General features: G+C 47.7%; 96 protein-coding genes, 1 rRNA gene, 2 pseudogenes and 1 riboswitch. Of the genes and pseudogenes, 61 read left to right on the top strand and 38 right to left on the bottom strand.

All coding sequences use genetic code 11. The features are described 5' to 3' along the window. From BM058_RS18270 to BM058_RS10815, 4 genes and pseudogenes are all read left to right on the top strand, one after another. Positions 1-200, top strand: a pseudogene (locus tag BM058_RS18270) (ISLre2 family transposase); the annotation flags it as partial. Positions 201-605: 405 nt separating this feature from the next. Further along, positions 606-2,024, top strand: coding sequence for a DEAD/DEAH box helicase (locus BM058_RS10825; RefSeq protein WP_245736943.1), 1,419 nt, complete (start codon positions 606-608; stop codon positions 2,022-2,024). 112 nt (positions 2,025-2,136) lie between these two features. Then, positions 2,137-4,032, top strand: coding sequence for an ABC-F family ATP-binding cassette domain-containing protein (locus BM058_RS10820; protein WP_090927055.1), 1,896 nt, complete (start codon positions 2,137-2,139; stop codon positions 4,030-4,032). Between the two features lie 70 nt (positions 4,033-4,102). Then, the gene (locus BM058_RS10815; protein WP_090927054.1) at positions 4,103-4,891 is read left to right on the top strand and encodes a TerC family protein; all 789 of its coding nucleotides are present in this window, start codon (positions 4,103-4,105) and stop codon (positions 4,889-4,891) included. A 132-nt stretch (positions 4,892-5,023) separates the two neighbouring features. On the opposite strand, the gene BM058_RS10810 is transcribed toward BM058_RS10815, so the two are convergent. Next, positions 5,024-5,656, bottom strand: a complete 633-nt coding sequence (locus BM058_RS10810) for a superoxide dismutase family protein (RefSeq protein WP_177195522.1) — start codon at positions 5,654-5,656, stop codon at positions 5,024-5,026. A 266-nt stretch (positions 5,657-5,922) separates the two neighbouring features. Here BM058_RS10810 and BM058_RS10805 point away from each other — a divergent pair, with 266 nt between their 5' ends. Further along, positions 5,923-6,117, top strand: a complete 195-nt coding sequence (locus tag BM058_RS10805) for a hypothetical protein (protein WP_090927052.1) — start codon at positions 5,923-5,925, stop codon at positions 6,115-6,117. Between the two features lie 28 nt (positions 6,118-6,145). Then, complete coding sequence (locus BM058_RS10800) at positions 6,146-6,694, top strand: 3-dehydroquinate synthase II (protein WP_218151901.1); 549 nt, start codon at positions 6,146-6,148, stop codon at positions 6,692-6,694. A 19-nt stretch (positions 6,695-6,713) separates the two neighbouring features. Here the strand turns inward: BM058_RS10800 and BM058_RS10795 are convergent. Continuing rightward, a pseudogene (locus tag BM058_RS10795) lies at positions 6,714-7,154 on the bottom strand (AhpC/TSA family protein); the annotation flags it as partial. Between the two features lie 396 nt (positions 7,155-7,550). Here BM058_RS10795 and BM058_RS10790 point away from each other — a divergent pair. From BM058_RS10790 to BM058_RS10765, 6 genes are all read left to right on the top strand, one after another. Further along, positions 7,551-9,389, top strand: coding sequence for a cation:proton antiporter (locus BM058_RS10790; RefSeq protein ID WP_090927064.1), 1,839 nt, complete (start codon positions 7,551-7,553; stop codon positions 9,387-9,389). A gap of 203 nt (positions 9,390-9,592) precedes the next feature. After that, on the top strand, positions 9,593-9,916 hold the full coding sequence (locus BM058_RS10785) for a DUF2325 domain-containing protein (protein WP_090927049.1): 324 nt from the start codon (positions 9,593-9,595) through the stop codon (positions 9,914-9,916). Positions 9,917-9,936: 20 nt separating this feature from the next. Next, entirely contained in the window at positions 9,937-10,425 is a 489-nt protein-coding gene (locus BM058_RS10780) for a hypothetical protein (protein WP_090927048.1), read from the top strand. A gap of 148 nt (positions 10,426-10,573) precedes the next feature. Then, positions 10,574-11,470, top strand: a complete 897-nt coding sequence (locus BM058_RS10775) for a diacylglycerol/lipid kinase family protein (protein WP_090927047.1) — start codon at positions 10,574-10,576, stop codon at positions 11,468-11,470. An 80-nt stretch (positions 11,471-11,550) separates the two neighbouring features. Beyond that, positions 11,551-11,640, top strand: a riboswitch (cyclic di-GMP riboswitch). A gap of 33 nt (positions 11,641-11,673) precedes the next feature. Beyond that, positions 11,674-11,793 carry an anti-repressor SinI family protein gene (locus tag BM058_RS10770; protein WP_090927046.1) on the top strand — a complete coding sequence of 40 codons (120 nt, stop codon included), beginning with the start codon at positions 11,674-11,676 and terminating at the stop codon, positions 11,791-11,793. A 200-nt stretch (positions 11,794-11,993) separates the two neighbouring features. Beyond that, positions 11,994-12,320: a helix-turn-helix domain-containing protein gene (locus BM058_RS10765; protein ID WP_090927063.1), complete on the top strand. Its 327-nt coding sequence runs from the start codon at positions 11,994-11,996 to the stop codon at positions 12,318-12,320. 55 nt (positions 12,321-12,375) lie between these two features. Here BM058_RS10765 and BM058_RS10760 read toward each other — a convergent pair whose 3' ends face one another. The 3 genes from BM058_RS10760 to BM058_RS18265 form a co-directional block, all read right to left on the bottom strand. Continuing rightward, a complete protein-coding gene (locus BM058_RS10760; protein ID WP_090927045.1) occupies positions 12,376-12,510 on the bottom strand; it encodes an anti-repressor SinI family protein in 135 nt (44 codons plus the stop codon). Beyond that, entirely contained in the window at positions 12,500-12,871 is a 372-nt protein-coding gene (locus BM058_RS10755; RefSeq protein WP_090927044.1) for a helix-turn-helix domain-containing protein, read from the bottom strand. The genes BM058_RS10760 and BM058_RS10755 overlap by 11 nt, the downstream gene beginning before the upstream one ends. Positions 12,872-13,594: 723 nt before the next feature. Continuing rightward, positions 13,595-13,771, bottom strand: a complete 177-nt coding sequence (locus tag BM058_RS18265; protein WP_177195521.1) for an SE1832 family protein — start codon at positions 13,769-13,771, stop codon at positions 13,595-13,597. Between the two features lie 181 nt (positions 13,772-13,952). On the opposite strand from BM058_RS18265, the gene BM058_RS10745 reads away from it, so the two are divergent. Next, on the top strand, positions 13,953-14,789 hold the full coding sequence (locus tag BM058_RS10745; protein WP_407690175.1) for an ABC transporter ATP-binding protein: 837 nt from the start codon (positions 13,953-13,955) through the stop codon (positions 14,787-14,789). A gap of 80 nt (positions 14,790-14,869) precedes the next feature. On the opposite strand, the gene BM058_RS10740 is transcribed toward BM058_RS10745, so the two are convergent. The 3 genes from BM058_RS10740 to BM058_RS10730 all read right to left on the bottom strand — a co-directional run bounded on the left by BM058_RS10740 (position 14,870) and on the right by BM058_RS10730 (position 19,165). After that, positions 14,870-16,909: an iron ABC transporter permease gene (locus tag BM058_RS10740; protein WP_090927042.1), complete on the bottom strand. Its 2,040-nt coding sequence runs from the start codon at positions 16,907-16,909 to the stop codon at positions 14,870-14,872. 3 nt (positions 16,910-16,912) lie between these two features. Next, a complete protein-coding gene (locus BM058_RS10735) occupies positions 16,913-17,923 on the bottom strand; it encodes an ABC transporter substrate-binding protein (RefSeq protein ID WP_245736941.1) in 1,011 nt (336 codons plus the stop codon). A gap of 207 nt (positions 17,924-18,130) precedes the next feature. Next, positions 18,131-19,165, bottom strand: a complete 1,035-nt coding sequence (locus BM058_RS10730) for an ABC transporter substrate-binding protein (RefSeq protein ID WP_090927041.1) — start codon at positions 19,163-19,165, stop codon at positions 18,131-18,133. 228 nt (positions 19,166-19,393) lie between these two features. Here BM058_RS10730 and BM058_RS10725 point away from each other — a divergent pair, with 228 nt between their 5' ends. After that, a complete protein-coding gene (locus BM058_RS10725; protein ID WP_090927040.1) occupies positions 19,394-20,809 on the top strand; it encodes a sodium/glutamate symporter in 1,416 nt (471 codons plus the stop codon). Positions 20,810-20,865: 56 nt separating this feature from the next. Here BM058_RS10725 and BM058_RS10720 read toward each other — a convergent pair whose 3' ends face one another. Next, entirely contained in the window at positions 20,866-22,056 is a 1,191-nt protein-coding gene (locus BM058_RS10720; RefSeq protein WP_090927039.1) for an MFS transporter, read from the bottom strand. Positions 22,057-22,269: 213 nt separating this feature from the next. Between BM058_RS10720 and BM058_RS10715 the strand changes: the two genes are divergently transcribed. Beyond that, on the top strand, positions 22,270-22,476 hold the full coding sequence (locus BM058_RS10715) for a hypothetical protein (protein ID WP_090927038.1): 207 nt from the start codon (positions 22,270-22,272) through the stop codon (positions 22,474-22,476). A gap of 23 nt (positions 22,477-22,499) precedes the next feature. Here the strand turns inward: BM058_RS10715 and BM058_RS10710 are convergent, their stop codons facing one another. Then, positions 22,500-22,925, bottom strand: coding sequence for a hypothetical protein (locus BM058_RS10710; protein WP_090927037.1), 426 nt, complete (start codon positions 22,923-22,925; stop codon positions 22,500-22,502). A 473-nt stretch (positions 22,926-23,398) separates the two neighbouring features. After that, positions 23,399-24,916, bottom strand: coding sequence for an aldehyde dehydrogenase family protein (locus BM058_RS10705; protein WP_090927036.1), 1,518 nt, complete (start codon positions 24,914-24,916; stop codon positions 23,399-23,401). A 148-nt stretch (positions 24,917-25,064) separates the two neighbouring features. On the opposite strand from BM058_RS10705, the gene mnmH reads away from it, so the two are divergent. Then, a complete protein-coding gene (gene mnmH / locus BM058_RS10700; protein WP_090927035.1) occupies positions 25,065-26,093 on the top strand; it encodes a tRNA 2-selenouridine(34) synthase MnmH in 1,029 nt (342 codons plus the stop codon). A 46-nt stretch (positions 26,094-26,139) separates the two neighbouring features. Here mnmH and BM058_RS10695 read toward each other — a convergent pair whose 3' ends face one another. From BM058_RS10695 to BM058_RS10685, 3 genes are all read right to left on the bottom strand, one after another. Then, positions 26,140-27,051 carry a peptidoglycan-binding protein gene (locus BM058_RS10695; RefSeq protein ID WP_245736939.1) on the bottom strand — a complete coding sequence of 304 codons (912 nt, stop codon included), beginning with the start codon at positions 27,049-27,051 and terminating at the stop codon, positions 26,140-26,142. Positions 27,052-27,331: 280 nt separating this feature from the next. Next, positions 27,332-28,450, bottom strand: a complete 1,119-nt coding sequence (gene ytvI / locus BM058_RS10690) for a sporulation integral membrane protein YtvI (protein ID WP_090927034.1) — start codon at positions 28,448-28,450, stop codon at positions 27,332-27,334. Between the two features lie 110 nt (positions 28,451-28,560). Next, entirely contained in the window at positions 28,561-29,013 is a 453-nt protein-coding gene (locus BM058_RS10685) for a DUF6884 domain-containing protein (RefSeq protein WP_090927033.1), read from the bottom strand. A 121-nt stretch (positions 29,014-29,134) separates the two neighbouring features. On the opposite strand from BM058_RS10685, the gene manA reads away from it, so the two are divergent. Next, positions 29,135-30,094, top strand: coding sequence for a mannose-6-phosphate isomerase, class I (manA, locus tag BM058_RS10680; protein WP_090927032.1), 960 nt, complete (start codon positions 29,135-29,137; stop codon positions 30,092-30,094). 4 nt (positions 30,095-30,098) lie between these two features. On the opposite strand, the gene BM058_RS10675 is transcribed toward manA, so the two are convergent. From BM058_RS10675 to nikC, 6 genes are all read right to left on the bottom strand, one after another. Next, positions 30,099-31,034, bottom strand: a complete 936-nt coding sequence (locus tag BM058_RS10675) for a PD-(D/E)XK nuclease family protein (protein WP_090927031.1) — start codon at positions 31,032-31,034, stop codon at positions 30,099-30,101. Between the two features lie 29 nt (positions 31,035-31,063). Beyond that, the gene (locus tag BM058_RS10670) at positions 31,064-31,648 is read right to left on the bottom strand and encodes an EAL and HDOD domain-containing protein (RefSeq protein WP_090927030.1); all 585 of its coding nucleotides are present in this window, start codon (positions 31,646-31,648) and stop codon (positions 31,064-31,066) included. 101 nt (positions 31,649-31,749) lie between these two features. Beyond that, positions 31,750-32,760, bottom strand: coding sequence for an ABC transporter ATP-binding protein (locus BM058_RS10665; RefSeq protein WP_090927029.1), 1,011 nt, complete (start codon positions 32,758-32,760; stop codon positions 31,750-31,752). Then, complete coding sequence (locus BM058_RS10660; protein ID WP_090927028.1) at positions 32,732-33,766, bottom strand: ABC transporter ATP-binding protein; 1,035 nt, start codon at positions 33,764-33,766, stop codon at positions 32,732-32,734. The genes BM058_RS10665 and BM058_RS10660 overlap by 29 nt, the downstream gene beginning before the upstream one ends. Positions 33,767-33,795: 29 nt before the next feature. Then, positions 33,796-34,716 carry a nickel ABC transporter permease gene (gene nikB, locus BM058_RS10655; protein ID WP_090927027.1) on the bottom strand — a complete coding sequence of 307 codons (921 nt, stop codon included), beginning with the start codon at positions 34,714-34,716 and terminating at the stop codon, positions 33,796-33,798. Between the two features lie 18 nt (positions 34,717-34,734). Further along, positions 34,735-35,628 carry a nickel transporter permease gene (nikC, locus tag BM058_RS10650; RefSeq protein WP_090927026.1) on the bottom strand — a complete coding sequence of 298 codons (894 nt, stop codon included), beginning with the start codon at positions 35,626-35,628 and terminating at the stop codon, positions 34,735-34,737. Between the two features lie 327 nt (positions 35,629-35,955). On the opposite strand from nikC, the gene BM058_RS10645 reads away from it, so the two are divergent. Both BM058_RS10645 and BM058_RS10640 read left to right on the top strand, forming a co-directional pair. Next, on the top strand, positions 35,956-37,596 hold the full coding sequence (locus tag BM058_RS10645) for a glutathione ABC transporter substrate-binding protein (protein WP_090927025.1): 1,641 nt from the start codon (positions 35,956-35,958) through the stop codon (positions 37,594-37,596). A gap of 682 nt (positions 37,597-38,278) precedes the next feature. Further along, positions 38,279-39,799: a BCCT family transporter gene (locus BM058_RS10640; RefSeq protein WP_090927024.1), complete on the top strand. Its 1,521-nt coding sequence runs from the start codon at positions 38,279-38,281 to the stop codon at positions 39,797-39,799. Positions 39,800-40,197: 398 nt separating this feature from the next. Here BM058_RS10640 and mreBH read toward each other — a convergent pair whose 3' ends face one another. Further along, entirely contained in the window at positions 40,198-41,205 is a 1,008-nt protein-coding gene (mreBH, locus tag BM058_RS10635) for a rod-share determining protein MreBH (RefSeq protein ID WP_090927023.1), read from the bottom strand. 159 nt (positions 41,206-41,364) lie between these two features. Continuing rightward, entirely contained in the window at positions 41,365-42,360 is a 996-nt protein-coding gene (locus tag BM058_RS10630) for a lipoate--protein ligase (RefSeq protein ID WP_090927022.1), read from the bottom strand. Positions 42,361-42,628: 268 nt separating this feature from the next. On the opposite strand from BM058_RS10630, the gene BM058_RS10625 reads away from it, so the two are divergent. From BM058_RS10625 to BM058_RS10560, 14 genes are all read left to right on the top strand, one after another. Then, positions 42,629-43,333 carry a phosphoadenylyl-sulfate reductase gene (locus tag BM058_RS10625; protein WP_090927021.1) on the top strand — a complete coding sequence of 235 codons (705 nt, stop codon included), beginning with the start codon at positions 42,629-42,631 and terminating at the stop codon, positions 43,331-43,333. 42 nt (positions 43,334-43,375) lie between these two features. Further along, positions 43,376-44,506: a sulfate adenylyltransferase gene (gene sat, locus BM058_RS10620; RefSeq protein ID WP_407690177.1), complete on the top strand. Its 1,131-nt coding sequence runs from the start codon at positions 43,376-43,378 to the stop codon at positions 44,504-44,506. 25 nt (positions 44,507-44,531) lie between these two features. Further along, on the top strand, positions 44,532-45,137 hold the full coding sequence (cysC, locus tag BM058_RS10615) for an adenylyl-sulfate kinase (RefSeq protein WP_090927019.1): 606 nt from the start codon (positions 44,532-44,534) through the stop codon (positions 45,135-45,137). 34 nt (positions 45,138-45,171) lie between these two features. Next, positions 45,172-46,617 (top strand): uroporphyrinogen-III C-methyltransferase, encoded by a 1,446-nt coding sequence (gene cobA / locus BM058_RS10610; protein WP_177195520.1) that lies wholly within the window; start codon positions 45,172-45,174, stop codon positions 46,615-46,617. A gap of 17 nt (positions 46,618-46,634) precedes the next feature. Next, positions 46,635-47,405: a sirohydrochlorin chelatase gene (locus BM058_RS10605; protein ID WP_177195519.1), complete on the top strand. Its 771-nt coding sequence runs from the start codon at positions 46,635-46,637 to the stop codon at positions 47,403-47,405. Next, entirely contained in the window at positions 47,398-47,859 is a 462-nt protein-coding gene (locus BM058_RS10600) for a precorrin-2 dehydrogenase/sirohydrochlorin ferrochelatase family protein (protein ID WP_090927016.1), read from the top strand. The genes BM058_RS10605 and BM058_RS10600 overlap by 8 nt, the downstream gene beginning before the upstream one ends. Positions 47,860-47,934: 75 nt before the next feature. After that, positions 47,935-49,248: a Na+/H+ antiporter family protein gene (locus BM058_RS10595; RefSeq protein WP_090927015.1), complete on the top strand. Its 1,314-nt coding sequence runs from the start codon at positions 47,935-47,937 to the stop codon at positions 49,246-49,248. A gap of 69 nt (positions 49,249-49,317) precedes the next feature. Continuing rightward, entirely contained in the window at positions 49,318-50,646 is a 1,329-nt protein-coding gene (locus BM058_RS10590; protein WP_245736937.1) for a lysine N(6)-hydroxylase/L-ornithine N(5)-oxygenase family protein, read from the top strand. A 33-nt stretch (positions 50,647-50,679) separates the two neighbouring features. Next, positions 50,680-51,285, top strand: coding sequence for a ribonuclease H1 domain-containing protein (locus tag BM058_RS10585; protein WP_090927013.1), 606 nt, complete (start codon positions 50,680-50,682; stop codon positions 51,283-51,285). Positions 51,286-51,367: 82 nt separating this feature from the next. Further along, the gene (locus tag BM058_RS10580) at positions 51,368-51,880 is read left to right on the top strand and encodes a type 1 glutamine amidotransferase domain-containing protein (protein ID WP_090927012.1); all 513 of its coding nucleotides are present in this window, start codon (positions 51,368-51,370) and stop codon (positions 51,878-51,880) included. Positions 51,881-52,167: 287 nt separating this feature from the next. Further along, entirely contained in the window at positions 52,168-52,701 is a 534-nt protein-coding gene (msrA, locus tag BM058_RS18805) for a peptide-methionine (S)-S-oxide reductase MsrA (protein WP_177195518.1), read from the top strand. Continuing rightward, positions 52,701-53,135, top strand: coding sequence for a peptide-methionine (R)-S-oxide reductase MsrB (gene msrB / locus BM058_RS18800; protein ID WP_177195517.1), 435 nt, complete (start codon positions 52,701-52,703; stop codon positions 53,133-53,135). Before msrA ends, msrB begins: the two co-directional genes overlap by 1 nt. A 120-nt stretch (positions 53,136-53,255) precedes the next feature. Next, positions 53,256-53,690 (top strand): ferritin-like domain-containing protein, encoded by a 435-nt coding sequence (locus tag BM058_RS10565; RefSeq protein ID WP_090927010.1) that lies wholly within the window; start codon positions 53,256-53,258, stop codon positions 53,688-53,690. Positions 53,691-53,977: 287 nt separating this feature from the next. Beyond that, complete coding sequence (locus tag BM058_RS10560; protein WP_090927009.1) at positions 53,978-54,847, top strand: alpha/beta hydrolase; 870 nt, start codon at positions 53,978-53,980, stop codon at positions 54,845-54,847. A 113-nt stretch (positions 54,848-54,960) separates the two neighbouring features. Here BM058_RS10560 and BM058_RS10555 read toward each other — a convergent pair whose 3' ends face one another. Then, positions 54,961-55,125: an FbpB family small basic protein gene (locus tag BM058_RS10555; protein WP_143083014.1), complete on the bottom strand. Its 165-nt coding sequence runs from the start codon at positions 55,123-55,125 to the stop codon at positions 54,961-54,963. A gap of 272 nt (positions 55,126-55,397) precedes the next feature. Between BM058_RS10555 and BM058_RS10550 the strand changes: the two genes are divergently transcribed. From BM058_RS10550 to BM058_RS10525, 6 genes are all read left to right on the top strand, one after another. Continuing rightward, the gene (locus tag BM058_RS10550) at positions 55,398-55,829 is read left to right on the top strand and encodes a hypothetical protein (protein WP_090927007.1); all 432 of its coding nucleotides are present in this window, start codon (positions 55,398-55,400) and stop codon (positions 55,827-55,829) included. A 268-nt stretch (positions 55,830-56,097) separates the two neighbouring features. Then, the gene (locus BM058_RS10545) at positions 56,098-56,898 is read left to right on the top strand and encodes a VLRF1 family aeRF1-type release factor (protein ID WP_090927006.1); all 801 of its coding nucleotides are present in this window, start codon (positions 56,098-56,100) and stop codon (positions 56,896-56,898) included. Between the two features lie 171 nt (positions 56,899-57,069). After that, on the top strand, positions 57,070-57,456 hold the full coding sequence (locus BM058_RS10540) for an OsmC family protein (protein ID WP_090927005.1): 387 nt from the start codon (positions 57,070-57,072) through the stop codon (positions 57,454-57,456). Between the two features lie 50 nt (positions 57,457-57,506). Further along, complete coding sequence (locus tag BM058_RS10535) at positions 57,507-58,865, top strand: MATE family efflux transporter (RefSeq protein WP_090927004.1); 1,359 nt, start codon at positions 57,507-57,509, stop codon at positions 58,863-58,865. Between the two features lie 4 nt (positions 58,866-58,869). After that, complete coding sequence (locus tag BM058_RS10530) at positions 58,870-59,073, top strand: hypothetical protein (RefSeq protein WP_090927003.1); 204 nt, start codon at positions 58,870-58,872, stop codon at positions 59,071-59,073. Between the two features lie 2 nt (positions 59,074-59,075). Then, positions 59,076-59,678 (top strand): histidine phosphatase family protein, encoded by a 603-nt coding sequence (locus BM058_RS10525; RefSeq protein ID WP_090927002.1) that lies wholly within the window; start codon positions 59,076-59,078, stop codon positions 59,676-59,678. A gap of 43 nt (positions 59,679-59,721) precedes the next feature. On the opposite strand, the gene BM058_RS10520 is transcribed toward BM058_RS10525, so the two are convergent. After that, positions 59,722-61,251: an AbgT family transporter gene (locus BM058_RS10520; protein ID WP_090927001.1), complete on the bottom strand. Its 1,530-nt coding sequence runs from the start codon at positions 61,249-61,251 to the stop codon at positions 59,722-59,724. Between the two features lie 142 nt (positions 61,252-61,393). Between BM058_RS10520 and pdaA the strand changes: the two genes are divergently transcribed. After that, entirely contained in the window at positions 61,394-62,179 is a 786-nt protein-coding gene (gene pdaA / locus BM058_RS10515) for a delta-lactam-biosynthetic de-N-acetylase (protein ID WP_090927000.1), read from the top strand. A gap of 131 nt (positions 62,180-62,310) precedes the next feature. Here the strand turns inward: pdaA and BM058_RS10510 are convergent, their stop codons facing one another. Further along, a complete protein-coding gene (locus BM058_RS10510; protein ID WP_090926999.1) occupies positions 62,311-62,661 on the bottom strand; it encodes a hypothetical protein in 351 nt (116 codons plus the stop codon). Between the two features lie 127 nt (positions 62,662-62,788). Here BM058_RS10510 and BM058_RS10505 point away from each other — a divergent pair, with 127 nt between their 5' ends. The 6 genes from BM058_RS10505 to BM058_RS10480 all read left to right on the top strand — a co-directional run bounded on the left by BM058_RS10505 (position 62,789) and on the right by BM058_RS10480 (position 67,770). Further along, positions 62,789-63,661: a DNA-3-methyladenine glycosylase family protein gene (locus BM058_RS10505; protein WP_245736936.1), complete on the top strand. Its 873-nt coding sequence runs from the start codon at positions 62,789-62,791 to the stop codon at positions 63,659-63,661. A gap of 60 nt (positions 63,662-63,721) precedes the next feature. Then, the gene (locus tag BM058_RS10500; protein WP_090926997.1) at positions 63,722-63,928 is read left to right on the top strand and encodes a zinc ribbon domain-containing protein; all 207 of its coding nucleotides are present in this window, start codon (positions 63,722-63,724) and stop codon (positions 63,926-63,928) included. Between the two features lie 27 nt (positions 63,929-63,955). Beyond that, entirely contained in the window at positions 63,956-65,170 is a 1,215-nt protein-coding gene (locus BM058_RS10495; protein ID WP_143083013.1) for a PucR family transcriptional regulator, read from the top strand. Positions 65,171-65,293: 123 nt separating this feature from the next. Continuing rightward, positions 65,294-66,412 carry an alanine dehydrogenase gene (ald, locus tag BM058_RS10490; RefSeq protein WP_090926995.1) on the top strand — a complete coding sequence of 373 codons (1,119 nt, stop codon included), beginning with the start codon at positions 65,294-65,296 and terminating at the stop codon, positions 66,410-66,412. 117 nt (positions 66,413-66,529) lie between these two features. Beyond that, complete coding sequence (locus BM058_RS10485; RefSeq protein WP_090926994.1) at positions 66,530-67,294, top strand: DeoR/GlpR family DNA-binding transcription regulator; 765 nt, start codon at positions 66,530-66,532, stop codon at positions 67,292-67,294. 236 nt (positions 67,295-67,530) lie between these two features. After that, positions 67,531-67,770 carry a hypothetical protein gene (locus BM058_RS10480; RefSeq protein WP_090926993.1) on the top strand — a complete coding sequence of 80 codons (240 nt, stop codon included), beginning with the start codon at positions 67,531-67,533 and terminating at the stop codon, positions 67,768-67,770. On the opposite strand, the gene BM058_RS10475 is transcribed toward BM058_RS10480, so the two are convergent. The 4 genes from BM058_RS10475 to ectA form a co-directional block, all read right to left on the bottom strand. Beyond that, complete coding sequence (locus BM058_RS10475; protein ID WP_090926992.1) at positions 67,767-67,973, bottom strand: hypothetical protein; 207 nt, start codon at positions 67,971-67,973, stop codon at positions 67,767-67,769. The genes BM058_RS10480 and BM058_RS10475 overlap by 4 nt on opposite strands. 209 nt (positions 67,974-68,182) lie before the next feature. After that, positions 68,183-68,569, bottom strand: a complete 387-nt coding sequence (locus tag BM058_RS10470; protein ID WP_090926991.1) for an ectoine synthase — start codon at positions 68,567-68,569, stop codon at positions 68,183-68,185. Between the two features lie 194 nt (positions 68,570-68,763). After that, positions 68,764-70,047, bottom strand: a complete 1,284-nt coding sequence (gene ectB / locus BM058_RS10465) for a diaminobutyrate--2-oxoglutarate transaminase (protein WP_090926990.1) — start codon at positions 70,045-70,047, stop codon at positions 68,764-68,766. A gap of 53 nt (positions 70,048-70,100) precedes the next feature. Further along, positions 70,101-70,619, bottom strand: coding sequence for a diaminobutyrate acetyltransferase (ectA, locus tag BM058_RS10460; protein WP_090926989.1), 519 nt, complete (start codon positions 70,617-70,619; stop codon positions 70,101-70,103). A 446-nt stretch (positions 70,620-71,065) separates the two neighbouring features. Between ectA and BM058_RS10455 the strand changes: the two genes are divergently transcribed. Further along, complete coding sequence (locus BM058_RS10455) at positions 71,066-72,472, top strand: Glu/Leu/Phe/Val family dehydrogenase (protein WP_090926988.1); 1,407 nt, start codon at positions 71,066-71,068, stop codon at positions 72,470-72,472. Positions 72,473-72,584: 112 nt separating this feature from the next. On the opposite strand, the gene BM058_RS10450 is transcribed toward BM058_RS10455, so the two are convergent. Next, on the bottom strand, positions 72,585-73,487 hold the full coding sequence (locus BM058_RS10450; RefSeq protein WP_090926987.1) for a TIGR01777 family oxidoreductase: 903 nt from the start codon (positions 73,485-73,487) through the stop codon (positions 72,585-72,587). A 123-nt stretch (positions 73,488-73,610) separates the two neighbouring features. Between BM058_RS10450 and recX the strand changes: the two genes are divergently transcribed. Genes recX through BM058_RS10435 form a run of 3 tightly spaced genes read left to right on the top strand, consistent with a single transcriptional unit; the run spans position 73,611 to position 75,008 of the window. After that, positions 73,611-74,483 (top strand): recombination regulator RecX, encoded by an 873-nt coding sequence (gene recX, locus BM058_RS10445; RefSeq protein ID WP_090926986.1) that lies wholly within the window; start codon positions 73,611-73,613, stop codon positions 74,481-74,483. Next, a complete protein-coding gene (locus BM058_RS10440) occupies positions 74,428-74,751 on the top strand; it encodes a YfhH family protein (protein ID WP_090926985.1) in 324 nt (107 codons plus the stop codon). The genes recX and BM058_RS10440 overlap by 56 nt, the downstream gene beginning before the upstream one ends. A gap of 14 nt (positions 74,752-74,765) precedes the next feature. After that, entirely contained in the window at positions 74,766-75,008 is a 243-nt protein-coding gene (locus BM058_RS10435) for a YfhJ family protein (RefSeq protein ID WP_090926984.1), read from the top strand. A 21-nt stretch (positions 75,009-75,029) separates the two neighbouring features. Here the strand turns inward: BM058_RS10435 and BM058_RS10430 are convergent, their stop codons facing one another. After that, entirely contained in the window at positions 75,030-76,013 is a 984-nt protein-coding gene (locus BM058_RS10430) for a metal-dependent hydrolase (RefSeq protein WP_090926983.1), read from the bottom strand. Positions 76,014-76,121: 108 nt separating this feature from the next. Here BM058_RS10430 and BM058_RS10425 point away from each other — a divergent pair, with 108 nt between their 5' ends. From BM058_RS10425 to BM058_RS10415, 3 genes are read left to right on the top strand one after another with little or no spacing between them, the layout of a single operon-like run. Continuing rightward, the gene (locus BM058_RS10425) at positions 76,122-76,460 is read left to right on the top strand and encodes a hypothetical protein (protein WP_090926982.1); all 339 of its coding nucleotides are present in this window, start codon (positions 76,122-76,124) and stop codon (positions 76,458-76,460) included. Then, entirely contained in the window at positions 76,426-77,559 is a 1,134-nt protein-coding gene (gene mutY / locus BM058_RS10420) for an A/G-specific adenine glycosylase (protein ID WP_090926981.1), read from the top strand. Before BM058_RS10425 ends, mutY begins: the two co-directional genes overlap by 35 nt. Further along, a complete protein-coding gene (locus BM058_RS10415) occupies positions 77,550-78,308 on the top strand; it encodes an SDR family NAD(P)-dependent oxidoreductase (protein WP_090926980.1) in 759 nt (252 codons plus the stop codon). The genes mutY and BM058_RS10415 overlap by 10 nt, the downstream gene beginning before the upstream one ends. An 8-nt stretch (positions 78,309-78,316) precedes the next feature. Here BM058_RS10415 and BM058_RS10410 read toward each other — a convergent pair whose 3' ends face one another. Together BM058_RS10410 and BM058_RS10405 are read right to left on the bottom strand one after the other, a co-directional pair. Continuing rightward, positions 78,317-78,679: a hypothetical protein gene (locus tag BM058_RS10410; protein ID WP_090926979.1), complete on the bottom strand. Its 363-nt coding sequence runs from the start codon at positions 78,677-78,679 to the stop codon at positions 78,317-78,319. A gap of 62 nt (positions 78,680-78,741) precedes the next feature. Then, positions 78,742-79,056 carry a hypothetical protein gene (locus BM058_RS10405; RefSeq protein WP_090926978.1) on the bottom strand — a complete coding sequence of 105 codons (315 nt, stop codon included), beginning with the start codon at positions 79,054-79,056 and terminating at the stop codon, positions 78,742-78,744. A gap of 161 nt (positions 79,057-79,217) precedes the next feature. Between BM058_RS10405 and fabL the strand changes: the two genes are divergently transcribed. After that, entirely contained in the window at positions 79,218-79,967 is a 750-nt protein-coding gene (gene fabL, locus BM058_RS10400) for an enoyl-[acyl-carrier-protein] reductase FabL (RefSeq protein ID WP_090926977.1), read from the top strand. Between the two features lie 76 nt (positions 79,968-80,043). Then, positions 80,044-80,235 (top strand): gamma-type small acid-soluble spore protein, encoded by a 192-nt coding sequence (locus BM058_RS10395; RefSeq protein WP_090927059.1) that lies wholly within the window; start codon positions 80,044-80,046, stop codon positions 80,233-80,235. Between the two features lie 80 nt (positions 80,236-80,315). On the opposite strand, the gene BM058_RS18250 is transcribed toward BM058_RS10395, so the two are convergent. Beyond that, a complete protein-coding gene (locus BM058_RS18250; protein ID WP_177195516.1) occupies positions 80,316-80,483 on the bottom strand; it encodes a hypothetical protein in 168 nt (55 codons plus the stop codon). Positions 80,484-80,663: 180 nt separating this feature from the next. Here BM058_RS18250 and ntdP point away from each other — a divergent pair, with 180 nt between their 5' ends. Both ntdP and BM058_RS10385 read left to right on the top strand, forming a co-directional pair. Then, the gene (ntdP, locus tag BM058_RS10390; protein WP_090926976.1) at positions 80,664-81,191 is read left to right on the top strand and encodes a nucleoside tri-diphosphate phosphatase; all 528 of its coding nucleotides are present in this window, start codon (positions 80,664-80,666) and stop codon (positions 81,189-81,191) included. Positions 81,192-81,204: 13 nt separating this feature from the next. Next, complete coding sequence (locus BM058_RS10385; RefSeq protein ID WP_090926975.1) at positions 81,205-82,947, top strand: ABC transporter ATP-binding protein; 1,743 nt, start codon at positions 81,205-81,207, stop codon at positions 82,945-82,947. 39 nt (positions 82,948-82,986) lie between these two features. Here the strand turns inward: BM058_RS10385 and BM058_RS10380 are convergent, their stop codons facing one another. From BM058_RS10380 to BM058_RS10370, 3 genes are read right to left on the bottom strand one after another with little or no spacing between them, the layout of a single operon-like run. Next, positions 82,987-84,075, bottom strand: a complete 1,089-nt coding sequence (locus BM058_RS10380) for an FUSC family protein (protein ID WP_322787879.1) — start codon at positions 84,073-84,075, stop codon at positions 82,987-82,989. Between the two features lie 29 nt (positions 84,076-84,104). Continuing rightward, positions 84,105-85,349 (bottom strand): GTPase family protein, encoded by a 1,245-nt coding sequence (locus BM058_RS10375; protein WP_090926974.1) that lies wholly within the window; start codon positions 85,347-85,349, stop codon positions 84,105-84,107. Positions 85,350-85,407: 58 nt separating this feature from the next. Further along, complete coding sequence (locus BM058_RS10370; protein WP_090926973.1) at positions 85,408-86,709, bottom strand: glutamate-1-semialdehyde 2,1-aminomutase; 1,302 nt, start codon at positions 86,707-86,709, stop codon at positions 85,408-85,410. Positions 86,710-86,802: 93 nt separating this feature from the next. Between BM058_RS10370 and bcp the strand changes: the two genes are divergently transcribed. The 3 genes from bcp to perR all read left to right on the top strand — a co-directional run bounded on the left by bcp (position 86,803) and on the right by perR (position 88,218). Then, complete coding sequence (bcp, locus tag BM058_RS10365) at positions 86,803-87,285, top strand: thioredoxin-dependent thiol peroxidase (RefSeq protein WP_407690176.1); 483 nt, start codon at positions 86,803-86,805, stop codon at positions 87,283-87,285. A 93-nt stretch (positions 87,286-87,378) separates the two neighbouring features. Further along, complete coding sequence (locus BM058_RS10360) at positions 87,379-87,684, top strand: cyclic-di-AMP receptor (protein WP_090926971.1); 306 nt, start codon at positions 87,379-87,381, stop codon at positions 87,682-87,684. A 99-nt stretch (positions 87,685-87,783) separates the two neighbouring features. After that, positions 87,784-88,218 carry a peroxide-responsive transcriptional repressor PerR gene (perR, locus tag BM058_RS10355; protein ID WP_090927057.1) on the top strand — a complete coding sequence of 145 codons (435 nt, stop codon included), beginning with the start codon at positions 87,784-87,786 and terminating at the stop codon, positions 88,216-88,218. Between the two features lie 56 nt (positions 88,219-88,274). On the opposite strand, the gene BM058_RS10350 is transcribed toward perR, so the two are convergent. After that, on the bottom strand, positions 88,275-88,637 hold the full coding sequence (locus tag BM058_RS10350; RefSeq protein ID WP_090926970.1) for a YgzB family protein: 363 nt from the start codon (positions 88,635-88,637) through the stop codon (positions 88,275-88,277). 423 nt (positions 88,638-89,060) lie between these two features. On the opposite strand from BM058_RS10350, the gene BM058_RS10345 reads away from it, so the two are divergent. After that, positions 89,061-89,313, top strand: a 16S ribosomal RNA gene (locus BM058_RS10345); the annotation flags it as partial.

Here is an 89,313-nt window from a genome sequence, read left to right as displayed (position 1 = left end):
ATCAAACCCTGCGGGCGGCGTACCTGAACCGGTATCAGCCACGATCGGTGAGACAGCAGCGCCAATGGGCCCGCATGGTGCGAATGACCGACATTCTTCGAGATCCGGTTCGCGAATCCAACGGAGTGATATCCGGAACCATAGCGCTGCACACCGCTCATTCCACAGCGATGGGGCACATGGTCAAAAGCCTTTCGTAGACCTCGTTGTATGGCCTGTTTTCGCCAGAAAACGGGGCATACAACGAGGCCACCAAGCGGAGCGCGGTAGGAGATTCACGGTGTACAACGATAAAGGGCTGGAAGCCGCCGTCTTTCAGAGCTACCGAGAAAAACTTGACGCATACGTGTAGAATATAGATGTAGCGGGAAGTGATCATTTGTGGTATGATAAAATAATAATAAAACGTAGCGATGTTTTTGCATAAGGATAGCGTACATGTTGGAGAAATTGTATCCCTTATAAAGAAACCGGGGTGCAGTTTTTTTAGGTCGTTGGAAGTATATTCCTGGAAGCTGCAGCTTTTTCCGCTGTGAATGTGGCATCATTTGCACGCATCCGGTAAAAATATAGCTGTATCGTTAAATAAAAGGAGAAATGAAAGATTGACATTATTTTCAGAATTGCAGCTTGACAGCCGTATACTACAGGCTGTTCATGCGATGGGCTTTGAAGAATCCACACAGATTCAGGCGGAAGTCATTCCAAAAGCCAAACAGGGACAAGATATAGCAGGACAGGCTCAGACAGGGACAGGAAAGACAGCAGCATTCGGCATTCCACTGATTGAAAAAGTGGCGGGCGGTGAGAATTCACCTCAGGGACTTGTTTTGGCACCGACAAGGGAACTTGCGGTTCAGGTATCCGAAGAGCTGAACAGACTTGGACAGTTTATCGGTGTGAAAGCTCAGGCGGTGTACGGCGGCCAGGATATTTCCCGTCAGATTAAGGCATTGAAGCGGCGTCCGCAGATTATTGTGGCAACACCGGGACGCTTCATGGACCATATGAGACGAAAGACAATCCGTCCGGAACACATGGATATGGTCGTTCTCGATGAAGCAGATGAAATGCTGAGCATGGGATTCATTGAAGATATCGAAACAATTCTCGGTTCGGTCTCCGAAGAACGCCAGACGCTGCTTTTCTCGGCAACGATGCCCAAACGCCTGCAGCACGTCATGCAGAAATTCATGAAGAATCCGGAAGAAGTAAAAGTAAAAAGCAAGGGGATGACCGTCTCCAACATTGATCAGTATTATATGGAGATACCGGAAAAGCAGAAATTCGACTCACTCTGTCACCTGCTTGATATCACTCCCCCGGACCTTGCGATTATCTTCGGACGGACGAAACGAAGAGTCGACGAGCTGTCCGAAGCACTGACGCAGCGCGGTTACGACGCCGCCGGCATTCACGGGGATCTAAAGCAGCAGCAGCGCGACAAAGTTCTCCGCCAGTTCAAAAGCGGTGCGATTGATATTCTTGTTGCAACCGATGTGGCCGCAAGAGGGCTTGACGTTCAGAATGTGACGCACGTGTACAATTTTGATCTGCCGCAGGACCCGGAAAGCTATGTACACCGGATCGGAAGAACAGGCAGAGCCGGCAAAGACGGTTCCGCTGTCAGCTTCTCCACCCCTAAAGAAATAGGACATCTCCGTTTCATCGAAAAAACCATCGACAAGAAAATGAAGAAACAGGATGTACCAACGCTTGAAGAAGCAAGGTACGGCCGTTATCAGCAGGCGGTCAATAAGCTGAAGGAAGCGGCGGAAGAAGAGATTCCGGATGAGCTTGAACAATCCGCGCGTACATTGCTTGAAGATTACGATGCGGTCACTCTCGCAGCCGCAGCCATTGGTATGAATACAAGTGAGCCGGGACAAAAGCAGGTGCAGTTGACAGAAGAAGCACCGATGCGCCCGAAACAAAAGAAGGGCGGCAAACCAGGAAACAGCAACAGCAACAACAAACGAATGGACCGTTCCAAACGGAAACCACGCCCGAAAAACCGTTCATAATGAACGGTTTTTTTCCTGTAGAAGACAGGTGGCGCCCCTGTTTCGGAAAACAAGCATCCGCATGTTATGATGAAAAAGTGCACAGGCCCGCCGGGCGGAAGGAGGAAGAAGAATGAGTGTATTAAGAGCAGAGAACTTATATCAATCGTTCGGGGAAAAAACGTTATTTGACCACATATCTTTCGTTATTGAAAATCAGGACCGGATCGGCCTGATCGGGGTGAACGGAACGGGAAAGTCTTCTCTTTTGAAAATCCTGGCCGGTATTGAATCGCCGGAACAGGGGGAGTTGATTCATGCCAACAGCCTGCAGGTGGAATATCTTCCACAGGAACCGGAGCTGGAAGAAGAATTAACTGTTATCGATCAGATATACTACGGTGAATCCGCCGTCATGAAAACGATGCGCCGGTATGAGAAGGCGCTTGCCGAACTGGAAGAGAATAGTGAAAGTCCAGAAGCTCAGGATAAATTGATGAAAGCCCAGCTGAGCATGGATAACGAGCAGGCCTGGGAAGCGAACACGACGGCAAAACAGGTCCTGACCCGCCTGGGCATTACTTCATTCCGGAAGAAAGTAAAGGAACTGTCAGGCGGCCAGAAAAAAAGGGTGGCTATTGCCAAAGCCTTGATTCAGCCTGCGGATTTATTGATTATGGACGAACCGACAAACCATCTCGACAATGAATCGATTGAATGGCTCGAAAATTTCCTGTCTTCCTATCACGGTGCCCTTCTTCTTGTGACCCACGACCGTTACTTTTTGAACAGGGTGACAAACCGGATCTATGAACTGGATCAGGGCAATCTTTATGTATATGAGGGAAATTATGAACTGTTTCTTAAACAAAAAGCTGAGCGGGAAGCACGCGAAGAACAGGAGGAAGCCAAACGACAGAATATTCTCCGGACCGAACTTGCCTGGCTCCGGAAACAGCCGAAGGCCCGCGGAACGAAGCAGAAAGCCCGTGTCGACCGGGTGGAAGAAATGAAAGATAAGTCCGGTCCTGAGAAGAAACAGGATGTTGATTTTGCAATCGGATCGACCCGTCTCGGAAAAAAAGTGATTGAAGCAGAAGGGATTTCAAAAGCATACGGTGCCGTTACGCTCTTCTCTCATTTTGATTACCTTGTCACGCCCGGGGAAAGACTCGGAATCGTGGGACCAAACGGGAGCGGTAAGACAACACTTTTGAATGTGCTTGCCGGAAAAACAGAAGCCGACGAAGGCTGGATCGAACGCGGCCCTACGGTTCGGATTGGGTATTATTCGCAGGAACAGGAAGACCTCGATGAAAATAAACGAGTTATCGAATTTATACGGGAAACAGCGGAAATAGTTACAACGGCCGATGGAAGAGAAATCACCGCCGAACAGATGCTGGAGCGCTTTTTGTTCCCGCGTCCGCTGCAGTGGAACTACATTTACAGGCTGTCCGGTGGAGAGCGGAGGAGGTTGTATCTCCTGAGCGTACTGATGGAAGAGCCGAATGTATTGTTTCTTGACGAGCCGACAAACGACCTGGATACGCAGACGTTAAGTGTTCTTGAAGATTACCTGGATCAGTTTCCGGGGGTTGTTATAACCGTATCCCACGATCGTTACTTTCTCGACCGGGTTGTGGATGCGCTGCTTGTTTTTCAGGACAATGGAACCATTGAGCGGTATCAGGGCAATTATAAACAGTTGATGGAAGAACGAAAAGAAGCGGAAGCTGCCGCAGCCGCCGCTCCGAAGCCGAAAACAGACGAGAAACCCAAAACATCACGTAAAAAAATGTCCTACAAAGAGAAACAGGAATGGGAAACCATCGAAGCAAAAATCGATGAACTGGAACAGGAAAAAGCAGCCGTCGAAGAGCAAATAGAAAAGGCGGGAAGCGATTTTGAAAAAGCCCAGGAATGGATGGAAAGACAAAAAGAACTCGAAACAGAAATTGAAAAAGCGGTGGAACGTTGGACGGAGCTTTCCATCATTGCCGAAGAGCTCGAAGAAATGAATAACTAATACGCCTGCTCTGCATAAACTTAACCCTGAGAAGGTAACCTAGGGGGAGTAATGATAAAGGAAGATGATTATGGAAGCAGGAGTACTGATGGAATACGGCTGGGTGCTGTTGGTACTGATTGTGCTGGAAGGCATCCTGGCTGCTGATAACGCGCTCGTTTTGGCAATTATGGTAAAAGGACTTCCGGAAAAACAGCGGAAAAAAGCCCTTTTTTATGGGTTGGCCGGAGCCTTTGTGTTCCGTTTTGCTTCGTTGTTTGTCATATCGTTTCTCGTCAATGTCTGGCAGGTGCAGGCTGTCGGCGCGTTGTATCTCTTATTTATGGCCGGGAATCACATTGTACGGAAAGTCTGGCTGAATAAAGATAAGTCCCCGGAAGAAAAAGCCGAAGAAAAGAAAGCTGGTGCTGCCGGATTCTGGGGGACCGTGTTGAAAGTAGAAGTCGCTGATATCGCATTTGCCGTTGACTCCATCCTCGCCGCGGTTGCCCTTGCTGTTACCCTTCCGAATACGCCGATTGGTAATATCGGCGGTCTCGATGGAGGTAAATTCATCATTATTTTAACAGGCGGACTAATTGGCGTGATCATTATGCGGTTTGCGGCAACCTTGTTTGTGAAGCTGCTTAAACAACGTCCGGGGCTTGAAATCGCTGCTTTTATGATTGTCGGGTGGGTCGGTATAAAACTTGCCATTTACACCCTTGCGCACCCGGATCTGGCTGTACTGCCGGAAGCGTTTGCCGAATCCACCCCGTGGAAAATCACGTTTTACAGTGTACTTGTTCTCATAGCGCTTGGCGGCTGGTTTCTTTCCGGTAAAAAAGAAAGCGATGATGAAAAAGGTTCTCCGGCCTGAGCTGTCACGATTCTTGTGGCGGCTTTTTGATCTGAATTTTCCCGGCTGGACGTCCTCCTCCGTCTCTTGACGAAAAATCCCCCTATGCAGGCCGCGGAGCAGACTGCGTAGGAGGATTGGCTGATGAATGGATCAGGCACCGGCAGGTTTAATAACACCACATGATATTCTGCTCCCGGAGTCTCCTGTCATCAGTGTCTGTTCGTCAGGACCGGGTTCGCCGGTTTCAGATTGAATGTAACGGTCTGGAATGTTGGCAAAATTGTTCGGTCCATCGTGAAGAATGACAGCAAGATTCCCGTTGACCAGCTGCTCTGGTGTGATTCGATCGAGTGCGCTCACAAGATAAGCAGAGCCGTCGGTCATTCCAAACAACGACGGCATATCACCGGCGTGGGAGCTGTGGCTTGTTCCGCCGGGATTGAAATGGCCTCCGGCAGTAGCGAACGGACCATCTGCTGCATTTGGTTCACAGAGCCCGGTCTCATGAATATGAAATCCGTGAAATCCTTCCGGAACTCCTTTCTCAAAAGAAGTCTGCATGAGGACACCATCCTTTTCTTCATAAAAACGGACGCGCCCGATTTCTGTTTCCTCTGTATTTACCATTCCGGCTTCTGCGATGGGGCTGTCCTGCATAGCAGAGTGGTCGGAAGAGACTTCTTCTGCTTCCTGCCCCGGCATGCTTTCCTCTTCAGGCGGAGCACATCCGGCAGCTGCGCCTAAAACAGCCGCAGCTATCAGACTTTTTCCTTTTTTAAACATAGTTTCGTCCTCCTTCATGATCATCCTTGCCATCCTGCTCTGTTTTTATTCCAGTATAAAGTACATCAAACGGCTGTTACTGCAGGGCCGGGATAACAAGAAATAAATATATCTTCGGTAAACCCGGATATGACGGAAACCAAAAGAATAGTTTCTGTAAGCGGAAGGAAAAAACAGCCATGTTTTCTCTGAAAAAAGGTGCTGAATAAAAAAAGGTACGTTATACTGTATATAGATTGAAAAAGGAATAATGAAGGTGATTGCAGTTGAAAAACATTTTAAAAATCATGACCGGTGTCTGGTTTATTCTGCTGATGTTTCAGATATTATCTTCATTCGCGGTGACGATTGCCGGTGCACCGGATATAGTAACAATACTGATGACGGCCGGATTTGCGGTGGTCGTTGGAAGGGAGTTCAAGCGCGGTATTGTCCGGGAAATGAAACAGGACTCCACGTGATTATGAAAACGCAGAAAGGGAGATCGATGTGCAGAACGAAGAAAGCTTAACCTATGGAACCGTAGAAAAGATAACGCCTATTGGTCAGGGGACAAGGGTATGCATCGATACAGTGGATGTTTTGACACCGACAGAAGGAGTACTTGCGGGCAACACGGGTCACGGGTACGTGCTCATTCTGTCGGAAAACCGGGAGTCAAACACGTATCCGCCGCGTTCCTTCCGAATTAACGCAGGAGGTCTGCACCAATACCTTTATCAACAAGGGAGCACCCGCTATCTCGAAGAAGTGCGCGGCGGCGATACGCTGATTGTATATAATGGAACGGAATCAAAAGGGGTCCCTGTCGGAAGGGTGAAGATGGAAAAACGTGACCTGGTACGAATGGAAGTGAATGCCGGAGGGGTTCGTTTGTCAGCTGTACTTCAGGATGCAGAAAGTGTTTTTATGCTGCAGGAAGATGGAACGGCCATTTCCATCAAAGAAGTGAAAGAAGGCGCCCGGATATCCTGTTTTTTGGATGAACCCGGGCGTCACTTGGGGGAAAAAATCGAAGAGCAGATTAACGAGTTTTGAAGAAAGGACAGGTATCGCTCTACCTTACATACTTATCGGCTGCCTGTTTAAGCTCTTCGATGGAAGCGTGATGTTCCGGGGAATCATCGACATGCTGCCACCTAAGCCTGCTGTCAGCATCAAACAACCACGCGCCCCCTTGAATGAATACGTCTGACTTCTGCATGGAGGCTTTGACAACTTTTCGCTTTTCCTCCTCTTTGGGGAGCATATCTTTGACTTTCCCGGTAAGCGATCCGAGAATGGCTTTGCCGAGCAGTTTCACCCGGTTCATGCTTTGATGCCCAAAGCCCCGGAAAGCCTCTTTATCCGGATCGGCATATAAAGGAAACGGGTAAGGACCGTACGCTTCTTCAAATTGGGAAAGCAGCGTAACAGAAGCCGGGAAGATGGTAATTATTTTAACACCACGTTTCTTCTGGAAATCGTCTGCGTGCTCACGCAACTGCGCGAGAAAATCTCTGCAGTATGGTCAACCTGGGTGGCGGAGAAAAATAACAAACGCCGGTGTCCCTGCTATTCTATTTTCCAGGTGGCAGTCCGCACCGTCTGTTTTTTTCAGTATATAGTCGGTATCCACTACTCAACCTCCTCATTTCATCTACACTCTATTGTAAAGTTTTTATGAATCAAAGCCAATGGATTGAAAAAAACCCTTTTGGTGTTGTATTGTTTTGTTTCGGGCATCATCACACGAACAACAACATACACGAATCATTTCACATACAAACACGTCATTTGCATTACAGCATACCGCTGTCTGCATATCGGATGTATCTGCAGCGCTTAAAAGGGGTGGAGTCTGCCGGTGGAAGCGCTGTTTGCATGTCACACGAAAGAGAGAGAGGAACCTGATATGTTTGATTCAATTTTGTCCCACTTGATGCTGATTGGAGTACTCGGGATAGGGTCACAGTGGTTTGCATGGCGCTTTCGCATGCCGGCGATTGTCGTCATGTCGGTGGCGGGTCTTTTGGTCGGTCCGATATTCGGGGTCATGACGCCGAGTGAGGATTTCGGTACGCTGTTTAATCCTATTATATCAGTAGCTGTAGCCATCATCTTATTTGAGGGAAGTCTGAACCTGGATTACAGGGAGATCCGGGGTCTGGGGAAGTCAGTGTACCGGATTATTACATTGGGTGCTTTTCTGGCCTGGATTTTGGGTTCATTGACCGCTTATTTTGTGGCCGATTTGTCATGGGCTGTTTCCTTCGTCATCGGAGGACTTTTTATTGTTACAGGACCTACCGTCATTCTTCCGCTTCTCCGACAGGCAAAACTGAAAGCCCGCCCGGCTGCAATACTGAAATGGGAAGGGGTGGTGGTTGATCCTCTGGGGGCGCTTCTGGCCGTTTTTGCATTTGAAATCATTCAATTTCTAACCGTGGATTCTGTAACGGCAGGCGCGCTTCTCTTATTCTTTCTTGCTTCCCTGTTTGCCATTGCCATCGGCTGGGCATGCGGACGGGGAATAGGCTGGATGTTTGAGACTGGGTTTGTTCCTGAGTTTTTAAAATCACCAATTGTCTTCACCGTTGTCATTGCCTGCTTTGCTTTGGCAGATGAAGTGATGCATGAAACCGGACTACTTGCGGTGACAGCGATGGGGATGACGATGGCAAATATGCATATTGCTTCCCTGAGCGACATGAGACATTTTAAAGAAAATATATCCGTGCTGCTCCTTTCCGGAATCTTTATTATGATTACCGCTTCATTGGACCGGGATACCCTGCTTCAGGTGTTTGACCCGCGGATCCTGACATACGTTCTGTTAATGCTCATTGTCGTCCGGCCGTTGTCGATTTGGCTTTCCACGATCAACACGGAGCTGTCTTTTAAGGAAAAAGCATTGGTCGGCTGGATTGCTCCGAGAGGCATTGTAGCCTTGACGGTTGCCGGCTATTTTGCAAATGTGCTGGAACAGGCAGGTTATCCGGGGGCTTCCATTGTTACACCTCTGACATTTGCACTTGTGTTTGCCACAGTGTGTGCCCATGGTTTCTCCATCGGAGCACTGGCCCGGAAGCTGGGATTGTCACTGGAAGGAAAACCCGGAGTGATTATCGTAGGCGGCAGTTCTTTTACGACAGCCCTTGCCAAAACGCTGAAATCGATGAACATTCCCGTTCTTATCACAGATACGTCGTTTGAGCAGTTGTTTAATGCCAGAGCTGAAGGAGTGCCTTATTACCGGGGTGAAATTTTGTCCGAGCAGACGGAATATTACCTGGATCTAACCCCCTACGAGAAATTAATTGCTGCAACGGACAAAGATTCCTACAATTCTTTGGTCTGCACGACGTTTGTTCCGGATATCGGCCGGAATGACATTTTCCAGCTCAGCTGGCATGATCCGGACAAAGAACATCCGGATGATCTGGTTCTGCGGATTGGTGGACGCATTCTGTTTGAAAAAGGTGCCACCTATGCCGAACTGAACCGCAAAATTGAACAAGGATATTATTTTGTGCAGACCAGGCTATCTAAGCAGTATACGTATAAAACATTTCTGAAGGATATTCAGCCGGATACACTGCCGATTCTTAATTTTAAACCTACAGGAAAATTTGATTTCTTTACAAGCGAGGCACCGCTGAAACCAGAAGCCGGTGATACGATCATCTGCATGGTACCACCGGTGCGGCTGATAGAATCCGGTGAAATGTCCCCGGAACAATCCGATGAATAGCATTCAATTCTCCCGGCGCAAAAAGCCGGGAGTTTTTTAATGGAAGACCCCGGTTCGGAGCTGCCTCAGAACGCGATGTCCTTTGCTGAACAACTGCCATTAAGGTGGGAGCGCTTAGCGTATTGACAAAGGAAAAGAAAACCAATAGACTATAGGTAAGATTTATTGAGAATGATTATCATTATTGTCGGAGGTGCTTTCCGTTGGATACGTTAATGATTGTAGGGGCGGACAAGTTGGGTGCCATACCGAAGAGGCTGCAGGAGGCGGGATTTCAGGATATTTCCCATGTAAGCGGTAGAAAAGTGAAAATGGTGCATAAAAGCATTCCTGAACACGTGGATTTGATATTGATTCTCACGGACTTCATCAATCACAACATGACGGACAAACTCAAGCGCAAGGCAAAAGAACAAAATGTTCCCGTCTGTTATGCAAAGCGGTCGTGGTGTTCCATCTATAAAACACTCGTAAACTCAGAGGAAATCTGCCGGAAATGCCCGGCAATCAAGAATATGTCACAATAATCAGCGGTGGAGGGGTACCGATGAACGAGGAACCGGAATACATGCAGCATGCTATGCAGAAAAGACCGGGCTGCAGCGTGCAGAACTATTTCAACATTTTGCTGGAGATACTTGCTGCAGGAGATAAAGTTACATCCGCTGATCTGCTGCGCTTGATGAAGAGAAACTGGAAACTCGTTTCCGTCGACCAATTTTCTGATATTTATCAGTATATAGTTTCTCTTCCTGTTATTATGGATGAATTACTGAAAATCTTCTCCGCATTTCCACTCCCCGGGGAATACTTCCAGGAACAGGTGGAAGATGTACTCGTTGCAGGGTGTATGCTTTACGGACAGAAGAGAGCAGAAGCATGGATGTTTATCCACGGCAAAAAAGAGCACAAGGATTATCTTCTTTTCCGCGCGGTACACGCATTGGAGCAGCATTTTCCTGACATATCCTGGACGCTCACAGCTTGCGATCCACTTTCGGGAGAGCGCTTCTGCCGCAGAAAATACATCCCATAAGACATATCTTCTGGTGAAAATATCCATAATGTCTCCCATCTCCTTATGTGGAATGGGAGCTTTTTGTCGAAGCTGGTCGACTGGGTTTACAAACATCATTTTGAAGGTTACATTAAAGTGTAGATTACTTTGCAGAAGGATGAACGGAATGTACGAAAAAGCACTGATGCTTATAAATGGGAACTCCGGGCCGTCGTTTATTCAAAAAAATATCGAGCTCACAGCAGGGATATTAACCAGTCATATTGAAGAAATAGTTATCCGAAAAACGCTGTACAAGGGGCAGGCAGAGGAGGTGCTGCAGGAAAAAGGGCATGAGTATCAGCTCATTATAATACTGGGTGGTGACGGCACCGTTCACGAATGCGTGAACGGACTTGCTGCACTGGAACACCCTCCTCAAGTCTGCATTCTTCCGGGTGGCACATGTAATGACTTTGCGAGGACGCTGGCTGTCCCTCAGAACATAAAGAAAGCCGCTGAAAGTCTGATGAATGGAACAACGAGATACGTTGATATCGGTACAATAAATGAGCGCTTTTTTGCAAATTTTTATGGAATAGGCCTGATTGCACAGACTTCGGAAAATATTAATGGAGACTGGAAGAATAAACTGGGAAAAGTGAGTTATCTGCTTAGTGCCCTTCAGACATTCACTAACCCCGAGCCGTTTTCGTTTGAATTGACACTCGACGGGGAGACTGTGGTGGATGAGGGGGTGATGGTTCTTGTCGTTAACGGTAATTTTATCGGAGCATCACAGCTCCCGTTTCCGGGAATTGTTCCGGATGACGGCTGGTTCAATGTTTTTATCGTCAGTCAGGGCGGGGCTTCCCTGCTGCGGGAATACCTGACAGCGAAAAATCCGTTTACCTGGGACCCCAAACCAACGGATGTGAAACATTATCAGGCCCGGCACGTGAAACTGGATACGCCGGAGCCGATGAAAGCAGATACAGACGGGGAGATTTATATGAAAACACCGGCAGTTATTGATAACCTGCCTTACCGTATTCCTTTCCTTGTACCGGATACACCAGTGTAAATCGTTTTAAATTAAAAGTGTGTAAAAAAAGAATCGGGCTGTACAAGTAAAACATAAACACCGATTCACAAAAACCAACCTTGAGAAAAAGGCAAATCTGTCGAAAGACAGGGACGCAAAGTCACAGGCCTGTCGTCATTTTCAGTGACTACGGCGGCTGGGCTGCCTAAGGCATTCAAATAAGCTTTAGGGGGTTGTATCAAATGCAGAATCCGGAAAAGTTTGATCAGGAATGGGTGATTCTGATAATGGAAGCGAAAAGAGCAGGATTAACGGCGGAAGAAGTGAAAGCATTTCTTAACAAGGAGAGCGTAAGATCCTGACAGGTAAGAGCCAATCTGCTGAAGGTTGGCTTTGTTTATTCAAAAACCAATTTGTCACCTCCGTCTGCACGGAAGTATCAATCTCCGTCCCGTCATGTCAGATATTTCAATTGTTTTTGTCGTTCATTATAACAGACATCCATTCGTTATATGTTATAATCATGGCATACAGGTAAAGAAAAAGGAGTCCACCCATGACGATGATTGGAGACAGAGTAAAAAAGTACCGTAAAGAAAAAGACATTTCGTTGACAGAACTCGCTGTACAAGCCGGTGTAGCGAAATCTTATTTAAGCGCAATGGAACGTAACATTCAGACTAACCCCTCCGTGCAGTTTCTTGAAAAGGTATCCAGTGTTCTTGATGTACCGGTAGACGCTCTGCTGAAAGATGAAACGGAGCAGGAAGAATACGAGCTCGATGAGGAATGGCGTTCAATCGTTCAGGAAGCCATGGATTCCGGGGTGACGAAAGAACAGTTCAAAGAATTCCTTGAATTCAATAAATGGCGCTCTAAAAATAAGTGATGTGACACTTTATCCTTAAATGGGATAAAGTGTCTTTTTTCGTTCCGGATTTTCTTCACCCCGAATGATCTTCCTTACTGCCGGTTAGAAAGGTGAGCACTTCTTCAGGAGATAGTCCGATATGTTTTGCTTCATCCATAAGCTCCACCCATTCTCTGTCCAAATGATTGGTTTCTTTGTCACCGCTCATGCAATTTCCCCCCGTTGTTCTTGTTTTGCTTCGTCCAGTTCACGTATTTGATATAGTCCTGAAAATGTTTAAACTGTTCTTTACTGACCCCTTCCTGAATGGCCTGCTCTATAAGAAGAACCCATTCTTCATCGAGCAGCACTTCTTCGTTTTGGAACTCCGGCAGTGTATCCTCAATTAATTCTTCAACCGTTATATCCATGACCGCCGCAATTTTTTTCAGTACATCGATAGATGGATTTTGTTTTACGTTCCGTTCTATATAGCTTAAATAAGATTTGGAGATGGAAGTCAGTTGTGATAAATCCGAAAGGGAAAGTCCCTGTTTTTTCCGGTACGATTTTAATTTATGACCCAGCATATCTCTTTCTCCCCTATATCTATTCTTTTGTTCATTATATAAAACAAAAATAGATTTTCAAAAAATGAAATCGGAAGGAATAAAGAGTAAATACGTTATATAGAACATAAATCGTTCTATATAACGAAAAATAGAGATATTTAAGGCTTTTCAGCGTGTTTAATTCGTTATATATTACTCTTATATTCTATAAAACGAACAAAAATGAGAGGGGCATATGGAAATGGTGAGACTGCGGGGAGGCACCTATTATACATGGATTCATGGACATTTAGTGGTGCTGTTTCATATCAAGGGTAATCGGTGCAGTCTGTATATTGACGGGTCATTCAAAGGGAGGGCGCCTTTTCACTACACGAAGGCAAAGATTCACAGAATGAAGCAGAATAAGAAGCACGATATGCTGTATTATAAGGGGAACAACATCTGGGAGGAGGGACGCAAAGGAGTCCTTGTTCATGTGAAAGCATGAAAGGATAAGGGAGCTCTCTTTCTCTTGTTTATTGACAAGGGGCAATGACATCTCAGACAATAATGAAAAAGAGATGTTGTATGAAGGAGAGTTCCCATTGTTCCAGCGGATGCTTGTTATCTCCCTGATTCTTATAGTCTTATGTTTCATCGGTTATTATTTCATTCTAAACAGTCCGGGATACGCAAACACTGTACCGGCTTTTTACTAAATGAAAGAGAGGAGACCCTGTTGGGCCGTCCTCTCTTTTTTCATTTTTTTTGGAGAGCCTGGTTGAGTTCTTTCATTTCCGTTTCAATAAGTTCGAGTTCCCGGATCGCTCCGGCGGCATTGCCTCCAACGGTTTCCAGTTTATCAAGATCGCCTTGAATGCGGATATAATCCATTTTCAGATGCTGGATTTTTTCTTCAATTTCTTTTCGCTCCATCGTTTCAGCCTCCATTTCGTATCTGTCCGTAAGATATCATAAGGTGGCGCGTGACTCAATTGATAAGATTTTTCAATAAGTATTGCAAATAGAAACATAACCCTTTATAATTTTCAGTGAAAATGATTATCAATGTTATACTGTATTGCGACTTGGAAAACCGAAAGGGGTATCAGACATAATGAAATTGTCTACCGAGCATATAGCAGTCGCCTATCATGATCAAAATATTATTGAAGATATGAACATAGAGATACCCGATGGCGTCATTACGTCGATTATCGGGCCGAACGGATGCGGCAAATCGACGCTGCTGAAAGCTATGTCACGTATTATGAAACCCTCACAGGGCGCAGTTTATTTAAGCGGACGCAATATACATGAAATGAAGACGAAAGAAGTAGCCAAAGAAATGGCTATTCTCGCCCAGTCCCCTGATATTCCGCAGACGCTTACGGTGTCCCAGCTCGTTTCGTTCGGGCGTTATCCGCACCGCCGCGGAGCCGGACGTATGACAGCCGAAGACAAAGAAGCGGTAGAGAAAGCAATCGAAGATACAGGAATGATGGAATTTAAGGACCGGACGCTCGATGCCCTGTCAGGCGGGCAGCGCCAGCGGGCCTGGATTGCGATGGCTCTGGCTCAGGAGACCGAAGTTATGCTGCTCGATGAACCGACGACATATCTTGATATGGCCCAACAGCTTGAAATACTGGAACTGCTCGAGTCGCTTAATAAGAAAGAAGAACGAACCATTGTCATGGTGCTGCATGATTTGAACCACGCAGCCCGCTTTTCAGATCATCTGATTGCCATGAGAGATGGAACGGCCGAGCATATAGGAAGCGCGGATGAAGTCATAAGCAAACCGGTTCTTCGTAAGGTGTTCGGCATCGATGCTTATGTGGTGGAAGATCCCCGTACGAAGAAGCCTGTCTGCATGACATATGATCTGGTAGGCCGGCATTTGGAATCCGTTCCGGACAAAGAAGACAGTCAAACGATGGCTAACGCTTAAACATTGGTCTGTGAACCGCCCGGATAGCGTTCGTCATAGAAAATAAGGATGGAACCTGAAGCATATTCAAGGTTCCATCCTTATTTTTTGGATGTCCGGTTCATCAGCCATAGAAAGAATGGTGCACCGATGACGGCGGCTACAAGACCGGACGGTATTTCTTTTGGCGCCAGCAGCATCCGCCCGACCGTATCGGAAATGACGAGCAGAGAAGCGCCGAGAAGCAGCGCCACCGGCAGAATCTTCCGGTGATCCTGGCCGACGAGCAGGCGTGCGAGATGCGGGGCAACGAGGCCGATAAAACCAATCGTTCCAACCGCTGCGACCGCCATCGCTGCCGCAAATGTCGCGGTAAGAGCAGTTACCCAGCGTACAGCTCCTGTCCTTATCCCAAGTCCGACGGCGGTCTGGTCACCGAGGGAGAGGATATTAAGTTTAGTTAAAAGAAAAGCGGCAGCAGGAATCAGCGCAACAATCGGCCAGATCAAAAACTGCTGAAGCTCACTGTAGCCTGTCGCATAAGTACTTCCGGACAGCCAGGTCAAAGCGGAGGCGGCATTCATATTGGAACGGGTGATGAGAATCTGGGTTACTGCGCTTGCGGCAGCGGAGACCGCAATACCGGTAAGAGCGAGAATCGATGGATCGAAGTCTGTTTTCCACGAGAAAAACAGTACGATCGCAACGGTGAGAAAAGCACCAATAATGGCTCCCGCCGGAAACCAAGCGGCCGAAAGTCCGGAAAATACAAACATAACCAGCAGCACCCCGACACCGGCGCCGGATGTGATCCCGATGACGGACGGGTCGGCAAGCGGATTGCGGAGAATTCCCTGAAACAACAAACCACTTAATGAAAGCAGGATACCGGCGGCTGCGGCAGCGAGAATTCTGCCAAGCCGGAGGTCGAAAATAATGTAGCTTTGTCCGGATGCGCCGCTGCCGAAAAGGGCGTTCCACGTGTCAACAAAAGCAAATCCGTCCCCGCCGCCGGCCAGAGCAGCAAAAAAGGAGACTATAAGAAGGACCGCCGCCGCACTGACGATGAACGGATAGGGCAGAGACAATACATTGCCGCCGGCAGAAATACTTTCCTGTGACCGTGACCCAAAAAGGGTCTGCCTGTGTTTGACAATCAGCCAGACGAGCCAAGGCCCGCCGATCAGCGCTGTAATCGATCCGACCGGAAGTTCCGACAGGGAAGGATCGAGGAATCGTCCCAGAATATCAGCACCGATCAAAAGATTGGCTCCCCACAACATCGAAGCACCGATTAGCATACCGTGCAGCTGGAATCCCGCCAGCCGGATAATATGAGGCGCGATGAGCCCGATAAACGCGACAGGACCTACTACACTCACCGGAAGCGCCGTAAGAGCAACGGCTGTGAAAAACATCAGAACCTGAATCAACCGGACTTTTTCTCCAAGGGTCCGGGCCTGGTCTTCACCAAGCAGAAGCAGATCCATTTTCGTCCCGAGCCAGATCATAAGAAGAAACAGCACAGCCAGCCACGGTAGGGTGAAGAGTACTCCCTGCCAGTCCTGCTGCACAAGCGTGCCATTCCCCCATAAAAACAGGCCGGATGTTTCATATTCAAAGAAAATCTGGAGCACGGAAGTGAAGGAGGAAAACATTAACGTCAGCACCATACCGGCAAGGGCCATCCTCACCGGGGTGGCCGATTTTCCGCCGGACATGACAAAGACAAGAACAGCCGCGAAGGCCCCGCCCAGAAAGGCGAGCAGAAATCCAAGATTATCGAGCCAGGCGGCCCCTGACACCGTGCCCAGAATAACGAAAAAATAAGCGCCGGAATGCACACCCAGTGTACTAGGTGACGCCAGGGGATTTCTGGTCAATGTTTGAAAAATGACACCGGCCGCCGCAAGGGCCGCACCGGACAAAATACCGATGACAATTCTCGGCAGGTAGACAGAGCGGACAATCTGGTGGTTCAGGTCACTTCCTGATAAAAACAATGTCTCCCAGACGGTGCGAAGCAAAATATCTCCCGTACTTTGATATAAATGCAGTAAAATAAGAAAAACGAGGAGAACGGCCCCTCCGCCAAACAGAGAGACAGTCCTGCTCCTATGTAAACGTGTGTGTGTGGTCATGTTTTATTCTCCTGTCAGTGCCTTGACTGCTTCCTCTGCAAATACCTCAGCAGACAGTGGACCGCCGAATGTCCATGTATTGCCGGGAAGAGCATAGATACGGTCCTGCTCAACAAAATCCAGGTTCTCCCAAACAGCGTTTCCGGCCAATTGATTTTTGATCACATTATCATCTTCCTGCGTAATATGCATAAAGTTACTGTTTTGATAAGGCGCGAGATCTTCAACGGTAGAAGTGGCAAAACCGTATGCCTGAAATGTCGAGGCTTCATATGCATTTTTTAGTCCGATTTTATTTAATATTTCCATAATCATCGCATTGTCGGTGAACAGGCGCAGGGTTGCTGTTTCATTGGAGCTGAACGTCTGTGAAAGCAGAATGTCTGTACCGGTCAACCCTGCATCGCTCAACCGGGTTTTCAGCTCGTCGTACCTTTGATCAAGATTTGATAGAACCTGCTTGGCCTTGTCCTGTTTTCCTACAGCCTTGGCGATGGTGTTAAAAGTCGTTTCCATCTCCTCATACTGGGTCTGTCCGCCTTTTTCCGGATACGGCTGGAACATGAGTGTAGGTGCGATGTCATTTAGTTCCCCGCTGATATCTTTATGGTTGGTCATTGTCGTAATGATGAGATCAGGGTTCAACTTGGCGATTTTCTCGAGGCTCGGCTCCGGGCGGGTACCTACGTCCTGCACGTCCTCCGGTAGTTCCGGTTCAATATTAACATAGTTTTGGTACCCTTTGATATCGGCAACACCTGCCGGATTTACGCCCAAAGCCAGTAAATCTTCCACATAGGTCCACTCAAGCACTACGATATTCTGTGGAATTCCATCAAGCTGTTTTTCCCCTGCGGCATCCGTCACGGTAATAGAATGATTATTATCGCTGCTTTCTTTTTCCTCATCACCCGATCCGGTATTACTTGAGCTTCCGCTGTTTCCACACGCCGCGAGCGTCAAAACGATAACCACAGCAACGAAAGCCGTGTAAAACATTCTGGTGCTTTTCATGTATAACATCCTCCTCCTATAATTGATAAAGATTATCAATTTCAAAGAAAATCTTACTATGAAAATGATGCCGGGTCAATAGAGCAAGCAGTAATAGACCTTATGCCCCCCTGTATGTTGATATATACTCAGTAAAAAAAAAGCAGGATAACCGCCTCCCCGCTGAAGAGAGGCACTCCTGCTTAGATGCGCCACTGTATTCCTGTTTTATTGAGCTGTCAGAGCTTCCACAGCTTCTTCTGCGAATACTTCCGCCGCGAGTGGACCGCCAAATGTCCAGGTATCACCAGGCAGAGCATAAAGACGGTCTTCCTGTACAAAGTTCAGGTTTTCCCAGACCGGATTGCCGTTCAGCTGATTTTCAAAGACGTTGTCATCTTCCTGGGTGATGTGCATGAAGTGAGCGTCCTGATATGGTTCAAGATCTTCAACGGTACCCGAGACATAGCCGTACGACTCAAAGTCGGATCCATCGAAAGCATTGTTCAACCCAATCTTATTCAGTATCTGCATCACCATAGAGTTATCCGTGAATAGACGGAGGGTAGCCGTTTCATTGGAACTGAAAGCCTGGGACAGAAGAATTTCTGTACCGTCCATGCCGGATTCGGTCAGCTGGGTTTCAAGTTCACTGTAGGACTCTTCCAGATCGGAAAGCACCTGTTCGGCCTGATCCTGCTTGTCTACAGCTTTGGCGATCTTTTGAAAGGTTGATTCCATTTCTTCATATTGGTTTCCCTGACCTTCTTCCGGATATGGTTGGAACATCAATGTCGGCGCAATATCATTCAATTCATCGCTGATGCCTTCATGTCTGGACATCGATGTTATGATGAGGTCCGGTTCGAGCTGGGCAATTTCCTCAAGACTTGGTTCCTGACGGGTTCCGACATCTGTCACGCTCTCCGACAGTGATGGTTCGATATTGACCCAGCTTTTATAACCTTCGATGTCTGCCATACCCTCAGGCTGCACGCCAAGAGCAAGCAGATCTTCGGCATAGACCCATTCCAGCACAACGATATTCTGCGGTGTTTCCTCCAGCTGCGTTTCTTCCCCGGTGGCATCGGTCACCGTTATCGTTTCACTGCTGCTGCTTTCGTCTGTACTCTCCGACGATTCCTCCCCGCCGGAACCGCTGTCATCATTACTGCCGCTGTCTGATCCAACGCCGCATGCGGCCAGCGCCAGCATCATAACAGCAGAGAGAAGTGCTATGTAAAAAGTTTTGCTTCGTTTCATTGAACCTTCCTCCCTTCATATATTGATAAAGATTCTCAATTTCATTAAAAATGTTACTATGAAACCTGAAGCAGGTCAATAGCAAGTTGATTATGCTTCCTCCAAAACATCTTGTGAAAACGAGAAGCATCGTTTCAAACAGTTTGAATACATAGTAAAATAGGGAAACAAATACTATTATGGAATGTAATAATTATTTTCTGAAATGAAGGGAAAGGGAGGAGTTATATGTCCTTTGACGCGATAGGGATGGCTATTGTCATTATCAGTATTATGCTTGCTTTGGGAAAGTGGATCCGGATCCGTATCCCTTTACTGCAGCGCTTGTTCCTTCCGAGTGCTTTAATCGGCGGATTTTTGGCCCTCCTGCTTGGTCCGGGGGTTTTAGGACGTATCACGCAGGGCATGTTCGGACAGGGATTTTTGGAGAACGGACTGTTCACAGCTGACATTTTCGAGGTTTGGGGTGAGATGCCCGGCCTATTAATTAATGTGGTATTCGCCGGGTTATTTATTGGTTTCCGCATCCCGAATCCTAAAGAAATACTCCGCATCGGCGGTCCGCAGATTGCTTTTGGGTATACGCTGTCCTGGGGTCAGTACGTGGTGGGCATCGGATTGTGTCTGCTTTTTTTAACCCCGGTGTTCGGACTTCCGCCGGCGGCTGGCGCATTGATTGAAATCGGCTTTGTCGGGGGACATGGTACGGCAGGCGGGCTGGAGAACACGTTCACCCAGCTTGGATTCGAAGAAGGATATGACTTGGCGATAGGGCTGGCAACCGTGGGAGTGCTGTCCGGAGTTATCGCCGGTATTATTCTGCTTAACTGGGGAGTAAGAAAGAAAAAATCAAACATACTGAAGAAGCCGGAAGATATTTCGGTGGATGCTCAACTGGGAATTAACGAATTTGATGCGAGAGATCCGGCGGGAAACATGACAACATCTCCGACTTCCATCGATCCGCTGACATTTCATGCAGCGTTGGTTGCCATTGCCATTTTCCTTGGTTATGTTCTGCTTGAGGCTCTCAAATGGTTTGAGTCGGTGACGTGGGGCGCATGGAGTGATGTGTACATTTTTGAATACGTTCCATTGTTCCCCCTTGCCATGCTTGGAGGAATTATCCTTCAGCTCGGTTTTACCAAGTTCGACAAATATGATTTGATTGATCGTGGTTTGGTTAACCGCATTCAGGGTCTGTCCCTTGATCTGCTGATTGTGTCGGCACTGGCAAGCCTGGAATTGTCTGTACTTGGCACGTATTTCATTCCGTTTGTTATTCTTGCTGTTTCCGGCATTGCACTTAATGTGCTCGGATTCATATATCTGGCTCCGCGCATGATACCAAACTACTGGTTTGAAAGAGCACTCGGTGATTTCGGCCAGTCCACTGGTGTCGCAGCAACCGGACTGCTCTTGATGCGTGTAGCCGATCCTGATAATAGATCACCGGCTTTTACCGCATTCGGCTACAAGCAGATTTTATTTGAGCCGATGGTAGGCGGGGGACTGGTGACAGCCACTGCCCTGCCGTTCATCTACCAATTTGGAGCTATTCCGGTATTTATTGTAGTAACGGTGCTTATGATTGCTTTTATGCTTCTCGGCCTGTTGTATTACGGACGGAAAAAAGAAGACTAACGCAAAAAAAGAAGGCGGTCTGCCCATGGAAACATCCGGGCGGGACCGCCTTCTTTTCATTGATCTGCGGACTGCTGGAAGAGGGTTTTATCCTCTACCAGGTGCGTGACAACGGTGAGAACCATTCCGAAGAAAATAATTCCTGCCGCAAAAAAAGTGATAATGGCATAAGAATAACTGGCATGTAGAAATACCGTTCCAAGTGTCGCTCCGATTGAGTTAGCGAGGTTAAATACAGATGCCGCGACGGTCCCTGACATCGAAGGGGAATCGGGAGAAGCGATGATGATTTTCGAGTTCAGAATAGGGGTTGTTCCAAACGTCCCTGCTCCAAACAGGAAACACATAACAAACGCCAACACAGAAAATTCAAGAAGGAATGTAAATAACGCTACGATAGCACCGAGCACCGCAAGAAATACAATAAGCCGCTCGGTTAACCGGGCTGGATGAATACGGCCGGAAGCAAAGTTTCCGGCGACAGCCCCCAACCCGAAAAAGAAAAGTCCTGTGGTAATACCGGTTACACCGAACCCGGCGAATTCACGAAGCATTGGTTCGGTGAATGTATAAGCGGTAAACACCCCGGAAAAACCGAATACAATAATGGCGATAACCATCAGAGCGCTTTTGTTTTTCAGCATACCGGCCAGTTCTTTTTTCAGCTGCGGAGTGCTGGAAGGTTTTATATTCGGTGTAACGATGGCAAGACCGGTGAAAGTCAATACACCGAGCAGAGCTATGAACCAGAAAACGAGTCTCCAGTCCAGTATTCCTCCCAGAAAAGAACCAAAAGGGACTCCAAGCATGATGGCAATAGTCAAGCCGCCCTGGACAGCGGCAATGGCCTGTGTGCGTTTTTGGGGGGCGGACATCTGAACAGCAAGAGACATACAGAGACCGAAAAACGGGGCGTGCATCGCTGCCGAAAACAGCCGGGATAAAATCAATACTTCAAATGTTGGTGCGGCAGCGGCCATGATATTGCTGATAATAAAGATACCTATGAAAACAAGCAGAAGAGGTTTCGGAGAATACTTAATGGTAACCATGCGCAGAAGCGGTCCAAACACCGCTACACTGATGGCGTAAACACTGAGCAGCACCCCGGTTGTCGATACTTCCACATTCAGCCCTTCGGCAAACTGTGTCAGTAAGCCGGTGACGACGTATTCTGTCATGCCGACCGCAAATGTTCCCAGCATAAACACCGCTAAAACAGCGTTACGCGGAAATTCGAGCTTCATCGTTCATTCTCCCCTCTCTCTTTTATCACAAGTCACTATCGTACGCCATGGTTCCTGAGCTTGTCCAGATATTAAGACCTGAAAAACAGAAAAAAAATACACTCCGTCAGGATAGGACAGCTGTTGTTTGAATAGTATGAAAAAAGGAAATGGATCTATAAAAGGTGCGTGCAGGAGTTTTTAATACGTGGCAAAAGAGGGGAGGGGAGGAGATTGGTTTCCGATATGTTGTGGATTGCAGCAGCTATTCTTATTATTGCCGGAATGTTTTATATGGATAGAAGACGTCAGAAAAATAAAACCGAGTTCGATCAAGGGGAATACACCGAAGAACAAAAAGCCGTGGAAAGAGAAGAGGAAAAAGCAAAATCGCGGCGGAACGGACCGCCCGGAGCCGGAGGCATGGGAGGCGGCATGTAGAAGTGCCATTCTCGGGCTGCTGCTTATGGCAGCAGCAGCCGGAAATAAATGAGAATAAATAAATAGAATAACAGCAATAGGATAGAAAAAATCATAATCGCCCACATATAGGGGAGTTTCACATACCGGGACTGCTTTCTGATGGTAACCGCTGATAAACTAAAAGATAAAAACAGAGCACCGAGAAGAAAATAAACAACCCACTCGGCAGCCTGCTCCCACGGCAGAAAATAAATGAATGGCATCAAGGCCAGAAGGGCGCAGATTAAGCCGAAGGCATACAGGGAAAACCGGAACAGGTAATGGTCCAGTTTAGATTCTTTTAACTGGCGTCTGCGCTCCATCCGGCTTAAAGCTTCCATTGGATCGGCCGTGGATCCAGTGAGCTGTTTCCATTTTTGTTTTAACGATTGGGGATGAAGCTGTTCAATAATAGATTTCAGGCGCATGTCGTCTCTCTCCTGTTTATATCACTTTGAGCAGTGTATCATACATAACAATAAAACAGAATCCAACCGAAATCCTGCATGTAAAGGAGCAGTATCAAAAGATACGGCGCTTTGCCGACCTTCCTTCAGGGAAGAGGCCGGGTCCGCTGCCCGGGGCGTTCGCTTGTAAATCTGCTTGTTTGGCATGTAAATAGCCTGAATCGGCTTGTAAAACGGATAGGTTGGCCGGTAACGAATCACTTGGACAGTATTGCGTGTCATTTGGCATGTAAACAGCGGCATTTGGCTTGTAAACGTATCAATTCGGCTGGTACGCGCTCCTCCTCTGTTCTTCCATTACGGTGTTCCCGCTCGTATGAATACGATGCCGCAAAAAAATCCGAACAAGAAAGCAACATGCTGCAAAAGCAGCACGTGGTGCCAACTCGTTCGGATAATCAGTCGCTCCGTATTCTTTTCTCTATGCCTTGTTTTTATAATTTATTCAAGCTCATGTAGGACTGGATGAACGATTTCCAGTTGCGGCGGCGCCCCCAGAAGTTTGAAATCATATCCAGGAAGAGGTCGTATTTTCCGGCGTTTGGATACCAGATGATTTCACTATCTTCCGTTCCCTTATCAGCCAGAACCGAGGTTTCGATGCAGAAACTGCGTATGCCGTCGCGGCCGTGATATTTCCCGATTCCACTGTTTTTCACGCCGCCGTAGGGAAGATAGAAGTTCGCTACGCTCACCAGTACTTCGTTGATATTCATGTTTCCGGTCTTCATCCTGCCGGTAAACCGTTCCGCGCGGCTGATGTCACTTGTGAACACACTGCCGCCGAGACCGTATTCCGTGTCGTTGGCAAGTGCTGCCGCTTCTTCTTCGGTTTCAAAAGCCCTGATCGGCATGAGCGGGCCAAACGTTTCCACACTCCAAAGCGCCATGGAAGGTTTTATATTGGTAAGGATAACCGGTTCAATGAATAGGTTGCTGTCATCCCAGTCACCCGGGGCTCTTCCGGTTTCAAGTATGGCTCCCTGGTCAAGTGCGTCCTGCACCTGTTCTTTCACATGCTCGTACTGACGGCGGGTGGTCATGGAGCCGATGTCGGCGTCGATATCCTTTCCCTGTCTCAGTTTAGCCGCTTCCTGCTTCACTTCCGACAAAAAGGAATCGTAGATGCCGGCCTGAACCAAGACACGTTCGGTGGACAGGCAGACCTGTCCGCTGTTATGAAACGACCCCCACACGGCAGCTTTTGCAGCACGCTGCAGGTTGGCATCTTCAAATACAGTCATGGTGTCTTTGCCGCCAAGTTCGAGAATAGTCGGAATCAACTTCTGTGCTGCTTTCTCCTGAATTTTTCGTCCTGTGGAAACCGACCCGGTAAAATGAATAAAGTCCGGATCTTCGCTTGTTAACGCTTCTCCCAGATCTGCATCGCCCATAACGACCTGCAGAACATGTTCAGGAAACAAGGAAGATAGACGGCGCAGCAATTCACCGACCATCGGTGTATCCTCTGAAGGCTTCAGTATAACAGTGTTACCGGCAGCGAGAGCTTCGGCCACAGGAGAAACAGCCAGCTGAAACGGAAAATTCCAAGGAGAAACAATCAATACAGATCCCCGTGGTTTACGGTTGATATAGGAGGCTTTCCCCGCAAAATGGATCGGGGTTTTCACCTTTTCATTCGACATCAGGGATGGTGCTTCTTTTTCCACGTGCTTCAGTGCATCGGCTGCTCCCATCACTTCCGTTGTTAACGCGTCTGTTTTTGTCTTACCGGTGGAGGCTGCGATAATGTCTGCGATTTCTTCCTGCAGATCCACCAGCACGTGACGGAATCTTTTAAGATAGGAAAGCCGCTGTACAGTGGACAGAGCCGCCCATGAATGTTGGGCTTCGCGGCTGTTTTCATAAATTTGCCCTGCTTCGGTAACCGGTGTTTCTTCAAATGAACCCAGTACGGCACCGTCAGCCGGTGCTTGTGCTTTTAATACCATAACATGCGCCCCTTTCCAGATTCGTAACCGTTATCTATGAGTCTATGTTCCTTTCCAGGCAGAATCTTAAACCCTTATGTTTCAGACGCCGCCCTTGTATACATCAGCAGAGAAGCATAAACTTGTCCTATAAGGGAGTGAACCAACGATGTTTGAAGAAACACAATTTATAGACGTACGCTCACCGTCGGAATTTGGAGAATACGCGTTGCCGGGTGCCGTCAACATTCCGTTATTCACTGATGAAGAACGGGCGCATGTAGGCACCACATATAAACAAGGCGGAAAAGAACAGGCTGTGAAAGAAGGTTTGAAGATAGCCGGGCCGAAGCTTCATGACCATTATGAAAAAATGAAAGAGGTGGAAGCCGGGGCAGCGGGAAAAGAGATTGTCGTGTACTGCTGGAGGGGTGGCATGAGAAGCCGTTCTTTTGTATCCACGATGCAGATGCTCGGTGTGTCCTGCACGCAGATGCAGGGCGGGATACGATCGTGGCGGAAAAAAGTGATGGCTGCACTGGAAGAAGAAAAGCAGAGCAGACGCCGTTACATCGTTATCACCGGCGGCACAGGAACGGCCAAAACCGTTATGCTGCATCAGCTCCAGAAGGAGGGCTGGCCGGTTATTGATCTTGAGGGGCTTGCCAATCACCGCGGATCTGCGTTTGGTAATATCGGTTTAAAACAAAAAAGCCAGAAACAGTTTGAATTTGATTTGTGGAAACGGCTCGAAGAACTGCGTGATAGTCCTTATGTTGTAATCGAAGGGGAAAGCAGACGCATAGGTAACATTAATCTTCCGGATTTCTTAATGGAGGGCAAAGCAGCAGGTACACGCCTGAATGTACAGCTCCCAATGAAAGAACGGGTGGAGGTTATTAAGGAAACGTACGACCCGGACTCTCATCATCACGAGATCTTGCGGGCGGTGGAGAGAATTGAAAAGAACATGCCGGAAGACGTGCGCGGACGGATCCATGAAGCGCTGGGACAAAATCGATATGAGGATGTGGTGGAGAACCTCCTGATTCATTATTATGATCCGCGCTACAAAAAAGCGTTCGAACAGTACGAACAGGAAGCTGTTATCATCAACGAACCATCTCCTTCGCAGAATCTTGAGAAAATAAGAGGTTATCTGCAGAAGGAAACCGTGAAGCAGAAGTCAGTCATATAAAAGAAGCAGCCCGTTAGTTCGGGCTGCTTCTTTCGTTTCGTTGTATTTAGTTGAGGATAGTAACTTCGAGATTTCTGCGTCCGAAATCGTAGGCTGCACTTTTGTTTGGCATATGAACGTCGATTTTGTTTCCGTGGATGGAACCACCGGTATCGGCTGCAGTGTAAGTGCCGTAGCCTTCAATGTGAACTTTGGATCCGAGCGGAATGACGTTTGGATCAACAGCGATGACTTTGGCGCCTGGGTTCGCGTTTAAGTCAACTCCTGTAGAAGTAACACCGGAGCAGCCGGCGCAGTCAGCTGTGTAAGCTGTCGCGCTCACCTGGATGGTTCTTCCTTCCTGCTCGGAGCTGCTCGATTCCGCTGCAACATCTTCGTTATGACTCTCTGATGTTTCAGCTTCTTCCTGTTCTGCCCGGCGTTGTTCTGCCTGCTCTGCTTCTTTTATTTCAGCATTGACAGTGCCGAATGTCTGAGGACCGGCAAGGCCGTCAACAAGGATGTTTTGTGACCGCTGGAAGTCAATGACGGCATCGTTAAGCTCTGCTGTGAACACGCCGTCTGCTTCGCCTTCATAGTGTCCCAGCGTTGAAAGGTTTTCCTGCAGATACTGAACAGCTTCTCCTTCATCTCCCTGCGAAAGAATTTCGAGTGCACCTACTGTTACAGGGCCTGCAATACCGTCTTCATTCAAATTATATTTATTTTGAAAATCTTTGATAGCAGAAGCGGTTGTTTCATCGTATGTCCCGTTTATGTCACTGCTTTGGAGAAGACCTCTGTCTTCAAGGAGAGTCTGGAGTTCTTCGACTTCACTGCCTGATGCGCCTTTTGTTAAATCGGTGTCCACGGTATCATGTGCACCAGCTGCGGCAGGTGCCGCCCCCAAAGCAATGCCGGCTGCCAAAGCCGGTATACCGATTAGTTTCCATGTATGGTGTAGTGGTTTTATATTCAAAATATAAACCTCCTTTTCTGTTGATACTTTCTTTTTCCGTTTCAACGATTCATATCGTATCAAGCGGAACAATGGGAAATCAATGGAAAACAGGGGTTTTAATCAAATTGAAATAGGAATGTAAACAGGGGAAATCTCCCTATAATCTAAGAGGATTGTTTTAATGAATATGAAATGAATAATGGGCGCTCATAATGGAGGAGAGATGCGTCATTGTGTCCACCCCGTGGGGGGGAGGGGCGGACTGTATTGTCATGCTGCATCCTGCTTTCGATAAAGATCAGTCTTTAAATCCGTGAACAATGAACTGTTTCATATCCCGGAAAACACCGATGTCGATGAGGATAACGATGAAAACGAGCAGAACGGGGCCGAGAAGCAGCCCCATAGCACCGAAGATCTGCAGACCGGCAAACATCGAGACAAGGACGGCAATGGGGTTCAGATTCATGCTGGAAGAGAGTACTTTCGGCTCTATGGTCTGCCGGACGACCATCGTGATGCCGTACAAGACTGCAAGACCTATACTCAGCCCTATATTGCCGGTGAGAAGCAGGTATAGCGACCACGGCAGAAGAATGGTTCCCGTTCCAAGGTATGGAAGAAATTCAGCAATCCCCACAATAACGGAAAGAAGGATTTTTCCATTCACCTGAAGCAGGGAGAGACCGATAAATACAATAATACCGGTGACCAGCATCAAAATCAGCTGCGCGCGGATATAGCCGAATACTCTGGACCGGAAGGCATAATAAAACGCATGAAGCCGTGATAGAACAGTGTCTGGAATATAATAAGCCGCTCCCCGGGTGAACTTTTCCCAATCTTTTCCGAAGAAATAAATCGCAATCAGGATGAACAGAAAAGCAACCAAAAAAGTGGGAACGTTCAATACAATCTGAGTCAATGCATCGGCAAGACGCTGCGCATACTGACCGGCCGCAGTGCCGAGCTGAGAGCCGATTTCCGATATTCCGCCTGTGATTGGCAGTCCCTGTCCGCTGCTCAGTGTGTCTGCGGCTCCTCGGACCTGCTGCCATATCGGCAGAATCGTATCATTAAAAAAATGTTGTATGCTTCTGAAAGTCTGCTCCGTCCAGTTCGGGACTTTGTCGGCAAAACGTTGAATCCCGTCAATGATGAGAAACGTCAGTCCGGTGATAATACCACCGACAACACTAAGGCCGAAGATGAGGGCACACAACGCCGCAATTCCACGGGGAAAACGTGCTTTATGGTGTAGAAAGGAAGACAGTGGTTTGAGCATCCACGTAAAGAAGGCTGCCAGCCAGAATGGATAGGTTAATTTGAATAACACAGTGACCAGCCAAAGCAATGCTGCGACTGCGGCAATAGTTAAAAGACCTCTAACGATAATCCAGGCGGTTTCTTTTTTCACACGTATCCTCCTAGCAGGTAGAAACATCTGTTACCTCTATTTTACTTATTCGGCGGCGCTTATGCCAGAGTCATACATGATAAAAGGAGAGGGGCTTTCAGAATGCTCCGTCACGTGTTGGTTGAGGAGAGGAGGTCGAGACGCTGAAGTATGTCGCCGATCCCCCGGCATCCTTGGAGCGGTTTCTGCCATTCATACTGTTCAGGCTGCGAAAGAACCCGCTCGAGCACTTTTTCATGTTTTTTCCCTGTCAGAAGAACAAGAGTGTCGGTGGCATAGAGATTTTTGTCCTGCCATTGCTGTGTGAGTGCCGCATCAGCGATAATCTGGTCTTTTGGAAAATGAAAACCGGTATCATAATTTTCGGGTACGATATCGTATGGAAGCAAAAAGCCGTGCCGGGCGGAAAGTATTGTCCAATCACAGCCATTTGCTTCGGCATATTTCCTGCATTTATGGTGAAGCGTCCCTTGATAGGCATCTTTGGCATAAACAGCCCCGGCTTCAGGATCGAGATCCCATATTTTCTTTTTCCCGCATGGAATAATACAAAGCGGTACCATCACGGAAGCCTCCTTTATGGTTTCAGGGGTGGACTTGTCCGGGTTTTCATTCCTCAGGAAAAACGTTATGTCCTGTATGATACAATACGAGAGAGAAGATAGAAAACAGGAGGACTGACAGATGTACCACGAACCCATATTTCTGGAGCCGGTGTTAAAAGAAAGAATCTGGGGAGGAACGAAACTGAACGAAGCATTCGGCTACGTTCTGCCGTCAGATCAGACAGGGGAGTGCTGGGGTATATCCGCTCATCCCAACGGCGCCTGCATGATAAAAAACGGTCCGCTGCGAGGGCAGACGCTGCGCACCGCCTGGAAAGAACACAGAGAGTTGTTTGGATACGAAGAAGGGGATGAATTCCCGCTGCTGGTGAAACTTCTCGATGCTGCCGATGATTTATCGGTACAGGTTCACCCGGACGACACGAAGGCAGGTGCGCTTGAAGAAGGAGAAGCGTTTGGAAAAACAGAGTGCTGGTACGTCGTTCAGGCGGATCCGGGTGCTTCGCTGATTCTTGGACATAACGCGGACAGTAAAGAAGAGCTGGAGAAGCGGATGAAAGAAGGAGACTGGGAAGCGCTGCTCCGGACGGTTCCGGTGCAGACAGGTGACTTTTTCTACGTGCCGGCCGGTACCATTCATGCGATCGGCGGAGGTGCTTTGATTCTTGAAACCCAGCAGAGTTCGGATACGACCTACCGGGTGTACGATTACGACCGTACAGGAGCTGACGGAATGAAACGGGAGCTGCACTTGGACAAGTCCCTGGAAGCCGCAGACGTGCCGCACGCTGATCCGGAAAGGTCACGGGACGTTCTGTATCAGGGGGACAGCGGCGTCGTTGAACAGCTTGTCCATTCCCCGTATTTCCAGGTGCATCGCATACACTGCCGAAGCCGTCTCTCTCCCGGACTGGATGCGTCTTATGTTCTCGCAACGGTGCTGGGCGGAAAAGGCACGGTTGAAACGGAGGAAAAAACCGTGCCGGTCGAAACAGGGGATCATTTCATTATTCCAGCCACCACGGGGCACTGGGAAGTAAACGGGGACGTAGAACTGATTGTAAGTACCAGGAACTAAATAATCAGGAGAAACAAAGTTCGTAAAAATTACAGACCCGGCACGCGCGCTCATCGTTCGTCTGCGGAAACTGTTCGAGTGGCAGGGGCTGGTTGTCCACCGGACTCTCCAGATACTCTGTCATTCGTTCCACACTGCTTCCGATCAGCTCCTGGACCTTTTCAAGCGTCACATGATCCAGTTGATGTTCCACCGCTTCACCCTCAAGCAGGTATTCATTTCGTATGATAATATCCTCCAGGTTGTCCACTTCATAGTTTTCAAGAAGATACAGGGCATAAAGCGCCAGCTGATAAGGGTCTTCCTCCGACTTTTTTCCGGTTTTCCAGTCAGCGATAATCCATTTGTTCCGTTCTGTATCTTTATAGAGAAGGTCCAGCACAACAAACACTTTCAGACGTCCGACGTACAGAATACGAAACTTTTCCGATTCGAGAAATTCAATATTTTCATTATAGGCAAGTTCCTGCATGGTCCGGCTGTTTAGAAAATGGCCGGCGGTCGTCTGCATACGTCCTTTTATTTTTTCCACCTTGCCCTCGGGAAGCTGGTTGGAGCTGCCATAATAGATTTCGTGAAACATCGTCGTTTTTTTCGGTTTCTGCTTCCACGCCTCCATCCGGCGCGTGGAATCAACAAAACCTTCATTCAGCGACGTCCGGATCCTGCCGCGCAGTTCGTCTTCCGGCGGAATCCAGCCGGTATTCAGGTAATTATCAATCACGTTTTCTATCAAATCGTGCACGATGGAGCCGAAGAACATTTCAAGATTGGTCAGGTTCTTCAGACGGTATGCCTGTTTGCTGAGTGGTTCTGCATTCTTCAGCCAGCCGTTGTGGGAGGTGTAGTATTGATGCGCGTACTGCCTGGCGCAGTGCATCAACGTTTTGTGGCGGGACAAAGACCATGAGAAGTCGGGATAAGTTTTGATTTCAAACATGACAGTCACCTTCTTTCTTGATAGGGCATTCATTTCATGAGCTGCGGACAGCCGAAGTAGTACCCTTGAAACAGTGTAAATCCCATCGATTTGGCTTCCTGGAACTCGGCAGCGGATTCCAGCTTTTCGGCCAGCAGACAAAAATCATAAAGGCGCCGGGACTTCATGATGCGCTCAAGATTAGCGGTGCTGCTGTTCTGCCAGTCTACTTTAATGATATCGGCAAACGGCAGAAACATCTCAGTGGAATGATCCAGCACGAAATCATCCAGAGCAATCTGATAGCCGTTGTCTTTTAATTCCCGGAGAATGACAGCCATTTCCTCCGAACCTTTAATATCCTCGAGAATTTCCACGGTGATTTTAGAAGCGGGGAGTGTGAGAGGCAGCCGCTCGACAAGCGATTGTTCCGTGAAATTGATAAAAGCAGGGTGCAGGCCGGTGACCGTGTCCGGATCAACGCAGAGAAGTCCTTTGAAAGCAACATCGTTAGTTGCTGCATCCGGGTCTTCTTTCATAAAATCATGTTCCTCAGAAGCCCGGTATAACAGTTCATAACCGTACACTTCTTCCTCTGCATTCACAATTGGTTGTCTAGCTACAAAGCCAGTCATACAGCCCTCCGGATTATTAGAGACATATATTCTTTGCTTCCATTATATCAAAAAAAACGATTGTCAGAAGGGAAAAATCCTGCCGACAATCGTTTTTTGTTTTAATATGCTGCCTTGTGCCTGCCGGCTTCGATATCTTCCATGTAGTGGCAGGCTGCTTCATGGGTGCCGGTCATTGTTTCTGTTTTTCTCAGTTCCGGCGTTTCGTCCCGGCACTTTTCGGTGGCGAACGGACAACGCGTATGGAAGCGGCAGCCAGGCGGCGGATCAATCGGTGAAGGAACGTCTCCTTTCAGCACAATCCGTTCCTGCTTATGCGAAGGATCAGGAACGGGAATGGCAGAGAGAAGAGATTTTGTATATGGATGTTTCGGGTTATCAAAAATTTCTTCTTTCTCACCGATTTCCACGACTCTGCCCAGGTACATGACAGCGACGCGGTCCGAGATGTGCCGGACCACACCCAGGTCGTGGGCAATAAAAAGGTACGTCAGATTATACTGTTCCTGGAGGTTTTTCAAAAGGTTCAAGACCTGCGCCTGAATCGACACGTCGAGTGCCGAGACAGACTCATCACAGATGATGAATTTTGGGTCTACAGCCAGTGCACGCGCAATTCCTACACGCTGGCGCTGGCCGCCGCTGAATTCGTGTGGAAACCGGTCCAGCTGGTGGGAACCAAGACCGACCGTGTCGAGCAGTTCCATCATTTTGTCGACCCGGTCTGCTTTTGGCACCACATCCTGGATGGCCATTGCTTCTTCAAGCACCTGGCGGACGGTCTGGCGCGGATTAATAGAGGCATACGGATCCTGAAAGATAATCTGCATATCTTTGCGCTTTTTTCTCATGTCGTTTTTATTTAAGTCAAGCAGGTTTTCCCCGTTAAATTGAATATCGCCTTCGGTAGGTTCATCAAGGCGGAGTACCGCCCGTCCGGTTGTCGATTTACCGCACCCGGATTCACCGACAATACTTAGGGTCTCTCCTTCATTTACATAAAAACTCACATCGTCCACCGCTTTGACATGGTTGACGGTGCGCCCGAACACTCCGCCTTTAATGGGAAAATACTGTTTAAGATTATTGACTTCGAGCAGTTTTGTAGTCATCTTTCACATTCACCTCCGGATCTCCGTCCCATTTTTCACTGTAAACCCAGCACCTTACCTGATTGCCGTCTTCGGTTTCCATAAGATCGGGCAGTTCCCTCGTACAGATATCCGAAGCAAATGGACAACGGGGAGCAAAGCGGCATCCTTCCGGCATTTCGCCAGGTTTTGGTACGTTCCCTTCAATCACGTTCAGTTCTTCCTGATCCATGTCATGTCTTGGCAGGGACTGCATCAGTCCGACGGTATATGGATGTTTTGGGTTGTTAAACAACGTATGAACATCGGCGTACTCCACAATCTGGCCGGCATACATGACCGCCACGTAATCACATGTTTCCGCTACAACACCAAGGTCGTGTGTGATGAGAATCACGGACATGCCAAGTTCCTTCCGAAGCCCGTTCATGAGTTCAAGAATCTGGGCCTGAATGGTTACATCAAGCGCTGTCGTCGGTTCGTCGGCGATGAGCAGCTCCGGATTACAGGCAAGGGCGATGGCGATCATAACGCGCTGCCGCATCCCGCCGGACAATTCGTGAGGGTACTGTTTCACCCGGTCATTGGGGGAAGGAATTCCGACAAGCTCGAGCATTTCGACGGATTTAGAAAGAGCCTCTTTTTTCGAAAGGTTCTGGTGAATCTGAAGAACTTCGGAGATCTGCTGCCCGACGGTGTATACCGGATTCAGCGACGTCATCGGCTCCTGAAAAATCATGGAGATTTTATTGCCGCGTATGTTCTGCATATTTTTCTCGGTTTTCTGGAGAAGGTCTTCTCCATTGAAGTGAATCGAGCCGCCTTTGATGCGTCCCGGATTGCGGATGAGGCGCATCACGGACATGGATGTGATACTTTTTCCGGAACCGGACTCCCCGACAATGCCGACGGTTTTACCTTTTGGAATGTTGAGGGAAACCCCGTCTACAGCTTTAATTTCACTTCCGTCTATAAAAAAAGACGTCTGAAGATTGTCTATTTGCAGTACATCGGCGTCATTGGTCATATCTCATTCCGCCTTTCATCTATCATTTATCAATTCAGATCAATTCGTTTATTCAGAAAACGGTAGGACAGGTCGACTATAAGGTTCACAAGGATGAAAACAAGCGCTATGACCAGAACCGACCCCTGAACAGCAGGGAAGTCTCTTGCTCTGATGGATTCTACGACAAAACGGCCCAGTCCGTTGATGGAAAACACCGTTTCCGTCAGTACGGCGCCTGTAAGCAGGGTGCCGAATTCAAGGCCGATAACTGTAACAACAGGTATCATCGCGTTTTTAAGCGCGTGCTTGTAAATAACGAAACGTTCCTTTACCCCTTTGGCACGGGCCGTACGGATGTAGTCCTGACCGATGACTTCAAGCATGCTCGAACGTGTCATTCTCGCGATAATAGCAGCACCGGCTGTTCCGAGTGCAATGACAGGCAGTATAATTTGTTCCGGGGTTCCCCACCCTGACACAGGAAGAATTTCAAGATTTATGGAGAAGAACTGCATCAGCATCAGGCCGAGCCAGAAGTTCGGCATCGAGAGACCGAAGAGTGCAATAATCATGACAACAACATCGATGATGGTATAGTGGCGGACCGCGGAAATAATTCCTGCAATCAGTCCGATGAAAGCACTCAGAATCATGCTGTAAAACGCAAGCTCCATGGTCACCCAGAAACGGCTGAACACCTCTTCGGAAACAGGCTGCCCGCTCCGGATGGACGTGCCAAGATCCCCCTGCAGCGCATTCATAATGAAGTTAAGGTACTGCATTGGAAGTGGGTCGTTCAATCCAAGGCGTTCCCGGATCTGTTCAATCGTCTGCGGACTGGCGGCTTCCCCGGCAATTACCTGGGCGGGGTCGCCCGGCACGAGATGCATCATTAAAAAAACCAGTATGGAAACCCCGAATAGAACGGGAATCGTTTGAAGAATTCTTCGTATCGTAAAAACAAACAACAGGCTCTCTCCTCTCGTCTAAGATTTCATTTTCGGGTCAAGAGCATCGCGCAGACCGTCACCGAATATGTTAAAAGCAAGTACGACAACAACAATCGCTAGTCCCGGGAACAAAGCGACATGACCGGCATCAAAAATGTAATTACGCCCATCGCTTAGCATCGCTCCCCATTCAGGAGTAGGCGGCTGGGCTCCGAGCCCGAGAAAAGACAGACCTGCTGCCGTCAGAATTGCCGTTGCAATCCGGAGTGTGGCCTGTACAATGATAGGAGAGAAAACATTGGGAAGAATGTGACGGAAAATGATGCGCACATCACCGGCTCCAAGTGCCCGGACAGCATCAATATATTCCAGTTCTTTCACCGCAAGTGTCGACCCCCGTACAATCCTTGCAAAAGCCGGAACTGAAAATACAGCGACTGCAAGAATCACATTATTCAGATTTGGTCTGAGAATTGTGACAACTCCGAGTGCAAGAAGGATACCCGGAAACGCAAGAAGCACGTCCATGAGACGCATGAGAAGGGTGTCAATCTTCCCTCCGTAATAGCCGGATACAATGCCGATAACTACGCCGAAGATGGCTGCGATGAAAACAGAGAAAAATCCAATATACAATGTAATGGACATGCCATGGATAATTCGGCTGAAAATATCCCTCCCCAGATGATCCGTGCCGAACCAATGCTCGGCGGAAGGCCCCTGCAGTTTATTAACCAGATTTTGTTCTCCGGCACCGTAAGGAACAAGAAAAGGGCCGATAAAGGCAGTCAGAATAAATAGTAAAATAAGAAAGCCCCCAACCATGGCGGCTTTATTTTTTTTCAGCCTTTTGAAAATGTTTTTGGCATTTTCAATATGTGGGTTGGATGGTTTGGTCATGGATTCCTGAACTGTCGATTCTGCCAACATGTATACTCCTTTCTTACATAAAATTCAAAAAAGATAGACTACAATGAATCTATCAACATACTACAAAAATGAATTATATCATGATTGTATTATATTACAATGATAAATATATTATAATAATATAATAGTCAAGAACCGATATATTGTAAATGAATCACAACCCAAAAAAGAAATATTTAAAAGTTGCAAAGTCTCTACCCCTCTTTAAAGCAGAAAAGAGATGTAGAAAAATTGACACAAATATTTTGAAAAGTTCTTGAATATTCATTATACTTAAGTTATATTAGTAATTGTTTTTAAAGGAAAAAATATAAAGGGGTTGTAGCAATGAAACTATCGCTGAATATTTTCAGAACATTCTTTATCGCGGTGCTTTTCAGTCTTGCACTGACTGCGTGTGCCAGTGAACCGGATCAAGGCGGGGGAGATTCGGGCAGCGGCGAAGATACAGGAAGCAGCGAAGAAAGCGGACAGTCCGCTGAGTCAGGCGGTTCATCAAGTGATGATCTGGTTATTGCAACTGCATCGGATGCTACGGGTCTTGATCCGCATGGTTCCAACGACGTTCCGTCCAGTAACGTGCAGACAAACATATTTGAAACACTTGTAACCCAGGATGAGAACATGGAGATCCAGCCGAACCTGGCGACAGAATGGGAACAGACAAGTGGTACAAGCTGGGAATTTACACTGCGTGAAGGGGTCACATTCCACGACGGCACCGAATTCAACGCAGAAGCGGTGAAGGCAACCTTTGACCGCATCCGCGATGAAGAGATCGGTTCGCCGCGTGCTTTCCTTTATGAAATGGTGACCGAAGTGAATGTCATCGATGACTACACGGTGGAATTTGTGACGGAGTATCCGTTCTCCCCACTTCCATCCCACCTTGCCCACAATGGCGGCGGCATCATCAGTCCAAAGGCGATTGAAGAAGATTACGCCATGATGGAAGAGGGCGAAGAGCCGGGAACCTATCTTGATGAGAATCCGATTGGAACCGGGATGTTTAAGCTTCAGGAATGGGACACCGGTAATGAACTCGTACTGGAAAAGAATGAAGACTACTGGGGAGAAGCAGCGGGCATTAACACGGTAACGTTCCAGGTAACACCGGAAGACCTGACAAGGGTAGGAGAACTTGAAACCGGAGCGGCGGATATTATTTTCCCTGTCAGTCCGAGTGACACGTCCCGGGTGGAAAACATGCAGAATGCAAGCATGTACACCCAGGAAAGTCTGAGTCTAGAATACATCAGCTTTAATACAGAGAAAGAACCATTTGATGACAAGCGTGTCCGTCAGGCCATTTCCATGGCAGTCAATAAAGAGGATATTGTTCAGGGAATCCTGAACGGTGCTGCAACGGAAGCTGTTGCACCAATCGGTGAGCAGATCTTTGGTTTCAGTGATGATGTCGAAGGACTGCCGTATGATCCGGAGCAGGCGAAGGAACTGCTTGCTGAAGCAGGTTATGAAGACGGCTTTTCCACCACTCTTTGGACCAATGACGACCGGGAGCGTCAGGACATTGCCGAAGTTGTACAGCAGCAGCTTCAGGAAATCGGTGTAGAGGTTGAAATCGAAGTACTGGAATGGGGAGCGTATCTTGACAGCACCGCACAGGGTGAGCATGATATGTTCATTCTCGGCTGGAGTACCGTTACAGGGGACGCCGACTACGGCCTCTATCCGCTTTTCCACTCTGACAATAAAGGGGAAGCCGGAAACCGTGCCTTCTATAAAAACGAAGAAGTCGACACGCTTCTTGAACAAGCACGCCGGGAAGGCGATCAGGAAGAACGCAAGGCACTGTATGAAGATGTGATGGAGATTCTTGTGGAAGATGCACCAATGATTTATTCCCACCACGATGACTACCTTGCCGGGGTCAACGATAACGTGGAAGGATTCTGGATGCACCCGAATGGACTTTACCAGCTGCAGGACGTCAGCATTTCAGAATAAATCAAGCAGTGGAAAGGAGCTGCACCTTTTGGGGTGCAGCTCCTTTTTTCGATGAAAAGATAGTAACCATTGGTAGTAGCGGAAGCCGGCAATTGGACCGGTGCTGTACTTGTACTTTTTAGTGAAAGCGCCTGCCTGCATTGCAGGAGCAATATTTCAGTTTGAAAACCTTTGAAGAGACAGGAAATCGTATAATAAAGAAATAAGGAGGATTTTTAAGAAAAAAAGAGAAAATAGGAGATGATGAACGCTTTCATTTTGAATGTTTTCGTTTTCATGGTTGACATTGCTTTTTGAGGTTTTCCAATGAATGATCGATAATGAACACAGTAATCGACAAGAAAGTGGTGAAGTACCATGAAAAACATTCTAAAAAGCATCGCTAACATTATCCTTGACGCAAGTGAACTGCAGAAGGAAGCCGAGAAGCGCTTTCCACACACAAACGTGCAGTAAATAGATACAGGGGCTTTCCACTACGGGAAGCTCCTTTTTTATATCTTTTCGCAATAATAAACGGTGTATAAAATCTTTCTCTTAAGCTGAAGAGTCTTTTACAATTTACATCAGATGCAGCACCGTGTTATATTTTCGCCTTGTGTGCAAACACTAAACAGCAAAGCCCTGTACGTTCTTATAACGGAGGGAAGGACGGTTCAGGTTAAAAAAGGAGAGAAAACTTATTCCGGAATCACAGCAGAACAAGTCAGGCACTGATTGGACCGTCCTGGGAATCAGCGGCGGTCTATTACTATTATTTGTCCTGGTATCATTTATTCATCTTGAAAGCATCACAACGTTTGTTAACACAACATTTGGGTGGTCTGTCACCTATTTCGGCGCATTTTGGCAGGTATTGATGCTTGCCACTTTCGCCGTCGCCATATGGCTTGCCGTTTCCAAATACAGCCGCATCAAATTGGGGAACATGGAAAAGCCCGAAATTTCCACGTTTAAATGGATCTCGATGATTATGGCGACCCTTCTTGCAGGAGGAGGTGTGTTCTGGGCGGCGGCTGAACCAATGTACCATTTCATGGATGCTCCGCCTCTGTTTAAGCAGCAAGGTCTCCAAGACCAGGCAGCACCGGCGCTTGCTCAAAGCTTCATGCATTGGGGTTTCCTTGCCTGGGCCATCCTTGGCACATTAAGCGCCGTTGTCTTGATATACGGGCATTATCACAGAGGAATGCCATTAAAACCGAGAACACTGCTTTATCCTATCTTCGGTGAGAAAATCAGCCACAGTTTTTTTGGAAAACTGATTGATGCGTTTTCGATTATTTCCGTGGCAGCCGGCACTATCGGGCCGATCGGCTTTCTGGGACTGCAGGCAAGTTACGGACTGGAAGCTGTCTTTGGTATACCAGATGTTTTCAGCACCCAGCTGGCTATTATTGCAGGTGTCGTTATTATTTCGACCATTTCTGCCGTGACAGGTTTGTATAAAGGGATTCAATGGTTAAGTAAGTTCAATGTCAGCCTTGCGCTCTTTCTTCTGGCTGCCCTTCTCGTTATAGGTCCTACCGCCTTTATTGTAAACCAATATCTTGTTTCGATGGGCACATATGCCAGTGAATTTCTGAATATGGGGCTGTACCGTGGTAATAATGACTGGTTAGGCTCATGGACGGTCTTCTTCTGGGGATGGTTCATCGGATACGGACCGATGATGGCGATGCTTGTCACACGAATTTCGCGCGGACGCACAATTCGGGAATTGATGATTGCCGTCGGTGTGATTGCGCCGCTTGTGACAACGTTCTGGTTTACGGTCGTCGGAGGATCAGGTGTCTTTTTTGAGCAGCAGAATCCCGGTTCTGTATCGAACGCTCTTATGGATACCGGTATGCATGCGGCAATGATTGCCATCACCGAGCAGTTTCCACTGTCAATGGTTATTACGCCGCTGTTTCTCCTGCTGACGATTCTGTTTGTTGTAACTACGACAGACTCGATGGCATTTACGATAGCGATGGGTGTGACCGGCAGTGACAATCCGGACAGCCGTATCCGGGTGTTCTGGGCAGTATTGATGGGGTGTATCGCAGCGATTCTTCTTTATATTGGAGAGGGAAGCGTCAGTGCGCTGCAGAATTTCATCGTCGTTACGGCAGTGCCGGTTTCCATCCTGCTCCTTCCGATGGTATGGCTCGCCCCGCGTGCAGCGAAAAAACTTGCCAAAGAACAAAATATCAAGTGAAGCTTTCTGTCTTCTGACAGATAAATTAAATGCTCCCGGTTATCAAGAAGACAGCCGGGAGCGTTTTTCGTATGTCACGTTACCGGCGGTGTCCACTATGAATGGGGAAAAAAGATATAGTGTCCACCGAACCTTCATTCATAGACACTAACGCATAAAAATAGAAAAATAGTGGGTGTTAATCTATATGAATGACCACTAATTGTGTGTGAAAGTGTGTTAGTATCCCCGGAGACGTCGTTCATGGACACTAATAATGAATACTATCCACTTAGTGTCCATCCGCCACTCCCCGGTCCTGCCAAAAGCAGAATCTAAAAAGCCCGCCCGGTAACAGAAACTGCAGTTACCGGGCGGGCTTTTTTATTTTGTAACCTGAATCGGTGCTTTAAGTGGTGTTACACAGAAGCTTCCTGGAGTTTGTCGATGATTTTCAGGGATTTTCCGGTTCCTGCGGCGACGGCCTCCAGTGGATTTGGTGCGACGTGGACAGGAACGATAATGCGCTCGCTGAGCCATTCCTGCATGCCGGTTAACAATGCTCCGCCTCCGGTAAGAATAATCCCTTGATCCACGATGTCACCGCTCAGCTCAGGAGGGCAGGTTTCCAATGTTTCGCGGATGGTTTCGAGAATATGGTCAAGCGATTCAGCGATGGCGTGATGAATCTCTCCGGAGTGAAGAACAACCGGTTTCGGCAGCCCCGAAACAAGATCACGCCCTCTGATTTCGATGGATTGTTCCTCATGATCGGGACTCGCATTACCGATATTAATTTTAATTTCTTCGGCTGTTCTCTCGCCGATCAGCAGGTTGTAGGTTTTTCGGACGTACTGAATAATGTCTTCATCCAGGTTGTCCCCGCCGCGTCGAATGGACTGGGATGAAACAATGCCACCGTAGGAAATAATACCGACCTCAGAAGTGCCGCCGCCGATATCGACTATGACATTTGCCACCGGCTCGTCCACCGGCAGATCGGCACCTATTGCAGCGGCAACGGGCTCTTCAATGAGATGGACCGACTTTGCGCCGCAGCTCATGATTGCGTCACGAATGGCGCGGCGCTCTACCGAGGTCGAGCCGCACGGTGTACAGACGATGACTTTCGGTTTCCGTGCCGTAAACCCGCTTTCTTTACTGATCTGCTTCATGATATGTTTGAGCATGGTCGATGTTACGTCATAATCGGCAATTACTCCTAGTTTCAACGGCCGCATCGCAACAATCTGGCCCGGTGTTTTTCCAACCATGTTCTTGGCATCACTTCCAACTGCCAGCACTTCATTTGTATTGGAGTTCAGTGCTACAACAGATGGCTCGTTCAAAACAATTCCTTTTTCTTTTGTATAGACTAAAATATTGGCGGTACCCAAATCAATTCCAATTTCTGCGTTTGTCAGCATGTCTTTCACCCTTCTTGCACTTATTTGACTCTTTTCCCCATTGTAGAAGTCCCAAAAGCACTCGGTAAGGGTCGAATAGCTTAGAATAAGCAGCAGAAATCGACAGGATTCAGCACCTGGGTCGGATGAAAGACATACATTTGCCCTAAAGAACGTCCATTAGTACAAAAGAGAGAAGAAATCTTCGTCCTCAATCGGACCGAAATATTCCTGCAGGTTGAACGGAGCAAGTGCTTCTCTTAAGGCAGCCATCTCATACTTTGTTCCTGCGAGTGTACGCTCGATATCAGCCACTTCCGCTGTCCCGAAGAAGTCTCCGTATATTTTGCAGGACTGGATAACCCCTTTTTTTACATTGAAACGGATGTCGATTAAGCCGGCATCGAATTTATGAGAACGGTGAATATCAAACGCAGGGGATTTGCCGTAATTCCAGTCCCAGTTGCTGTATCGTTTCTCGGAAATCCGGTGGACTTCGGCCCAGTCTTCTTCGGTCAATGTATAGAAAGGAATCTCCGGGCTGTTTTCGAAAATGTGGCGCAGCAGCAGGTTTTTGAATTCCCCGACGGACAGCGGGGCCTCCAGGTAATCGTTAATATTGCCGACTCTGCTTTTGATTGATTTGATTCCTTTGGATCTGATTTTCTCGTCTTTTACATTCAACGCTGAGACGATATTTTCGGTTCTTGAGTCGAGCATTAACGTACCGTGGCTGTACATTCGTCCTTTTGAAGAAAACTGGGCGTTGCCGGATATTTTTTTCCCGTCCGCCTGCAGGTCGTTCCGCCCGGACAATTCCGCCGGGACACCCATGCTGTTCAGTGCGTCGACAACAGGCTGGGTGAACTTTTTGAAATTGTGGAAGCTGTCACCGTCGTCTCTGGTCAAAAAACTGAAGTTCAGGTTGCCAAGGTCATGATAGACCGCCCCGCCTCCGGAGAGCCGGCGGACGACGTGAACACCGTGTTCTTCTACATAATCAACGTTAATTTCTTCGATGGTGTTCTGGTTTTTTCCTATAATAATGGACGGCTCGTTCACGTAAAACAATAGGTACGTGTCTTCCTTATCAAGATCCATGTGATATAGAGCGAATTCTTCCAGAGCAAGATTTATACGGGGATCGGTGATTCCTTCATTATCAATAACACGCATCGTTTGCACCCTCCAAGGTTCTAAGTATTTGCTACTATTATTACACACCGCCAAAACATGAGCCAATGATTTCGCACCTCCGGCAGATAGTATGTGCGCTCCCTCTCCAAGTATAAAGATGGGAAAAGATTCAAGCAGAAGCATTGACTTTTTTCAAAATAGTATCTAAAATAACGATAAACAACTAAACATATAATCTCGATAGGCATACTATGAATTAAAATCAATCCCGATGTGAACCTCGCATTCGTGGATAGGGGGTTATCCAATGATTACCTATGAAACACTTGAACCTGCCGATATAAATGAAGTGAATAACACACTGGAAGGAAAAAGCGCGCGTGATGTGATACGATGGAGTTATGATAATTATGGAGACGATCTTGTGTATGCCTGCAGTTTCGGCGCCGAAGGCATGGTTTTGATCGATTTGATCAGCAAAGTCAAACCCGATGCGACGATAGCCTTTTTGGATACCGACTTTCATTTTAAGGAAACCTACGAATTGATAGACCGGGTGAAAGAGCGTTATCCGTCATTAAATATCAAGATGCTGCGGCCGAAATGGACACCGCAGGAGCAGGCGGAACAGGTAGGAGACCGCCTCTGGGAAACCAACCCGGACCAGTGCTGTGCGATCCGGAAACTGGAGCCGCTTGAAAACGAGCTCAGCAATTATCATGCCTGGATGTCAGGACTGCGGAGAGAACAGTCTCCTTCCAGAAAGAACACCCAGTTTGTCAATCAGGATAACCGTTTTAATTCCGTTAAAATCTGTCCGCTGATTCACTGGACATGGGATGACGTGTGGATGTATATCAAAGCATTTGACCTGCCTTACAATGAACTGCATGACCAGAACTACCCAAGCATCGGCTGTATTCAGTGCACATCCCAGGTGCTCGAGGGAGAAGATCTTCGGAGCGGACGCTGGAGCGGCCAGGGTAAAACGGAATGCGGACTTCATAAATAAATCACCAGACAGGAAAGGATTGTTGTAACGATGACGGCAAGTATCCCAAACGGAGGCACATTAATTAACAGAAAGGATTTCAGCCGGGACACAAGCGGTATTGAAGCCGGCATTGAGCTGGACGATATCGCCTTATCCGACCTTGAATTAATCGCAAACGGAGCGTTCAGCCCGCTTACAGGATTTTTGAATAAGCGGGAGTACGGCTCTGTCGTGGAAACGATGCGTCTATCAGACGGCACCGTGTGGAGTATTCCCATCACGCTTCCGGTAGACAGTGAAAAAGCGGAAGAACTCCAGTCCGCCGGGGAAGCGCGGCTTGTGTACGATGGAATAACGTACGGTGTGATCGACGTGGAAGAGATTTTCACCCCGGATAAAGAAAATGAGGCGGAGAAAGTATACCGCACGACCGATTCCGAGCACGCCGGCGTGAACAATCTCTATTCCCGTCCGGATTATTACGTGGCAGGAGATATTACGCTCGTGAAGGATATCCTGCATGAACAGTTCGATGCCTACTACATTGAACCGGCGCAGACACGGAAAACATTCGAAGAAAAAGGCTGGGAAACGGTTGTCGGATTCCAGACACGCAATCCGGTTCACCGTGCCCATGAATATATTCAGAAGACGGCTCTTGAAACCGTCGATGGTCTTTTTCTAAACCCGCTTGTCGGTGCAACGAAGCCCGGAGATATCCCGGCGGACGTCCGTATGGAGAGTTACGAAGTACTGCTGAAAGACTATTATCCCCAGCAGCGTACGTTTCTTGCTGTATTTCCAGCTGCCATGCGTTATGCAGGGCCGAGGGAAGCCATCTTTCATGCCATGGTCCGCAAAAACTACGGCTGCACCCACTTTATCGTAGGACGGGACCACGCCGGTGTCGGCGATTATTACGGCACGTACGACGCTCAGCATATTTTCCGTGAATTTACGGCGGAGGAACTCGGTATCAAACCACTTTTCTTTGAACACAGCTTTTACTGTACCAAATGTGAGAATATGGCATCCGGCAAAACATGCCCGCACGGCAAAGAACACCACGTCATTCTATCCGGAACGAAAGTACGCGAAATGCTGAAAAACGGTGAAATGCCGCCGCGCGAATTCAGCCGTCCGGAGGTCGTGGAAGTGTTGATTAAAGGGATGCAGGAAACGGTAACCTGATTGAACGATAGAGAGGAGCAGAAAAATGGCAGCCACGGATTCGAATAATATTGTATGGCATGACGCTTCTGTCAGCCGGGATGAGAGAAACCGCAAAAACGGACACGAAAGCTTTGTGCTCTGGTTCACAGGGCTTTCCGGATCCGGCAAATCGACCCTTGCCAATGCGGTATCACGGAAGCTGTTTGAAGAAAACAAACAAACATATGTGCTCGACGGGGACAATGTGCGGCATGGATTGAACAGTGATCTCGGTTTTTCACCGGACGCGCGTCAGGAAAATATCCGCCGTATCGGAGAAGTGTCGAAACTTTTTGTCGACAGTGGCCAGATTGTCAGCACCGCTTTTATTTCCCCTTACCGGGAGGACAGAGAGCAGGTACGAAACCTTCTGGATGATGGTGAATTTATTGAAATTCATGTAGACTGCAGCTTATCGACATGTGAAGACCGGGATCCTAAAGGTCTTTACGCCAAAGCGAGAAGCGGTGAAATTTCTTCTTTCACCGGCATCAGCGCGCCATATGAAGAACCGGAAGAACCGGAAGTTGTTGTTAACACGGAGAATCAGTCGATTGAAGAAGCAGTACATCACATCGTCGGTGTTCTTCAGCAGAAAGGTCTTGTCTAACATCGCAGAGAAGGACGTTTCGGGAGGAAAAAATATGACATCGGGGAACGTATTCCTCATTGGCGCAGGACCGGGTGATCCCGGTCTTATTACTGTAAAAGGCAGAGAGTGCCTCGAAAAGGCAGACGTGGTCCTCTATGACCGCCTTGTTCATCCCCTTTTTTTACAATACGTGCGGGAGGATGCTGAGTATATTTACTGCGGCAAACTCCCGGAGCGCCACCACCTCAGACAGGAAACGATTCAGCAGATTCTGGTGGAGAAAGCCTTGGCAGGATTCACGGTGGCACGTTTAAAGGGCGGGGATCCCGGTATGTTCGGCAGAGCCGGTGAAGAGGCAGAAGCGCTGGTGAAAGCCGGGCTCACCTATGAAATGGTGCCTGGTATTACCGCTGGGATGGCAGGGCCGATGTATGCCGGAATTCCAGTGACACACCGGGATTTGTCAGGAAGTTTTGCGGCGGTGACCGGTCATACAAAAGCAGAAGACGGCCAGCCGGGCGTTGACTGGAAATCGCTCGCTGCCGGCATTGATACAGCAGCTTTTTACATGGGGATGAAAAACCTCGGTACGATTGCACGAAGACTGATAGAAAACGGAAAAGACCCGGCCACACCGGCGGCTGTCATAGAATGGGCAGCCACTTCCAGGCAGCGCGTGGCCGAAGCTCCTCTTGAGCGTATTCAGGAAAAAGCTGAGCAGCAGCAGATTAAAAATCCTGCCATTACGATTGTCGGCGAGACGGCTGCGCTGCACCGTAAATTAAAATGGCTCGAAAAGAAACCCCTTTTCGGCCGGTTTGTCTGGATTGTGAAAACGTCAGCCGCAGCAGGAAGCATTGCACCAGCTCTTCGTTCACTCGGGGCGGAGGTACTGGAAGCGCCGGGTTATACCGTTGACACACGGGAAACGAAACCGCTTGTATCCCCTCATCCGTTTCACCGTCTGCACGTCGCGGCTGAGGAAAGTGTCGATGTGCTGTTAAACGAGCTGAAACAAAACAGAATCGATCTCCGCACCCTTCCTGACCGGATTACAACTGCCTCTCTTCGTACGCTTTGGAAACTGGAATCGTACGGCTTGTTTGCCGAATACACAGATGAAAGTCCGGGCCCGGACAGCTTGTGGATCGGTCCGGAACATGCCGGCAGCGAAGCGGAGCTTTTTTCACAGAAATGGGTGAGTCACCGTCTTATTCATAAAAAAAATACAGCCAAAGCGACCGCTGCACTTCTTGACAACGATTGGATAAACACTGTCGTTGTCCCTTCTTCCCAAGCGGTTCACATCTTATGGAAGGAATTGGACAGACACGGAATTTCTCCTGTACAATGGTTGACTAATAAGACCGTAACCGCTCATGGTCCTGAAACGGACAAAGCACTACAGACTGCGGGCACAGTTCCTGATATAACACTGTCGTCCCCGGATACGGAAAGCCTGCTGCATGAACTGCGTAACCATTCGCTCCAGCAATGAAAGGATGTGTCAGCCTGATGCGTGCTGTACTTTACGTTGGACACGGTACCAGAGTGCCGGAAGGAAGCCGGCAGATGAAAGCTTTTGTGGAAGAAACGAAAAAGTCCGTCCCCTGTTCGGTGCAGGAAACGTGCTTTCTGGAATTGTCCGAGCCGGATATTTTGGAGGGAGCCGGGCGGTGCGTGGAACAAGGGGCCGATACTATTACGGTTGTCCCGGTACTTCTGCTGGCCGCCGGTCATATTAAGGAAGATATCCCGGCGGAACTTCAGAAAGTGCAGGAGATCTATCCGGATCTGACCATTCAATACGGAGCCCCTTTCGGTCTGCACACGAAAATGCTCGATGTCTTGATGGTGCGGCTGCAGGCACAGGGATGGACGACAGATGAAGATGCCGATATTCTCCTCGTCGGACGCGGTTCAAGTGATAAAAACGCGCTGCAGGATTTTCACCGTATCGCAGCCGGCCTCAAGGAGCAGACAGGCGGCCGTAACGTGAAAACGGCGTTTCTTGCGGCAGCGTCCCCGACGTTTGATGAAGGACTTGCGGCCATGGCCCAAAGCCGCGCCCGGCGTGTTTACGTCGTTCCCTACCTGATGTTCACCGGGCTGTTGATGCAGGAAATGCAGGAAAAAATAGACCGGATGAACGAAACCGCAGCACCGGAGATGAAGCTCTGCGATTATCTTGGTTTTGATGAAGAGCTGCAGGAGGTGCTCCGGCAGCGGACAATCGAAACGATGGAACAGCCGGCGTGGGTGAAACGGAGCGGGGAAAATGTTTAATTTCCCGCTTTTTCTGGATATGGCCGGCAAGCCTGTCGTCGTCATCGGAGGAGGAACCATTGCGTCTCGGAAGATCAACAAGCTGCTGGAGGCCGGTGCCAATATTGTTGTAGTCGCTCCCGGGGTGAATGCCCCCGTCCGTGACCTCTATGAAAAAGGTGAGATTCATTGGGTGAAAGATGAATGCCGCCCGGATTATTTATCTTCGGCGTTTTTAATTGTTTCTGCGTCGGGAGACCCGGAGGCGCGCCGCATCATCCATGAGTCGGTTCACCCGCACCAGCTTGTGAACGGAGCGGACGAACCACAACTTGGCAATGCCGCATTTCCTGCTTCTTTTGAAGAAGAAGGGTATCATATTGCCGTTTCAACCGAGGGACAGTCGCCTGCAGCAGCCAAAAGTCTGAAGCAGAAACTCCGGGATTGGCTCCGTGAAACAATCGAAAAAAAATAAGGATTGCATGAAGTGCTCCAGACCCTTATACTTTATTCTGGCAGAGAGCTGAAGAAGTAAAGGGGTCTTTTTATTATGATGATTGCTTTGGTTTCCGTTGGGATGATGATTGTACTCAGCCTGCTGCGGGTGAATGTGGTTCTCGCCATTCTCTCGGCAGGCATTACAGCAGGATTGATGGCCGGACTCAGCCCCGGTGATGCCATGAAAATGTTTTTGAACGGCATGGGAGGTCAGGCGGAAACGGCCATGAGTTATATTCTGCTCGGTATTTTTGCAGTAATGATCGGGTATTCGGGCATTACGGGAGTACTGGTGAAGATACTGCTCCGTTTTCTGAAAGGAAAGCGCGGGTTTTTGATCATGACGATTGCCGTTGTAGCGTGCTTGTCGCAGAACGCGATTCCGGTTCATATTGCATTTATTCCTATTTTAATTCCTCCGATGCTGCATGTGTTTAATGACATGAAAATAGACCGGCGCGCTGTAGCTTCTGCCCTCACGTTCGGGTTGAAAGCACCGTATATGCTCATACCGGTAGGCTTTGGTCTCCAGTTTCATCAAACAATAGCCGAAGGGGTGGCATCCGCTGGAATGAATGTTCCGACAGATGACATATGGAAGGCAATGGTTATCCCTGTGATCGGAATGGTGGTCGGTCTTTTGACGGCGGTGTTTATTTCGTACCGTAAGCCAAGGGAGGCGAATCCATCGCAACGTTCCACTGCTGCTTCCCCGGACCTGGAAGATACACCGGATCCGTCGTTTCATTGGAAGCATGGATGCACGATTATCGCTGTGGTGGGTGCTTTATTTGTGCAGCTTGTGATGGAAGACGGAGCTCTTATATACGGCGCGCTTACCGGTATTATTCTTTTATTCGTATTCCGGGTCGTTCCTTTCCGCTATGGTGATGAACTGGCGGGCGACGGCATCAAAATGATGGGAATGATTGGTTTCGTTATGCTGACTGCATCAGGATTTGCCAACGTTCTTGAAAGCACAGGAGCCGTCGACGAATTAGTTGAAAAAGCTGTAGCTCTATCAGGAGGAGCGGGTCTTTTGACATCCGCTGTTATGTTGTTTGTCGGTCTTGTTGTCACGATGGGAATCGGCACGTCATTTGGGACGATTCCGATTCTGGCGGCACTGTTTGTACCATTCTGCCTCAGTGTCGGTTATTCTCCTCTGGCAACGGTCGCGTTAATCGGCACAGCCGGCGCAATGGGAGACGCCGGGTCTCCGGCATCCGACAGCACACTCGGGCCGTCATCGGGACTGAATGCAGACGGACGGCACCACCATATTTGGGAAACGTGTGTCCCGACGTTTCTCCATTACAATATTCCACTCTTTTTGTTCGGCATCATTGCCGCCGCGGTCCTCTAATGGATCTGTTGTTTTTTCTTTCAAAAAGAAGTATTTGAAGGCGGAAAAAGAGGGTATAACGAGGAATAGATGACTGGTGGAAAGGAAGATAAGAATATGGCCGGCAGCAATAAATACGATATCATCGGGGTCGGTATCGGCCCCTTTAATCTAGGTATGGCAGCCCTTACAGAGCCTCTCGATGACGTGCGGGCTCTTTTTTTCGAGCAGCATCCGTCGTTTGAATGGCACCCCGGCATGCTGCTTGAGGGCACCGTGCTGAATTCGCCGTTTCTTGCGGATCTCGTTACATTTGCTGATCCGACGAGTCCGTACAGCATCATCAACTATTTACATAAGAAAAACCGCCTGTACCAGTTCTTTTTTTACAAAGACCTTCACATCCCAAGAAGAGAGTACAATGCGTACGGCAAATGGGTGGCCTCGCAGCTCGATTCGCTGCGGTTCGGCTGCAGGGTGGAAGACGTGCGGGAGGACGACGGTTGTTATCAGGTGAGCGTCCGCGACACGAAAACGAATGACACGTATACGTATTATGCCCGTCACGTGGTGGTGGGCACGGGCAGCACCCCGCAGCTGCCTCCGGCTGTGAACCCAAGGACGGATGATCATGTCTATCACAGCAGTGAGTACGCGATGCGTAAAGCATCATTGAAACATACGGATACCATTACAGTAGTCGGTTCGGGACAGAGCGCGGCGGAAATTTTTCATGATCTGCTCCAGGACCAGAAACATTACGGGTATTATCTGACGTGGCTGACGAGGTCGCCGGAGTTCTTCCAGTCCGAATCGGCGAAACTGGCCCGTGAAGTATTTTCACCCGATTATGTGTCCTATTTCCGCACCCTTGATTATGAAACAAGACTAAGCGCTCTGCCGGAGCTTGATAAAGGACGGAAGGGCATTGAACAGAAAACGTTAATGAACATTTATGAGCTTCTTTATCACCGGTCGGTGGAGCGCGAAGATCCGCGTGTTACCCTGCAGCCGATGACAGAGGTGACCGGGATGGAGGAAAAGGGCGGCAGATATGCATTGACGTGCCGGCAGTGGCAGAAAGAAGAGACCTTTGTCCACCGGACAGACAAAGCGGTGTTTGCGACCGGTTATACGCCGAATGTGCCGCAGTGGATTTACGATTTCGGCTCTCAGATAAAATGGGAAGATGACAAACGATACCAGGTCAGTGATACGTACCGTCTTGTGTTCGGCGACGACCGCTGTCATCACATTTACGTACTGACGAATCTGGATCATTCCCACGGCACAGCCGCCACCAATCTTGCGTTATCTGTGATGAGAAACCAGACGATTATCAATGACATCTGCGGGTACGAAGTCTATCCCGTGCAGCAGGACACGATTTTTCAACGTTTTTACGAAGACCCTCAGTAAGGCAGATAAAGGGAAAGAAAGGGGATAAACGAAATGGCGGCAAAAAAGAAGTATTACGTCGTGTGGAAAGGAAGAAATCCCGGTATCTATGATAACTGGCCGGAATGTGAGAAACAGGTGAAAGGTTTTGCGGGGGCGTCGTTTAAATCGTTCCGTTCGAAAGCAGAAGCCGAGCAGGCTTTCCAAAACGGCGGAGCCGCAGCGTCTGTTTCTGCTGAAAAAGAGGAATCTTCGTACATAGAAGAAAGCATTTCGGTCGATGTCGGATCGCACGGTAACCCCGGTTTTGTCGAATACAAAGGCGTCTACACAAAGACCGGGGACGTCGTCTTTTCCCATCCGGGCATTAATAAAGGGACGAATAATCTCGGTGAATTTCTGGCGGTTGTAGATGCGCTCAAATACGTAAAGGAAAACAACAGTGACATGCCGGTCTATTCCGACTCCGATACAGCGATTCTCTGGGTGAAGAAAAATAAGGCGAATTCGAGCCTGGCCCGCACGCAGGAAACCGAAGAAATCTGGAGGCTGGTGGAGGAGGCTGAGAAGTGGCTCCGGCACAATAAGCCTGCGAACCGGATTTTAAAATGGAACACGAAAGCCTGGGGCGAAATCAAGGCTGATTATGGAAGAAAATAACGGAACCATGTTTAACCGTGAAAGAAGCCGGGTATATTACGATTTGTGCAACGATTTGAAGAAGACAGGGAGGTAGTTACGTATGAGTAAAAATATCGCTGTAGTAATGACAGATATGTTTGAGGACTCCGAGTTTACGAGTCCAAAAGAAGCTCTGGAGAATGAAGGACACAACCTCACCGTTATTGAGAAAGAGAAAGGCAAAACCATACAGGGAAAACAAAAAGAAGCAGACGTCACCGTGGACGCTTCCATCGATGACGTGAAGCCGTCCGATTTTGACGCCCTGCTTATTCCAGGAGGATTCTCCCCGGACATGCTCCGCGCCGACGACCGCTTTGTGTCATTTGCGAAATATTTCATGGATGAAGACAAGCCGGTGTTTGCGGTATGCCACGGCCCGCAGCTGCTGATCACCGCGAAAGCACTCGAAGGACGGGACGCGACCGGCTTTGCTTCCATTCAGACTGATATGGAATATGCCAAAGCGAACGTCTACGACGAGGAAGTTGTTGTCTGCAATAACCTTGTCACAAGCAGAACACCGGATGATCTTCCGGCGTTCAACCGCGAATCACTCAAACAGCTGCAATAAACCATGACAAAGGGGACTGTATCAAAAAGGTACAGCCCCTTTTCTGTATCCTGGACGGAAGCAAAAAACATTCCACTGCAGCACATGCCCGTGCGGCCGGTCACCGGGGCATGGACACTACGCATGCTGCCGGCAGGCATATTGTCCACTCGGAACCGCACGCCTCTCCGGAACAACCAAAGTCCGGTCCACATGGGTGACGGTCTTTTTTACCAAGCACTTCAGGAGTACTGCACAAGTATGCGTGGTATAATGAGAAGCAGAGAAGTGAAAGGAGGGTCAGCCCTTTGAGTACGGAAACGAAGCTTGCTACGTTTGCCGGAGGATGTTTCTGGTGTATGGTCGGACCGTTTGAAGAACTGGACGGCGTGCATTCCATTACAGCCGGTTACACAGGCGGACACACCGAAAATCCGACATACGAAGAAGTCTGCTCTGACACGACAGGACACCTGGAAGCCGTGCAGATGGAATATGATCCGGAGAAGACCAGCTATGATGCCTTACTCCGTATCTTTTGGAGACAAATTGATCCAACAGATACCGGAGGACAGTTTAATGACCGCGGGGAATCGTATCAGACCGCGGTGTTCTACCATGATGAAGAACAAAAGCAAAAAGCAGAGCAGTCCAGAAAAGAACTGGATGAAAATGGTCCTTTTCAGTCACCGGTTATAACACCGATCCTGCCTGCCTCTGCTTTTTACAAGGCGGAGGAACATCACCAGGACTACCACCGCAAAAATAGGATGCATTACCAGCTTTACAAGAGAGGATCAGGACGGGCTGGATTTATACAAACGTACTGGGGGGAAGAATAATGGCAGAAGAAAGCCGGGAAGATTTGAAAAAAAGACTGACACCGATTCAGTTTGAGGTAACGCAGAAAAACGGTACGGAACGGCCGTTTCAAAACGAATACTGGGATTTGATGGACGAAGGTCTGTACGTTGATATCATAAACGGAGAGCCGATTTTCTCCTCGAAAGAAAAATTCGCTTCGGACTGCGGCTGGCCGAGTTTCACCAAACCGCTCGAGGAGGAGAAAGTAATCGAGCACCTTGACACGACAATGGGAATGAGACGAACGGAAGTGAGAACAAAGAATTCAGATTCCCATCTCGGCCATGTGTTCCCGGACGGACCGCCGCCGGAAGGACTCCGTTACTGCATGAATTCCGCTGCACTGCGTTTCATACCGAAAGAAAAACTACAGGAAGAAGGATACGGCGGGTATCTGGAACTGTTTGAGTAACATTTGACCGGCCGGGTGAAAAACGGAAGTTTACGGTTTTTAAGGACCGGGTATACTTCAAAATGTAAAAAGACATTTGATGGATATCCATTTCCATTACGTACTGAAGGAGGCATAGCAATGGACAATCAAACGAAAGAATTAATTGATGGACTCAATGTAGATCTCGCTCATGAATATGCAGCAATCATCATGTATAACAACTACGCAGCCGTCGTCTCCGGCATGTACCGGCAGGTGTTGAAGCCGTTTTTTGAAGGGGAAGTAACCGACGAGCAGGCGCATGCTCTGTATCTTGCAGAAAAAATCAAAACGCTCGGCGGCGAACCGACAACAAAACCGGCTGACATCAAACAGACCGATGACGTTAAGGAAATGCTTGAAGCTGCAAGGCAGGCAGAAGAAGATACCATCGAGCGTTATAAGCAGCGCGCCAAACAGGCAGAAGCAATCAGTCTGATTGAACTGCAGAACAGACTGGAAGATTTCATTACAGATGAGACTGGTCATATGGAAGAACTGGAACGTCTGCTTTCCGATCCGAGAATGCAGTAATGTTATATGGTGCAGGGCTGTCCGGCAGACGGACAGCTCTTTTTTTGCGGGTGATTATCGTCTGATGGAACCTGTACATTCTGGTTAACCATGACCTTTTTGGATTTTGAAGGCAAAAGAAAGGTTTTTAGAGCGTTTACGAATGACTTTTATCAGAAACAATAAGAAAAGCATAGGGAAGAGGCAGGGACATCGTTATAATATCTATCAGATAATAATATGGTAAGGCTGAGATGGATTGTTTATGAACCATCCAGCTGAGGAAACAAAAGAAAGGAAAAGGCAGAATGGATGACACCCTGGATATATCCACCTACAGACAACGGTACAACCTCCCGTTTCAACACGTAGAACATACAGCACAATATATTCCATTTAAAGGATACTACTTGTTTTATCAAATGTTTCGTCAGCCGCGTGATGCACCGGTTGTCCTGTTTTTGCATGGTCTGTTTGATCATACCGGTATTCATGCTGACGGTATACGCTTTTTGACAGAACACGGATACCAAGTAGCGGCGTTTGATCTGCCTGGTCACGGACAATCGGGCGGACCGGAATGGAAAAAAGAGGTGTTCGCTGAATACTGTGATTCTCTCTCTGTTGTCTTATCCAAGCTTCGTCTGGAGGGGACGCAGAAGGTACATGGAGTCGGGCACAGCACAGGAGGCGCGGTTCTAGCTGACTACCTGTTAAGCGCAGAGGACGCCGCGATGTTTCAAAACGTAGTGCTTGTCTCACCTCTGATCCGCTCCAATCAATGGTACTTGTCGAAAATGGCAGTACCGCTTGTGTCGCTGATGCAAAACGAACTGCCCCGAAAGTTTCGGATGTCCACCGGTGCTGAAGCTTTTATGGAACAGTTGAAAAATGATCCACTGGAAGGAGATACCATACCGCTGAGCTGGGTCCATTCGATGTTTCAGTGGGAACGAAATATAATGAAAAAGAAACCTTCTCAAAAACCTATTTCCATATTGCAGGGCACGAAGGATCAAACGCTGGAGTGGAAGCATAATTTAAAAGCGTACGCGGAATTGTTCCCGCGCTCGGAACGAATTTTGATTCACGAAGCCCGTCATCATCTTCTGAATGAACAAAAAGCACAAAAACAGATGACCTACCGGCTGATTAACGACCTGCTGAAAAAAAAGTGAAAAGACAGGTGTATATATTAGAAAAATCCGAACGAAACCCCATCGCTCGGATTTTTCTGCTCCACATTCTTTTGTTGTAATCTCTCTATCCGTGGAAAGGGGCGGGGTTGTTTTTACTGAACCCGCTTTGTTTCGTCTTGATTCTCCACGTACACTTCTTTTGCTTTTTTCTCATCCAGCTTTTTTTCTATCTCATTTATAGCTGACGGATCTCTTAAAAGCTCCTGTTTGTTTTCAGCAATCAAATCTTCCATTGAGGAACGCATTGGTTTTCTCATACTCCACCATCCTTTTATTTTTTCTCTCTCTCCTACCATTTCCATTATAACGAATGGAGAAACATAATAAATGAACAAAATGTTACTTTTTTTTGAATACTTTTAATTTACGTAAATTGAGGTGCTGACAGGTTGAAAACATGCGGACAATCGTTATAATGAAACTAGGTTCGTACTTCGACATGAAATTTGAAGAATATTTTTAATCGATTCGTGGTAAGTACATACTAATACGCAAATGACAAGGGTCACTTGGAAAGGTGGATAAACCTATGCAGCAGAAACAAAACAACAAATCCAGCAGGGGGTGGACAATCGGCCTGATTGCAGGGGGAGTAACAACTGCCGCCGCTGTCCTTGCTCTTAACAAACGGACGAGAACGTCAATTGTACGCGGTACGAAACAGACAGCCTCCACCGTGAATCACGTAAGTTCATTTCTTTCGGAAAACCGGGAGGAGCTCATCTCAAAAATGAAGGGGGCCTCCAATGAACTGTCCCACCTTCTGCAGTCGGCATCTGATGACGTGCAGGATATCGCCGACCGCGCAGGACATCTAAAGGAAACGGCGTTATCGGCAAAAAGCCAGGCGGAAAAGACAGCCCGTGAAATAAAAGAACTAAACCAGGAAGATTCGGAACAAAAGCAGATCGAACAGGCTGAAAATGTGGAAAAACTGCCGACAAAAGATGATCAGTCATAACACAACACGGTCCGGAAATCCGGGCCGTGTTTTTTTCAATCAAAGGGCGCTGTGCGGAGATCGATAGAGAAATCCGAAGAACTGATACAGGCAGCATCGATGCACAAATCCCCGTTGTTTGAGTCACGAAGAAGAGTTCGTTTGATCTGGAATATCCCATGCATTCCCTCCTAATTTGAATTTGCAGTTTATATCTGGATTGTAAAGGTTATATTAACCGTGAGAAAAATAAACAGGTTGAAATCTTGCATGAGGAGGAAATGTGTATATGACTTTGGCTGACGAATTGAAGACGTACAAACAACAGGAAGATCAAACGGGTATACTTACCATTTATTTAAATACAGATTTCGCTGATGGCTCCCAGCACGGAGGAGAATGGAAAATCCGTCTGAAAAATGGATTGAAACACTTAAAAGAATACATCGAAACAAGCGGTACAAAAGAGGAAGAGAAGGCCTATAAAAAATTGGCTGACCAAGCCAATAAGGAAATCTACGACCAGCAGATGAATCTGCAGAAAGGTTTTGTATTCATGGCGTCGGCCGACGGGGAATTTCATGTCGAAAAAATTGTCCAGGTTCCGGTCGAGACAGCGTTTCATTGGGAAAGCTATCCGGTGGTCGACCAGCTTGAAGAACTACAGACAGAATTCCCGGCCGTCGGCATTCTTCTTGTCCAGAAAAGTGACGTGGTGTTAATTGACGCGGCCCTTGGGGAAGTCCGGGACGAAAAACATTTCAGCTGGGAAGTGGAATCCGAAGACTGGAAACAGTACAAAGGGAATGCCTCATCGGACCGTACCTCTTCAGGTTCTACTCAGGTGGACGAAGTGCAGCAGCGGTTTGAGGAAAACAGACACCGCTGGTACAAACAACTTGCCCCCGTACTCGATAAGGAAATCAAGAACCGCAATCTGCGGGGCGTATACCTCATAGGAAGTAAAGAATCTATCGAAGAAGTGGAAGAACATCTCAACTCCACCATTATTAATAAAGTGACGAAAAACCTTATCTCAAAACCTGCCCATGAAATACTGAATATTGTATACGACGAAGAAGTACGGTAACAAAAAGCCGGGCCCCGAGCCCGGCTTTTTATATCCCCGCATTATAGTGTGTAAGGCAGATTGTGTGGAAATCAGTCCCGTGTTTGGTACGATGGAAAAGACACGCAGTTATGCGTCATGATACACTCAGGGAGCCTGGGATTTATTGTTGAGAAGAAGGAGTGTTACATCATGGAATTTGAAATGCAGGAACAAGGTTTTTCGACAGAGACCGAGTACGGTACACTTCAGGTGTGCTCCGATGAGACATACGGGTACCGTCCCTATCAGCTGCTCGTCTCTTCTGTGGCTGTCTGCAGCGGAGGCGTACTTCGTAAAATCATGGAAAAACGGCGTCAGACCGTCCACGATATTCAGATTCAGACAGAAGTGACCAGAAGTGGTGAAGGAGCCGATGAAATTCAAAGTATTCATCTTCATTTTATCGTGAAGGCCGATAATATAAATGAAACCAAGATGGAAAAGAACATGGAGTGGACCCGCAAACATTGCTCCATGGTGCAATCTGTCAAAGACAGCATCGATATTTCGGAGACGTTTGAAATACAGACCGGCTGACAGGAAAAAGAATCAAACAGTCTTTAAACCGGTACAGGAGAGCGAGAAGCATGGCAGGAAACAGGCAGTATGATTTTACAGAAGGCAGTATTATGCGCAAAATGATTCTTTTTGCGTTTCCTATTTTTATCGGGAATCTGCTTCAGAGCTCTTATCAGATTATAGACAGTTTATGGGTCGGTAATTTACTGGGGTCTACAGCGCTTGGAGCCGTGTCGATCTCATCCACCGTTGTCTTTACGATTCTATCCTTTGTCATCGGAATTAACAGCGCCACGCTGACGGTGTTGTCCCAAAGGAAAGGAGCAGAAGACGAAGACGGTCTGAAAAGATCGTTGAACGCGTTTGTCTTTGTTCTCGGTACGTTATCAATACTGCTTGGGGTCATCGGTTTTGTCATGGCACCGCACATATTGACATGGATGGGAACGCCGGAGTCGATGATGACCGATGCAGTCAATTATCTCCGCATTAACTTCACGGGGATATTGTTTTTATTCGGCTATAACTTTATCGGCACCGTTCTTCGTGCAATCGGAGATAGTAAAACCCCGCTTCGTTTTATTACTTTAGCCGTGCTTTTGAATATGATTCTTGACCCATTGTTTATTGCCGGATTTGGCTGGGGGATGGAAGGTGCCGCCTGGGCCACGGTCCTCGCTCAGGGCAGTGCATTTTTGTTTGGAATTATTTATTCCATCGTCAAAAAAGGCCTTCCGTTTACAATTCCGAGCCTTCCTCCGCGGGCGGAATTTCAACGGATTTTTAAACTCGGTCTCCCTTCAGGAGTTTCGATGATGGCCATCTCCGGAGGAGTGCTCGCTATCATGACGGTCGTGACTTCCTTCGGGGAAACAGTCGTGTCCGGGTACGGAGCTGCCCAGCGGCTTGACAGCTTGATCATGATGCCTGCTACAACTCTCGGCTCCGCCATTACGAGTATGTCCGGACAGAATATTGGCGCCTCGCGCTGGGACAGAGTCGGGGATATTGCCAGAAGCGGACTGATCCTTATTTTCAGTGTGTCGCTAACGATCAGCGCCCTTGTCTTTCTCGGCGCTGAACTGTTAATGGGTATGTTTGTCGATGATCAGGCAACAATTTCTTTTGGCGCAGAGTATTTGCGCATTGTGGCTTTCTTTTATCCGTTTCTCGGGATTAATTTTGTCCTCAACGGAATAGTGCGGTCCTCCGGGGCCGTGATGCAGGTGCTCGTTCTTAACATTATTTCGTTCTGGGCGCTGCGTTTTCCGCTGGCCTGGCTGTTCTCTTCGATTTACGGCGAAACCGGCATCGGTATCGGAGTCGGGTGCAGCTTTATATTAAGTTCAGCAGCGGCCGCTGCGTATTTCAAGTTCGGGAAATGGCGGGATATCGATATTTTCCGGGATGAAAAACAGAAAGGATAGTGCGATGGGAACCCCTGTACATGAAAAAAAGCGCCAGATCCATTATCTGAAGCAGAAAATGACGCTGATGCAGGAAGCGCTCGGTGAGATGGAAAACGAGAGCGACCTGCAGAAAGGCGATATCGAACGAATAGAGAAGATACTGCAGGACACTGCAGTGAAACTGCGCCAGTTCAAACAGGACTGGAAGGAAAACGAGGAGAGATAAGCATGGCTGTGTACTTAATCAGACACGGGGAATCCGAAGGAAACCGTAAGGCAAGAGTGCAGGGTGCCGCAGATTTTGAACTGTCGGCCAAGGGCAGGGAACAGGCCCGCCTGCTTGGGGAATCGATGGCTGATCTGACTCTGGACCATTTCTACGCCAGCGATCTAACCCGTGCCAGAGAAACAGCAGCAGGCATAGAGAAATATCAAAAGCAAAAGGCAGTCCCGTCGAAGGATTTCCGTGAGATTTATCTGGGTCCTCTTGAAGGGAAGACGAGAGAAAAGATTTATGAGATGTACCCCAAAGTCCGGCAGACGACGATTCTGCGTTCGGGCCTTGAAGGAACGGAAACCGATGAAGAAATTACGGTCCGCTGCGAAAAGCTGTATCATCTTGTGAAAAGCATCAAAGAAGAAGAAACGGCTGCGATTGTGTCTCACGGCGGATTTTTGACTATCTTTTTGATGTATCTGCTTGCCGGTGAGGACTGGGATAAGCTGCACCGTCCATTTAGAATTGACAATACGGGCGTCAGCAAAATCAGCTGGAAAGACGGCAGACTCACCATTCACTACATTAATCAGTATCACCATTTAAAGTATTAAAAAAAGCCGCGCTCCACATGATATGGTGGAGCGCGGTCTTTTTTCAGCCGTCGTAATAAATCGGGGATCCGGGTCCGAGGTCGATGCCAAGAAGCATCCAGGCAATCAACAGGATGGACCAGATAACCAAAAACCCAATGGAATAAGGGAGCATAACTGAGATTAATGAGCCAATGCCCATATTTTTGTCATACCTTTGGGCAAACGCGATGATGACAGCAAAATACGTCATTAACGGCGTTATAATGTTGGTTGCAGAGTCCGCGACCCTGTACGCCATCTGCGTAAGTTCCGGTGAGTATCCCTGCTGCATCATAATCGGCACAAATACTGGTGCTAACATAGCCCATTTGGCGGAGGAGCTGCCGATAAACAGATTGATGAATCCCGCCATCAGAATAAAGCCCAGGATTAACAGAATACCGTCTGGTTCCCAGCGGTCGAGCAGGTCCGCTCCAGCAACACTGAGAATTGTACCCAGATTTGTTTCGCTGAAATACGCGACAAATTGTCCAGCCGTAAAAGCAAGAACGATAAACATTCCCATCGATGCCATCGTGTCCGACAGCTGGTTGGCAACATCTTTATCGCTTTTGATTGATTTGGTGACAATGCCGTAAACGAGCCCCGGGATGAAGAAAAGAATCAGGATGGTAACTACAAGTTCGCTCATAAACGGAGAATTAACAATACCTCCGTTTTCGCCGCGAAGCGGGGCACCAGCCGGAACAATCAGCAGAGAGAGCAGAATGGCTGATACAAAAAACGAAATGACGGCCCACAGCATTCCTTTCTTTTCAACGGACGTGAGCTCTGGAGATTCCTGCTGTACCTCTCCTTTATAGGAGCCAAGACGCGGCTCTACAATTTTTTCACTGATGAATGTTCCGATGAGGGTCAGCACTACGGTGGAGACTATCATGAAATAATAGTTCATCGCATTGTTCATGCCTTCTGCGTAAGACTCGTCAATCGTAGCCGCGGCCTGAGAGGTTAGTTCTCCGAGCATCGGATCCAGTGCTGACAACAGCAGGTTGGCGCTGAACCCGGCAGATACACCGGCGAATGCTGCGGCAAGACCGGCGAGCGGGTGTCGGCCGAGAGCGGCGAACAGCATCGCACCGAGCGGAGGTAACACAACGTAGCCGGCATCTGTGGCAACATTAGACATAATGCCTGCAAAAATAAGCCCGGCGGTAAGTAATTTGGATGGAATCGACAGTACAAAGCCGCGCAGTGCTGCGCTGATCAAACCTGTCCGCTCTGCCAAACCAATCCCTATCATCGTCGCAAGCACAACACCGAGCGGAGCAAAGTTTATAAAGTTATCGACCATGCTGGTGAATATATACTCAATGCCGCTTCCTGACAGCAGGTTCGTGACAGTAAGCATTTCTCCTTCGGCGGCGGGGTCTTCCACTTGAATATTCAGCGGGGCAAGGACGGCGGACAGTACCGCGATCAAGAGCGCCAAAATAGCAAACAAAGTAATCGGGTGCGGAAGCTTGTTCCCGATGCGCTCTACACCGTCCAGCATGCGCTGCAGCACACTCTTTTTCCTTAAATCGTTCATATATAAAATCCTTTCTAATGAGTACGTCAGCCACCTATTATATACACTGTAAATAAAATTGAAAATATTTTTGCGCAAAAATGTAATAAGGAAGCATAAAAATTTTTTGATAACAGAACCTAGAGAAAAAAGGAGAATCGGTATGCGGGCTTTCACTGCTTTTTTCGTGCTGTTTTTCTGGTTTTGCTTCCAGTGGAATGTGGCGGATGCCGGAGACATCTACAGATGGAATTTCAATCCGGCTGAAAATAATGAGCCGGCTGATACTGAACCGGAATACAAAGAACTCCTTCAAAAATACAACGGTTATTTCATAGGTGAACCGGAGAATAAAACGTTGTATCTCACCTTCGACAATGGTTATGAAGAAGGCTATACCGGAGACATTCTCGATGTGCTGAAAGAAAAAGAGGTGCCTGCTGCTTTTTTCGTGACGGGTCACTATCTGAATTCAGCCCCGGAGCTGGTGGAGAGAATGGAAGATGAAGGCCATATCGTCGGAAATCATTCATGGAGTCATCCGAGCCTTCCGGAATTGAGCCGGGAAGAGTTAAAAAAGGAATTGGAAAAGGTGAACGAGAGGTACCAGAAGCAGACAGGAGGCCCGGCCATGCAGTACCTGCGTCCACCAAAAGGCACATTCAGTGAACGGACCCTTGCTGAGACGGAAAAACTAGGGTACACGAATGTATTCTGGTCGTTTGCGTACGTGGACTGGGAAACCGGCAGCCAGCACGGAGCGGATTATGCCTACCACAGCATTATGAAAAGAGTTCATCCCGGCGCAGTTATGCTTTTGCATTCGGTTTCTGAAGATAATGCCGCAGCGCTTGCACGGGTGATTGATGAATGCCGCAAAGAGGGCTACACCTTTCAGAATCTTGATCACCTCGTTCTTACCTCTGAAGAAAATGTTCCCTTCTTGTAACATGATCATCTTGGATATAAATAAAGTTCCAGAGGACATGTACCCGCGAAAAATCCGGTACGGTCCTCTGGAATCAGTTGTAAGACCCACAGCTGCCGGAGAGCGGCACTGGTGTCTTTGATTATCCATGGTTACCCATTCTGTTTTCCAATTTCTGAAGCAATGGTTTCAAGTGTTGGCACGTCATTGACGTCAAACACGATCCACTGCCTGCTTTTTACGACAAGCACACCGGTTTCGGTGCCGTCCGGCAGGTGGATCGGAAAGCCGAGCCGGCTCTGCAGGGCCGCGTCTTCTGAATCGGTTGATGCAGAGGCCGCCAGTTTTGTTTGACCTTCTTCATAAAAATAAATGCCGGCCCAGTCGATGTAATCTACTTCACGGCATAACGTTCCCACAGTCTCCGAAAGTGGAGAATCTGTGAGGGATTGATGAAGGGATCCCAGAATACGGATTGTTGCAAGATCTGTAGCGATAGTCATTCGTATGTACCCCCCTTTTTTCTGACAGGAATACTTTTATTCTATCAAACAGCTTCCATACTCCGGACTAGTAAGTTTAGGAAATAAGCGTAAGCATGGTACAATGAAAAGAAAAAAGGAGGGCCGGATGATGTGGAACGAAGAAATCAGCCTGCCCCGGAACTACAATGTGCCTGTCATGCTTCGGCGTCTCGGCGCAGATCCGCTGCACAACCTCGACGAGAAAGAGGAGAGGCTGAAAATCCCGGTCGTACATAATGGAAAATCCGAAGGTATCACACTCCGTTTTCACCGGACCGAAGAGGGGTACAACGTGAATCTGACGGGAGACACGGTACCTCCCGATGCCGCCTGCGCAAAGGCTGAATCTATTTTTTTATGGAACCGGCCGCTTGAAACAATCAATGAACATTTTTATTCAACGGATCTTGCGCCGTTGTTTGAACGGTTTGCCGGGACGCCGCTCGTCTGTGAATTCGAAACGTACGGGTGCCTTATGAAAACGATTATACATCAGCAGCTGAACATGTCGTTTGCTTATACGTTGTCGTCCCGTTTTGTAGAGACATACGGGGAGATGATCGATGATGTCTGGTTTTATCCGGAGCCGGAACGCATTGCAGGGCTTGAGCCGGAAGAACTGAAACAGCTCCAGTTCAGCCGCAGCAAAGCAGAATACGTCATTGATACGTCCAAAATGATAGTGGAAGGAAAGCTGGATCTTGAGACACTTAAAGAAAAGCCGGATGAGGAAATCATGAAGACACTAACCGCCATCCGCGGCGTCGGCCCGTGGACGGCTCAGTGCTTTTTGCTCTTCGGACTGGGGCGTCCGGATCTGCTTCCGGCAAAGGACATCGGTATACAAAATGGTCTGAAACATCTATGGAGCAGGGAAGACAAACCATCCGTGCAGGAAATTCAGGAGAAGAGCAAAGAATGGTCCCCCTACGCCAGCTACGCCGCGTTGTATATATGGTTAAGTACTGAATTCAACTGAAATAGCGGAGGAGAACCAATCGTAATACATGATAAGTACTTAGAGAAGGAGATATGATATATGGAACAACAGGGATGCATGAAATGCGGTCATGAGGAAGCCGGCACAAAAGAAATTGCCGTATCAGGAACCGGATTCAGCCGTTTTTTTGATGTGCAGAATAATCGTTTTATCGTCGTTTACTGTAAAAACTGCGGCTACTCGGAAATGTATAATGCCCAGGTGAGCGGTACATCGAAAGTGCTTGACTTTTTTCTTGGAGGATGAAAACTGTAAAAAGGGGGAAGGCGCTTGTTGGATAAACACAACGCTTTGGATCGTACGTTTTCATCGATGGAAGAATTGGCGGACTGCATCAGTGAAATGATGCAGGGACCGGTCACCGTGGAAGACAGCAGTCACCGCCTTCTGGCTTACAGTACCCATGACGATCATACCGATGCGGCCAGAGTATCCACCATCATTGGAAGACGCGTTCCGGAACATGTCATTAACAAGCTGTGGAAAGAGGGCATTCTACCGGCACTTCACCAGAACGAAGAGCCGGTGCGTATTCCTGAAATCCACGATATAGGTCTAGGGAGAAGAATGGCAGCGCCGGTCAGAAACAACAAAGACATCCTCGGTTACATATGGGTGCTTGAAGGCAGTCGTTCGTTGGAAGAGCAGGATGCCGCGTTTTTAAAAAAAGCCGCCGCCAAAGCGATTGTACAGCTGCAGACCAGCCATACCGCAATGCAGCAGCACCGTCGTGACTATTTCTGGCGGCTGTTGACCGGTGATGCAGCACAAGAAGAAGAGATTGCCGGACAGCTTTCGAACTGGTTCAACGCTCTTCCGTCCCGCAGCGCCGTTATTGTACTGGAGTCCGGGATAACACTTGATGATTCCCTTTATGACAAAATAATTTATGTGATGAATACGTCCAGAAAAGTGAAAAGTTATTTTCATACGAGAGATCAAAACAGAATCGTATTTCTGGCCGAACCGGTCTATCCTTATTCAGAAGAGGGCATCCGCCTGTTTCTGCACGATTTTCCAGTCATGATGAAGGAGCGGTTTCAGATGGAGGAGATACAGCCCGGAGCAGGAAGTGTGTACCGGAGTCTTTCCCGCATCAAACAAAGTTACGAAGAAGCGCTTCACGTTCTGGAAGTGAACCGGCAGCTGCCCGGGGACCGTCCGCCGTTTCTGCAGTATGAGGAACTTGGTTTTTACCGGTACGCCGATGTTATAAAGAAGAAGAAAAACAGAGACCCCGAGGGCGATCCATCTCTGGCAGCACTTCATGAGTATGATGAAGCAAATCAAACCGAGCTGTTTGATAGTCTCCGTACGTTTTTGCATGTAGATGGCAATATGAAAAAAGCGTCGGAAATGATGCATGTGCATGTGAACACGATGTCCTACCGCATCAGGCGGGTGGAAAACATCATTCAAAAAGACTTAAAAAATGCCTATCACAAGTTGTCGCTGCTGCTGGAAATGACCATGGAAGAGATGAAATAGGAAGAACCATCGATTGTGAAATTTCACAAATTGGATCGTTTTATTTCTGGAAGCTTCACGATGCGTACCCTCTGTTTTTTCGGCTATACTAAAAACAGAAGTTATCAGCGGAGGTGAATGCTAGTGATTATCGGAATCCCAAAAGAAATTAAAAATAACGAAAACCGGGTGGCTATGACACCTGCAGGCGTGCATTCCTTTGCAGAAGCTGGTCATCACGTGCTGGTGGAAACATCGGCAGGGGAAGGAAGCGGATTTTCAGACGCGGAATATGAAGAAGCTGGAGCCAAAATTGAAACGGAAGCTGCTGATGTATGGAACAACGCAGATCTTGTGCTGAAAGTAAAAGAGCCTCTGGCACCGGAATTTTCTTATTTCCGGGAAGATCTGCTGCTGTTTACGTATCTTCATCTCGCGGCTGAACCTGACCTTGTTCATGCGCTGGTCGAGTCCGGCATGACGTCGGTTGCTTATGAAACAGTGGAAGTAAACGGAACACTGCCGCTTTTGACACCGATGAGTGAAGTGGCAGGGCGGATGTCCTCCCAAATCGGGGCGCAGTTTCTCGAAAAGTCAAAAGGCGGAAAAGGAATCCTGTTATCCGGTGTACCAGGTGTTAAAAGAGGAAAAGTAACGGTCATCGGCGGAGGAATCGTCGGAACCAATGCCGCGGTTATTGCCCAGGGGCTTGGTGCCGATGTCACGATTGTCGATGTAAATCCGGGGCGTCTGCGTGAGATTGACAATCTGTATCACGGCGCCATCCGCACAATGATGTCCAATCCGATGAATATTGCAGAAGAAGTGAAACATTCCGATCTTGTTATCGGCGCGGTACTCATCCCCGGGGCTAAAGCTCCGAGACTGGTGACCGAAGAGATGGTTAAATCGATGACACCGGGATCGGTTGTTGTTGATGTGGCCATTGATCAGGGCGGCATTATTGAAACGGCAGATACAATGACGACCCACGACCAGCCTACCTATACAAAGCATAATGTTCTTCATTACGCGGTTGCCAATATGCCGGGAGCCGTTCCCCGGACTTCAACCATTGCGTTGACGAATGTGACACTTCCTTATGCGCTGGAGATTGCAGGCTCCGGAATTCACAAAGCGGCAGCAGACAACCCTGCTCTTGAAAAAGGAATTAACACTGCCGGAGGGGCCGTCACATACAAGGCTGTAGCCCAAGCCCTCGGTTATCCCCATACCGAAGTATCCGAAGCGATGAAAAGCTGAGAAGAATGATAACCTGCTGATGCTGTCAGCAGGTTTAATTCATTATAAGGGTTTCTATTGAAAAAAATAAGCATTTGACTTACAATGAAAGAGAAATGAAGAAAAGGAGTCCGCAGTATGTATCAGGAAGAACGGATGGAAGCCATTCTTCGGCATCTGAAACAGCATCAACGCATGAGCATTCAGGAAATGTGCCGTCAATTCAATATTTCGCGGGATACAGCACGGCGGGATACGGTGAGGCTGGCGGAGCAGGGAATGGTCGTACGAACCCATGGCGGCGTCATGCTTTCAGCTGTCAAAGAAACATTAAAAGGGTACGGCGAGCGGCTGGAACGTGCTTCAACAGAGAAGCGGGATATTGCCGTGGAAGCAGCTTCACGTATTAAACAGGATGAAACAATCATGCTGGATGCTTCCACAACCGTTCAGTTCACCGCAGAGCAGATCACCACCTTCCCGCTTACCGTCATTACAAACTCGGTGGAAAATGCGGAGCGCCTTCCTTATCAGATGGAAACAGACATCTATCTGCTTGGTGGGCGCCTGCACCCTGAACATCGTTTTTTATACGGTCCCGGCACATTGGAAAAATTGGGCGGGTATTACGCGGACCGTGCCTTTATAGGCGTCATCGGGGTCTGTGAGGACGGATTTTACTATGCGCATGAGGAAGATGCTGCTGTGAAGCAGAAAATGGCGGACCGCGCCGGTAAAGTTTACGTACTGGCGGATCACACTAAGTTTTATAAGAAGCATTTTTACCGGGGGATGGAACTTGCAGAAGCAGATGCTGTCATTACAGACATTCTGCCTCCGCCGGAGATGCAGAAAGTGCTGCAGGAACACGGCGTTGAACTGATCACTGCCGGGCAGCGTTAAACCACAGTATCGGCGTCACCTCTAAAAGGGCGTTACGATATACAGGAGGCTTCTCCAATTTTGGAGAAGCCTCTTTTTGGCATGATCCTTCTCCATGATATAAAATTCGACAGCTGATAGAAAGAAGCTTGTCATGATAAAATGGAATAGGCTTCATGCCCTGCCATCTTTAATCGATGCAAATAAGATGACAGTAATACCAAAACGATACCCCAATGAAGGAGTTGGCAGGAACGATGTCATATCATGTGTATAAGGGTGAGGTCACGCACCCGGAACATCATTTACCGCTCTTGATTTATTATAATGCAGAGGAAGAAACGTTCTGCTTTTCAACGGTTGATTTTCAGGAAAACCGACCGCCCATCTGTGATTTTCAATACCCCGCAAAATCAATAAAAGAAGTAAGGACGTTTTTGAAAAAAATCGGCATGGATGCGGAAAATGTCGAATTCAAAACGCAGTTTCTTCATTAACGATTGCGGATAAAAAGATAAACAATCAAGCCGATAAGCGGAAAAAACAGCGTGCCGAGAAGGATCAGCAGGGCGAATTCCTTGCTGTTCCCTTTCGCGACCGCGTCACGGTATGCCCAGATACTTGTAATAATGTTCAATAGAAACAACAAAACCAGGAATAACAGAAAAATGGCGAAAATGCCTAATCCCAAAAACTCCATATTTTTCTCCTCCAATTTCTTATGATTAAGTATGTATCACACTGTACGAGGGTGTTCCTGTCTTGGTTTCAGGAAATATGCCGTTTTCCGGATGATTATCCCATCCCTCTCCCTGAGTACCTGGCTGAAAGAAAAAGCAGCTTCCATAAAGGAATACTGTCTTCCCTTTGGAAACTGCTCATTCTCACCAAACCTGTTAGGTATGTGTCTCAATCGTCGTCTACAGGATATACCCCGTTTTCATCATGAACTTCACGGCCGCTGAGCGGCGGATTGAATACGCAGATCATTCTCATGTCTTTTGTGGCCCGGAGCATGTGGTCGTCATGCTGATCCAGCGCATACACCGTATCGGCAGAGATAGGGTGGATTTTATTGTCACTAAGTGTCTCCACTTCCCCTTCTCCTTCAATGCAGTAGACGGTTTCAAGATGGTTTTTGTACCAAATATGAGTCTCTGTGCCTGCGCGTATAATCGTATCGTGAACAGAGTATCCCATGTTGTCCTGCTTGAGAATGAGACGCCGGCTGACCCAGTTGCCGTCATCTACTTCCTGATCAGTGCCGATAATGTCTTCGAGTTTTACTACTTTCATGAAAAAAGCCTCCTCGTGTAGTGCATAGCATGTTACATAAATGGAGAAGGCCTGATCTGTTTATCCTTCCAATCAAGGCCTTCCCAGATTAATTACGTTTATTATAAAGCAGATTTTTTTAGAACGGAGTTCCGGGTGGTACTGCCAAAGAACGTAACGCTCTTCGCTTAACGTTCTGGATTCAGGGTGTTTTTCTAAGTCGTTACAGGATTTTTTTCTTCGACTGCTTTTTCCATTGCCTTTTCCAGAATAGCGAGGCCCTTATCAAGATTCTCGTCATCAATCGTAATAGGCGGGAACAGCTTGAAGACTTCATCATCGGATCCGGCTGTTTCCATAATCAGACCGTGTTCAAAGCATTTTGCCGCTACGGCATCCGCCATGTCTTCTACGCCGCACGCAATACCCTGCATAAAGCCGCGGCCTCTGTGGGTTCCCTGGAGCTGCGGATATTTGTCCATCATGTTGTTCAGGAATGTGTAAATCCGTTCGGACTTATCCTGAACGCTTTTACTGAGGGTGTCGTCTTTCCAGTAGTTCAGAGCTTCCATTCCTGTGACGAACGCCATGTTGTTGCCACGGAATGTACCGTTATGTTCTCCAGGCTCAAACTTGTCATAATCCGGATGAATCAAGGTGAGCGCGAGCGGCAGACCGTAGCCGCCGATTGATTTGGAAAGGCAGACAATGTCCGGTGTTATGCCTGCCGGTTCAAAACTAAAGAATGTTCCGGTACGGCCGACACCTGCCTGAACATCATCAACGATTAAAAGAATGTCCCGGTCCCGGCAGATTTTTTCTATTTTTTGAAGCCATTCCATGCGTGCAGCGTTCAGGCCGCCTTCTCCCTGCACCGTCTCGAGAATAAAGGCTGCCGGCATTTCGACGCCGCTTCCGTTATCATCCAGAATGCGTTCGATGAAATCTGTTTCCTGTTCCATATCATTCAGATAGTTGTCAAACGGCATTGTATAGGAGTGACTAAGTGGAATACCGGCGCCGCCTCGTTTAAATGCGTTCCCGGTTACAGAGAGTGCACCGATTGTCATGCCGTGGAAACCGTGCGTGAAACTGACTACATTTGTACGTCCTGTTACTTTGCGGGCAAGCTTCAGAGCACTCTCCACGCTGTTAGTACCTGTCGGCCCGGGAAACATAACTTTGTAGTTCAGGTTGCGTGGTTCGAGAATAACGTCATGGAATTTTTGAAGAAACTCCCCTTTAGTTTTTGACGCCATATCCAGAGAATGGGTGATGCCGTCCTCCTGGATGTAATCGAGAAGTTTCTGTTTCATGTTTTCATCATTGTGACCGTAATTCAGGGCGCCGGCTCCGGAAAAGAAATCAATATATTCGTTTCCGTCCATATCCCATAACTTACATCCTTTTGCTTCATGAAACACAGTAGGAAAACCGCGGACATAACTGCGTACTTCTGACTCGTACTTCTCAAATATACCAAGGTCGTTTTCATTCATTATAATGATGGATCCTCCTTCGTGATCTCCTTTAATGACAGAACCATTGTCTTTTATTGATGAATAGGTCCGATGCGGAATGTTAACTCAGCTTCGTGTTCGTCTCCTGGAAAAAGCTCTTCTGCGAAACATTCGGAAACCTCACAGTTTGTGCCATGGTTTCTGGCGGTCTTGTTAAACAGCGCCTGGGACGCTTCATTGGACGGTGTGACAGTAGCTTCCAGATATTTCACATCTTTGTCGGCAACACGTTCCAGCAGTTCATTAATCAAACGGGATGCCAGACCTTTTCCACGCTGGGAAGGATCCACGCCTACCTGCCATACAAAAACAGTATCCTGTTTTTTAGGAGGGATAAAAGCTGTGACAAACCCTGCAAGTTCTCCTTTGTCCTTTGCAACAACACACGTTTCAGCGAAAAATTCGCACATCATGATGTATTTGTAGGACGAATTCAGATCAAGTGTGGAATTCTTGACGAGCTCCCACATGTCTCTGCCATCTTCGACCTGAGGCTTTTCAAAAGTTAATGCATCCATTGTCACGGTAGTGCCATTCTGTTTTGTTTCCATCTTTTGATCACCTTCGTTTTGATTAATAAGAACTTTAATAACTTATTCCTCCCGAGTGTGAATCTTTAACTTTCTGCTTCCTGCCTGTAATCTTGTTCCGGAAGGATCCGGACCGGCAGGAAATGTTTGTTATCCCGTGTTTCTTGTTTAATCATAGGATGCTCAGAAAAAAAATTCAAATGCAGTTGAATTGGATTAATTGCGCTTACTAAGCGTTATTAAGCGTTGCACTTAATAAAGACAGTCACGCTTACATAATGCTTGGGTATAGTAGGTTATACAGCCGATTTGAAACATACGGTTCCGGCTTTTCCTTTTGTACCGCTGGATTTGAGACCTTTGACGAGATCAAAATCTTTTTTCAAAAAAATCAGCCGATTTAAGGTTTGGAATGTCATGGAATAGGTAATGGAAGCGGTAGACTTCATATTAAAGGAGGCAGTTTTATGGACCGCTCTCAAACGAGAGTCTTAATTGAAGAGGTGATCAAAGATCTGAAACAAAAAGAAGATTTTCTGGAGATGGACAATCCTTCAGAGCGTGACATGACGCTGGAGTCTGCCGGCGAGATACTTAAAACGACGGATAAAATCATCAAAAGTTATATTCGTGTGTCCCGTGAGGATGGCGGAATTATGCGGATTCCGGCATATCGGGTGCAGCACAATAATATAAGCGGATTCTATAAAGGCGGAATTCGTTTCAGTGATAATATAGAAGAAAGTGAGGTGGAAAATCTCGCCATTCTCATGACCCTTAAGAATGCCCTCCACGGGCTTCCGTTCGGGGGAGCGAAAGGCGGCGTTGATATCAATCCGCGTGACTTTACCGAGCGCGAACTGAATCTTGTCAGCAAAAAATACGTACAGCGCTTTGCTCTGAATATCGGACCAACTCAGGATATTCCCGCGCCGGATCTTGGAACGAATGAGCGTATTATTGACTGGATGGTGGGAGAATACAAAACGATACATCCAGGGCAGGCGTACAGCGGATCGTTTACAGGAAAAAGCGTTGAAAATAACGGTGCAAGAGGACGCCGGGAATCTACGGGCGTTGGTACGTTTCTCAGTTACTTCTACTTATTGAATGAATGGTTTCCAAACAAACGAGGCAGTGATGATCCATATAATGAGTCACGCTCAAGTCAGTGGGAAACCCTCAATCGTCTCCACGAAAAAATCGACCGCAATGATCCGGTCGATGTGGCGGTTCAGGGTTTTGGAAATGTCGGAAGCGTCGCGGCACTTGAAGCTTATAACTGCTCGGAAGCCAAGCATAGAGTAACGGCTGTATCTGATCAGTTTGTCACCCTCACCAATCCAGAGGGACTGAATATCAAAAAGCTGCAGGAATATAACAATAAATTTAAACGGCTGCCGAATACAAAAGAGCAGTTTGAAGAATATAATATCACCGCTGAAGCCGCCGGCCCTAAAGCCGTCCTGACCTCGGATGTAGACGTTTTGATTTTTGCGGCCGTGGAAGATCAGGTGACAAAAGAGAATATGAAAGATATCAAAGCCGACATTCTCGTAGAAGGAGCGAACGCGCCGGTATCGGTTGAGGCGGATCTGCATCTGCAGGAGCAGGGCGGCATCATCATTCCTGATATTCTTGCCAACGCCGGCGGGGTGCACGTTTCTTATCTTGAATGGAAGCAGAGCCGTGTGACGGAAATGTATTCCCAAGATGAGATTGTGAAAGAAATGGGATCGCAGATGAAGTCTACGCTCGAGAAAGTATATGAAGAGTATTTTCATGAAAAAGAACACACCATGCGCTTCACCTGCTACTCCCTCGCTCTTCGCAGACTCACGTCGCTGCTCTATAAGCACGGGAAGTTGTTTTAAATAGAACGGAACGTGTCAGTGTGAAAAAATGTAGAAATAAAAAATCCGAACGGTGGTACAGCTTACTGCGTAGAACAGGGAGCCGCTCCGTTCGGATTTTTTGAAGCCGGGGTTAAGAAGTGATGTTGTCCAGGGCTTTGTCGAGCGTCGGATAGGTAAAGGTGTAGCCATGCGCGAGCGCTTTTTGAGGTATAGCTTTCTGCCCTTTGAGAATCAACAGGCTCATTTCGCCGATCAGGTTCCGGATGAAAAACGCAGGCACCGGGGCCCAGTGCGGCCGGCCGAGAGCGGCGGCCAGTTTCTTTCCGAAGTTTTTCATCTGCTCCGGATTCGGCGCGGTTACATTGAGCGGACCTTCCACATTTTCATGAACAAGCGCAAAATGGAGTAGTTGAATAACGTCCTGAAGGTGCACCCAGGAATACCACTGATTTCCGGAGCCGATCGGGCCACCTGCGAAACATTTATAGGGAAGCATCATGAGAGGAAGCGCCCCTTCGGACTCATCGAGAATCAGCCCAAATCTCGCGTAAACGGTACGAACTCCCTCTTCCCGGGCACGGGAGGCTTCTTTTTCCCAGTGCTCACAGACGTACTGCAGAAAATCCCTGTCCGCCGGACTGCTCTCTTCCGTGAACTCAGCGGTTCTGGATGTTCCGTACCAGCCGACTGCCGATGCATTCACGAGCACTCCCGGTTTGTGGTCCATGAGGCCGATGAACCGGTTGATTTCCCTTGCCGCGTCCAGACGGCTCTGCAGGATGGACTTCTTATTCTCCGACGTCCAGCGTTTATTAATGGAAGTGCCTGCGAGGTTCACGACGGCATCCAGAACGGGCAGGTGGTTTTCCGGGCGGGATTCAGGCTGGAGCCATTCGACGAAGGTGATCAGATCTTTATTCTGTTTGCTGGTGCTGTTTCTTGTTAAAATATAAACATGATGCCCAAGTCCGGTAAGGTATCCGGTTAAAGCGGAGCCAATAAAACCGGTACCTCCGGCAACCGCAATATTCATGTTACATTCCCCTTTCGATAGGTTCGGGTTGAAGTATCCTTATCTTGGTCATTTATACCCTGATTGGATAGCAAGTAATCACGTCACCGTTTCAAATTCCAGTCTGGAAGCGAGGAAACGTTTATGAAAATCGCCAAACTGACAACGCAGCAAAAACGATCGGACCGTTTTAATGTCTTTTTGAAAGACGGAGAAAAAGAAGAATACGCGTTCAGCGTAGACGAACAGGTTCTTGTAGAGTGGCAGCTTCAAAAAGGAATGATCCTGTCCGAGCAGGACATCGAAGCTATTAAGGCGGCTGATCAAAAGCGTAAATGCTGGAATGACGCGCTTCACTATTTAGCCAGTTCAATGCGTACGGAATACCAGGTAAGACAGTATCTGTACCAAAAAGAATATGAACCCGAAGCAGTGGAAAAAGCGATCAGCCGTCTGAAAGAATACCGATTCCTTCAGGATGAAGAATTTGCGATGGCTTTTGTCCGCACTAAAATGAATACATCGGATAAAGGGCCGGTGGTTATCAAAGAACAACTTTATCAAAAAGGGGTGTCAGAGCACCTTGCCGAGCAGGCGCTTCTGCAGTTCACGCCGGACATGCAGCTGGAAGCCGCGGACACCTTTCTCGAAAAAAAAGGTAAACCCAAGAAGAATGAGTCTGCTTCAGCAATGAAAATAAGGCTCATGAATGCCATGATAAGAAAAGGTTTTTTCCGTGAAACTGCAGAAGAAGCCTGGAACAAAGCGGCTTTGGAGCAGCCGGAGGATGAAGAGCGGGAAGCAGTATTCCAGCAGGGGGAGAAGGCACTGCGGAAATGGAAAGACAAATATGACGGCTATACGCTGGAAATGAAATTGAAGGAACATTTATACCGGAAAGGTTTTCCGCTTTCTTTTATTCAGGAGTTTCTGGAGGACGTCAGAGAAAGGAGACAGCAGGATGAAGAAGAAATACAGTCAGATGACCGAACAGGAATTATGGGACGAAATCCGTGAACTTCATGAGAAGTCAAATAAAGCTCAGCAGCTTGGGAATGCGAGTGATTTCGCCATTCAGGAACAAAGACGTATCATGGCGGAAGCGTATTTACTGAATCCCGATGATTTCATGGCCGGGCAGCGCTATTCCCTCAAGCAGGAGGCAAATACTTTTTTTGTGAAATATTATAACGGGGTATTCGCTTGGGGGTTCAGAGAACGATCGGACAAGCTGGAAGCGGTGCCGATTTCACTCTTGGATAAGGTGAAACCAACGTCGTTGTAGAAAGGGTGATAAAGATGGAACCTGTTTTCGAGAGGCTGACCGACCAGCTGAGGCTCTTGAATCCGGAGTTAAGTGCAGAGGAGGCAAGGAGCTGGGTTGAGCATTTATGGGAAGACTTTGAAACCACCCGCGCCAGGTCCGGCCGGGAGTACAAAGGACCGGAAGTTACCGAGACAATTGTAAAGAAGTGGCTGGAACAATACGGACCCCACCTCCACCGGTACGAACCAACCAACAGCAGATTCAAAAATGTATAGAGAATAAACAAGGAGAAAAACTTATCGTTTTTCTCCCTGCTTTAACTTTTTTTCCAATGTTTCGTCGCTGTAGATCCAGCCGGTGTAGGACGTGTGAATGGATAAATCCTGATTCATCCGAACGACGGCAACAAAAGGATAATAACCTTTGCTTCGGTAACGAAGGTCAATGAATTTCACTTCCCAGCCGCTGCCGGACTCGTGGACAATCCAGCGGTACGTCGGTGAAAACGAGAGAAAGGCAGCCAGATTTTTGTCCTCACGGGCTTTATTGATGACCCTGTCCTCAGGGATAGGCTCAAATGGATAGCTCTCCAGATAGCGGAGCCTGGCATTACGGACTTCTGTGACGTGAAGCCTGTCAGTGGTGCGGATGACCAGATGCCACTTGTACCAGTTAAATGTAGGGGAAATAAAAAAATGCGTCGCTCCGGGATGAAACTGCCGGGCCAGCTGCAGCACCTTGTTTTTGGCGAGACTACGCCATATATAATAAAAAATCAGGCCGGTATACAGCAGAATCATCGTTATCCCCGGAGGAGCCCCGTACCGCCATAATATAAACGCGAAAATGTGGGCAAAAAAGATAAGTGGATCAAAAATATTGATGACCCCGAGTGCCACCCATTTCTTGTTGAATGGGGAGAGCGCCTGGGTGCCGTACGCGTTAAAAATGTCAACAAAGACGTGCAGAAACACCGCCAGAAAGGTCCAAAGCCAAAGATGTATAAAGGACACTTCCGGTGAAAAAGCGAAAACGGTACCAGCCACAGCCAGCGGCCAGAGCAGAACAGCCGGAATCGAATGGGTCGGTCCTCTGTGATATCGTATGTAGACGGCGTTGTTTTTCAGCTTCAGTACTGTATCAAAATCCGGAGCCTGGGAGCCGATGATAACAGCTGCCATGACAGTCTGCATGGAAGCGGAAGACTCGGAAACGACCGGATCGAGTGCAGCAAGTGCACCAATTCCGACCCCCATCACAACATGTGTGGCTGTATCCATTCGCGGTGTCCTCCTTCAATCACGTTGGGTAAACCGATTACTCCGCATTTTCCCGGCTGTATTAGTTATACCCGATTATAGAACGCATCAAAAGGGGAATAAAACCGTATGCAGAAAAAAATACATATCTTTATAGAGTATAAAATTGCCGCCGGCAAAGAGCAGCGGTACAGGCAGCTCATGGAGGAAACAGCCCAAGCCCTTGACGCCTTAGGTGCTTCTTCTTTCCAGTGGCTGGAAGCTGTTGATCAAGACAGATTATATGTAGAAATGTTCGAACTCGAAAGCCTGTCTGTCTATCATACCGTAAAAGAGGCCCGTCGTTCAAAGAATCATCCGGTGTTCGGAAAATTGGACGAATGTCTGGAAGGCGGCCTGGACCATCTTCATTGCTGGGGATTTGTGTCCAAAAATGATGAACTGGAAGAAAAGCTTGGAGGAACGTGACATGCACACATACACCGATGATGAAACAATTCATGCCTTTCAGGATGCTCTGCTGTCGTGGCACAGCCATCATAAACGGGAACTGCCGTGGCGGCAGGACCAGGACCCCTACAAAGTGTGGGTCTCTGAAATTATGCTGCAGCAGACAAAAGTAGATACCGTTATCCCGTATTTTCATCATTTTATGAATGAATTTCCAACCCCGGAAGCTCTCGCGTATGCTGAAGAGGAAAAGGTGATGAAAGCATGGGAAGGTCTTGGTTATTATTCCAGAGTACGTAACCTGCAGACTGCAGTGAAAGAAGTGGTGGAAGAATACGGAGGCAGAGTCCCGGAAGACCGGGATGCTTTTTCGTCGCTGAAGGGGGTAGGACCGTACACGTCAGGGGCGGTGCTCAGCATCGCTTACGAAAAACCCGAACCTGCAGTAGATGGAAACGTGATGCGGGTGTTCTCGCGGATTTTCAATATTTCCGATGATATAGGGAAAGCAAAAACAAGAAAACGATTTGAATCTCTTGTGGCTCCATTTCTGGAAGAGGTGAAGCCGTCTGAATTTAACCAGGCCGTGATGGAACTTGGCGCGCTCGTTTGTACGCCGAAATCCCCGGGTTGTCTGCTTTGTCCGGTTCAGGATTTCTGTGAAGCGCGCCGGGCAGGTACGGCGGAAGATCTTCCGGTGAAAGCAAAAAAGAAACCTCCGAAAGCTAAAGATATGGCTGCTGCGGTGGTGAAAAATGAACACGGACAGATTCTTATTCATCAACGCGGGGAGACGGGGCTGCTTGCCAGACTCTGGGAGTTTCCAAATACGGAGGTGCCGGAGGGCAGGAAGCGGACAGAAGCGTTGGAACATTATCTTGCCGGCGAATACGGAGTGACCGCTCAGGTTAAAGAACCGGTTCAAAAAGTGGAACATGTTTTTTCTCATTTAATATGGTACATCACCGTCTTTGAAGCGTGGACTACAGAAAGTAATGTACAGGATCCGGACAGCCGGTGGGTAACTTGGGAGGATATAAATCAGTATGCCTTTCCTGTATCCCATCAAAAAATACTCGAAGAACGAAAAGAAAAGGAGACCTCATCATGGATTTAGGACTGAAAGGAAAACGTGTACTCATTACTGGTGGTTCAAAAGGAATAGGTAAAGGAATTGCTGCCCGCTTTCTCGCCGAAGAAGCAGAAGTTGCGATTGCAGCAAGATCAAAAGAGGGGTTGCAGCAGGCGCAGGAAGAACTGGGAGACATGCACTTGATTCAGGCGGACTTGAAGGAAGAATCAGAGCGGGATCGTGCATACAGCGAAGCGGTCGAAGCGCTTGGTTCGATCGACATTCTTGTCAACAATGTCGGCGGAAGCAGCGGCGGCAGTATTGAAGAAACGCCGCTCTCTTCTTTCGAAGAGGCCATCCAGCTGAACTATTTATCGGCAGTTCAGTTCAGTAAGGCTGTTCTTCCCGCCATGAAAGAAGATAAGAGCGGCAGCATTATTAATATCTCTTCTATTTTCGGAAGGGAATCCGGCGGGAAGGCCACCTATAACAATGCAAAAGCAGCCATGATCAGTTTTACGAAAGCGCTCGCTGATGAAGCAGCACCTTTTGGGGTGTGGGTAAACTCGGTTGCTCCAGGGGCCATTCTTCATCCGAGCGGCAACTGGCAGAAGCGTCTGGAGGAAAATCCGGAAAAAATCAATCAGTTTGTAAAGGAACAAATCCCTGCCGGACGTTTTGGGACGGTTGAGGAAATTGCCGATGTGACTGCCTTTATGGCGTCGGAACGAGCGTCGTGGGTAACCGGGGCAAGCCTTAATGTCGACGGGGGACAGTCCAACATGAACATGTAATAAAACATTCAGTGAGGAGGCTTTCTCATATTCCGTTTAGGATCGTCATTCAGAATACGGGCCTCCTCCATTTTTTGTTTCGTTTCCGGAGTTCCGAGTTCATAAATCTTCTCCAGCACATGGTCCATGCCCCGCTGAAATTCACGGCGGTCGTCTTCTTCAATGGATTCGTCAAAATGACGGAACGTGAGCAGGTTGCGCGATTCCAGGTCGTGATCCTGTGTTTCATTTAAAAGCACATCCAGGGATTTGAGCTCCTCCGGATCGGCCTCAATTTCGTATTGAATCAGATTGCTGTCCGGTATTTTCACGCGGCTGACATCATCCATGCTGATTGGATTCAGGTTCACGTAGTACGTTTGTTTATCCAACGTTTTCTGCCTCCTGTTTTATACGTGCCATTACTATCCCGCGAATGGACAGGTTTTATACGTTACACCAGTCCCTGACTCCGGAAAAATTCCTTTGTTTCCGGGGCGCCCAGCTCATAAATTTTCTGATACAGCTCCTGCATTTCTGTTTTCATTTCATGCTTGGCCTGATCAGCTTTCGTTTCATCATGCACACGTGCCATGATATCTGTGCCACTTAATTCTTCATGCTGCACCTTGTTTATCATTTTCTCCAGTTCATGTTTTTCATTAGGTGTGGCGTGTATTTCGTACTGAATGGTATTTTCACTTGTTTTGATGTCGGTAATGCCCATCATAGGCTGCTCAAGCTCGACATAATACGTAAGACGTTCCACGGAAATTCTCCTTTCCAGCACTTTTTGAAAGATTATACCCGGTGCGGCAGGAAATTACACTACAGGAATCCCTTCATGGAATATACGTTTTTTACATTATTTTTGTGGGATGGCTGGAGCGTATACGTTATAATGATGTGGTGCTTAGAAAGGAGGAGACGATGGAACAAAAAACAGCTCTCGTCACCGGAAGTACCCGCGGCATCGGCAGGGAGATTGCTCTGAAGCTGGCTGCAAAAGGATATAATATTGTTATTAATTACGCACGAAGTAAAAGTGCGGCTATTGAAACCGCAGAAGAAATTGAAACATACGGTGTGAAAGCATTAACGGTGAAAGCAAATGTAGGAAAACCGGAAAAAGTAAAGGAATTATTTTCCGCTGTTGAAGAACAATTCGGACGTTTGGATGTATTTGTAAATAATGCTGCTTCCGGCGTTCTGCGTCCGGCAATGGAACTGGAGGAAAGCCACTGGGACTGGACGATGAATATTAACAGCAAGGCGCTTCTTTTCTGCGCTCAGGAAGCAGCAGCGTTGATGGAAAAGAACGACGGAGGAAAAATAGTCAGTCTTAGTTCACTCGGAGCGCAGCGTTATTTAGAAAATTACACAGCGGTGGGCGTATCCAAAGCCGCTGTAGAGGCGCTCACAAGGTATCTGGCAGTGGAACTTGCGGAAAAGGGAATTGTCGTCAATGCGGTTTCCGGAGGTGCGGTGGACACAGATGCTCTTGTTCATTTTCCGAACAGGGAGGAGCTGCTTCGTGAAGCAGAAGAACGGACACCGGCCGGAAGAATGGTGACCACAACGGATCTTGCCGACGGGGTAATGTTTCTGTTGTCGGATGAAGCGTCCATGATTCGGGGGCAGACGATTATTATTGATGGAGGCATTTCGCTTTTAACCTGATATTACCACCACCGTTATGGATAATCTGCCGGATGAGCGGGCAGATTAATCGATGTGGGGGTGATGAAGAATGGCTATGAACAACCAGCAGCAAAACAACGCTTCACAAACCGACGCTAAGAAGGTACGCCGTCAAAACGCGGCTTCTGCTCAAAATCAAAGTCAAAGTCAGCAGACTGAATTTGCAAGTGAAACGGACGCACAGGAAGTCCGCAGACAAAACCAGCAGTCCGAGCAGAAGAAAAGCCAGAATCAACAACAGCAGTAACGTAACAAAAAAGACCTCTCTGGATTACAAAATCCAGAGAGGTCTTTTTACATCGTGTACGCATGTATCTTGATTCCCGTTTACTGCGGAAACATGGGGAATACATACTGTACGAGAAACCATAAAAAGCCGAAAAAGATAAGAACGTAAGCGAAATATTTAATAAAAGTTGCAGCTACATTTGATTTATCTTCTTTTTTTTCAATATGTCTCTCTTCGTATTCATGATCTGGTGTCTTTTTTGACATGACAATATCCTCCTTATGCTCTGCTGTTTATTTAGAACTTTCCCTTACCAATACCGCGATAAACGTCAAATCATTTGTAACAGGTGGATGAGCAAAGTTTCTTCGGTTTTCTTCGTCTTCCGCTGGATGTATAATAAGTTGGCAGGAATATTTACGTTTTGCAGCAGGAAGGAGAAAGGCATGGATTTCCCGGAAACAGGCAGCGTAATAGAAATTCAAAGTTATAAACATGACGGCACTCTTCACCGGATCTGGGAAGAAACCTTTATTCTTCAAGGAACATCCAAAGAGATAATCGGCGGCAACGACCGTATCCGTGTCCATGAGGCGAACGGCCGTGTGTGGCGGACAAGAGAGCCTGCCATCTGTTATTTCCATAGAGATAAGTGGTTTAATACGATTGGAATGGTCCGCTCCGACGGTATTCATTTCTATTGTAACGTCGGCACTCCGTTTGTGTGGGACGAAGAAGCGTTAAAATATATTGATTATGATCTGGATATAAAGGTCTTTCCTGATATGACTTATCATGTTCTCGATGAAGATGAGTACGAGCTGCATAAAAGAAAAATGAACTATCCCCCGGAACTGGAACAAAAAATTTCAGAAGGACTTGAAGAGCTGCAGAGCTGGATTTACCAGCGCAAAGGACCGTTTGAACCAAGTTTCGTGGAAAAATGGTACGAGCGGTTTCTCTTTTTTCGGTAGAATGAGGTGAATCATGGGCAGTATCCGCAGGTATTTACAGTTTGTCAAACCTTATAACAAAATCATTGTCATAACCGTTATTATCGGGGTGTTGAAGTTTGGAATTCCGCTTCTCACCCCTCTTATTCTTGCGCATGTGATTGATGAAATTATACTGGCTGATGGAATGGCCGTATCAGAAAAACTTTCCACCCTGTTTTGGATCACAGGCGGTGCGGTTGTGCTGTTTTTAGTCACACGGCCGCCGGTGGAATATTACCGTCAGTATTTTGCGCAGTGGACAGGAAACAAAGTTCTTTATGACATACGGGATCAGTTGTTTACCCATATTCAGAAATTAAGCCTGCGTTTTTATTCCAACCGAAAGGCAGGCGAGATTATATCGCGCGTCATTAATGATGTGGAGCAGACGAAGAACTTCGTCATCACAGGAATGATGAATATCTGGCTTGATCTGGCTACAATCCTTATCGTTCTTGTTATTATGCTGACGATGAACGGTTGGCTCACTCTTGTTTCTGTGTCGCTGTTCCCGCTTTATATTATATCCATTAATTATTTCTACACGAGACTCCGTGACTTGACGGCACGCCGGTCGGCTGCGCTTGCCGATGTGCAGGGTCATCTTCATGAACGGGTTCAGGGCATGAATGTGATCCGGAGTTTTGCGCTGGAGGATTATGAACAGGAGCAGTTCGATCAGCGCAACAGTACATTTCTCGAGAGAGCCGTTGACCATACGAAGTGGAATGCCAAAACGTTTGCTGTTGTGAATACCATCACCGATATTGCACCGCTTCTGGTTATTATGGCAGCCGGTTATTTCGTCATTACATCAGGTCTGTCCGTCGGAGAAATGACGGCATTTGTCACCTACATGGAACGAATGTATGCCCCGCTGCGGCGGTTGATTAATTCTTCGACGACGTTGACCCAGTCTATTGCTTCGATGGACCGCGTGTTTGAGTTTGTGGATGAGCAGTATGATATTGAAGACAAAAGTGATGCTGTACCGCTCACCCATACGAGGGGGGACGTGGCGTTTGAAGATGTATCCTTTCATTATGAAGATGAAAGTGAAGAAGTCCTTCGATCGGTGGACATGAATGTTAAAGCGGGAGAAACGATCGCCCTTGTCGGAATGAGCGGCGGTGGAAAAAGTACGCTTGTCAGTCTTATACCCCGTTTTTACGATGTCACCGGTGGACGGATCAAGCTGGACGGCAAAGATATCCGCGACTACCAGGTCCGTACGCTGCGTGACAAAATCGGCATGGTGCTTCAGGACAATGTGTTATTCAGCGGATCGGTGAAGATGAATATCCGCATGGGGAATCCGGATGCAACCGATGAAGAAGTCACAGCAGCAGCAAAGGCTGCCAATGCCCACGACTTTATCCAGAATCTCACGGAAGGCTATGACACGCCGGTAGGGGAGAGAGGAGTCAAATTGTCCGGCGGCCAGAAACAGCGTATCGCGATTGCGAGAGTGTTTGTGAAGAACCCGCCGATGCTGATATTTGATGAAGCAACGTCCGCGCTCGACCTTGAAAGCGAGCACTTGATTCAGGAAGCGATGGAGACGCTTGCCCGGGACAGGACCACATTTATCGTGGCTCACCGATTGTCCACCGTCACCCACGCCGACCGCATCATCGTGATGGAGAACGGCAGAGTAGTCGAAGACGGCCCGCATGAAGAGCTTATGAAACAAAACGGATCCTACAGGAGACTGTATGATGTGCAGCATGTATAAAAAAGACGGAGCGGGAAAGTTCATCCCGCTCCGTCTTTTTTATTCCTGTTCGATATAGACCGCATTATCATCCTGATGATAGCTGAAGAAACTTTCGACGAGCCGGTCCAGGTGTTCGAGGTGGTCCTGGTATTCCATGATATGGGCAACCACCGGAAGAACATGGAACCATTCTTCTTTCAGATGTTTCTCTTCATCATACACCTTCATAAATTGTTCGGCGAGCTGTGTTTTTCCCTTCATCACTTCTTCTTCCATATCCCCTGGAAGCTGGGAGTGGACTTTTCCCACGTAACGAAGGAGAATCCGGTCGTGGTAGTCCATCAGTTGATCAACCTGGGATTTGATCTGTTTCTGCATATCTTCAGGCAGGTGATACAGCTCATTTTCGTACCGGTTGATGGATTTAAGAATGGTGAAGATATGCTGCAGAGCCGTTATCATCTGTTTAAACAGTACAACTTTGCGCGCCTTTACGAGCTTATGGTTCCTTAAATAACTTCGCTCTTCTTTAAAAAGAAGATAAAGATTACTCACTTCCACAATGGATTCATTGATTCTTGGTATGTCCTGTTTCAGGCTCTGCTGATTGGTTTCGTGCCGAAGGATAAGACGCGTCCAACGGATGACTTCATCGGTCAGGTCCGTCATTTTATAGTAAAGCTTTGTTTCATACTTCGGCGGAAAAAACAGAATGTTCACAAGAAAAGCTGCCAGCACCCCGAGCATCACGAGTGAGAATCGCTCGAGTGCAAACATAAGAAAACTGTCTCCGGGGCGGCCCATGATAATAATGATCGTAACCAGTGCAAGGGAAATCGCAGAGCTTTCCAGTTTTAATTTCAAAATGATACTGATGGCAAGCATCACCGCTGCGCCAATCACGAAAGGTTCATGCCCAAAAGCTATCGTGAAGACGATGGCGATGGCAGCCCCGAGGACATTTGCCTGAACCTGTTCGAGAATGGTTTGATATGATTTGTAAATGGAAGGCTGGATAGCAAACGTTGCCGAGATGGCTGCGAAGAACGGCGGATCAAGCCCAATCCAGGAAGCGGCGTAAATAGCAGCTATGATGGCAAGCCCTGTTTTAAATATTCGAGCCCCTAATCGCATGTGATGTTCCAAGTCCTTTCTTTCTATAAAGTGACGCGGATTTAATGCTGCGGCGGTTCTTCTTCCTGCCGTGTTTTTTCAAAAACCTTCTTTGCCTCCTCAGCAGTCTGACGGTCAATGAAGTAAGCGATGGCTGCTTTGCACAGCGACCATGTCGCAGCGGAGGCAATGGTTCCGGAAATAACATGACCGGCGCCCGGAAAGACGACTTTACTCAGCGATCGTGCTGCCTGGCGGAAGGCATAAGCAGCCCCTATGTTAATACCGAGGGCGCCGAGAAATTCGAGAATGCTTTTGCGGTTGAGGTCGCGGCCTGAAATGTAGGCGATGCTTGTAATCATCGAGATCTGCACTCCTGTAATGACCGGCATGTCTGCGATGGGGATCGGCTGCGCGCCGAAACCGCCATTGATAAGAGAGGCGCTTTTGCCAATCGAACGGGCAATACTGCGCTGGATTTCGGCAGCCTGGGTAATTTTTGCCCATTGCAGCCAAGTGCTGCCCGGCAGGTGATCCAATAGATAATGGAGGGTTTCTTCCATATTCCAGCGCCGGTCGTATACGATTTCTCCATTTTTAAAGGCAAGGTACGCACAAACCGGAAACACCTGAATAACGCCTTCCATCTGATCTTTGAGTTTGTCTTCAAGATGGGAGGCTGCGTGATCGATGTTAGTTCTTTTTTCTGCTTCATAAGGAGGTTCTGTATCATAAACAGGATCGAGTTCATCCACCTGCGTGACAATACCGATGACAGGAGGGACATACTGGTGAACATCTTCAACATACGCACGAAGTTCCTGAAGCTGGTCGATGTCCTCCTGAATCCGGGCATCGACTTCTTTGGCTTTTACAAGAAACAAAAACACATCGGGACTTTTTTCGCGCAGGGAGCGTTTCGTTTCTTCAAGAGAATCAGCTTCATCAGCTGCTTCTTCCGGACGAGATCCTTCTCCGATACCTCTTGTGTCAAGAATATCCATGGCGCCTGATACTCCATTGTCTTTATGGAAAGAATGCCATACACCGCGTCCTGTCTGCGCCTTAACGGAACCGGTTTTGGCAGCGGGTTCCTGAAAAACAGCATTAATGAATGTGGATTTCCCCGCTCCGCGGCGGCCGACAATGGCAAAACGAGGGGAACGGTAATCGAGAAATATGTCTTCCAGTCTTTCGATTTCCCCTTCAATCTGCTTTTTGACGGGCCCGGGTACTTTCGGGAGAAGTTTGTTGCGCATCAAACGAACGGGTTCCTGAAGCCACTGTTTTGTTTCTTCGTTCTGCATGTCCTGCCCCTCCTTTGTTACTCACTCTGTATTCCCATTCACCGGGTAAGGTAATCACTTACTGTCTGTTTTTTTCGATTTGGCTGAAAGCGTGGCGTGCAGCTTCAATCGTTTGATCAATGTCTGCTTCGGTGTGAGCGGTTGTTAAGAACCATGCTTCGTATTTGGAAGGGGCCAGGTTAATGCCCTGATCCAGCATAAGGTGGAAAAATGTCTTAAATAACTCCCCATCACTTTCGTCCGCACCGTCGTAATCAGTGACTTTCCGGTCTGTAAAGAAGAGGGTCAGTGCTCCGCAGCGGCGGTTGATGACAGCCGGGATGGAGTGTTCCTTAATAATATGAGACAGTCCGTCTTCCAGTCGTTTACCGAGGTGATCGAGGTGCTCGTACACACCGTCCTGACCGAGCACTTCAAGGCAGGCGATGCCGGCACTGATGGATACCGGATTCCCCGACATCGTACCGGCCTGATAGGCGGGTCCAAGGGGGGCAACATTTTCCATAATATCGACCCGGCCGCCGTATGCGCCGATCGGAAGGCCGCCGCCGATAATTTTACCCATCGCCGTCATATCCGGCTTCACTCCGTAGATGTCCTGTGCCCCTCCGTATGTAAAACGAAAAGCGGTGATGACTTCATCATAAATAACAAGAGCACCTGTGTCATGAGCAGCTTCATTCACTTGTTCCAAAAATCCTTCTGCAGGTTCGACAATACCGAAATTGCCGACAATTGGTTCTACTAGTACTGCAGCGATGTCATCTCCCCATTTGTCGAGCACGTCCTGCAGCGCCTGGGTGTCATTAAATGGTACAGTGATCACTTCTTCAGCGGTATTTTCTGTTACGCCCGCAGAGTCCGGCGATCCTAAAGTGGCGGGTCCGGATCCCGCTGCGACCAGCACCAGATCGGAATGCCCGTGATAGGATCCGGAGAATTTCACGATTTTTGTACGGCCGGTATAAGCGCGGGCCACGCGTATCGTTGTCATGACTGCTTCTGTACCTGAGTTCACGAAACGAACTTTTTCCAAAGAAGGGATGGCTTCTTTCAGCATTTTGGCAAATCTGTTTTCAAGTACAGTCGGTGTACCGTACAGAACACCGTTTTCCGCTGCGCGCGTTACCACCTGAGTAATATGTGGATGGGCATGGCCCGTGATAATCGGCCCGTATGCACCAAGATAATCGATGTAGGTGCTCCCGTCTACGTCATACAGGTACGCTCCGTTTCCTTTTTCCATGAAAACCGGTACGCCGCCCCCGACTCCTTTGAAGGAGCGGGAGGGACTGTTCACCCCGCCGACAATATGTTCACATGCTTCATTATACAAGTGCTGGGAATGTTTTCTGTCCATTATTGTTCCTCCTCGAATGAAAACTTTCAACGCATATTGTATCATGAAGGAGAGAGGATCAATAACAGCCCTCTGGAATTACACGAAAGGATGATGAACGTGTCAGATATGATAGGAAAAAAAGTGCCTGAATTTGCACTGCCCGTAAGCAGCGGGGGCAGCATCAGTCTCGCTGATTATGAAGGTGAAAACGTCGTCCTTTATTTTTATCCGAAAGACATGACCCCGGGGTGCACAACTCAGGCTTGTGATTTCAGGGACTGGACAGCGGATTTTGAGGAAGAAAATACGCAGATTCTTGGTGTCAGCCCCGATTCGCTGGATTCACATCAGAAATTTATAGAAAAAAATGAACTCCCATTTCCACTTGTGGCCGATGAAAACAAAGAATTGGCTGATGCTTTCGGCGTTCACCAGCTCAAAGAGAACATCGGAAGAGAATACATGGGAATCGTCCGTTCCACTTTCATCATTGATGAATCAGGAACCATTGTTCAAGAATGGAAGAACGTGAAAGTGAAGAATCACGTGCAGGAGACACTGCAATATATAAAAGACAATCTCAAAAGCTCCTGAAACGAAATTTATTCTCTCCTTTTCTCTGTGTCACTAAAAAAGCGGACGTGATATAATAAAGTATTAGAAACAAAGGCCGGGGGTGGATGGAATATGAAGCTGATGATCTGCATCGTGAATAATTATTATACGTCTCATATTGAAAAACAAATGAACAAAAAAGGATACCGGATGACAGAACTTTCAAGCAGCGGAGGTTTTATTAAAAAAGGAAGCACGACCTTTCTTTTTGGTGTGGAAGAAGAAAATCTCGAAGATTTGAAAGCGCACCTGCAAGAAGCCTGCACTTCTCTCGAATCGAAAAAAGGAAGGCAGTCTGAAGCCCCCCGCCGGTTTACGTATTTTGTTCTTTCTGCAGAGAACGCAGCCTTTTTCAAAAATCCAGAGAAAAACTCCTGAGAGATACTTTCATTGACAATATTTCCGTATTTACTATAGAATTATTTATAAGAATTATCATGTAATAATTGGTGAATGGAGAAAGAGAGGTGCATGGCGATGGCGAACGAACATCTTCAGGAAGCGGTAAATACGCTTAAAAATACGAAGGTTCGCATGACTCCGCAGCGTCATGCCATTTTGGAATATTTGTATGAAACAATGAATCATCCAACAGCTGATGACATTTATAAGGCCCTTGAAAGCAAATTCCCAAACATGAGCGTTGCTACGGTATATAACAACCTCCGCGTATTTAAAAATGTCGGTATTGTAAAAGAACTGACGTATGGAGACTCATCGAGCCGATTTGACTGTGTAACAACCGACCATTATCACATCATTTGTTCAGACTGCGGGAAAATAGTGGATTTCCATTATCCCGGTCTGGATGAAGTGGAAACGCTGGCTGAACAGGTTACCGGATTTCAGGTGCATAACCACCGGATGGAGATATATGGAAGCTGCCAGGACTGTAAAGTTGCTGCTCATTAAAAGAAAAAAGGCTCTTTAGGAGGAAGACCTCGTAAAGAGCCTTTTTTTCTTCAGAGTCAGGATTTATGCCGGGAAGATCCACGATTGTAGGATGGATCAAATTCTTTTCCTTCCAACTCGGGATCGAGTGTTAAAGGCTCATCACAATACATACATGCATCAACTCTTCCCAGTACCTTGGTCACTTTTCCGCACCCGGGGCATTCCACCTTCACGGTGTTGGTGGAAATCATGCCGATCCAGAAATAAATCCCGCTGCTTGATATAACAAAAACAAAACCGATGATCATGCTTATTGTCATTATCAAGGGGGAGGAATCGAAAAAGATTCCAATATACATAACCAGGATTCCTATAAAGACAAGGGAGAGGGCAAACGTCCTGATTCGATTAATCTTATTCATTCCTTTTGATGCCATACAATACCTCCTGTGGTGAAAGTATATCATAAAGTGCGGCTTTCATCAGCGGTCGTTCCCTTCGATTTGCGAAACGGAGAACGCCGCAAAGAATTGCATCGGCACAAACTGGGAAATGCCTGCACAACAGGGATGAATTCAACGGGCGAATTTATTTCAAAAAAAATTCTGCTGAAATGTTGACTCACTACAGGTACGGTGGTAAAGTATTCATTGTCGCTGTTGAGGGAACAACAGACAGCGGCTGAATTTCTTCAAAAAAAGTTATTGACTAACTACTTGAAGAAATGATAAATTATAAAAGTCGCTGATTAAGCGGCGCTGACATCTGCCCTTTGAAAATTGAATGAAAGTCAAGCGTCTGTCAATTCAAATGGTCTACGGACCATACAGATAAGAAACACAGCACAGCATCAAACTTTTTTAATGGAGAGTTTGATCCTGGCTCAGGACGAACGCTGGCGGCGTGCCTAATACATGCAAGTCGAGCGCGGGAAGCGGACGGAAATCCTCCGGGGTGGAAATCCGTGGAACGAGCGGCGGACGGGTGAGTAACACGTGGGCAACCTGCCTGAAAGTCCGGGATAACCCCGGGAAACCGGGGCTAATACCGGATGGGCCTGTCGACCGCCTGGTCGACGGGGAAAAGTGGGGATCTTCCTCACGCTTTCAGATG

The sequence above is a fragment of the Salibacterium qingdaonense genome, from assembly GCF_900114715.1.
Classification (GTDB): Bacteria; Bacillota; Bacilli; order Bacillales; family Marinococcaceae; genus Salibacterium; species Salibacterium qingdaonense.
Note: the sequence above shows the minus strand (reverse complement) of the source record. Positions and strands in the feature narration are given on the sequence as shown.

Excerpts from the sequence above, each read along its gene's own strand:
- BM058_RS10530 (WP_090927003.1), top strand. The coding sequence starts at position 58,870 with ATGGGAACCCCTGTACATGAAAAAAAGCGCCAGATCCATTATCTGAAG.
- BM058_RS10545 (WP_090927006.1), top strand. The coding sequence starts at position 56,098 with ATGACTTTGGCTGACGAATTGAAGACGTACAAACAACAGGAAGATCAA.
- mnmH (WP_090927035.1), top strand. The coding sequence starts at position 25,065 with ATGTTTGAAGAAACACAATTTATAGACGTACGCTCACCGTCGGAATTT.
- BM058_RS10625 (WP_090927021.1), top strand. The coding sequence starts at position 42,629 with ATGATTACCTATGAAACACTTGAACCTGCCGATATAAATGAAGTGAAT.
- mutY (WP_090926981.1), top strand. The coding sequence starts at position 76,426 with ATGATGAACTGGAAGAAAAGCTTGGAGGAACGTGACATGCACACATAC.
- BM058_RS10605 (WP_177195519.1), top strand. The coding sequence starts at position 46,635 with ATGCGTGCTGTACTTTACGTTGGACACGGTACCAGAGTGCCGGAAGGA.
- ntdP (WP_090926976.1), top strand. The coding sequence starts at position 80,664 with ATGGATTTCCCGGAAACAGGCAGCGTAATAGAAATTCAAAGTTATAAA.
- BM058_RS10415 (WP_090926980.1), top strand. The coding sequence starts at position 77,550 with ATGGATTTAGGACTGAAAGGAAAACGTGTACTCATTACTGGTGGTTCA.
- msrB (WP_177195517.1), top strand. The coding sequence starts at position 52,701 with ATGGCAGAAGAAAGCCGGGAAGATTTGAAAAAAAGACTGACACCGATT.
- BM058_RS10710 (WP_090927037.1), bottom strand. The coding sequence starts at position 22,925 with ATGCGCCTGAAATCTATTATTGAACAGCTTCATCCCCAATCGTTAAAA.
- BM058_RS10590 (WP_245736937.1), top strand. The coding sequence starts at position 49,318 with ATGACTGGTGGAAAGGAAGATAAGAATATGGCCGGCAGCAATAAATAC.
- BM058_RS10370 (WP_090926973.1), bottom strand. The coding sequence starts at position 86,709 with ATGGACAGAAAACATTCCCAGCACTTGTATAATGAAGCATGTGAACAT.
- BM058_RS10485 (WP_090926994.1), top strand. The coding sequence starts at position 66,530 with ATGTATCAGGAAGAACGGATGGAAGCCATTCTTCGGCATCTGAAACAG.
- BM058_RS10775 (WP_090927047.1), top strand. The coding sequence starts at position 10,574 with ATGTACGAAAAAGCACTGATGCTTATAAATGGGAACTCCGGGCCGTCG.
- BM058_RS10630 (WP_090927022.1), bottom strand. The coding sequence starts at position 42,360 with ATGCGTGTTATTGATAATGAAGGAATCACCGATCCCCGTATAAATCTT.
- BM058_RS10745 (WP_407690175.1), top strand. The coding sequence starts at position 13,953 with ATGAAATTGTCTACCGAGCATATAGCAGTCGCCTATCATGATCAAAAT.
- BM058_RS10385 (WP_090926975.1), top strand. The coding sequence starts at position 81,205 with ATGGGCAGTATCCGCAGGTATTTACAGTTTGTCAAACCTTATAACAAA.
- BM058_RS10555 (WP_143083014.1), bottom strand. The coding sequence starts at position 55,125 with ATGAGAAAACCAATGCGTTCCTCAATGGAAGATTTGATTGCTGAAAAC.
- BM058_RS18250 (WP_177195516.1), bottom strand. The coding sequence starts at position 80,483 with ATGTCAAAAAAGACACCAGATCATGAATACGAAGAGAGACATATTGAA.
- BM058_RS10425 (WP_090926982.1), top strand. The coding sequence starts at position 76,122 with ATGCAGAAAAAAATACATATCTTTATAGAGTATAAAATTGCCGCCGGC.
- cysC (WP_090927019.1), top strand. The coding sequence starts at position 44,532 with ATGGCAGCCACGGATTCGAATAATATTGTATGGCATGACGCTTCTGTC.
- BM058_RS10470 (WP_090926991.1), bottom strand. The coding sequence starts at position 68,569 with ATGAAAGTAGTAAAACTCGAAGACATTATCGGCACTGATCAGGAAGTA.
- BM058_RS10440 (WP_090926985.1), top strand. The coding sequence starts at position 74,428 with ATGAAGAAGAAATACAGTCAGATGACCGAACAGGAATTATGGGACGAA.
- BM058_RS10770 (WP_090927046.1), top strand. The coding sequence starts at position 11,674 with ATGCAGAATCCGGAAAAGTTTGATCAGGAATGGGTGATTCTGATAATG.
- BM058_RS10740 (WP_090927042.1), bottom strand. The coding sequence starts at position 16,909 with ATGACCACACACACACGTTTACATAGGAGCAGGACTGTCTCTCTGTTT.
- BM058_RS10565 (WP_090927010.1), top strand. The coding sequence starts at position 53,256 with ATGGACAATCAAACGAAAGAATTAATTGATGGACTCAATGTAGATCTC.
- BM058_RS10505 (WP_245736936.1), top strand. The coding sequence starts at position 62,789 with ATGATGTGGAACGAAGAAATCAGCCTGCCCCGGAACTACAATGTGCCT.
- BM058_RS10585 (WP_090927013.1), top strand. The coding sequence starts at position 50,680 with ATGGCGGCAAAAAAGAAGTATTACGTCGTGTGGAAAGGAAGAAATCCC.
- cobA (WP_177195520.1), top strand. The coding sequence starts at position 45,172 with ATGACATCGGGGAACGTATTCCTCATTGGCGCAGGACCGGGTGATCCC.
- BM058_RS10535 (WP_090927004.1), top strand. The coding sequence starts at position 57,507 with ATGGCAGGAAACAGGCAGTATGATTTTACAGAAGGCAGTATTATGCGC.
- BM058_RS10815 (WP_090927054.1), top strand. The coding sequence starts at position 4,103 with ATGGAAGCAGGAGTACTGATGGAATACGGCTGGGTGCTGTTGGTACTG.
- BM058_RS10560 (WP_090927009.1), top strand. The coding sequence starts at position 53,978 with ATGGATGACACCCTGGATATATCCACCTACAGACAACGGTACAACCTC.
- BM058_RS10685 (WP_090927033.1), bottom strand. The coding sequence starts at position 29,013 with ATGGTACCGCTTTGTATTATTCCATGCGGGAAAAAGAAAATATGGGAT.
- BM058_RS10810 (WP_177195522.1), bottom strand. The coding sequence starts at position 5,656 with ATGTTTAAAAAAGGAAAAAGTCTGATAGCTGCGGCTGTTTTAGGCGCA.
- BM058_RS10820 (WP_090927055.1), top strand. The coding sequence starts at position 2,137 with ATGAGTGTATTAAGAGCAGAGAACTTATATCAATCGTTCGGGGAAAAA.
- BM058_RS10500 (WP_090926997.1), top strand. The coding sequence starts at position 63,722 with ATGGAACAACAGGGATGCATGAAATGCGGTCATGAGGAAGCCGGCACA.
- pdaA (WP_090927000.1), top strand. The coding sequence starts at position 61,394 with ATGCGGGCTTTCACTGCTTTTTTCGTGCTGTTTTTCTGGTTTTGCTTC.
- BM058_RS10475 (WP_090926992.1), bottom strand. The coding sequence starts at position 67,973 with ATGGAGTTTTTGGGATTAGGCATTTTCGCCATTTTTCTGTTATTCCTG.
- BM058_RS10675 (WP_090927031.1), bottom strand. The coding sequence starts at position 31,034 with ATGTTTGAAATCAAAACTTATCCCGACTTCTCATGGTCTTTGTCCCGC.
- BM058_RS10580 (WP_090927012.1), top strand. The coding sequence starts at position 51,368 with ATGAGTAAAAATATCGCTGTAGTAATGACAGATATGTTTGAGGACTCC.
- recX (WP_090926986.1), top strand. The coding sequence starts at position 73,611 with ATGAAAATCGCCAAACTGACAACGCAGCAAAAACGATCGGACCGTTTT.
- BM058_RS10790 (WP_090927064.1), top strand. The coding sequence starts at position 7,551 with ATGTTTGATTCAATTTTGTCCCACTTGATGCTGATTGGAGTACTCGGG.
- BM058_RS10705 (WP_090927036.1), bottom strand. The coding sequence starts at position 24,916 with ATGGTATTAAAAGCACAAGCACCGGCTGACGGTGCCGTACTGGGTTCA.
- BM058_RS18265 (WP_177195521.1), bottom strand. The coding sequence starts at position 13,771 with ATGGAGCGAAAAGAAATTGAAGAAAAAATCCAGCATCTGAAAATGGAT.
- BM058_RS10435 (WP_090926984.1), top strand. The coding sequence starts at position 74,766 with ATGGAACCTGTTTTCGAGAGGCTGACCGACCAGCTGAGGCTCTTGAAT.
- nikC (WP_090927026.1), bottom strand. The coding sequence starts at position 35,628 with ATGTTGGCAGAATCGACAGTTCAGGAATCCATGACCAAACCATCCAAC.
- BM058_RS10350 (WP_090926970.1), bottom strand. The coding sequence starts at position 88,637 with ATGGCATCAAAAGGAATGAATAAGATTAATCGAATCAGGACGTTTGCC.
- BM058_RS10780 (WP_090927048.1), top strand. The coding sequence starts at position 9,937 with ATGAACGAGGAACCGGAATACATGCAGCATGCTATGCAGAAAAGACCG.
- BM058_RS10540 (WP_090927005.1), top strand. The coding sequence starts at position 57,070 with ATGGAATTTGAAATGCAGGAACAAGGTTTTTCGACAGAGACCGAGTAC.
- BM058_RS10725 (WP_090927040.1), top strand. The coding sequence starts at position 19,394 with ATGTCCTTTGACGCGATAGGGATGGCTATTGTCATTATCAGTATTATG.
- BM058_RS10765 (WP_090927063.1), top strand. The coding sequence starts at position 11,994 with ATGATTGGAGACAGAGTAAAAAAGTACCGTAAAGAAAAAGACATTTCG.
- BM058_RS10665 (WP_090927029.1), bottom strand. The coding sequence starts at position 32,760 with ATGACTACAAAACTGCTCGAAGTCAATAATCTTAAACAGTATTTTCCC.
- BM058_RS10395 (WP_090927059.1), top strand. The coding sequence starts at position 80,044 with ATGAACAACCAGCAGCAAAACAACGCTTCACAAACCGACGCTAAGAAG.
- ectB (WP_090926990.1), bottom strand. The coding sequence starts at position 70,047 with ATGAATGAAAACGACCTTGGTATATTTGAGAAGTACGAGTCAGAAGTA.
- BM058_RS10510 (WP_090926999.1), bottom strand. The coding sequence starts at position 62,661 with ATGACTATCGCTACAGATCTTGCAACAATCCGTATTCTGGGATCCCTT.
- BM058_RS10360 (WP_090926971.1), top strand. The coding sequence starts at position 87,379 with ATGAAGCTGATGATCTGCATCGTGAATAATTATTATACGTCTCATATT.
- BM058_RS10550 (WP_090927007.1), top strand. The coding sequence starts at position 55,398 with ATGCAGCAGAAACAAAACAACAAATCCAGCAGGGGGTGGACAATCGGC.
- BM058_RS10375 (WP_090926974.1), bottom strand. The coding sequence starts at position 85,349 with ATGCAGAACGAAGAAACAAAACAGTGGCTTCAGGAACCCGTTCGTTTG.
- BM058_RS10450 (WP_090926987.1), bottom strand. The coding sequence starts at position 73,487 with ATGAATATTGCGGTTGCCGGAGGTACCGGTTTTATTGGCTCCGCTTTA.
- BM058_RS10595 (WP_090927015.1), top strand. The coding sequence starts at position 47,935 with ATGATGATTGCTTTGGTTTCCGTTGGGATGATGATTGTACTCAGCCTG.
- BM058_RS10525 (WP_090927002.1), top strand. The coding sequence starts at position 59,076 with ATGGCTGTGTACTTAATCAGACACGGGGAATCCGAAGGAAACCGTAAG.
- BM058_RS10755 (WP_090927044.1), bottom strand. The coding sequence starts at position 12,871 with ATGCTGGGTCATAAATTAAAATCGTACCGGAAAAAACAGGGACTTTCC.
- BM058_RS10730 (WP_090927041.1), bottom strand. The coding sequence starts at position 19,165 with ATGAAACGAAGCAAAACTTTTTACATAGCACTTCTCTCTGCTGTTATG.
- BM058_RS10430 (WP_090926983.1), bottom strand. The coding sequence starts at position 76,013 with ATGGATACAGCCACACATGTTGTGATGGGGGTCGGAATTGGTGCACTT.
- BM058_RS10520 (WP_090927001.1), bottom strand. The coding sequence starts at position 61,251 with ATGAACGATTTAAGGAAAAAGAGTGTGCTGCAGCGCATGCTGGACGGT.
- fabL (WP_090926977.1), top strand. The coding sequence starts at position 79,218 with ATGGAACAAAAAACAGCTCTCGTCACCGGAAGTACCCGCGGCATCGGC.
- ectA (WP_090926989.1), bottom strand. The coding sequence starts at position 70,619 with ATGGAAACAAAACAGAATGGCACTACCGTGACAATGGATGCATTAACT.
- mreBH (WP_090927023.1), bottom strand. The coding sequence starts at position 41,205 with ATGCTGACAAACGCAGAAATTGGAATTGATTTGGGTACCGCCAATATT.
- BM058_RS10600 (WP_090927016.1), top strand. The coding sequence starts at position 47,398 with ATGTTTAATTTCCCGCTTTTTCTGGATATGGCCGGCAAGCCTGTCGTC.
- BM058_RS10760 (WP_090927045.1), bottom strand. The coding sequence starts at position 12,510 with ATGAGCGGTGACAAAGAAACCAATCATTTGGACAGAGAATGGGTGGAG.
- manA (WP_090927032.1), top strand. The coding sequence starts at position 29,135 with ATGTACCACGAACCCATATTTCTGGAGCCGGTGTTAAAAGAAAGAATC.
- BM058_RS10720 (WP_090927039.1), bottom strand. The coding sequence starts at position 22,056 with ATGAAGCTCGAATTTCCGCGTAACGCTGTTTTAGCGGTGTTTATGCTG.
- bcp (WP_407690176.1), top strand. The coding sequence starts at position 86,803 with ATGAACGTGTCAGATATGATAGGAAAAAAAGTGCCTGAATTTGCACTG.
- BM058_RS10480 (WP_090926993.1), top strand. The coding sequence starts at position 67,531 with ATGTCATATCATGTGTATAAGGGTGAGGTCACGCACCCGGAACATCAT.
- BM058_RS10660 (WP_090927028.1), bottom strand. The coding sequence starts at position 33,766 with ATGACCAATGACGCCGATGTACTGCAAATAGACAATCTTCAGACGTCT.
- BM058_RS10645 (WP_090927025.1), top strand. The coding sequence starts at position 35,956 with ATGAAACTATCGCTGAATATTTTCAGAACATTCTTTATCGCGGTGCTT.
- BM058_RS10735 (WP_245736941.1), bottom strand. The coding sequence starts at position 17,923 with ATGAAAAGCACCAGAATGTTTTACACGGCTTTCGTTGCTGTGGTTATC.
- BM058_RS10455 (WP_090926988.1), top strand. The coding sequence starts at position 71,066 with ATGGACCGCTCTCAAACGAGAGTCTTAATTGAAGAGGTGATCAAAGAT.
- BM058_RS10670 (WP_090927030.1), bottom strand. The coding sequence starts at position 31,648 with ATGACTGGCTTTGTAGCTAGACAACCAATTGTGAATGCAGAGGAAGAA.
- perR (WP_090927057.1), top strand. The coding sequence starts at position 87,784 with ATGGCGAACGAACATCTTCAGGAAGCGGTAAATACGCTTAAAAATACG.